97 protein-coding genes and 2 riboswitches (2 of these 99 only partly in view) are annotated in these 115343 nt (G+C 40.1%); of the genes, 47 read left to right on the forward strand and 50 right to left on the reverse strand.

Features of this window, described 5'->3' with window-relative positions:
* Positions 1-479, forward strand: the final stretch of a protein-coding gene (locus BUE31_RS03090) for a hypothetical protein (RefSeq protein ID WP_073400137.1). The gene continues 517 nt to the left of window position 1, outside the view; 479 of the gene's 996 nt are visible here — the last part of the coding sequence; its start codon lies beyond the left edge, outside the window; the stop codon is at positions 477-479.
* 162 nt (positions 480-641) lie between these two features.
* Here the strand turns inward: BUE31_RS03090 and BUE31_RS03095 are convergent, their stop codons facing one another.
* Complete coding sequence (locus tag BUE31_RS03095) at positions 642-1556, reverse strand: c-type cytochrome (protein ID WP_073400139.1); 915 nt, start codon at positions 1554-1556, stop codon at positions 642-644.
* 117 nt (positions 1557-1673) lie between these two features.
* Here BUE31_RS03095 and BUE31_RS03100 point away from each other — a divergent pair, with 117 nt between their 5' ends.
* The 7 genes from BUE31_RS03100 (at position 1674) to rplT (ending at position 8315) form a co-directional block, all read left to right on the forward strand.
* Positions 1674-2993: an MFS transporter gene (locus tag BUE31_RS03100; RefSeq protein WP_073400141.1), complete on the forward strand. Its 1320-nt coding sequence runs from the start codon at positions 1674-1676 to the stop codon at positions 2991-2993.
* A 10-nt stretch (positions 2994-3003) separates the two neighbouring features.
* Positions 3004-3732, forward strand: coding sequence for a (Fe-S)-binding protein (locus BUE31_RS03105; protein WP_073400143.1), 729 nt, complete (start codon positions 3004-3006; stop codon positions 3730-3732).
* 151 nt (positions 3733-3883) lie between these two features.
* The gene (locus BUE31_RS03110; RefSeq protein ID WP_073400145.1) at positions 3884-4981 is read left to right on the forward strand and encodes an MAC/perforin domain-containing protein; all 1098 of its coding nucleotides are present in this window, start codon (positions 3884-3886) and stop codon (positions 4979-4981) included.
* A 110-nt stretch (positions 4982-5091) separates the two neighbouring features.
* On the forward strand, positions 5092-7017 hold the full coding sequence (thrS, locus tag BUE31_RS03115; protein WP_073400147.1) for a threonine--tRNA ligase: 1926 nt from the start codon (positions 5092-5094) through the stop codon (positions 7015-7017).
* A gap of 1 nt (position 7018) precedes the next feature.
* Entirely contained in the window at positions 7019-7585 is a 567-nt protein-coding gene (gene infC / locus BUE31_RS03120) for a translation initiation factor IF-3 (RefSeq protein WP_073400149.1), read from the forward strand.
* Positions 7586-7696: 111 nt separating this feature from the next.
* Positions 7697-7897, forward strand: coding sequence for a 50S ribosomal protein L35 (gene rpmI, locus BUE31_RS03125; RefSeq protein ID WP_073400151.1), 201 nt, complete (start codon positions 7697-7699; stop codon positions 7895-7897).
* Positions 7898-7970: 73 nt separating this feature from the next.
* Positions 7971-8315: a 50S ribosomal protein L20 gene (gene rplT, locus BUE31_RS03130; protein WP_073400153.1), complete on the forward strand. Its 345-nt coding sequence runs from the start codon at positions 7971-7973 to the stop codon at positions 8313-8315.
* A 215-nt stretch (positions 8316-8530) separates the two neighbouring features.
* Here rplT and BUE31_RS03135 read toward each other — a convergent pair whose 3' ends face one another.
* Positions 8531-9241 (reverse strand): SRPBCC family protein, encoded by a 711-nt coding sequence (locus BUE31_RS03135; RefSeq protein ID WP_073400155.1) that lies wholly within the window; start codon positions 9239-9241, stop codon positions 8531-8533.
* 213 nt (positions 9242-9454) lie between these two features.
* Entirely contained in the window at positions 9455-10699 is a 1245-nt protein-coding gene (locus BUE31_RS03140; RefSeq protein WP_073400157.1) for a serine hydrolase, read from the reverse strand.
* A gap of 99 nt (positions 10700-10798) precedes the next feature.
* Positions 10799-11001, forward strand: a riboswitch (cobalamin riboswitch).
* A 98-nt stretch (positions 11002-11099) separates the two neighbouring features.
* Between BUE31_RS03140 and BUE31_RS03145 the strand changes: the two genes are divergently transcribed.
* The 7 genes from BUE31_RS03145 to BUE31_RS03175 all read left to right on the forward strand — a co-directional run bounded on the left by BUE31_RS03145 (position 11100) and on the right by BUE31_RS03175 (position 22069).
* On the forward strand, positions 11100-13127 hold the full coding sequence (locus BUE31_RS03145; RefSeq protein WP_073400159.1) for a TonB-dependent receptor: 2028 nt from the start codon (positions 11100-11102) through the stop codon (positions 13125-13127).
* 13 nt (positions 13128-13140) lie between these two features.
* The gene (locus tag BUE31_RS03150) at positions 13141-14202 is read left to right on the forward strand and encodes a DUF5074 domain-containing protein (RefSeq protein WP_073400161.1); all 1062 of its coding nucleotides are present in this window, start codon (positions 13141-13143) and stop codon (positions 14200-14202) included.
* Positions 14203-14265: 63 nt separating this feature from the next.
* The gene (locus tag BUE31_RS03155) at positions 14266-14841 is read left to right on the forward strand and encodes a DUF6580 family putative transport protein (RefSeq protein ID WP_073400163.1); all 576 of its coding nucleotides are present in this window, start codon (positions 14266-14268) and stop codon (positions 14839-14841) included.
* Between the two features lie 173 nt (positions 14842-15014).
* Positions 15015-15698 carry an SIR2 family NAD-dependent protein deacylase gene (locus tag BUE31_RS03160; protein WP_073401619.1) on the forward strand — a complete coding sequence of 228 codons (684 nt, stop codon included), beginning with the start codon at positions 15015-15017 and terminating at the stop codon, positions 15696-15698.
* A 609-nt stretch (positions 15699-16307) separates the two neighbouring features.
* Positions 16308-19541, forward strand: coding sequence for a SusC/RagA family TonB-linked outer membrane protein (locus BUE31_RS03165; RefSeq protein WP_073400164.1), 3234 nt, complete (start codon positions 16308-16310; stop codon positions 19539-19541).
* 20 nt (positions 19542-19561) lie between these two features.
* On the forward strand, positions 19562-21196 hold the full coding sequence (locus BUE31_RS03170; protein WP_073401621.1) for a RagB/SusD family nutrient uptake outer membrane protein: 1635 nt from the start codon (positions 19562-19564) through the stop codon (positions 21194-21196).
* 156 nt (positions 21197-21352) lie between these two features.
* Positions 21353-22069: a Dph6-related ATP pyrophosphatase gene (locus BUE31_RS03175; protein WP_073400166.1), complete on the forward strand. Its 717-nt coding sequence runs from the start codon at positions 21353-21355 to the stop codon at positions 22067-22069.
* Between the two features lie 231 nt (positions 22070-22300).
* Here BUE31_RS03175 and BUE31_RS03180 read toward each other — a convergent pair whose 3' ends face one another.
* Positions 22301-22549, reverse strand: coding sequence for a hypothetical protein (locus BUE31_RS03180; RefSeq protein ID WP_073400167.1), 249 nt, complete (start codon positions 22547-22549; stop codon positions 22301-22303).
* Positions 22550-22673: 124 nt separating this feature from the next.
* On the opposite strand from BUE31_RS03180, the gene BUE31_RS03185 reads away from it, so the two are divergent.
* The 5 genes from BUE31_RS03185 to BUE31_RS03205 all read left to right on the forward strand — a co-directional run bounded on the left by BUE31_RS03185 (position 22674) and on the right by BUE31_RS03205 (position 26767).
* Entirely contained in the window at positions 22674-23153 is a 480-nt protein-coding gene (locus BUE31_RS03185; RefSeq protein ID WP_073400169.1) for a GAF domain-containing protein, read from the forward strand.
* The gene (locus BUE31_RS03190; protein ID WP_073400171.1) at positions 23150-23797 is read left to right on the forward strand and encodes an alpha/beta fold hydrolase; all 648 of its coding nucleotides are present in this window, start codon (positions 23150-23152) and stop codon (positions 23795-23797) included. The genes BUE31_RS03185 and BUE31_RS03190 overlap by 4 nt, the downstream gene beginning before the upstream one ends.
* Positions 23794-24396: a DNA-3-methyladenine glycosylase gene (locus tag BUE31_RS03195; protein ID WP_073400173.1), complete on the forward strand. Its 603-nt coding sequence runs from the start codon at positions 23794-23796 to the stop codon at positions 24394-24396. Before BUE31_RS03190 ends, BUE31_RS03195 begins: the two co-directional genes overlap by 4 nt.
* Before the next feature lie 76 nt (positions 24397-24472).
* Positions 24473-25750: a kynureninase gene (gene kynU / locus BUE31_RS03200; RefSeq protein WP_073400175.1), complete on the forward strand. Its 1278-nt coding sequence runs from the start codon at positions 24473-24475 to the stop codon at positions 25748-25750.
* A 108-nt stretch (positions 25751-25858) separates the two neighbouring features.
* Entirely contained in the window at positions 25859-26767 is a 909-nt protein-coding gene (locus BUE31_RS03205) for a histone deacetylase family protein (RefSeq protein WP_073400177.1), read from the forward strand.
* A gap of 117 nt (positions 26768-26884) precedes the next feature.
* Here the strand turns inward: BUE31_RS03205 and BUE31_RS03210 are convergent, their stop codons facing one another.
* The 3 genes from BUE31_RS03210 to BUE31_RS03220 all read right to left on the reverse strand — a co-directional run bounded on the left by BUE31_RS03210 (position 26885) and on the right by BUE31_RS03220 (position 29482).
* Positions 26885-28261: an MATE family efflux transporter gene (locus tag BUE31_RS03210; RefSeq protein ID WP_073400179.1), complete on the reverse strand. Its 1377-nt coding sequence runs from the start codon at positions 28259-28261 to the stop codon at positions 26885-26887.
* A gap of 124 nt (positions 28262-28385) precedes the next feature.
* Complete coding sequence (locus BUE31_RS03215; RefSeq protein ID WP_073400181.1) at positions 28386-29009, reverse strand: AlbA family DNA-binding domain-containing protein; 624 nt, start codon at positions 29007-29009, stop codon at positions 28386-28388.
* Entirely contained in the window at positions 29006-29482 is a 477-nt protein-coding gene (locus BUE31_RS03220) for a GNAT family N-acetyltransferase (protein ID WP_073400183.1), read from the reverse strand. The genes BUE31_RS03215 and BUE31_RS03220 overlap by 4 nt, the downstream gene beginning before the upstream one ends.
* A gap of 262 nt (positions 29483-29744) precedes the next feature.
* Between BUE31_RS03220 and BUE31_RS03225 the strand changes: the two genes are divergently transcribed.
* Entirely contained in the window at positions 29745-29927 is a 183-nt protein-coding gene (locus BUE31_RS03225; RefSeq protein ID WP_073400185.1) for a hypothetical protein, read from the forward strand.
* 65 nt (positions 29928-29992) lie between these two features.
* Here BUE31_RS03225 and BUE31_RS03230 read toward each other — a convergent pair whose 3' ends face one another.
* From BUE31_RS03230 to BUE31_RS03270, 9 genes are all read right to left on the reverse strand, one after another.
* Positions 29993-30787: an SDR family NAD(P)-dependent oxidoreductase gene (locus tag BUE31_RS03230; RefSeq protein WP_073400187.1), complete on the reverse strand. Its 795-nt coding sequence runs from the start codon at positions 30785-30787 to the stop codon at positions 29993-29995.
* A gap of 205 nt (positions 30788-30992) precedes the next feature.
* Positions 30993-32300, reverse strand: coding sequence for a tetratricopeptide repeat protein (locus tag BUE31_RS03235; protein ID WP_073400189.1), 1308 nt, complete (start codon positions 32298-32300; stop codon positions 30993-30995).
* Positions 32301-32304: 4 nt separating this feature from the next.
* Positions 32305-33423 carry a tetratricopeptide repeat protein gene (locus BUE31_RS03240; RefSeq protein ID WP_073400191.1) on the reverse strand — a complete coding sequence of 373 codons (1119 nt, stop codon included), beginning with the start codon at positions 33421-33423 and terminating at the stop codon, positions 32305-32307.
* Positions 33424-33426: 3 nt separating this feature from the next.
* A complete protein-coding gene (gene gyrA, locus BUE31_RS03245; RefSeq protein WP_073400193.1) occupies positions 33427-35979 on the reverse strand; it encodes a DNA gyrase subunit A in 2553 nt (850 codons plus the stop codon).
* Positions 35980-36256: 277 nt separating this feature from the next.
* Complete coding sequence (locus tag BUE31_RS03250; RefSeq protein ID WP_073400195.1) at positions 36257-36670, reverse strand: hypothetical protein; 414 nt, start codon at positions 36668-36670, stop codon at positions 36257-36259.
* A 69-nt stretch (positions 36671-36739) separates the two neighbouring features.
* Positions 36740-37651, reverse strand: coding sequence for an oxygen-dependent coproporphyrinogen oxidase (gene hemF / locus BUE31_RS03255; protein WP_073400197.1), 912 nt, complete (start codon positions 37649-37651; stop codon positions 36740-36742).
* A gap of 563 nt (positions 37652-38214) precedes the next feature.
* Entirely contained in the window at positions 38215-39450 is a 1236-nt protein-coding gene (locus BUE31_RS03260; protein WP_073400199.1) for an MFS transporter, read from the reverse strand.
* Between the two features lie 113 nt (positions 39451-39563).
* Positions 39564-39761, reverse strand: a complete 198-nt coding sequence (locus BUE31_RS03265; RefSeq protein WP_073400201.1) for a cold-shock protein — start codon at positions 39759-39761, stop codon at positions 39564-39566.
* A 140-nt stretch (positions 39762-39901) separates the two neighbouring features.
* Positions 39902-40537 carry a peroxiredoxin gene (locus BUE31_RS03270; protein WP_073400203.1) on the reverse strand — a complete coding sequence of 212 codons (636 nt, stop codon included), beginning with the start codon at positions 40535-40537 and terminating at the stop codon, positions 39902-39904.
* A 272-nt stretch (positions 40538-40809) separates the two neighbouring features.
* Here BUE31_RS03270 and BUE31_RS03275 point away from each other — a divergent pair, with 272 nt between their 5' ends.
* Positions 40810-42594 carry a glycoside hydrolase family 15 protein gene (locus BUE31_RS03275; RefSeq protein ID WP_073400205.1) on the forward strand — a complete coding sequence of 595 codons (1785 nt, stop codon included), beginning with the start codon at positions 40810-40812 and terminating at the stop codon, positions 42592-42594.
* A gap of 149 nt (positions 42595-42743) precedes the next feature.
* On the opposite strand, the gene BUE31_RS03280 is transcribed toward BUE31_RS03275, so the two are convergent.
* From BUE31_RS03280 to BUE31_RS03295, 4 genes are all read right to left on the reverse strand, one after another.
* Positions 42744-43532, reverse strand: a complete 789-nt coding sequence (locus tag BUE31_RS03280) for a DUF3108 domain-containing protein (protein WP_073400207.1) — start codon at positions 43530-43532, stop codon at positions 42744-42746.
* A gap of 167 nt (positions 43533-43699) precedes the next feature.
* Positions 43700-45892, reverse strand: a complete 2193-nt coding sequence (locus BUE31_RS03285) for a bifunctional alpha,alpha-trehalose-phosphate synthase (UDP-forming)/trehalose-phosphatase (RefSeq protein ID WP_073400209.1) — start codon at positions 45890-45892, stop codon at positions 43700-43702.
* 341 nt (positions 45893-46233) lie between these two features.
* Positions 46234-46710: a YajG family lipoprotein gene (locus BUE31_RS03290; protein ID WP_073400211.1), complete on the reverse strand. Its 477-nt coding sequence runs from the start codon at positions 46708-46710 to the stop codon at positions 46234-46236.
* A gap of 342 nt (positions 46711-47052) precedes the next feature.
* The gene (locus BUE31_RS03295; protein ID WP_073400213.1) at positions 47053-47862 is read right to left on the reverse strand and encodes an SDR family oxidoreductase; all 810 of its coding nucleotides are present in this window, start codon (positions 47860-47862) and stop codon (positions 47053-47055) included.
* Between the two features lie 120 nt (positions 47863-47982).
* Between BUE31_RS03295 and BUE31_RS03300 the strand changes: the two genes are divergently transcribed.
* A complete protein-coding gene (locus tag BUE31_RS03300; RefSeq protein ID WP_073400215.1) occupies positions 47983-49203 on the forward strand; it encodes an alpha/beta hydrolase-fold protein in 1221 nt (406 codons plus the stop codon).
* A 97-nt stretch (positions 49204-49300) separates the two neighbouring features.
* Here BUE31_RS03300 and BUE31_RS03305 read toward each other — a convergent pair whose 3' ends face one another.
* The 3 genes from BUE31_RS03305 to mqnE form a co-directional block, all read right to left on the reverse strand.
* Positions 49301-50047: a menaquinone biosynthetic enzyme MqnA/MqnD family protein gene (locus BUE31_RS03305; protein ID WP_073400217.1), complete on the reverse strand. Its 747-nt coding sequence runs from the start codon at positions 50045-50047 to the stop codon at positions 49301-49303.
* A 7-nt stretch (positions 50048-50054) separates the two neighbouring features.
* Positions 50055-50672, reverse strand: coding sequence for a histidine phosphatase family protein (locus BUE31_RS03310; protein WP_073400219.1), 618 nt, complete (start codon positions 50670-50672; stop codon positions 50055-50057).
* 141 nt (positions 50673-50813) lie between these two features.
* Positions 50814-52007 carry an aminofutalosine synthase MqnE gene (gene mqnE / locus BUE31_RS03315; protein WP_073400221.1) on the reverse strand — a complete coding sequence of 398 codons (1194 nt, stop codon included), beginning with the start codon at positions 52005-52007 and terminating at the stop codon, positions 50814-50816.
* 119 nt (positions 52008-52126) lie between these two features.
* On the opposite strand from mqnE, the gene BUE31_RS03320 reads away from it, so the two are divergent.
* Positions 52127-53596, forward strand: coding sequence for a S41 family peptidase (locus BUE31_RS03320; RefSeq protein ID WP_073400223.1), 1470 nt, complete (start codon positions 52127-52129; stop codon positions 53594-53596).
* Between the two features lies 1 nt (position 53597).
* Here the strand turns inward: BUE31_RS03320 and BUE31_RS03325 are convergent, their stop codons facing one another.
* Positions 53598-53831 (reverse strand): hypothetical protein, encoded by a 234-nt coding sequence (locus tag BUE31_RS03325; RefSeq protein WP_073400225.1) that lies wholly within the window; start codon positions 53829-53831, stop codon positions 53598-53600.
* Between the two features lie 102 nt (positions 53832-53933).
* Positions 53934-54443 (reverse strand): hypothetical protein, encoded by a 510-nt coding sequence (locus BUE31_RS03330; protein ID WP_073400227.1) that lies wholly within the window; start codon positions 54441-54443, stop codon positions 53934-53936.
* Positions 54444-54503: 60 nt separating this feature from the next.
* On the opposite strand from BUE31_RS03330, the gene BUE31_RS03335 reads away from it, so the two are divergent.
* The 4 genes from BUE31_RS03335 to BUE31_RS03350 all read left to right on the forward strand — a co-directional run bounded on the left by BUE31_RS03335 (position 54504) and on the right by BUE31_RS03350 (position 59901).
* Positions 54504-55619 carry a trans-sulfuration enzyme family protein gene (locus BUE31_RS03335; protein WP_073400229.1) on the forward strand — a complete coding sequence of 372 codons (1116 nt, stop codon included), beginning with the start codon at positions 54504-54506 and terminating at the stop codon, positions 55617-55619.
* Positions 55620-55873: 254 nt separating this feature from the next.
* A riboswitch (SAM riboswitch) is annotated at positions 55874-55983 on the forward strand.
* A 242-nt stretch (positions 55984-56225) separates the two neighbouring features.
* A complete protein-coding gene (locus BUE31_RS03340) occupies positions 56226-57533 on the forward strand; it encodes an O-acetylhomoserine aminocarboxypropyltransferase/cysteine synthase family protein (RefSeq protein ID WP_073400231.1) in 1308 nt (435 codons plus the stop codon).
* A 77-nt stretch (positions 57534-57610) separates the two neighbouring features.
* A complete protein-coding gene (gene metX / locus BUE31_RS03345; protein WP_073401623.1) occupies positions 57611-58666 on the forward strand; it encodes a homoserine O-acetyltransferase family protein in 1056 nt (351 codons plus the stop codon).
* Positions 58666-59901 carry a homoserine dehydrogenase gene (locus BUE31_RS03350; protein ID WP_073400233.1) on the forward strand — a complete coding sequence of 412 codons (1236 nt, stop codon included), beginning with the start codon at positions 58666-58668 and terminating at the stop codon, positions 59899-59901. Before metX ends, BUE31_RS03350 begins: the two co-directional genes overlap by 1 nt.
* A gap of 77 nt (positions 59902-59978) precedes the next feature.
* Here BUE31_RS03350 and BUE31_RS03355 read toward each other — a convergent pair whose 3' ends face one another.
* The 4 genes from BUE31_RS03355 to BUE31_RS03370 all read right to left on the reverse strand — a co-directional run bounded on the left by BUE31_RS03355 (position 59979) and on the right by BUE31_RS03370 (position 66253).
* Entirely contained in the window at positions 59979-60470 is a 492-nt protein-coding gene (locus tag BUE31_RS03355; protein ID WP_073400234.1) for a hypothetical protein, read from the reverse strand.
* Positions 60471-60661: 191 nt separating this feature from the next.
* The gene (locus tag BUE31_RS03360) at positions 60662-62275 is read right to left on the reverse strand and encodes a dihydrolipoamide acetyltransferase family protein (RefSeq protein WP_073400236.1); all 1614 of its coding nucleotides are present in this window, start codon (positions 62273-62275) and stop codon (positions 60662-60664) included.
* Positions 62276-62318: 43 nt separating this feature from the next.
* Positions 62319-63566, reverse strand: coding sequence for a competence/damage-inducible protein A (locus BUE31_RS03365; protein WP_073400238.1), 1248 nt, complete (start codon positions 63564-63566; stop codon positions 62319-62321).
* 2 nt (positions 63567-63568) lie between these two features.
* On the reverse strand, positions 63569-66253 hold the full coding sequence (locus BUE31_RS03370) for a putative LPS assembly protein LptD (RefSeq protein ID WP_143167015.1): 2685 nt from the start codon (positions 66251-66253) through the stop codon (positions 63569-63571).
* Positions 66254-66359: 106 nt separating this feature from the next.
* On the opposite strand from BUE31_RS03370, the gene BUE31_RS03375 reads away from it, so the two are divergent.
* Entirely contained in the window at positions 66360-67262 is a 903-nt protein-coding gene (locus tag BUE31_RS03375) for an N-acetylmuramoyl-L-alanine amidase family protein (protein WP_073400242.1), read from the forward strand.
* A 110-nt stretch (positions 67263-67372) separates the two neighbouring features.
* Entirely contained in the window at positions 67373-68317 is a 945-nt protein-coding gene (locus BUE31_RS03380; RefSeq protein ID WP_073400245.1) for an MlaD family protein, read from the forward strand.
* A gap of 78 nt (positions 68318-68395) precedes the next feature.
* Here the strand turns inward: BUE31_RS03380 and BUE31_RS03385 are convergent, their stop codons facing one another.
* From BUE31_RS03385 to BUE31_RS03400, 4 genes are all read right to left on the reverse strand, one after another.
* The gene (locus BUE31_RS03385; protein ID WP_073400247.1) at positions 68396-69313 is read right to left on the reverse strand and encodes a ribonuclease Z; all 918 of its coding nucleotides are present in this window, start codon (positions 69311-69313) and stop codon (positions 68396-68398) included.
* A 22-nt stretch (positions 69314-69335) separates the two neighbouring features.
* Positions 69336-69713: an STAS domain-containing protein gene (locus BUE31_RS03390; protein WP_073400249.1), complete on the reverse strand. Its 378-nt coding sequence runs from the start codon at positions 69711-69713 to the stop codon at positions 69336-69338.
* A gap of 55 nt (positions 69714-69768) precedes the next feature.
* Positions 69769-70713, reverse strand: coding sequence for a phosphoribosylaminoimidazolesuccinocarboxamide synthase (locus BUE31_RS03395; RefSeq protein ID WP_073400251.1), 945 nt, complete (start codon positions 70711-70713; stop codon positions 69769-69771).
* Positions 70714-70872: 159 nt separating this feature from the next.
* A complete protein-coding gene (locus BUE31_RS03400) occupies positions 70873-71829 on the reverse strand; it encodes a PhoH family protein (protein WP_073400253.1) in 957 nt (318 codons plus the stop codon).
* Between the two features lie 99 nt (positions 71830-71928).
* Between BUE31_RS03400 and BUE31_RS03405 the strand changes: the two genes are divergently transcribed.
* From BUE31_RS03405 to BUE31_RS03440, 8 genes are all read left to right on the forward strand, one after another.
* On the forward strand, positions 71929-72711 hold the full coding sequence (locus tag BUE31_RS03405) for an SAM hydrolase/SAM-dependent halogenase family protein (RefSeq protein ID WP_073400255.1): 783 nt from the start codon (positions 71929-71931) through the stop codon (positions 72709-72711).
* The gene (locus tag BUE31_RS03410; RefSeq protein ID WP_073400257.1) at positions 72708-73271 is read left to right on the forward strand and encodes a hypothetical protein; all 564 of its coding nucleotides are present in this window, start codon (positions 72708-72710) and stop codon (positions 73269-73271) included. Before BUE31_RS03405 ends, BUE31_RS03410 begins: the two co-directional genes overlap by 4 nt.
* Before the next feature lie 150 nt (positions 73272-73421).
* The gene (locus BUE31_RS03415) at positions 73422-75248 is read left to right on the forward strand and encodes an ABC transporter ATP-binding protein (RefSeq protein WP_073400258.1); all 1827 of its coding nucleotides are present in this window, start codon (positions 73422-73424) and stop codon (positions 75246-75248) included.
* 108 nt (positions 75249-75356) lie between these two features.
* Positions 75357-77033: a hypothetical protein gene (locus BUE31_RS03420; RefSeq protein WP_073400260.1), complete on the forward strand. Its 1677-nt coding sequence runs from the start codon at positions 75357-75359 to the stop codon at positions 77031-77033.
* Between the two features lie 85 nt (positions 77034-77118).
* Positions 77119-77337, forward strand: coding sequence for a type II toxin-antitoxin system HicB family antitoxin (locus tag BUE31_RS03425; RefSeq protein WP_073401625.1), 219 nt, complete (start codon positions 77119-77121; stop codon positions 77335-77337).
* Entirely contained in the window at positions 77330-77542 is a 213-nt protein-coding gene (locus BUE31_RS03430) for a type II toxin-antitoxin system HicA family toxin (protein ID WP_073400262.1), read from the forward strand. Before BUE31_RS03425 ends, BUE31_RS03430 begins: the two co-directional genes overlap by 8 nt.
* A gap of 35 nt (positions 77543-77577) precedes the next feature.
* Positions 77578-79365 (forward strand): translation elongation factor 4, encoded by a 1788-nt coding sequence (gene lepA / locus BUE31_RS03435; RefSeq protein WP_073400265.1) that lies wholly within the window; start codon positions 77578-77580, stop codon positions 79363-79365.
* Between the two features lie 97 nt (positions 79366-79462).
* Positions 79463-80344 carry a bifunctional 5,10-methylenetetrahydrofolate dehydrogenase/5,10-methenyltetrahydrofolate cyclohydrolase gene (locus BUE31_RS03440; protein WP_073400267.1) on the forward strand — a complete coding sequence of 294 codons (882 nt, stop codon included), beginning with the start codon at positions 79463-79465 and terminating at the stop codon, positions 80342-80344.
* 146 nt (positions 80345-80490) lie between these two features.
* Here the strand turns inward: BUE31_RS03440 and BUE31_RS03445 are convergent, their stop codons facing one another.
* From BUE31_RS03445 to BUE31_RS03455, 3 genes are read right to left on the reverse strand one after another with little or no spacing between them, the layout of a single operon-like run.
* Positions 80491-80925 (reverse strand): hypothetical protein, encoded by a 435-nt coding sequence (locus BUE31_RS03445; RefSeq protein ID WP_073400269.1) that lies wholly within the window; start codon positions 80923-80925, stop codon positions 80491-80493.
* Positions 80922-81254: a Rieske (2Fe-2S) protein gene (locus BUE31_RS03450; RefSeq protein WP_073400270.1), complete on the reverse strand. Its 333-nt coding sequence runs from the start codon at positions 81252-81254 to the stop codon at positions 80922-80924. Before BUE31_RS03450 ends, BUE31_RS03445 begins: the two co-directional genes overlap by 4 nt.
* A gap of 5 nt (positions 81255-81259) precedes the next feature.
* Positions 81260-82024, reverse strand: a complete 765-nt coding sequence (locus BUE31_RS03455; protein WP_073400272.1) for a hypothetical protein — start codon at positions 82022-82024, stop codon at positions 81260-81262.
* 205 nt (positions 82025-82229) lie between these two features.
* Between BUE31_RS03455 and BUE31_RS03460 the strand changes: the two genes are divergently transcribed.
* Both BUE31_RS03460 and BUE31_RS03465 read left to right on the forward strand, forming a co-directional pair.
* A complete protein-coding gene (locus BUE31_RS03460) occupies positions 82230-82853 on the forward strand; it encodes a 7-carboxy-7-deazaguanine synthase QueE (RefSeq protein ID WP_073400274.1) in 624 nt (207 codons plus the stop codon).
* Between the two features lie 162 nt (positions 82854-83015).
* A complete protein-coding gene (locus tag BUE31_RS03465; RefSeq protein WP_073400276.1) occupies positions 83016-84917 on the forward strand; it encodes an OmpA family protein in 1902 nt (633 codons plus the stop codon).
* Between the two features lie 103 nt (positions 84918-85020).
* Here the strand turns inward: BUE31_RS03465 and recQ are convergent, their stop codons facing one another.
* Positions 85021-87213, reverse strand: a complete 2193-nt coding sequence (recQ, locus tag BUE31_RS03470; protein ID WP_073401627.1) for a DNA helicase RecQ — start codon at positions 87211-87213, stop codon at positions 85021-85023.
* A 332-nt stretch (positions 87214-87545) separates the two neighbouring features.
* On the opposite strand from recQ, the gene BUE31_RS03475 reads away from it, so the two are divergent.
* Positions 87546-88631, forward strand: coding sequence for a mannose-1-phosphate guanylyltransferase (locus BUE31_RS03475; protein ID WP_073400287.1), 1086 nt, complete (start codon positions 87546-87548; stop codon positions 88629-88631).
* Positions 88632-88763: 132 nt separating this feature from the next.
* Here BUE31_RS03475 and rlmB read toward each other — a convergent pair whose 3' ends face one another.
* Positions 88764-89531 carry a 23S rRNA (guanosine(2251)-2'-O)-methyltransferase RlmB gene (gene rlmB, locus BUE31_RS03480; RefSeq protein WP_073400289.1) on the reverse strand — a complete coding sequence of 256 codons (768 nt, stop codon included), beginning with the start codon at positions 89529-89531 and terminating at the stop codon, positions 88764-88766.
* Between the two features lie 319 nt (positions 89532-89850).
* On the opposite strand from rlmB, the gene dnaB reads away from it, so the two are divergent.
* Positions 89851-91419, forward strand: coding sequence for a replicative DNA helicase (gene dnaB, locus BUE31_RS03485; protein WP_143167016.1), 1569 nt, complete (start codon positions 89851-89853; stop codon positions 91417-91419).
* A gap of 57 nt (positions 91420-91476) precedes the next feature.
* Here the strand turns inward: dnaB and chrA are convergent, their stop codons facing one another.
* Entirely contained in the window at positions 91477-92676 is a 1200-nt protein-coding gene (gene chrA / locus BUE31_RS03490) for a chromate efflux transporter (protein WP_073400291.1), read from the reverse strand.
* Positions 92677-92812: 136 nt separating this feature from the next.
* On the reverse strand, positions 92813-93136 hold the full coding sequence (locus BUE31_RS03495) for a heme biosynthesis protein HemY (RefSeq protein ID WP_073400294.1): 324 nt from the start codon (positions 93134-93136) through the stop codon (positions 92813-92815).
* A 102-nt stretch (positions 93137-93238) separates the two neighbouring features.
* Here BUE31_RS03495 and BUE31_RS03500 point away from each other — a divergent pair, with 102 nt between their 5' ends.
* The 5 genes from BUE31_RS03500 (at position 93239) to BUE31_RS03520 (ending at position 98131) form a co-directional block, all read left to right on the forward strand.
* Entirely contained in the window at positions 93239-93976 is a 738-nt protein-coding gene (locus BUE31_RS03500) for an electron transfer flavoprotein subunit beta/FixA family protein (RefSeq protein ID WP_073400296.1), read from the forward strand.
* Positions 93977-94016: 40 nt separating this feature from the next.
* Positions 94017-94994: an electron transfer flavoprotein subunit alpha/FixB family protein gene (locus BUE31_RS03505; protein ID WP_073400297.1), complete on the forward strand. Its 978-nt coding sequence runs from the start codon at positions 94017-94019 to the stop codon at positions 94992-94994.
* Between the two features lie 29 nt (positions 94995-95023).
* Positions 95024-95626, forward strand: coding sequence for a bifunctional nuclease family protein (locus BUE31_RS03510; RefSeq protein WP_073401631.1), 603 nt, complete (start codon positions 95024-95026; stop codon positions 95624-95626).
* Between the two features lie 160 nt (positions 95627-95786).
* Positions 95787-97046: a nucleoside permease gene (locus BUE31_RS03515; protein WP_073400299.1), complete on the forward strand. Its 1260-nt coding sequence runs from the start codon at positions 95787-95789 to the stop codon at positions 97044-97046.
* Positions 97047-97066: 20 nt separating this feature from the next.
* Positions 97067-98131, forward strand: a complete 1065-nt coding sequence (locus BUE31_RS03520) for a DUF3667 domain-containing protein (RefSeq protein ID WP_073400301.1) — start codon at positions 97067-97069, stop codon at positions 98129-98131.
* Here BUE31_RS03520 and BUE31_RS03525 read toward each other — a convergent pair.
* The 10 genes from BUE31_RS03525 to BUE31_RS03570 form a co-directional block, all read right to left on the reverse strand.
* Positions 98128-99129: a glycoside hydrolase family 53 protein gene (locus BUE31_RS03525; protein ID WP_234997741.1), complete on the reverse strand. Its 1002-nt coding sequence runs from the start codon at positions 99127-99129 to the stop codon at positions 98128-98130. The two genes, BUE31_RS03520 and BUE31_RS03525, sit on opposite strands and share 4 nt — an antisense overlap.
* Before the next feature lie 351 nt (positions 99130-99480).
* Positions 99481-101760, reverse strand: coding sequence for a glycoside hydrolase family 3 N-terminal domain-containing protein (locus tag BUE31_RS03530; protein ID WP_073400304.1), 2280 nt, complete (start codon positions 101758-101760; stop codon positions 99481-99483).
* Positions 101761-101787: 27 nt separating this feature from the next.
* Complete coding sequence (locus BUE31_RS03535; protein WP_200801852.1) at positions 101788-103581, reverse strand: glycoside hydrolase family 9 protein; 1794 nt, start codon at positions 103579-103581, stop codon at positions 101788-101790.
* A gap of 219 nt (positions 103582-103800) precedes the next feature.
* Positions 103801-104394, reverse strand: coding sequence for a porin family protein (locus BUE31_RS03540; protein ID WP_073400306.1), 594 nt, complete (start codon positions 104392-104394; stop codon positions 103801-103803).
* 174 nt (positions 104395-104568) lie between these two features.
* Positions 104569-105897, reverse strand: coding sequence for a TolC family protein (locus BUE31_RS03545; RefSeq protein WP_073400308.1), 1329 nt, complete (start codon positions 105895-105897; stop codon positions 104569-104571).
* 25 nt (positions 105898-105922) lie between these two features.
* Positions 105923-106600 carry an ABC transporter ATP-binding protein gene (locus tag BUE31_RS03550; RefSeq protein ID WP_073400310.1) on the reverse strand — a complete coding sequence of 226 codons (678 nt, stop codon included), beginning with the start codon at positions 106598-106600 and terminating at the stop codon, positions 105923-105925.
* 336 nt (positions 106601-106936) lie between these two features.
* Entirely contained in the window at positions 106937-109336 is a 2400-nt protein-coding gene (locus BUE31_RS03555; protein ID WP_073400312.1) for an ABC transporter permease, read from the reverse strand.
* A 113-nt stretch (positions 109337-109449) separates the two neighbouring features.
* Positions 109450-111870 carry an ABC transporter permease gene (locus tag BUE31_RS03560; protein WP_073400314.1) on the reverse strand — a complete coding sequence of 807 codons (2421 nt, stop codon included), beginning with the start codon at positions 111868-111870 and terminating at the stop codon, positions 109450-109452.
* A 137-nt stretch (positions 111871-112007) separates the two neighbouring features.
* A complete protein-coding gene (locus tag BUE31_RS03565) occupies positions 112008-114467 on the reverse strand; it encodes an ABC transporter permease (protein ID WP_073400316.1) in 2460 nt (819 codons plus the stop codon).
* A 102-nt stretch (positions 114468-114569) separates the two neighbouring features.
* Positions 114570-115343: the 3' portion of an ABC transporter permease gene (locus tag BUE31_RS03570; protein ID WP_073400318.1), read on the reverse strand. Its footprint extends 1590 nt past the window's final position; only the last 774 of its 2364 coding nucleotides appear in the window; its start codon lies off the right edge, out of view; the stop codon is at positions 114570-114572.

A 115343-nucleotide genomic window follows, 5' to 3' on the forward strand; every position in this document is an offset into this window, starting at 1 on the left:
TCGCCAATGGTAAATGGGGCGCATCAAGCGGGGCTATCTATGATTTGAAATCAGACAAACTGCGGCCCGCAGGCTGGACATCTGCCGATGCCGCAGGCCTCCCAATTTTCCCGGGACTGGTGCGATATGACGAAGTATTAAAAGGCACAATTGACCATGCAATCCGCTTTACGCTGCAATCGCAAAATGTAAAACCAGGATATATTGCCCCAGCACGGCATAGCGTGAACAGTAAGGGCGGGCAATATTCGCTGCCCTTTGGCGCTAAGATCAGGCTTAAGGCCAGCTTTAATATCACCGGTTACCCACCGCATTTACAAGTGGTATTAAAAGCGATGAAAAAATACGGATTGATCCTGGCGGATATCGGCAGCAATATGTATTTCAGCGGTGCGCCTGATGATAGATGGAATAATGATGAGCTGCAAAAATTCAGCGGGGTAAAGGCTTCTGATTTTGAGGTGGTGAAATTTAATTGAGGTGGAATTATAATCTTCAAATTTAAGATAGTAGAGACGCGATGCTTCGCGTCTAACTGCGGCCAGGTTGCCAACATGTTTCACAAAACCAAGATCATGCTGCTAATTATGATGTTTACCTTAATGGTTTAAGACGCGATGCATCGCGTCTCTACAATATTATTACAAATGCTTCACCACATGATACTTGGCAGGCACCGTAATTAAATAAGCATAAATCGCATCAACTTCCTTATCGCTTAAATATTCAAATTTTTCCATTGGCGGTTTCAGTTTCCTGGTTGGGCTTTGGCCATCTTTAACGGCTTTGCGAAAATCTTCTCTTGTATAACTACCTATTCCGCTATTTTTATCTGGGGTGATGTTTGATGCAGCAATTTCCATACCCTGTGCGCCTTTAAATGTTGCGCCGCCTGCAAGGTATCCTTTTGTTTTCTCGGGGGTTATGGAGTTTAAGGCTTTTAGGCTTTTGGAATGACAGTGATAACATCCCACATTATCAACCAAATATTTTCCCAACGCTACCGGGTCATTTCCCGATGGCCTTTTAATCCCGTTTTTATAGGGAGCCGGATCTCCTTTAAAACCCAGGTAGGCTTTACCAATCAGGCTATAATGTGTTAGGCCAACAGTAGTGTCAGCAGCGCTAACTGCCTGATCATCTGAACGGAGGTAAACTATAATATCATTTATGTCCTCATCTGCCATATTTGGGCGCAGCATGTAGGCCATAAAGCGGCCATCTTTTGAGATCCCTGTTTTAAGTAAATATTTTAGCTGCGCATCTGAATATTTGGGGGCAATTCCGTTTGTTTTTGAATGCGTAAGATTTGCTGAATATACTTTACCCGCGATGCCTGGCACATCATGAATAGGGTTGCCGATAAACTTTTTAACACCCCGGTTATAATGACAGCCTGCGCAAATGCTGAATACCAGGTTTTTCCCATGCTCAAAATTTGCAGTAGATGCAACTGCTTTATAATCACTTTTAGTGGTTTCAAAATGCGTTTTACAGCTGATGATAACTATAATAGCAAGTATTAAACTTGTTACTGTGAGGCCTTTGTATTTCATAGCAGTAGGGATATACTTATTACTACATAATTGCGGTTACAATGTTTTCGGGAGGATTGGATTTGGCAAATTTTAAATTTGCCAAATCTTTATAATTTTCCATACTTTTAGCACACCATGGAACCTAAAAACAATAAGAAAACCATCCGGGCCTGGGCCTTTTTTGATTGGGCCAATTCAGCTTATAACCTGGTTATTACCTCAACTATTTTCCCGGCCTATTATGTGGCTATAACTGCAGACCCTAAAAATGGTGACATGGTTACCTTTTTTGGTCACAGGTTTATAAATACGGCCTTATCTAATTATGCATTGGCGGTTGCCTACCTTATTATGGTTTTGCTGTTGCCCATATTATCCTCTATTGCTGATTACCAGGGGAACAAGAGGATCTTTATGAAGTTCTTTACCTGGCTGGGGGCCATTTCCTGCTGTGCTTTGTTCATTTTTACTAAGGATAACCTGGAGTTTGGCATCATTTGTTTCGCGCTTGCTGCAATAGGCTATAGTGGCGGTTTTGTGTTCTACAACTCATACCTGCCCGAGATTGCCACGCTTGATATGCAGGATAATGTAAGCGCTAAAGGTTTTACCTACGGGTACGTTGGCAGCGTTATTTTACAGATCATCTGTTTGGTTTTTGTACTGTCGCCCAAAACATTTCATTTAACCTCAAGCGGTGCCGCACAACTGTCATTTTTACTGGTTGGTTTATGGTGGATAGGTTTTGCCTATATCCCTTTCAGCGTATTGCCAAAAGGCAGTCCTAATGCTGAGCCTCGCCATAACAATATTATAAAAGGCGGCTTTATTGAACTGGGGCAGGTGTGGAACAAAGTAAAAGCAATGCCACTGCTGAAACGATTTTTACCTGCTTTTTTCTTTTACTCTATGGGTGTACAAACCATTATGCTAGTGGCAGCTGGCTTTGGGGCCAAAGTGCTGCACATGGAAACCAGCGGACTGATAGAAATTATTTTAATTATCCAACTGGTGGCAATAGGCGGGGCTACATTAATGTCGCGGTTATCAGGTATTTATGGTAATGTAAAAGTACTGGCTGGTGTGGTAGTGATATGGATAGGGGCGTGTATTGCCGCTTATTTTACCACTACGGTGACACAATTTTACGGATTGGCTATTGTTGTAGGAATGATTATGGGTGGCATCCAATCGCTTTCGCGGTCTACCTATTCCAAATACCTGCCGCAGGATATCCCGGATACGGCATCATTCTTTAGTTTTTACGACGTTACCGAAAAACTGGCAATAGTAGGCGGGATGGCCAGCTTTGCATTTATTGAGGAATTAACCGGCAGCATGCGCAATTCGGCACTGGCTTTGTGCGTTTTCTTTATAGTAGGATTGGTTTTGTTGTTTTCTTTATTGGCACAGGAGAAGAAATTTAATAAAAATTCTGATTTTAGCGGTTCTTAATTCCGAACAGATGAAGGTTGAGTTATTTATTCCTTGTTTTATCGATCAATTATTTCCCGAAACCGCTTTTAACACCATTAAAGTGCTTGAAAAAGCAGGGTGTGCGGTTACCTATAATCCGGCGCAAACCTGCTGTGGTCAGCCTGCTTTTAATGCGGGTTTTTGGGATGACGCCAAAACGGTTGGCAGCAAATTTTTAAATGATTTTTCTGCAGACAGTGTAATTGTATCGCCATCGGCATCCTGTACCGGTATGGTGAAAAATTATTATAACGATCTTTTTACCAATACAACTTCGCACAATAAGTGCCGGGCTATCCAGGCAAATATCTATGAGCTGTCGGACTTCCTGGTAAACATTCTGCAGTTTGATTATTTCGGCGCCGAACTGGAAGGTCGCGCGGTATATCACGACAGTTGCAGCGGCCTGCGCGAATGTAAAATTAAAGGAGAACCCCGCCAGCTATTATCAAAAGTGCTTGGTCTTGACCTGGTTGACCTTGCGGACGGTGAAACCTGCTGCGGTTTCGGTGGTACTTTCGCGGTTAAATTTGATGCCATATCTACTGCAATGGCCCAGCAAAAGGTTGATCATGCTTTAGCTGCCGAAGCGGAATACATCATATCAACAGATGCCTCATGCCTAATGCACCTGCAAAGCTACATCGACAAAAATAACCTGCCCTTAAAAACCTATCACATAGCTGATGTACTGGCAATGGGGTGGGGGAACGTATAAGATTTCGGAATTCGGATGTTCGATCTCGGATTTTGGCAAGCGCATAAAAGTTGTAAGGATAAAATATCTTGTTTCAGGATTAAACCTTATAGGCAAACTTATATCTTACCCGGTATAATATCACCAATCATTTATTAACCTGGAAAACATTATGAGCTACCATTTACAAACTGAAATGAATATAACAACTAATTACACCTTCATCACCTTTAAAAAACAAACTATATTAGTGAAAAGAACAATATTAATGCTGGGATTACTTGCTGCATTGGGTTCGTGTAAAAAAAGTCCGGAAATCCAAAAAAAGGATGATGGAAAACTTCCTACTGATATTAAACTTACTATTACTAACGGTAATCAGTCAACTGATTTAAACCAACAGGGGGACGCTACCTATAACTTTTTAGGTTATGGATATGATATAACCGATCAATATAACGATGCATCTTCGGTAAGATCCGTAGTTATAAACATTCCATCGCTCGTTAAGAGTAATCCCTATCAATTTGACTTGAGCAGAGCTACTACAGGTTATTGGGAGAATTACAGCGGAGAAACCGCAACGGATTTAGCAGGTAAACTATCACAAAAGTTCGACGAAACAAGCGGTTTAAAAGTGTTTAAAAATACAATAGCAAGTGCATTTCCGGGTGCGGATACTTTCAATGGTAAATATGTGTATGGGTATTACTCAGCCATTTCGGTAAGAATGAGAATGAGAATCGTAGATAATTATAACAATGTGCTAAATAGTTACGTTACGGATGGCTTTTCACAGGATGTAAATACATTAACCACCGCCGACTTAGTAAAAAAATATGGCACGCATATGTTAAGAAGCATAGCAATTGGTTCACGTTTAAATGTGGTTTACCAGGCTGAAGCGCCTAGCACAAACAGAAAAATGATAAGTTCTACAGGTTTAAGGTATGCAATGAAGACAATATTTGGGCTTGCTACCGGTGAATTAGACCCAATGGATTTGGTTGCCTTGAATGCCAATACGTCTGCTAAAGTTTATTTTTATGCAGTTGGCGGAGACCAATCAACGTTAAAGGAAAGTAGTGTTAACAATAGGACATTCATTAACCCCACTGAATGGTTTGGCAGTACAACTGAAGATAAAGCGAGGTTTATTGGTGCGGCAGAAGACGGGCTAATTCCATTATATGATTTAATTACAGATGTTAATAAAAAAGCGGTGGTAAAAGCATACATCATAAAATATATTCAGGACAACCAATTGTAATATCAAGTATAATCCTTAATAAATTTATCTTATTTTTGTGCCTCAAATAAGATCACTTAGTAGGTGATTGAATAAACGTAATTTTATAAACTTTTAAATCATAGTTGTAGATGATTAACATTACACTCCCTGACGGTTCCGTTCGTCAGTATGACAAGGGAACGTCGTCCATGCAGATCGCGCAGTCGATCTCCGAAGGATTAGCCAGAAACGTATTAGCAGCCGAAGTTGACGGCCAGGTTTGGGACGCAAGCCGCCCCATTGAGCAAGACGCGCACGTTAAACTATTAACCTGGAACGATACACAGGCAAAGGCCACTTTCTGGCATTCATCAGCCCACTTGATGGCCGAGGCTTTGGAAGCATTATACCCGGGTACAAAATTTGGGATAGGACCGGCAATTGAAACCGGCTTTTACTATGATGTTGACTTTGGCGACCGCGAATTTTCATCTGACGAGTTTAAGCTGATAGAGGACAAGATCATCGAATTGGCTAAAACCAAAGAAGAATATATCCGTAAGCCTGTTAGCAAAGCGGATGCGATTGAATATTTTACTGAAAAAGGCGATGAGTACAAGCTTGACTTATTAAAGGATCTGCCCGATGGCTCCATTACTTTTTATACACAAGGTAATTTTACTGACCTGTGCCGCGGGCCACACATCCCTAATACAGGTTTTATAAAGGCTGTTAAGCTAATGAGCGTTGCCGGTGCCTACTGGCGTGGCGATGAAAGCCGCAAGCAGCTAACAAGGATCTATGGCGTTACCTTTCCTAAAGCAAGTGAGCTTACTGATTACCTGCATTTGCTGGAGGAAGCAAAAAAACGCGATCACCGCAAGCTGGGTAAAGAAATGGAACTGTTTGCCTTTTCTGAAAAAGTGGGCATGGGTTTACCACTATGGTTACCCAAAGGCGCTGCTTTGCGCGAACGGTTGACTAATTTTTTACAAAAAGCACAGGTAAAGGCGGGTTACGAGCAGGTGATTACCCCGCATATAGGGCATAAAAACCTTTATGTAACATCAGGCCATTATGAAAAATATGGTGCTGATTCATTCCAGCCGATAAAAACACCGCAGGAAGGGGAGGAGTTCTTTTTAAAACCAATGAACTGCCCGCACCATTGCGAGATCTATAAAACAAAACCACGTTCATATAAAGACCTTCCGGTACGTTACGCCGAGTTTGGTACCGTTTACCGTTACGAGCAAAGCGGCGAGCTGCACGGCTTGACCCGTGTTCGCGGATTTACTCAGGATGATGCGCATTTGTTTTGTCGCCCTGACCAGGTAAAAGATGAATTTAAAAAGGTTATTGACCTGGTATTATACGTATTTGGTGCTTTGGGCTTTGAAGATTATACCGCGCAGGTATCACTTCGCGATCCGAATAACAAGGCTAAATACATCGGTACCGATGAGAACTGGGCTTTAGCTGAATCTGCAATTATTGAAGCTGCCGAAGAAAAAGGTTTGCGCACTGTTGTTGAGTTGGGTGAGGCTGCATTTTATGGGCCTAAGCTTGATTTTATGGTTAAGGATGCCCTGGGCAGAAAATGGCAGTTGGGAACTATCCAGGTGGATTATAATTTACCGGAACGTTTTGAGCTTGAATACACAGGCAGTGATAACCAGAAACACCGGCCGGTAATGATCCATAGGGCGCCATTTGGCTCGCTGGAAAGGTTTGTGGCTGTGTTAATTGAGCATTGTGCGGGTAATTTTCCGCTGTGGCTTTCGCCTGAGCAATTTATTATTTTGCCGATCTCTGAAAAATATGAAGATTATGCAAAAAAACTTTCAGAATCGTTAAAAGATTCCGATATTTGCGGGCTTATTGATTTCAGGGATGAGAAGATCGGGCGTAAAATCCGTGATGCCGAAGTCAAAAAAATCCCTTATATGCTGATTGTGGGAGAAAAAGAAACAGCCGAAGGCTTGGTTTCTGTTCGTAAACATGGTCAGGGAGATTTAGGAAGCATGAGCATTGAAGAATTTAAACAACAAATAATTAAAGAAATAACAGTATAACTTGGCATTAAACAAACCTTTCAACAGAGGACCCAGGCTACCATTTAAGAAAAAGGAAGCCGAACACAACATCAATCAATTTATCAGGGCCACTGAGGTCCGTCTTGTAGGCGATAACATCGAACAGGGTATTTATTCCCTTCGCGATGCGCTTGCATTAGCCGAAGAGCAGGAGTTGGATCTTGTTGAAATTTCTCCAAACGCAGTACCTCCCGTTTGTAAAATTACAGACTATAATAAGTTTATTTACGAGCAGAAGAAGAAGCTTAAGGAGATAAAGAGCAATGCCAAGCAAACCGTTATTAAAGAAATAAGGTTTGGGCCAAACACGGATGACCATGACTTTGAGTTTAAATTAAAGCATGCCATTAAGTTTTTGGAAGCCGGCGAAAAGGTAAGGGCTTACGTACACTTTAAAGGCCGTGCAATTGTTTATAAGGAGCAGGGCGAAATTTTGCTTTTGCGCTTTGCACAGGCATTAGAAGAAGTAGGTAAGGTTGAACAATTGCCAAAGCTTGAAGGAAAACGGATGTTTTTAACCGTTACGCCTAAGGCAGCGAAGAAGTAGTGATTAGGGACTGGAGATTAGAGGTTAGGAAAAACAAGCTTTCGCCTTTTACCTTTCAGCTTTCACCTCAAAAAGAGTAATTAATTAATAAATATATATACACAGACGGTTATGCCAAAAATGAAAACCAATTCCAGTGCCAAAAAGCGCTTTAAGCTTACTGGAACAGGTAAAATCACCAGGAAGAACGCCTTTAAAAGCCACATCTTAACAAAGATGTCGACTAAACGTAAACGTAATCTAACTCACACCAGCTTAGTATCTAAGGCGGATATGGGTAACGTAAAACGTATGCTTTGCATAGGTAAGTAATTAACAAATTTTTAACCAGGTATTAGAGTTTTAAAGATCATTAAATTGACACTCACTACCAAAAATCAACAACATGCCACGTTCAGTTAACGCAGTAGCGTCGAGAAGACGCCGGAAAAGAATCATGAACCTTGCAAAAGGTTATTGGGGTTCACGCAGCAAGGTTTATACCGTTGCAAAAAACACAGTAGAAAAAGGTTTACAGTACGCATATCGTGACCGTAAGACCAAGAAAAGAGAATTCAGAGCTTTATGGATCCAGCGTATTAATGCAGGTGCACGTCAGCACGGAATTTCTTACTCACAATTAATGGGTAAATTAACAGCAAGTGAAATTGGTTTAAACCGTAAGGTATTAGCTGATTTAGCAATGAATCACCCTGATGCTTTTAAAGCAGTTATTGATGCAGTAAAATAAACTAAGATCTTTAAGATTTAAAGATTCTTAGGATAAATATTAAAAAACCCGCTTAATGCGGGTTTTTTTTGTGGCGTTATTTTTTGAAACATGATTTCTCACTTATTGTTAATTTTTTTAAGGTGTTCAAGAGGGCTTCGCCGTTTACCTGATTTTAGGATTTTCTGATGCTTTGATCAAGGTAATCTTTGAATCCTTTAATCATGGTTCAAAAACTACAAAGCTATAATAATTCCTTCTGCTTCAGGTATATCCATATACTGTTTAAAGTTCTGTACATCATTATCAACCAGTTTCTTAAATACCGGGTTTAAAACATGTGCCACACTTGCGCCAAACCCGCCTGCAGGCGGCTGGTAGCTTATAACCACATCAATCAAGGTGCCGCCATCTTCTGTATCGCGGAACCGGACCTTACCTGCGTTATCAATAATTGAATTGGGGAGGGAGCTCCAGCCGATCATATAACCCGGATCATCATGGACAATTTCGGCATCCCAGCTTACAGTGGCCACACCGGTGGGCAGCTTTAAAACCCAATATGAACGTGTTTCATTAATTACATTTACACTTTCCAGGTGCTTCATAAACAAAGGAAGGTTATCCAGCTTGCGCCAAAAATTATATACATCGGTTCGTGATCTGTTAACTGTAAAGGAAGACCTGATATTAATATTTACAGGAGAGGTGTTGATTTTACCTGCCTGTGAGTAAAGTTCACAATGGCCGCTGATGCCCCGATTTACCAGGTAGCCGCCAGCGCCAAGCTTTAGAATACTGGTGAAAGGGCTTTTAAATATATTTCTGATGCCTGAAAAGCTCAGTTTTACGCCTGCGGCTATAGAGATATAACGTTCGGGCCAGTTCAAATTTATGTTTGCAGAGCCGTTGTTACCCGGGGTCCGCTGTAATGCTGTATTTGACATATAGTATTGTTTAAATAGGTGTACCTATTCAACAACCTATACAACTGATTAGTTTTATTTATTATGATTTCACTGATTAGCATCGCTGATTGGAGCTGATAATTATGATGAAGCTGATGGGAGGATAGTCAGATTTAGTTTTTAAAACTTCGTAAATCTTTGGAAGATCTAACTTAATCAACGAAATCTAACTTAGTCAACTCAATCAACCGACTAATAGCTAAACTTAAACTTAGATAGATCAGGGATATGTTTTTTAGGTCGATTTAATTCATATTGATGAATAACCTGACCCAGGTTTTTCATAAAGGGAAGACAAACGGTGGCATATTCATACTTGTTATCATTATAGATGCCATCTTCGTTTGATTGTACCACGGCGGTTAAAATAAATTCTACATTGTGCTTAAAATCAACTATGTAGGCATTGTCGATATCATAACCATAAGAATCGCCAACTTTGTTAAAGATCCTGATATCGGGATTTATAGATGCTGTGCTGTCGCCGCCGTAAAAAAGGAATTTACAATAAGCAGGGTAGTAGTCGGGCTGGTTATAAGTAGGCTTTTTACTTTCGCCAGGGAACATGCTCATGTAATGGTAGATGAATTTATATTCTTCCGGTTTTAAATTAAATTGTTGCTCTTTTGGAAAGGAATCAGGGAATAATAATCTCTTTAATACCGATTGCATATCTGCAATGGTATAAACGTTCTTTTCGCTGAAATCAAAGGGCTTCATTACCAGTTTGTCGTTTTTATCAAGGTAGCCCTTTCCCTGTATCATGTTATCCAAATGCATCGGATAATTCTTTGCATCATATTGTGCAGACTGGCGATAGATCAGCTTATCGTCACTATAAAAATCAATGGCATTAGTATGTTTAGCATTTTCGCCGGCGTCATAAATAGCAAGCCGGCCAATAATCCGTGTGTTATTTAAGCCATATTTCTTGAGCTTATTGTTGATTTCTTCGCGACCAACAAATTCATAAAGACGATTATAGGCATAGTTGTCGCTTACCAAAAGAATTTTCTTTATGTAATTTTCAATACTTGGCAGACCATTAATGGACGAGGTGTCCTCCGTCATTTTGGTTTCCCCTTCAAATGAGCTATCGGTTTTCATAACGGATCTCCTGGTTAAGCCGGAGATGTTTAATTCATGCAATTTTTCTAGCGCAAATATAGCGGTAGGTAGTTTAACAGTGCTTGCCGGATAAAAATAGTGGTTGGCATTAAGCTGGTAACTATATGAGGTAAAGTGAGGTACATTGTTTTTATCCCTGTCAATTTGTGTATACAAGATCTGTACCTCATTATGGGTTGGGTGATTCAGGATGCCGCTGAATAGCTCGGGGTGGGACTCCAATAATTTTTTTAGAAAAACAGTATCCGGTTCTTGAGCAAAAGCGTTAACTTTTACCATCAGTAATAAAAAAAGTATAATGTTTTTCATTATTTATATTGCAATCTATTTAGTTTACCAAACTTAATTAACCTGCTTAACCTAATCAACTAAATACACAACTTAGTTGTCGATTATAAATTCTTATCATACTTTTACACCGCTTTAGGTTTTCTTAGGGTAATACCATAAGAAATTAAAAGGGAATACGGTGTAACTCCGTAACTGTCCCGCAGCTGTAAGCTCCATAACCGTTGTTCAATCAATTGGTCACTGTCCATGTAAAATATGGGCGGGAAGACCGGGCAACAGGGGAGTAAGTCAGAAGACCTGCCAGAGCATAAATATTATTCACGGCTTTCGGGGATTGAAGCTTGAATGTGAAACTCTTCTGCTGTGGTTTCTATTTCAAATTTTGTATTCTGTATAGCTATGGGTTAACCCGCGACAAATGCAAGGAATTGAGCACTATTTAAAAAGTATTTTATCTTTTTTACCAGGATTATTCCTATGCGTTGTTTTGCCTTTTTCTGTAAATGCTCAAACCGATACTGCTAAAAAGTTAAATGAGGTTAAGGTAAAAACCTCTCCAATACCTCAGGTACAAAGCATGGCGCCGATACAACAAATTTCAGCAAATGCTTTTGATCAATACGGCGCTTTTGATGTTGCAGGTGCTATAAGAAATTTTTCAGGTGTGAATATTAAAGATTATGGCGGGATAGGCGGTTTAAAAACGGTATCAGTAAGGGGGTTAGGAGCTAACCACACAGCAGTTTTATATGATGGAATATTGGTAAGCGATGCCGAAAACGGGCAGATTGATCTGAGCAAGTTTAATTTAAATAATGTACAGGATATTACTTTGTTTAATGGCCAGCCTGCAACCATTTGTATGCCGGCAAGATCCTTCACAGCAGCGAGTATCCTTTCTATTAGAACTATTAAACCAGCGCTTACAGCAAATAAGCCTTACCAGGTTACTGCCGGAATAAAAGCAGGATCATTTGGGTTGATAGAACCGTATTTACAATGGCAGCAGCGGATTAATAACAATTGGTCATTTATTGTAAATAGCTATTTCGAAGATGCAAACGGGCGATATAAATATCAAAGCAGTGGAAATGGATCAAGCTCTACACGGGACCGGCTCAATTCAGACATTTCTGCCAGGCAGGTGGACGGCGCCTTGTACTGGACAAAAAATGATAGTAATAAATTTAATCTGCATATAAATTACTACGACTCTGAAAGGGGTTTGCCCGGCGCTGTAATACTTTATAACGCAAATACTTCAAGGGAGCGTTTGTGGAACAGGGACTTTTTTATGCAGGCCGGTTATGAACGGATCTGGGCCAGTGGGCTTCATTTGTTTTTGAACACTAAATTATCCCAGAACTATCTTCGCTACCTTAATCCGGATTTTTTGAATGAACAACACCTGTTAGATCAGCGTTTTACACAACGCGAGGTTTATCAATCTGCAGCTTTAGCTTATCATTTTGCGCCTAATTGGGAAGTTTCCTATTCAACAGACGTGGCAGTTAATGACCTGAACGTTCTTTTCAATTATCCTTATCCACTATTTCCACACCCGACAAGATTAACAATGCTAAATGTATTGGCATCAAACTTAACCCTTGGGAAACTTCAATTAGAAGGAAGTTTATTGAATACAAATATTACTGAAACGGTTAAAGCTGGCAGGGCAGCCCCAGCACGGAATAATTTTTCGCCGACCTTATTAGCTGCTTTTAAGCCATTTGAAAATTCAGGATTTCAGTTAAGGGCCTTTTATAAGTACATATTCCGGAATCCAACATTTGATGATCTTTATTATGGTGGAATAGGCAACCCTAACTTAAAACCGGAATTTACAAACCAATTTGATTTGGGCGCTACTTACAGCAAGGCTTTAAATGGTTTTATTGATTATATAGCATTAACCGCAGATGCCTATTATAGTCATGTAACCAATAAAATTGTATTTATCCCTAAAGATGCTTACAATGGATCTATCCAAAATTTTGGCAAAGTTGATATAAAGGGGATTGATATTAGTTTAAAAACACAAACTAAAAGCATCAGCGGATATAAGGGTTCGCTGTCATTAAATTATAGCTATCTGCAGGCGCTTAATGTTACCGATCCAACATCATCCATATATCTTAATCAATTGCCCTATACCCCAAAAAACATATTGGCTTTTAACGCAGGTATTGATCACGGCCATATAGGGTTATATTTTAACCAGGTTATTTCGTCGTCAAGATATTATACCAATGATAATCTTCCGTATGACTATATCCCCGGATACGCTATAAGTGATGCCTCTTTTGTTTATCACACTGTATTAAATAATAAGCCTTTGCGTGCGTCAATTGGGGTAAATAACCTTTTTGATAAAAGCTATTTTGTTGTACAAAGCTACCCGATGCCGGGCCGCTCATTAAGACTTTCAATTCAAATAACTATATAAATAATCAATAATCATGAAACAAATTAAACTTAGCTATTTACTTATTGCCATAACGTTCGTAGTGACATTGGCATCGTGTCATAAAGACAAAGTTATCCCTAAAACTAATAATCCGACTGCAACCAGGGCCGGTTTGTATGTGTTAAATCAGGGCGGTTTTGGCAGCAATAACAGTACACTTACTTATTACGATTATACAACCAAACAGCTTACGGCTGATCTTTTCAGCACGGCTAATGGCGGCAGTAAAATAGGCGACACCGGCAATGATGTTGAGATTTATGGCTCTAAGATGTACATTGTCGTTAACAACTCAAACAGAGTAGATGTTGTCAACGCTAAAACGGGTAAACTTATTAAACAGGATAGTGTGCACCAATGCAGAAGTGTAGCTTTTTACAAAGGAAATGCATTTATTACTTCGTACGATGGTAACGTAGCAGTAATGGATACTACAACCTTATCCATAAGTAAATATATTACAGTTGGTCGTAATCCTGAGCAATTAGTGGTTTCGAACGACAAATTGTATGTAGCCAATTCTGGTGGTTTAAGCTTTGGCAATCCGGATAAAACCGTTTCGGTGATTGATTTAACCTCGTTAGCTGAAACAAAAAAAATAACGGTAACAGCTAATCCCGTATCTCTTGCTGCTGATACATATGGAAATGTATATGTTATATCATTGGGCGATTTTGCAAGCGTACAGGGAGGCATCACCGTAATTGATAATAAAACAGATGCTGTAAAATCACAATTCGCACCATCCCTGGGTTATAATATACCAATAGCTGCACAGGGTGATTATGTTTATTACGTTACGGCTGATAATAAGATTGCAGTATATAATGCGAAAACACAAACCGCTGCGCAAGCTAATTTTATAACTGACGGAACGGTTATCACTACCCCTTATACATTGGCTGCCGATGCTTTAAGCGGTGAAATATTTGTTACCGATGCAAAAGATTATTCATCAAACGGTACTTTATACGCTTTTGATAAAACCGGTAAGCTGGAGTATTCAATTGTAGTTGGTATAAATCCCGGTAAAATTGCTTTCGTGAATAAATAAGAAGAATAAAATATTGATTTTATTTAAGCGGATAATGTGTAATTTTACTTCATAATTTAAATTATGTCACTACAAAAATTAAATACCCGCACAATCGTGCTTATCCTGATGATCCTGGCGGCAACTGCTATGCGTTTGCTTAGTTATAAATATCCATATATACTAAGCAATTTTACGCCGGTTGGTGCAATAGCATTATTTGGCGGCGCTTATTTTAGCCCCAAATGGAAGGCTTATATTGTAGTATTGATATCCTTGTTCTTAAGCGATATAGTTATCAATTATCTATATACTTCAAAATGGGTGTTATGGTATAACGGTTCTTTTTGGGTGTATTTAACGTTTGCTATAATGGTGTTTATAGGCAGTCAAATAAAGAAAGCAAATATTGCCAATGTAGCTATAGCATCTTTAGTTTCTGTTTGTGTGCATTGGTTAATAATTGATATGCCGTGGTTATATGGAACGCTATATCCACATAATTTATCTGGCTATGGCCAGTCATTGGTAGCGGCAATTCCTTTTGAACGAAACATGGTTTTGGGCGACATTGTATTTTGTGCCGTATTGTTCGGCGGTTTTGAGCTGGCAAAAAGCAAATACACAGTTTTACGTAGCCAAAAAGAGCTGACTGTTTAACATAAGAATATTTTATTGTGAAAAGCGGCTCTGTAAAGGGCCGCTTTTTTTATGGGATAGAAATAGATCGTAGAGACACAATACTTTGTGTCTCTGACAAGGAAAAATGCAGATATATAGATTCAATAATATAATTCAGAGATGTAAAGTATTGCGTCTCTACAATGAAAAACATGAAAAAGATCGTAGTATTAACCGGCGCTGGTATAAGCGCCGAGAGTGGTTTAAAAACTTTCAGAGATAGCGATGGACTGTGGGAGGGATATAACATTGAAGATGTGGCAACCCCGGAGGCCTGGAAACGAAACCCTGAATTGGTTCAGGATTTTTATAACCAGCGCCGTAAATCAGTTATTGAAGCAAAACCCAATGAAGCCCATTATGCACTGGCCAGGCTCGAAGAAAAATTTGACGTAACCATCATCACTCAAAATATTGATGACCTGCATGAGCGCGCAGGCTCAATCAATGTGGTGCACCTGCACGGAATTATAACCAGATCGCAATCAAGCAGGAAACCAGATCTTACTTACCCAATTAATGGCTGGGAACTAAAGATGGGCGATAAATGTGAATTTGGCTCACAGCTAAGAGCACATGTAGTTTGGTTTGGCGAAGCTGTGCCGATGATTGAAAAGGCAGCGCAGATTTGCACCCGGGCAGATCTTTTTATTTTGATAGGCACCTCGTTAGCCGTATATCCGGCAGCTGGTCTGGTCGATTATGTGCCGCGTAATACGCCTAAATATATTGTGGATCCCAAAATTCCTCACATGAACACGGATAGTTCCTTTATTAAGATAGAGGAAAAGGCTACAGTAGGCGTAAAAATGCTTGCAGATAAACTATTAGGATAATTTCATACTAAATAAAGTGCTCCAGGAACCATCTAAAAATTATTAACTAATAACTTAGTGTATAATATATAATTATTTATATGCTTATTTTTTGCTTCTATATAATAATATGTAAATAAATTTCTAATAAACTATCATTAGTAAATCTATTTTTTAATAAACATGTCATTTTTTATTGAAAAATTCAATAATTTTAATACTTGTATGCAATATATTAATTATTTACTGATTGATTTTGCTAATTAGTTATACACTAAGTATAAATAATTGTTGTTTGTATTTTATTTCTTATCAATTCATATTTTAGTGTAAAAAAATTAAATAAAATCATTAATATTTTGTCTTTTTTATTTTAAAACGATTTTATTTGAAATATTATTGACTATAAATGATTTTTATTGAAGATAATAAAGGTACTTATGACACTAATTATTGTAATCATAGCAAAAAAGGCATGCTGATTATAAAAATTCAATAATTTTACGTCATTAATCACTTGGTTTTTTAATAGTAAAGTAAAAGTTTAGCAACTATTTGTAATGTAATTGTTACAAGATAAATTGGGGCCGTACTTACTTATTAACTATTAACTAACTAAACGATTTAAGAATGAAGAAAAATTTACTTCACGGTATTTTCTTTCTTTTGCTTTTTGTAGCCGGCAATTCTGCCTATGCGCAAACCCGTACCGTAAGCGGAACGGTTACTGCAAAAGACGATGGCTTACCTATCCCCGGGGTAAGCGTAGTAGCAAAAGGTTACAAAACCGGAACCCAAACCTCAGTCCAGGGAAAATTCACTTTAAACCTTCCTTCGGAAGCAACTACATTAACATTTACTTTTATTGGTTACCAAAAGGTAGACTTGCCTATCCCTGCCAGCGGAGTTATTAATGTTGTAATGAACAATGACTTTAAACAACTAAATGAAGTAGTTGTAACAGGTTCGGGTGTGGCTACAAGTAAAGCAAAACTGGGCATTGCCGTTGAATCGGTTTCAGGCAAAGCCCTAACATCATCACCGCAAGCATCAATAGACCAGGGATTGATAGGTCAAATTCCCGGTGCACAGATTTCTTCCGTTGATGGCACTCCTGGTGCAAAAACCAACATTATCCTTAGAGGTATTAATACTGTTCAGGGCAGTACTTCGCCAATGATATTGGTGGATGGGGTTGAATCCCGAACAACGGATCTAAGCCAACTGGATCCGGCTACTGTTGATCATATTGAAATTGTACAGGGTGCGGCGGCTTCAACAATTTATGGTGCACAGGGTGCAAATGGTGTTATACAGGTATTTACCAAAAAAGGAAAAATAGGTAAAACCCGGATAGACGTTTCATCAAGTTACAGCGGCAGCGATTATATAAATCATGGGGATGTTCACCAGGCAAAATTGAGCAGCTTTAAAGTTGATGCCAACGGAATTTTCATTGATGCCAGCGGAAACCCTATTGTAAGAAACCAGGATGGCAGGTATCTTGGGATCCAGTGGGCTTATGGAGCAGATGCGGCAAATGGCCACCCTACGGCTATGTCAAATCCTTTAAACATTGCGCATCAGCAATATGGAACAAACTTAAAGTATTATGACCACCTGGCACAGCTATTTAAAACAGCTTACACAAGTAATAACAGTGCAGCCATTTCTGGCGCAACAGAAAAATCTGATTATAGCTTAACGCTTTCCAATAATCACCAGCAAAGTAATATCAGGAACAACGGTTATAACGACAGGACAAACCTAACCGCAAATATAGGGGCTGAACTGTTTAAAGGCTTTACTATCCGCTCTGTAACACAACTCATCTATACTAAAAATACCGTAAATCCCAATTATGGAATAGGTAATGCAGGTGGGATATTTGATGTATTAAATGCATCGCCTTTTTATGATTTTAATCAGAAAAACCCTGATGGGAGTTATCCCTTATCATTAAACTCAGGTACAGTGAGCGTAAATGGATCAAACCCTAATTATTATACGCAATGGGCAAACCGCGTATCTAACCGCGAAGATCTTTTGCAAAGCATACAGGCAGATTATAAGATAAATAAATTTATAACGTTGAACGCCAAGTACGGCCTTAACTATCAGCATACTGAGCAAAACACTATTTACAAAAACCAGGCTGCTACACTTACAGCAATAGATCTTGGTTCGTACTATGGCGCTTATGCTTCTGATCCTAATGGTGAGCTTGATAAAAATACCAGCAGTACTGTTTTTCAAAACTTTAACGGTTCGGCAGTTATTAAAACCGATTTTGAAAAGGATTTTCATATCAATTTACCTATAACAACAAGTACCCTATTAGGGTATGATTACAGGAAAAATGTAGATAAACAATTTAATACCTATGGTTTAGAGCTACCGGTTTATGCTATCTATAATTTTAATCAAACATCAACCCAGGCAGTATCCTTTGATTACACTACTCCATTTATCACCTATGGCTTTATATTAAACCAGAAAATTGATTTTGGCGATTATGGCGGTGTAGCGGGTGGTTTCAGAAGTGATTACTCTTCAGCTTTTGGCGGCGGTTCAAAACCCTTCACTTTTCCTGATGTAAATGGATATATCAGGCCTTCATCTTTTGATTTTTGGAAAAACTCGGGTATTGGAGCTGCAATTCCTGAATTTAAGATAAGAGGTGGTTTTGGCGAAGCCGGTACGCAGCCACAGCCATTTGACAGGTATCCAACTATAAATCCTACAAATTTGGGTTCATCGTTAACATTTAATCTGCCAACTTCGCTGGCTAACCCTGATCTGAAGGTTGAGGTTTCAAAGGAATATGAAATCGGTACCGATTTTTCTATAAAAGGTGCTTCAGGTAACTGGTTTAGTGAAATTAACGTAAGCGGCACTTATTGGAGTCGTAAAGCTAATAATGTTATTTATAGCATAAATACAGCTCCTTCAACGGGTGGTACTCAAATAAAAACCAACGCTATTGGTCTTTCATCACATGGTTTCCAGGCGTCGCTAAATCTTGGCATATTAAGAACCAGGGATTTTAACTGGAATTTCACCACCAACTTCAGTAACCAAACTACAACAATAACCAGCACAAGCGGGCCGCCAATTATTCTTTCTACAGCTGCCGGAAGCACCCAGTTAGCCTTGGTTGCAGGTCAAAAAATTGGCCAGATTTATGGTAATAAAGCATTAACAAGCCTGAATGAAAAAAATAGTGCAGGTGTGCCATATATACTTCCTGCTGATTATGGTAAATACACAATTGTTGATGGCCGGGTTGTTAATATTGCTACAAAAGGGATTCAATTTGCAAATGAGGCTAGCTCATTTGGCGATCCAAACCCTAAATTCAACGCGTCATTTATAAATAACTTTACTTATAAATCGCTTTCATTCGGTTTCCAATTCGACTGGGTTTATGGCAGTCATCTTTATAACCAGACAAAAGAATGGCAGTACAGGGATGGGATTAGCGGCGATTATGATAAAGCGGTTAATATCGGCGGCACATCAGGAGCCTATACGGCCTATTATAGAAGTGCTTATGCAGACATTATCGGTGGCGTAAACGGTGCAAGGGATGGCACTAAAGATTATTTTTATGAAGGCGCTTCTTTCTTAAGATTAAGGAATATTTATCTTGGTTATGATTTCTCCAAATATCTTAACAGTAAGATATTCAGAAGAGCGGTTTTAACATTTACAGGTCGTAACCTCTTAACCTTTACCAAGTACACAGGTTTTGATCCCGAAATCAGCTCTGGTTCATCTAACTCACCATTTGACAGGGGAGTGGATCATGATTCAATGCCTAACAGTAAATCATACCAGATCGGTTTAAACCTTGGATTTTAATGGACTTTAATCAGAAAAAAATGAAAAAATATAAATATATTATAACATCGGTGATCATGGCTGGAATAGTTGTGTCATCATGCAAAAAGCAACTGGATGTAAAAAACCCCAATTCACCCACGCTTGAGCAGGCAAAAACAGAATCAGGTCTAACCTCGCTTGCGGCAGGAAGTATATATATTAATGGTTTTGTAAATGGTGATGGATGGCTAGGGGATAGCTTTTTCTCCTTATGTTATGGTTATCATGAATTACTTGCTGATGATGTGTCGGCACAGGCTGCAAACCAAAATGTAAACCTTGTTAATGTGCCCGATTATGCAATACTGGATGACGGTTCAAAAGTAGTAAACACCCAGCCGCAAATTGCAAATTTAAGGTTGAACAATTCTCGTGACAAGCAGAGCCAAAACATGTTTTATTATGAATGGCAGAGTATGTATGGATTAAATAACGCTTGTAATCAAATTCTTGCACTTGCAGGTACTGTAAGCCTATCTGGTGATGCAGCTACTAAGCTGGCTACCTACAAAGCCTGGGCTTACTGGTGGAAAGGTTATGCTTATGCAAGGTTGGGTTCAGTTTATTACGCAGGTATTATTAATAACGAAATAAGTGCAACAAATGCCAGCTATGTTAACAGTGCTGCCCTGATTGCCGAATCAAATAAAAACCTGGCGCAAGCGGCTTCTATTTTAAATGGTATAACCGGTACAGATACCTATACTGCTTTAATGGTGAAACTTATTCCTTCGTTTTTCCAGTTAGGTAATGGCAAGGTGCCAACAACGGCAATGTTTGTACATAGTATAAATACATTAATGGCACGCAACCTGTTGGTTAACACCCGGACTTCTGCTATGACAGCTGCCAACTGGCAAACTATCCTTACTTTAACCGCTACCGGTATTCAATCTTCTGACAATATATTTGCGGGGTTCTCTACATTAAATAATGCTGTATTTTCAGCTGGTGGAGGATCAGTAGCTGTAAACACCGCTGGTGACGAAACTGCGAGTAGTTTTACAATAAGCGAAAGATTGATACAGGATATTAAACCTGGTGATAAACGTTTTGCCGAAAACTTTTTACAGGTTAAACCATTCTTTAACCAGGTTGGCGGGTTTACTTTTAGCACAAGATGGAAATTATATGACGCGAAGCTTGACACTGTACCTAACAATGGCGCTATTCAGCTCGCCAATAAAACCCCTGGCAAACAGGAAGTTTACATAGGTGGAACCTATGAAGAAAATGAGTTGATGAAAGCTGAAGCGCTGATCAATACAGGTCAGATTGATCTGGGTTTGGCTAGTATTGATAATGTAAGGGCATACCAGGGAGCAGGGCTTGCAAAAGTTTCAGGAACAGGCTTAAATTTAACCCAGGCACTGGAAGAATTGCGTAAAGAAAGGCGCCTTGCCCTATTGTTTAGAGGAACAGCATTTTACGATGCCAGGAGATGGGGGGTGATCTATGATATTTCAGAAGGTGGCGGCAGAACCAATGCGATTGTACTTTCACCAAATGGTACATTAAGTACGCATGTAACTATCAATTATAATTTCCTTGATTATTGGGATGTTCCTGCTGATGAGGTGGTGTTAAATCCGCCTGGAGCTGGAAGTGCACCAGTTGTGAATCCTAAGAAATAATACCCCGTTCTTATTAATATCAGTTAATGTTTTCTATGGTGGTCGTGTATGAAAATTACACGGCCATCTTTATTTATAACAGATCCTGTAAGCAATATGGTTTTTTAAAATAAGTTTGTAGTGGGATAAAATATTCACAAACCAAAACCATTATTAATGCTAAAATGTATCTTCAACTGGAGCGGCGGCAAAGACAGTTCATTGGCTTTATACCATTGCCTGCAAAATCCGGATCTTGACATAAAATACCTGGTAACAACCATTAACGATGCGGTGGACAGAATTTCCATGCACGGCGTACGGGTTGAGCTGTTAATTCAACAAGCTGAAGGCATCGGGATCCCGTTGTACCAGATCCGTTTGCCCGAAATGCCGGATATGAAAACCTATGATAATGCCATGCGCCGGCACCTCGAACATTTTAAAAGTGAAGGGATCACCCATTCTATTTTCGGCGATATATTTTTAGAAGATCTGAAAAAGTACCGTGATGACCGCCTTGCCGAAGTAGGCATGACCGGTATTTATCCATTATGGAAACGTGATACAACTGAGCTGATAAATGAGTTTCTTACTTTAGGATTCGGTACCGTGATAGCATGCACCCAGCAACACCTGGAGTACTTGGTGGGGAAGGAGATCACTCCGGGACTTATCATGTCATTACCCGCCGACGTGGATGTTTGCGGAGAGAACGGGGAGTTTCACACCTTTGCATTTAAAGGTCCTATCTTCAAAAAAGAGATCAAATATAAATTAGGGGAGAAGGTTTTTAAAGAATATAAAACGCCTGAAAATACCAATGATGTCTGCGCTTCTGATCCTGGTAAAAAACTTTCAGGTTTTTGGTATCAGGACCTTATTTTAGCCTGACCTCCCATATATTTGGCGATTTTATACCGCAGAATATTATTTGGCGATACTTTTTAAAGTATAATAAAATATTAATAATCAGATATTTAAACGCTTTATTAAAAATATGGAGTTAAAGTTTACACTTGCTTTAGATCCCAATTATGCCCCATTTTGCCAAATAAAATTTCGAGGTAAAGAAACCTGTCTGTTAACTATCTATTTTTCAATTATTTATGTAATTTTAATAAACTAATAGTTGTAACGATTGTACGATTCATTAAAATCCTTCCGCATTTCAGTAAAGCGGGTAGATACGGTTTTTAAAAACTCCTCATCAAGCAATTCAAACACGCTGTTAACACCATCAATAAGGTCTGCTTCTGCAATTTTGTAGGTCTGTTCCAGGTTCCCCTGCTCTATCTTCACAATAAACTTTCTGTTCATATTCAGGATAGAGATCTTGAAATCAGGGTGGGGTAATTCGGCAATAATTCTCATGGTAATCAAATTTTATAAAACCAGTAGCAGGCAATTTAATAATGGTTTGCTACTTTGCTAAATAAAAGATTAAATATGAGATTGGCCTTATTTACTTTTACAACAGCATCGCTATTTTTGTAACATGGCAGAGGATTTAAACATAACAACATCAACCGATAAGGCTGAACAATATCAATCGTTAATTCCACAGGTGGAGGCTTTGTTAATGGGTGAGCCAGACCTGGTAGCCAATATGGCAAATGTATGTGCTGCATTAAAAGAGCAATTCAAATGGCTTTGGGTTGGGTTTTATTTGGTGAAGGAAGATGAACTGGTGCTTGGGCCATTCCAGGGGCCGGTAGCCTGTACCCGCATCGGATTAGGTAAAGGCGTTTGCGGCGCATCGTGGCAGCAGGAAAAAACATTGATCGTTCCTGATGTTGAGGCCTTCCCCGGTCATATTGCTTGCGCTTCGGCTTCGCGGTCTGAAATTGTAGTGCCGGTATTTAGCAATGGTAAAGTGGTTGCAGTGCTGGATGTGGATAGTGATGAACTGGATCAGTTTGATGAAACAGACGCGCAGTATCTTCAGCAGGTTGTAGAACTGGTAAACTTTAAATGAGCAAAGTATTCCTGATTGCCGGGCTGGGTGCCGATACCCGGGTTTATAATAATATCGACCTGAACGAAGATGAAGTGATCAGCGTTGGCTGGATTGAACCACACATAACTGATACTTTAAATACTTATGCACAAAAACTTATCATTCAATATAATATAACACCTAATTCGATTGTTATTGGTAATTCCATGGGCGGCATGATAGCGGTTGAAATAGCCAATATTCTTCCAATCAAAAAAGTCATCCTCATCTCAAGTATCAAAACAATTGACGAGGCTCCATGGTATTTTTCAATGTTTCGAAGGCTGCCGGTTTATAAGCTGATCCCTGGTAAGGCATTTACCTCTATGGGTTTTTTGATAAAATTTATATTTGGAAAAATGAATACTGCCGATGCCTGGCTGTTTAATGATATGCTTAAAAACTCATCGCCAAAGTTTTTAAAATGGGCAATGGGGGCAACATTGCATTGGGATAATAAAACCATCCCTCCGAAAACTTATATCATTACCGGCGATAAAGATCATGTATTTGATTACCGGCGAATAAAAGACGCCATTGTAGTAAAGGGAGGTACGCATATTATGGTATTTGACAAGGCCGAGGAGATTAATAAAATACTGAAAAGGATCCTGAAAAAATGAAATTACCGGAGTCGTATTATTACAGCGAGGATGTTGTTACGCTCAGTAAAGATTTGCTGGGTAAATATTTATTTACCTGTATTGATGGTGTAACTACCGGTGGATATATTGTTGAAACAGAAGCTTATAATGGCATTATCGATAGAGCATCTCACGCTTTTGGAAACAGGCTTACCCCGCGAACTAAAACCATGTTTATGCGTGGTGGGATAGCCTATGTTTACCTTTGCTACGGCATTCACGAAATGTTCAATATAGTAACTTCAGGTGAGGGGCAACCGCATGCAATCCTGGTAAGGGCTATTAATCCGACCGATGGAATAGAAGCTATGCAAAGCCGCAGAAATATGCCGGTGATAAAACCAACCATTACCATGGGGCCTGGTTCCGTTGCAAAGGCTTTAGGGATTTCCCGCGCTATCAACGCTTTTAGCTTACAAGGTGATGTTATTTGGATAGAAGACAGGGGATTAACCTTTCCCGATGAAAGTATAGCAGTTGTACCAAGAGTAGGTGTAGACTATGCCGGGGATGATGCACTGCTGCCTTATCGATTTTATGTAAAAGGAAATCCCTACGTAAGCAAACCAAATAAATAAGTAATTTTGTCCCCGTAGCGACACAATACTTTGTGTCGCTTTCTATTTTTGCCTTTTATCGATTTAGAATTACCCAATGACCTACCAAAATACTTTAGCTTTCGCTACGCAGCTTGATGAGCAGGATCCGTTAAAAGATTTTCAATCTAAATTTCTTGTGCCAAAGCATAAGGGCAAAGACGTAATCTATTTTTGCGGTAACTCACTGGGTCTGCAGCCTGCCATCGCTCAGCAATATGTATCCGGGATCTTTAACAATTGGAAGGAGCTTGGTATTGAAGGTTTTTTTGCCGGGGGCGATCCATGGCTGGGGTATCATAAACAGCTTACACAAACACTTTCGGGCATAGTTGGGGCAAAAAGCGAAGAAGTTACCGTTATGAACTCACTTACAGTAAACCTTCACTTGTTGATGGTAAGTTTCTATAAGCCAACACAAAAACGTTTTAAAATATTAATGGAAGGCGGCGCTTTTCCGTCAGATCAGTATGCTTTGGCAAGTCAGGCAAGGTTTCATGGGTATGACCCAAAAGAGGCTATTATCGAGATTTTTCCGCGTGAAGGAGAGTTTATTTTAAGAACGGAAGATATCCTTGAAGCCATAAACAAACATGCTGATGACCTTGTTTTGGTGCTTTTCGGCGGAATAAATTATTACACAGGGCAGTGCTTTGATATGGAAGAAATAACGAAGGCAACCCACAAAATTGGCGCCTATGCCGGGTTTGACCTGGCACACGCAGCTGGTAATGTGGTTTTAAAAATGCATGATTGGGGTGTGGATTTTGCCTGTTGGTGTTCTTACAAATACATGAACTCAGGGCCCGGCGGCATCAGCGGGATTTTTGTGAATGAAAAGCATTTTAATAATAAAGATTTAAACCGGTTTGCCGGCTGGTGGGGATACCGGGAAGATGAACGCTTTTTAATGACCCAGGACTTTAAGCCAGAGATAGGTGCTGCTGGCTGGCAGCTAAGCACCAGTCCAATCATGCTCCTGGCTTTACATAAGGCCGCCCTTGACGTTTTTGAGCAAGCGGGCGGTATTATCCCGTTGCGAACAAAAAGCGAGCAACTGACGGCATATTTGGAGTTTTTGATCAACGGGATCAACCAGGATAAGAATGATGAGCTTTTTAAGATCATCACCCCAAAAAACAAACAGGACCGCGGCTGCCAGCTTTCAATAGTTTGTAAGCAAAATGCCAAAGCAACCTTTAATTATTTAACCGAAAACGGCGTTATCGGCGATTGGCGTGAACCAAACGTAATTCGTTTAGCTCCTGTGCCGCTTTATAACAGCTTTAAGCAAGTTTTTGAAGTTGGGCGGATACTTAGAGCTTCCGTGGATTAGTTGATGTTGTAATGGTTGTAGGCGTTGTAAAAGTAGAAAGCATGATAAAAGCATATGTTCCTTTTGACTCATCAACTTACCGACCAATGACTAATGACTCGATGACCAATGACTAACTTGAAGATAGCTTATGATCCGATTTACGCTCATCCTTTACCCGAAGGGCACCGCTTCCCGATGCTGAAGTATGAGCTGATCCCGGCGCAGTTATTACATGAAGGGCTTATTAGTGAAGAGAATTTATTTTCACCCGGCCTGCCGGAAGAAGAGGTGATCCTGTTGACACATGATAAAACCTATTGGGAACAATTGCGCGATCTTACCCTGCCGCCACGTGAGCAAAGGAGAACCGGCTTCCCTTTATCCGCCAAATTAATTGAGCGGGAAATAAGAATTGCTAAAGGAACCATTGATGGTTGCCACTATGCAAAAGAGTTTGGCGTTGCCTTTAATGTTGCAGGTGGCACGCATCATGCCGGTACTAACTGGGGCGAAGGTTTTTGTTTATTGAACGATCAGGCAATTGCAGCTAATTATTTGTTAATTAATAAATTAGCTACATCTATCTTAATAATCGATTTAGACGTGCACCAGGGAAATGGCACCGCCCAGATCTTTGAAAACAATCCAAAGGTATTTACATTCTCCATGCATGGGGCCAATAATTTCCCCTTCCGGAAAGAACGGTCAGACCTGGATCTGCCATTGCCCGATGATACCGGCGACGATGAATACCTGGGTTTGCTAAAAGAAACCTTATCACGTTTGATAAGGCAGCAACACCCGGATTTTATATTTTACTTATCCGGTGTAGATGTGCTGGCGTCAGATAAATTGGGCAAAATGGCTTTAAGCAAAGCAGCTTGTAAAGAGCGTGATCGTTTTGTATTTGAACAATGCATAATGAACAAAATCCCTGTGCAGGTAAGCATGGGAGGGGGCTACTCACCCAATATTAAAGATATTGTTGAAGCGCATTGTAATACCTATAGGGTGGCAAATGAGTTGTATTTTTAATAGTATGCCCAGTAAAACTCCGTGTCTCTCAGTGTTATTTCTCAGCGAACTCTGCGGTAAAAAAGATAACCACGGAATTCGCAAAGAGAGCACAAAAATCCACAGAGGGCTAAAAATTTAGTCTTGTGCAATAATTAAAACTGTTTTATCCCGATGCTTTTTGCTGATGAATTGAAAGCGGAAAAACAGCAAGATTGCCGACGCCATTAAACCCAGCACCAACCCATACCAAATGCCGGCAACTCCCAAATGTAATGGCATTCCCAGCAGGTAGCCAACCGGAAGGCCTATTACCCAGTAAGCCAAAAACGTAATTACTGTTGGGATGTTTACATCACCCATACCTCGTAAAATACCAAGTCCGACAACCTGTGTTCCATCAAACAATTGAAAGAAAGCGGCAATGATAAGTAATTGTGCTGCAATGGTTATAACTGCTTTATCTGAAGTGTACATCCATGGCAGTAAATGATTTCCAAGAGTAAATATAATTGCCGTAACAAACATAAATAGCAATACGATATGGTAGCTTGATATAGCAGAGTGCCGTAAATTCTGATGATCCTTCGCTCCAAAATAATTCCCCGATTTTATCGAAGCAGCTGCCGAAAGTCCGCTGGCCATCATATAAGTGATTGATGCCAGGTTGATGGCTACCTGGTGGGCAGCCTGCTCATGGTATCCAATAGTCCCAATTAAAATGGCAGCTCCGCTAAATGCGCTTATCTCAAAAGTATACTGCAATGCAACAGGCGCACCTATCTTTAAAATTTGTAAACCGCGTGACCGGCTGATGCGTGTGAGCGAAAAACTTGCCAGGTACTTTTTAAAACGCTCTGACCTGAATACGTAAATCCCCATAACAAGAGCCATCACACAACGATCTATCAGCGTGCTGTACCCAACGCCTTTAATACCCATAGGTGTAATACTAAAAAAACCTTTTACGAAAATTATACCCAGGCAAATATTCAACAGGTTTCCCCATATAGATATCAGCATGGCTTGTTTTGTAAAACCGAGGCCTTCGGCAAATTGCTTGAATGTATTAAATATCAACATGGGGATAATTGATAAGCCCAGCAATGTTAAAAATGGCCTGGCCTGGCGTACAACCTCCGGCGTTTGATCAAGGTGTCCCAGTAAAAATGCAGAGGCTAATGCTGTAAGGGCAAAAAGTATAATACCAGTAACCACATTCAAAAACAAACTGTTTGAAAGCAGCTTTCCGCACTCTTCAAAATCATTCCTGCCATTAAGCTGGGCAATTAAAGGTGTTGAGCCGTACGAAATGCCAATGCCTATGACCAGTACAATAATAAAAACACTGTTTGCCAGTGAAACCGCCGCCAGTGAAACTGTACCCGCAAAATGCCCGACAATAATACTGTCTGAAGTTTGAACCAAAGTATGCCCAACCTGCGATATTACAACAGGAATAGCCAGGTGCAGGTTATCACGGTAATGGTTTTTATATTTTTGGTAGATGGTCATGATTAGAGATTAGTTAATTGGAGATTAGGTTTAGTCCGAAAGACAGTAAAGTCCGGAAGTCTGAAAGAAAAAGTTCGAAGTCAAACTAACATTAAAACATTCCAACTTTACAACATTCCAACAACTACGCTGCTGTGTAAAATTCTTCCTTCTCCGTGGTATTTATCCTTATGATGCCTGAAAGGATCAGATCAACCAATAATTTTTGTGCTTTTTTGCGGCCGATTTTCAACAGGTCGCAGCATTCTTTTATGGTGATCCTATCGGTTTTTTCAAGGTATTCAAGCAAAGCTTTTTCGTTGTTTGAATATTCAATTAAAACCCCATCATCGCCTGATGATCGTTTAAGTACATCCACTACAATTTTGCTTGCCAGCACACTCTTATCTTTTACCCTTACATATACCCACCATTTACCATCTTCAGCAAGCGCATAATGGGGTTTTAAAGTGCTTTCCACAATCTCAACTATCAGCACCAGCTTATCATCAATATAAACCTCTTCAAAAATGGGTTCAAGCGCCGGCCGGGCATAAAGGTGAGCGGCTTTCGTTATCATATAGCGCTCTTCGTCTTCTGATTTTACGCCTTTTATAGTGCCATCATCAGCTACGCCTATTAATAACCTTCCGCCTTTATTATTGGCGTAGCTAACCATTGTACGCGCTATTTTTTCGCAACTGGTAATTGTTTTCTTAAAGTCGAGTTTAACACCTTCGCCCTCAAAAATCAGCCTTTTCAAATTCATTTTTCTTCTTTCTCCTTTTTAAGCGATTGATAAGGTGTAAATATTTCCATCCAGTTTTCGGGCTTGCTGATCGCTGTAAAGCCAAACTGGCTGTATAAGCCCTGCGCATCTGCCGTTGCCAGCGACCATCGCCTTAAGCCCTGTAATTCCGGGTGCTTAACGATGGTTTGCATCAGCCATTTTGATAGTCCCTGTCGCCTGTATGCCGTTAATATAAATACATCGCAAATGTAAGCAAATGTGGCCTTATCGGTTACCACCCGGGCAAAGCCTGCCAATTTATTTTGATGATAGACGCCAAAATTAAGCGAACCGGCAATGGCTTTTTTTAATGTTTCAACAGGGATTCCCTGGGCCCAATACGATTCTTTGTCCAGGTAGTTATAGATCACCTCAAAATCAAGCAGACTTTGATCTGTAGAAATATGAAAATCTTTTTTTTGGAAAACAGCATCATTCATTATCACGTACATTATTGGTCAGGATTTGATGTAAAACCGGTAGGGGAGGTGTATAAATTAAATGTTCTTCACCTTGTGGCTAATATCTGAAATTTCCCGGTAAAAGCAATCCTGGTAAACACAATTTTAATTTTCTGTGTCATTCTTAGCCGTTTAATAAGTGAAAACAATTTTATAATGATAGGCCTGTTTATAATTAATAAAGAAAATAATACAAACAATGGCGAAAGTGTGTGGTTGTAACTTTTACTACTAAATAAAACATATAAAACCTATGAAAAAGCAAATTTTTAATTTCGTGCTGATCGCAGCGGTGATTGGTTCAATAGCAGCAGGTTGTGGCGCATCAAAAGATGCCAGTACTAAAGATACTACAAAAAAAGATACAACAACTAAAATGACAGCGCCACCGGTTGCAAAACCAGATACGATGAAAAAGGACACAACGCATCACTAAGATGCATATCAAACAAAACGCCCGGATTAAAATACCCGGGCGTTTTGTTTGATAAAGACTTTTTATTAAAACGGACTTTTTACTAATCCGCCGTCAGCTCTTATAGCGGCGCCATTGGTTGCAATAGACAGGTCGCTTGCAATGTATGCAACTGTGCTCGCAATTTCATCAGGATCAATAAAGCGTTGAAGGATTGATGTTGGCCTTGCGCTTTTAAAAAATTCCTTTTCCATTTCTTCAATTGTAAGATTTTTTTGGGCAGCAAGGTCCTTTACAAAAGTGCCGGCGCCTTCAGACCATGTTGGCCCTGGCAATACCGCATTCACTGTTACATTAGTGCCTTTCGTAAGCTCGGCTAATCCGCGTGCTACGGCTATTTGCGCGGTCTTGGTCATTCCGTAATGGATCATTTCTTCAGGAATCTGCAGGGCTGATTCGCTTGAAATAAATATGATCCGGCCCCAGTTTTTCTCAATCATTTTATCAAAATAAGCCCTTGATAAACGTACACCGCTTAAAACATTTACCTCGTAAAATTTAAACCAATCTTCATCAGTTATATCCCGGAATTCCTTTGGTTCAAAAATGCCCACATTGTTAATTAATATATCAACCTCCGGAAGCTGAGCAATTAGTTGGTCAACTTGCGTCTTATCAGAAAAATCTGCAACTATCCCTTTGATGTTTTTATTCCCGGTTTCTTTCTTTAAGTTTTCTACGGCCAGGTTAACGCGTTCAACTGTTCGACCGTTTACAAATACTTCAACGCCTTCATTAGCCAGGGCCTTTGCAATTGCAAATCCAATACCGGCAGTTGAGCCGGTAACCAGGGCAATTTTATTTTTTATTTTAAGATCCATGATTTTAATTTATTAGATGTTTTTCAAAAACAAGTTTAGCGATGTTTTTTGACTTAGATGAATATCTGCTAAAAGATGGAATGAACCTGACATTTTTAAAGACTGATCAAATAATATTATTTAGTCTCATAATTAACATTATGTTAAGTAATATTTTCAATTTAAAGGGGATCAAAACCAATCCCCTTTAATAATATGTTCTTAATTACTTCCCTCCGCTTGTAAGGGCATCTATTTGTTGTTTTAATTCTGTAGCTTTTGCTTTGTTTTCAGCAGCATGTGCAGGGTCAGTTTTTGCCCTGTAATAGTTCCTTAAGTTTGTTAAAGCATCAATCGATTTTGGATTAATATCAACCGCCTTTTGTAAAAAAGGTTTAGCAATGTCAAGCTGTGTATTTGATTTTGCAATTGCAGCATCATATTCTTTTTGCTTGTTTGATGGCAATTTGTTAGCCGCATTATAAATGTCAAGCGCCGGACGCATTAATACATAACCCAGGTTCATGTTGGCTTCAAAATAATTGGCATCAATATCAATCGCTTTTTTGTAAGCATCTGTAGCCTTAGCATAGTTGTCCATCGCTGTTGCGTGTTCTTTAGTTTTTGTTGCATCGTCTTTGGCTTTTTCAGCCCTTGCGTTGGCTGCGTCACCAACCTGCGAATAGGTTAAACCAAGGTAATATTCAAGGTCCTTATTTTTAGGGTCGTTTGCTATCGCGCTTTGAATTTTCCCTACTACCTCAGTTTGTTTGCCGCTTTGCAGGGCCATCTCAATTTCCCTTTTGCGTAATTCAGAATACGCAGGGTATTTTGCAACACCTTCGCCTGCTACTTTTATAGCATTAACAGTATCTTTTGCCAGCAGGTAAATACTTGTCATGTCAAGATATACCCTTGCATTGCCTGAGTATTTAGTAGTTAACAGCTTATTATAATTTGTTATCGCAAGCGGATAGTATTTAGGATCTTTTTCCCCGGCGTTTGCTGCGGACAATGCGGTATAATAGATAGCATTGGTATCATCAGGTAAGGCTATACGGTAGTAATCAAACTCTTTATAAGCATCTTCATATTTTTTATTCTGATAATCCTTTACCCCCGCTGTTAATTTATATTGAGCTAAATTTACATTTGCCGCATCAATAAGTTTTTTATTCTCGCCTTTGGTATCCAGCTCTTTGGCTTTTTTTACTGCTTCGTCTGCAGTTGAAAATAAGGGTGCAGATGTAGTGGCTACGCTATCATCAACCGCTAATGAAGAATATATAGCGGCTTTCAAAGCAGAAGTTTGCGGGTTATTAGCCGTTTTTTCATTTACTGATGCTTTATCAATAGATGTTTTAGCATTCTGGATGCTTGCAGTAGCCTTGGTTGCAAATGCAGCCGCTTTTTGACCACGCAGTGATGCATAAGTATCATACTCGCTTTGCGCATTGTTTAGTTCACCTTTTTGTGCAAAGGTAGCTGCTGAAGCTAAGCCTAAAAGGCATGTCATCAAAAGTTTGATTTTCATGGTATTATTGATTGGTTAACTGTTTTAATTTATTATTTATCCTGTTAGTTTGGTCTTGATTTCCTGATTGTGCATAAACTATTTGCAGCACCTGCAAGCAATCAACATTATTGGGAGATATTTCATTTGCTTTTTCAAGCCATTGAGCTGCACGGGTATTATCCGGAGTATTGCCTTTCTCCTTTTTTCTGGCACTTTCTTTTAAATATAATAATCCAAGGTTAAATATAGGATCATATAATGAACTGTTTAATTCTATCGACCGTAAATAAAGTGATTCAGCTTTATCATACTCATTTAAATGATCATAGCAGATAGCTGCAACAAATGCAATATCTGCGTTGTTTGAATTGTTATCAAGTAAAGCAGGCAATAATGGGGCTAATGACCGGTAATCTTTTCTATTGCTATAAATATTTGCCTCGTCAAGCAATAAGGTCTTATCATTTGGTAAAAGCTTACGTCCTTTTTTTATAATATTGAGCGCACTTATAGTATCACCTAATAATTTGTAATTGTTTGATGCAGCCTGTACGTACTCAACCTTAGTGCTGTCGCTGTTAACCATGTCGGCATAGTATTTAGCTGCAGTCTGCATATTACCCAGCTTGTTATTTGAATAAGCAATATAAGTATTAAGCGGCTTAAATGAAGGCGCGTATTTTTGCGCGCTTTGAAATAGCTGCAGCGCATTGCCAAAGTCGGATTTATTCATATACACAAAAGCTTTGCGCATATATACGTTGGCCAGGCATCTTTTCGAATAATCAATTTCCGACTGGTATTTGTAAGCTTTTCTTTTTGATGACAGGTTATCAATCAGGTTTACTGTTTGTGTAAAAAAACTAGCCGGCTGATTAAGCTTATTCAGCGAATCAATATAAAGTATGCTTGAATTAACAACAATACGGTAAACAGTTTTTTCCACATCCATTGAGTCGGCACGGGTGGTGATCAGGCTATCTACCGTTTTTTTAGCGTTGGCTAAATATTTCAAGTCCTTTTTTTGCTTATAAAAGGCCAGGCTGTTAACTACGCCTTTAAGTACTTCTGTTTGGCAAAATGCAACAGAAGTACTAAAGGACAGCAGTAAAACCGGTAATATAATTTTACGGCAATTCATGCATTATTCATTTATGTCATCAGCGGCCGGTTCAGTGCCGGTGTTCTCTGGGTTTTCAGCATTTTCATCTATCTCTTTATCTTCATCCTCATCATGCTCAATTTTTGCAACTGATGCTATTTCATCATTCCCTTTAAGGGTAATCAACCTAACGCCCTGGGTAGCTCTTCCCATAGTTCTTAACTCACTTATAGCTATCCTTATTATAACGCCCGATTTATTGATGATCATCAGGTCCTCATTATCAGTAACACCTTTTATGGCAACAAGTTTTCCGGTTTTATCAGTAATGTTTAAAGTTTTTACACCTTTACCACCACGGTTAGTTACCCTGTAATCATCAATATCGGTACGTTTTCCATAACCTTTTTCTGACACTACCAACACAGTTGTTTCCGGGTTATCAATACTGATCATACCAACAACTTCATCATCTGCATTTTCAAGTGAAATTCCTCTAACACCTGTAGCTGTTCTGCCCATTGGCCTAACTGTCGACTCATTGAAGCGGATTGCACGGCCTGATTTTAAAGCCATTACAATTTCGCTTGTACCACTGGTTAAGTTTGCCTCTAATAATGAATCGCCTTCATTAATATTTATCGCATTTATACCATTTGCACGCGGACGTGAGTAAGCCTCAAGTGAGGTCTTTTTAATGGTACCTTTTTTGGTACACATTATAATAAAGTTGTTTTCCAGGTATTCAGTATCCTTCAGGCTGATCAGTTTGATATAAGCCTTAATGTTTTCTTCTTTCGGGATATTGATGATATTCTGAATAGCCCTGCCTTTTGATGTGCGGGTGCCTTCCGGAATTTCAAATACCCTGAGCCAGAAACACTGGCCTGATTCGGTAAAGAACAACATGTAATTGTGGTTTGATGCAATCAGCAAGTGTTCAATAAAATCCGCATCGCGGCTATTGCTTCCTATTGCGCCTTTGCCACCCCTGCCCTGTCTGCGGTATTCAGTCAAAGGCGTACGTTTAATGTACCCTTCGCGTGATATGGTGATTACAACATCCTCATCCTCAATAAAATCCTCCGTATTCATCTCAGCAGATGAGTGCACCATTTCGGTTTTGCGCTCATCGCCATATTTATCGCGGATCTCAATTAGTTCGTCTTTAATTATCTGCATCCGCAGGCCTTCATCAGCCAAAATAGATCTCAAATAATCAATCAGTTTCATTAAGCCTTCGTATTCGTCTTTTATCTTATCGCGCTCAAGTCCGGTTAACCTTCTTAAGGTCATGTCCAAAATTGCACGCGCCTGTAAGTCGCTTAATCCAAACTGGGTAATTAAACCTTCCCTTGCATCATCCGGCGTATTTGAAGCTCTTATCAGCTTTATTACTTCATCCAGGTGATCTAAAGCTATCAGCAAACCTTCCAGGATATGCGCACGTTTTTCAGCTTCTGAAAGCTCGAATTTGGCGCGGCGGATCACTACCTCATGCCTGTGCTCAACAAAGTGATGGATCAGGTCCTTCAGGTTAAGCAGCATTGGCCTGCCGTGTACAAGCGCAATATTATTGATGCTGAATGATGTTTGAAGCGCAGTTTGTTTGTACAGGTTATTTAGTACAATAGCCGCGTTAGCATCGCGTTTTATTTCATAAACAACACGGATGCCTTCTCTGTTAGATTCATCCCTGATGGCAGAAATACCTTCAATCTTTTTATCATTTACCAGCTCGGCAGTACGCTCAATCATCAGCGCCTTGTTTATCTGGTAAGGAATTTCGGATACGATAATCCGTTCGCGGTCGCCGTTGTAAATTTCAATTTCAGCCCTTGAGCGGATAACTATCCTGCCGCGGCCGGTTTCAAAAGCCTGGCGCGCACCATCAAATCCATATATAATTGCTCCCGTTGGAAAATCGGGACCTTTAATATGCACCATCAACTCATCAATTGTAATTTCGCGGTTATCAATCAGTGCCAGGGTCGCGTTAACCACTTCAGTAAGGTTATGCGGCGCCATATTGGTGGCCATACCTACCGCAATACCCGATGCTCCGTTAACCAGCAAATTAGGAAACTTGGCCGGTAAAACCGTTGGTTCCTGTAACGAGTCGTCAAAGTTTAACTGGAAATCAATAGTGTCTTTGTTAATATCAGCAAGCATTTCTTCTGCTATCTTTTCAAGCCTTGCTTCTGTATAACGCATCGCTGCGGGCTGATCACCATCAATTGAACCGTAATTACCCTGTCCCTCAACAAAAGGGTAGCGCAGGCTCCAGTCCTGTGCCATACGCACCATAGCATCATAAACTGATGTATCGCCATGCGGGTGGTACTTACCCAACACCTCGCCCACTATACGGGCTGATTTTTTGTAGGGCTTGTTATTTGCTAACCCCAAATCAAGCATACCATACAATACACGCCTGTGAACGGGTTTTAAACCGTCGCGTACATCAGGTAATGCCCTCGATACGATAACCGACATTGAATAATCAATGTAGGCTGCCCGCATTTCTTCATCAATATTTATCGAAATTATTCTGTCTTCTGGTGGTGTATTTCCGTTTCCTGTTTCTTCGGCCATTTTTTATTTCTCTGTAGATTCTTCTCTATAATTGCGTGTCTAAAAAAGTGTTTTTAAACCACCCGCGAAGTTAAGAAAATTAATGGTTTTTCCAGTAATGTTGGTAACAATTGTGTGTGGAAAAGAGTCGGGAAAGTCCGAAAAGTCAGTAAAGTCCGAAAGTCTGAAAGTTGATAAGTTTTAAAGTAAATAAACGTTTGAAAACCGGATCAGTTACATTTTAAACTTAGGCCAAAAATCATTCAGACTTTACTGACTTCTGGTCTTTCGGACTTATTTAACCTTTAACCTTCTTCCAGTATTCCTTTACAGCATTGCCGTTTGGCAAGGTTCCGCTAAGAGTAAGAGTATCATTCCGGATAGAATAAAGGTAATGGATGCTCACCCCTACCAATTTTGATTCCTGGGCGCTAAAGGTTTGTGTTTCTATACAGGTATCGGCATTTAAGTTGTAGTCGCCAGCTTCATACTTTTGAGGTTTTTCGCCTTTTTCCAATAAAAATGACTCATAGTTTTTTGAGGCGTATTTTCTTTGCAGTGTATATTCTGTTGGCGCACCTTCAACTTTTCCGTTAAACACATCACCGCAATATTCCCAGGTACCTTTAAGAGGATTTGAGTAATTAAAAGAAGTAATTATTAAACCAAATATTACCAGGCACCCGGTTTTATAAATTGTTTTTATGCTCATATTCTATTATAACGCAATTAAATGCTATTACGATACCCCAATGACTAATGACTAATGACCAATGATTATTTACGCCCAATTAATACCTTTTTTTAATAAGGATAACGTTTTTTCTTCCTCACTGCCGGGCTCAGGCTGGTAATTATAAACCCACTTGGCAGTTGGCGGCAAGCTCATTAGTATAGATTCTATCCGGCCATTTGTCTCCAGTCCAAATTTAGTTCCGGCATCATATACCAGGTTAAATTCAGTATACCGGCTGCGGCGCTGGTATTGCCAAAGCTGCTGCTGTTCTGTAAATTGGGTATCGCGGTTGCGTTTAACCAGTTCGGTATATATCGGGATAAATGAACGCCCCAGTGCTTTTGAAAATTCAAAAATAGTTTCCCATGTCAACCCATCGTTTGCAGTTAGGCGGTCGTAAAAAATGCCCCCTATTCCGCGGGTTTCATTACGGTGTTTAATGAAAAAATAATCATCGGCCCAGGTTTTAAAGCGATGGTAGAAATCGTGGTTAAATTGAGCACAAACCGACTTTAAATAAGCATGAAAGTATTGTGCATCGCCATCAATTACATAATGCGGGGTTAGGTCTATCCCACCACCAAACCAGCGTAATGGCTCATGGTCAGCGTCAGCAGACGGCATCTCAAAATATCGAATGTTCATGTGGATGATAGGCACCATCGGATGATTGGGATGGATAACTATTGATACGCCGGTTGCAAAAAAGTCTTCCTGGTCTACATTCATCGCTTTTTTCATGGTATGCGGAAGCTTACCATGCACGGCAGAAAAATTAACCCCGCCTTTTTCAAAGATCTTCCCGTTTTGAATAATCCGGGTACGACCGCCACCGCCGCCTTCACGTTCCCACTTCTCTTCTTCAAAATGCGCCAGTCTGTCGCATTCTTCAAGCGCTGCGCATATCTCATCCTGTATCAGTTGATATTCAGCAGCTATCTCTTCCTTGCTAATCATGGGGTAAAGTTGCAGATTTTTTTGATAGAGATACAATATTTTGCGTCTCCTGTATTAGATAAATTGACCCTTAAAATCGCCGAAACAGCTTGGGTCTATGAAAAAAGTACGTTTTGGTCATGTCTAAAAGTACCCTAAAAACGGGCAAAACGGATTTTGGTCATGTCCCAAAATACCCCAAAAACGGGCAAAGTGCATTTAGGCCATGTCTAAAAACAGCAAAAAACGGGCAAAAACCATTTAGGTCATTTGGTGTAAAAGCCCCCGAATGCAAATGGAGATGAGGAAAATTCAACTTTCTATACCCTTAAATCAATATTTTAAAGAACAATTTAGGGTGAAGATATTTCAATCAGAAAAAATTAAAAGAGCTGATTATAAATTTAATTGGGTAATATCTTCAAATTCGACCAAAGAAATTGGCGCAAGGTGAGGCCAAAAGATCAACTTCAGCGTAACACAAATATACGAAATCCGGCTGATACAATTGCAGTCAGGTTGTTAAAAAACAGTCAGATTTATCAACTTTTAGGAGTTGACAAATCTCTTCTCTCCTTGCGCCTCTAAGAAATTTCAACGTAATCTAAATCCTTACTAAAGGTTTCTTTTAACTGACTTAACGAGAATAATGCAATTACGGTTAGTATGGCCATCATAATATATCCGCTGGTAATCATATCATAATGTACTAACAATGCGGTAAAACCCCAGTTAATAATAATCAGCGAGCCCCTTACAAAGTTAGGGACTGTTGTAGCAACTGTTGAGCGGATATTGGTACCAAATTGCTCTGCTGCAATGGTTATAAAAATAGTCCAGTATCCAACCGCACAACCCATAAAAAAGCAGATCCATACAAATTGCTGGCTGGTTATACCTTTTGCATTTAAATATACCGCTGCGCTTATTGCTGACAGAATTAAAAAAATGCACATGGTTAGCTTACGGGATTTGGTTGCCTGCGATAATAGCCCCGCAAATATCCCACCAACCGAAATGCCGATATAAGAGTATAAAATGCCATCACCTGCATTTAGTGCGTCTTTAGCGCCCAATGCTTTACCAAATTCTGGCGATAATGTAACCAGCACTCCTACTACATACCATAGCGGTGCGCCTATTAAAATACAGGCTAAATATTTCCCAAACCGTTTCCAATTAGTAAACAGTATAAAAAAGTTCCCTTTTGATACATGGGTTGCTTGTTCAATGTTTTTAAACATGCCCGATTCAAATGTGCCTATGCGCAATAAAAGTAAAACAATGCCCAAACCGCCGCCTACAAAATAAGCATCGCGCCAGCCGTATTTTGCAACCATTACAGCAGCTGCGGCACCAAAAAGCCCTATAGCAGAAACAATCATGGTGCCATACCCTCTCTTTTCCTTGCTCATGGTCTCGGTTACAAGTGTAATGCCTGCCCCAAGCTCTCCTGCAAGGCCAATACCTGCAATAAAACGGATAATTGTATAAGTGCTTACATCATGAACCAGGCCGTTGGCAAAGTTTGCGATTGAATACAGCAAAATTGAACCAAAAAGCACCTTGATCCGGCCTAATTTGTCGCCTATTACTCCCCATAAAATCCCGCCCAACAATAAGCCAAACATTTGCCAGTTAATAATATGAATACCCTGGGAAAGCACATCGGCAGGTTTAACGCCAATATCAAGCAAGCTTGCTTTTCTTACTATCGAAAAAGTTAAAAGATCATAGATATCAACAAAGTAACCCAATGAGGCTACGAGTACTAAAAAAATAATATTCCTTTTGGCTTTTGCAGCGGCTGCGTCGGTCATAATTGTAATAGTTGGTTTGGCTAAAGTAACAGAATTATTAATAATTTCTTTAAAAAATTAAGCACAAAAAAAACCCCTGTGGAGCAGAGGCTTTTGAAACATCGGTTTCGTAATTATGCTTTTTTTACATTTACTGCCTGTAAACCTTTTCTGCCTTCTTCCACTTCGTAAGTAACGTTATCGTTATCTTTAATGGCGTTTACGCCGCCTTGTACATCTTTGAAGTGTACAAAAAGATCTTTACCGTCGTCGGTAACAATAAAACCATAACCTTTTTGTGTGTTAAACCATTTTACTTTTCCAGTTTTCATAAATAATTATAATTGTGTATTAAAAAATTGTGTTAAAGATTAAAAACCAGACCCAAACTGAATAAAATGGTATTTATTATCAGAAGGATTTAGAAAAACCGTCAGTTCAAATATATAAAATTATTAAATACCAAATAAAATTATTTATTTGGTTGCGGTGTCGTCCTTAAATAGGGTTTAACCAGTGTAAAACCTTTCGGAAATTTGGCAGGGATATCTTCCGTTTTAATTGCAGGCACTACAATAACGTCTTCTCCGTCTTTCCAGTCGGCAGGTGTTGCCACACTGTATTTGGCGGTTAATTGTAATGAATCTATTACGCGTAAAATTTCCTGGAAGTTTCTTCCGGTAGATGCAGGGTAAGTAATAGTCAGCTTAATGGTTTTATCAGGGGCGATAATAAATAACGACCGTACTGTTGCAGTTAATGAAGCATTCGGGTGGATCATATCATAGGCAAGCGCAATTTCGCGGCTCTCATCCCCTATTATCGGGAAATTTACCTCAACATCCTGTGTTTCATTGATATCGTTGATCCAACCTTTGTGCGATTCAACAGAATCAACGCTTAGTGCTACTACCTTAACATTACGCTTATCAAATTCGCTTTTTAACGATGCTGTTTTGCCTAATTCAGTAGTACATACCGGTGTATAGTCTGCCGGATGCGAAAAAAGTACACCCCAGCTATCGCCAAGGAATTCGTAAAAATCAATTTCACCCTGTGATGTGTTTGCCTTAAAATTTGGAGCTAAATCTCCCAGTCGTAAACTCATAATGATATAATGTTTTTGTTAAAAATAATATACTAAGGTAGCTGATTGTTTTATTAATCAATAGTGATATTGAAAAATATTCTATTAATTACGTAGACATTATAGTTCTTGTGAGTCAGAAAGTCGGTAAAGTCGAAAGAAGGATCGCTGATGTAAAATGATGTAGCTGATTTAGCAGATACCGCTATAGTTCGCTCCAACTTTTACAACCTCTGCAACAATTACAACCACTGCAACTAAACTTATTGCACAAAAGCTTGTTATACCTAAACATGGAAAGACACACCTATAATACCGGGATAATTGGAAACTGTGCTTACCTAGCGCACGTAAATAAAAATACAAATATCGATTGGTTATGCTGGCCCCGCTTTGACAGCACTTTTATTTTTGGTGGGTTACTTGATAAAAAAAAAGGCGGCTCATTTTCAATTTTACCAACTGACGAGTATACTTCGCACCAATATTACCTCGAAAATACCAATGTACTTATAACCGAAATAACCACGGTTAAAGGTGCAAAGTACCGGGTAACTGATTTTGCGCCACGCTTTCATGAACACCAGCGGTATTATAAAGCGCTGATGCTGATCCGTAAAATTGAGGCGTTAGAAGGATCGCCGCAGGTGGTGGTAAAATGTGTGCCGGTATCTGATTATGGAAAAACAAAGCTACATGTTAACCGGGGCAGCAATCATATCCAGTTTTTAGGCGGCGATGAAAATATGCGGCTTACCACAAATATCCCTATCAGCTATGTTTTTGACGAACAACCTTTTGTGATAAATGAATCTAAATACCTTGTGCTTACCTATGGAGAGCCACTTGAAGCCCCCCTGATAAGCACCGCTGAACGTTTTTTACGCGAAACCACCCAGTATTGGCGAACCTGGATAAAGCACTCATCTATAGCTACTTATTTTCAGCCATTTGTTATCAGGTCGGCTTTGGCTTTAAAGATCCACCAGTACGAAGATACCGGGGCTATAATTGCAGCAAGTACTACAAGCCTGCCCGAATCGCCTGGCAGCGGGCGCAATTGGGATTACCGCTATTGCTGGTTGCGCGATACTTATTATGTTTTAACATCGCTAAACCACATCGGTCATTTTGAAGAAATGGAGAAATACTTCAGCTATGTTACTGATATCTCATTTAATGAAAATGAACGCTATCAGCCTTTGTATGGCATTACCGGTAAAAAGGATCTTGTTGAAGAAATAATGACAGACCTGGAAGGTTATATGGGCAACCAGCCTGTACGTGTTGGCAACCAGGCTTCCGAGCACATTCAGAACGATATTTACGGACAGGTGATGATCTCCCTGCTCCCATTGTATACCGATCACCGCTTTGTATTTTCTGAAAGAAAAGATTCTGTTAGATGGATCGAGTTTTTGCTGAGTAAAATTGAGCGCACCATTGATGAAAAAGATGCCGGCATCTGGGAGTTCCGGAACATGGCGAACATTCATTGTTACAGTAACCTTTTTCAATGGGCAGGCGCTTCTGCCGCTGAAAAAATGGCCCGGACCATTGACAACCCCAAATTGGTAAAAAGAGCCATAAAAGTAAAAGAACGTGCTGCTGAGCATATTGAAAGCTGTTATGACCCGGTAAGAAAAGTTTATACCAATTCGGCAGGCAGCTCAAATCTTGATGCCAGCACCTTACAACTGATTATGATGAATTACCTCGACCCGGCATCTGATCGTGCCAAAGATCATTTAATTGCACTGGAGAAAGAGCTTAAAGCCAGTAACGGATTATTTTACAGGTATTTATATAAAGATGATTTTGGTAAACCCAAAACAACATTCCTGATCTGCGCATTCTGGTATATTGAAGCGCTGGCATGTGTTGGCCGGATGGATGATGCCATGCGCGAGTTTGAAAATATACTGCAATATTCAAACCACCTGCTGTTATTCAGCGAGGATGTTGATGAAAACGACGGCAGTCAATGGGGTAATTTCCCGCAGGCCTATAGCCATGTGGGGTTAATGAATGCCGCTTACAGGATTGCTATTAAATTAGACAGGCCGATATTTTTATAGGATGAGGCAAAAGGTTAAAGGCGAAAGGTTTTGAAGAAGGCGAAAGCTGAAAGGTTAAAGGCGAAAGGTAAAATCATAATACTCATACTGCATAACAGTTTTAAAAGCTTTCACCCTTTACCTTTAACCTTTCGCCTTTTACCTCCTTCTCAGGAAACACCCAGCTTCAATTTATACCTGTATCCCCTGCCCCCGCCGAAGTAATTTTCCATCTTTAATACCTCGTGTGATTTTTTGGCTATCCAAAAACGTTCATAGCCCTTTTCGGGATCCTTATTGTCATTGTAGTTGTTAAGCACCCAGCAATCAATCTTTTCACCGTTACTGCCTGTTAAAAAATCGCTTGCAATAACTGTATAAGCCACTTCTTCTGCTTTTCCAAAGCCGGGATCATAATAATTGATCACAAAAACCCTGTTTTCTTTATAAGGCAGCAGCGAATAAATTATCATATCGGCATGCCAATTCAGATTGTATTTACTAAAGGAATCGTTAAAATCTTTTATTGCAACAGCTTTAATTGAATCAGGCACATCGCTTTTGTTGTTTACATTTTTAAACTCAACCTGTTTTGCTTCAAAGTCGAACTTAATTGAATAGCCCAGGCGCTTCCAATAAGTATCATGTAATAGGGTACTAAAATCTTTTGCATCAAAAACGGTATAACATTTATGTACAACGGTGTCATACTCCCATTGCTGCTTCACAAAAAATGCAGGCTTGTTATGGTATTGCTTGGCCTCAACATTAAAGTTTATAAGCGTTACTCTGCTCGCAGGCGCCTCTTTTGTCTTTTTATTATATTGCAAATAGCTAAAATCACCGGTTTGCAAATGTTTAAGGTCAAGCGTAGCAGGCTCAACATGAATAGTATCAATGTTTTTAGCGATGGATGGGATTGTAAATGCTGATAAGGCTAAAAGAAGAAGTAATTTCATAATGAATATTGTTTTCGTAAATATTCATCATCAGTTGGCCGCTGTAAAATAAAGTTAACAGTTTGCCCTTTATTTTTAATCAATTGGGGTATTTCTCAATTTGGCTTAAGTTAAATTAAGTTTTGTTGGAATACCTTTTGCCTTTTATCTTTCAGCTTTCACCTCCTTTAATGCACCGCCACTTCTTCAGTAAAGCTCAATAGCAATTTTCTCACTTCGCCCGGGTTACGTAAATAAAATTTAGCGGCAGAAACATTCCCTCCTACCTTAATGGTCAGCGCTGAATCAGGTAACGCTTTAAATACATCTTCGTCTGTATAATCATCACCAAAGGCAATAATAAAATCATAATTATTTTTCTCTACAAGCATCAAGGCGGCTTTGCCCTTATTTATTTCCATGTTTTTTACCTCCAGCACTTTATCACCGGGTAAAAGCTGCAGGCCCTTATCGCTTGCCAGGTATTTTAAATTATTCATCAGCTCATTGGCACGCAGCTCGCCAAGCCCTTTTTGTGCATTGCGGTAATGCCATACCAATGAATATGTTTTTTCCTCAATAAATGAACCTGGTGTACGGTCAACATAGGTTTCCAGCACGGGATAGATATCATGTTTCCAGGCATCAGAAAGGCCGGAAACTTTATGCCATGACGTATTTTGCTGTTTAAACCACGAACCATGTTCGGCAATCAGGTATACATTTTTATCGCTAAACCATTCGCTTAAATTTTCGTGCTTACGACCACTTATCAATACTATCATATTGGCCGGATCTTCGGCCAGTCTTTCAATAATTGTATAAAGCTCTTTGTCTGGCGATGCCTGGCTAATGTTCGATTTAAAATCAACCAGCGTTCCGTCATAGTCTAAAAATATGATTCGGTTTTTGGTTTTATGGTAACGGTTTATTATTGATTGCTCGGTTGAGAAACTAACATGCCTGGTTTGCATGGAACGCTGCATTTGCTTAACCTCTTTAAGCCTGTCCATAAATATTTTTACCCAATGCGTTATATTAAACTTAGCAACTAACTGTCGCATTTGCTGCATGCGCCTCCTTTGCTCACTCAAAGGCATGTTGATTGCCGTAATTATAGCATTACAAACCTCATTGGTATTGTTTGGGTTAACTACCAGGGCATCAATCAATTCTTTCGATGCACCCGCCATTTCGCTTAGTATAAGTACGCCGTCGTCATTTATGCGGCTGGCTACGTACTCTTTGCTAACCAGGTTCATGCCATCCCTCATCGGGCTAACCAAACAAACGTCTGCCGAATAATATAGGGCCGACAATGTTTCAATGGGGAACGAACGATAATAATAATGAATAGGTGTCCATTCCATGTTGCGGTACATCGCATTGATGTTCCCTACTCTCTTGTCAATTTCATCGCGCAGGTGTGCATACTGAGGTACGGAGTCGCGTGACGGTACAACTATCATGTGCATAGTTACTTTTCCGCAATATTCAGGATGCAGCTGCAGCAATTGTTCAAACGCTTGTAAACGCTGCAAAATGCCTTTACTATAATCAAGCCTGTCAATTGACAGGATAAGTTTGGTGTTTTTAAAAGTTTCCTTTATTATTTGCACCTGCTCAATCACCTCTTTTTGCAGCGGAAGCGATGAATATTTCTTTTCATCTATCCCCATCGGGAAAGACTCAACCACTATAGACCTGTCGCCGCTCGTTATTACGTTTGCTGACGAATTTATAGGCAATATGCGCGTTGCAGCGCCTAAAAAGTGTCGTACGTCGTCAAATGTATGAAAGCCGATCAGGTCGGCGCCAAGCATGCCTTCAAGCAACTCCTGCCGCCAGGGAATAAGCCTGAACATTTCGTGCGACGGGAAAGGGATATGCAGGAAAAAGCCAATAGAAACATCAGGCATTTCCGCCCTGATCATTTGCGCTAAGAGTAATAGCTGGTAATCATGGATCCATATAACATCGCCGGGTTCGGCAATCGCCAGTACGGCATCCTTAAATTTTTGATTTACAATGTTATAATAATCCCAGTTCGATTGTCTGTAAACCGCATAAGTTGAAGTATAATAATGAAATACTGGCCATAAAATTTCGTTACTAAAGCCTTCATAATACTGGTTGATCTCTTCCTGGTCTAAAAATACAGGTACTAAGCTTAGATCGGCTAATTGATTGGTTATAGTATGCCTGTCTTGTCGTTCGGCAATTTCAACGCCGGGCCACCCAATCCATTTGTTATTTCCTTTTTTATAGATCGATCCCAAACCTGTAGCCAACCCGCCTTCACTGGGAGATAATGTATACTCATCCCCTGTTTTCGAAATTTTTACGGGCAACCTGTTTGAAACTATTATTGTTTTTGACATAGAACACAACTTAATGGGCACTAATTGCACGAATTGATTCGAATTACACGAATTGATTAAAAAAATCCATGTAATAAAATTCAATCCGTGTTTATTCGTGACTCATTAATAAGGTTTATAACCGCAAGTTGTTTTAGAAAAATGCATTTTTATGTCAATTAAGGCATTTTTTTTAACTAAAGGGTAATCGTTGACATAATATAAACATTCTGTTAATGGGGCATTCCCGCTGCAAATCAAGTTCGTGAAATTCGAACTAATTCGAGAGAATTAGTGCTTACATAATAAAAAAAGCCACCTGCAATTTGCAGATGGCTTCAAAATAATTGTTGTTTTGGGTGTTATTTCACTTGTTTGAAAAACTCAACGTTTCCTGAGTTTGCAACCCTAACCAATATTTCATGGCTGGCGCTTTTTAAATCAACAAAGTATGAAGTTGATTCAATATCATTGTTTAAAGCTTCATTAGCCTGGTAAACAATAACTTCACCAGCTGTATAACCTTTATAGTTATCAGCAATCATTTTTTGTGATTTAGCAGGGATAGCTTTGTAGATAGTAGTTTGAGTAGTACCTAAAAAGTCACCGGCTAAATTGTAAAATGCAGTTTTCTTGGTGCCATCAATGATGAAATCAGCTTTCTGGCAGTTTTTAGTTACTGTCCATACAGTATTGGTTGCATTTGCAAAATCTGCGCTAAATGCCTGTTGTACAGAATAAGAAACCGTAGCACCTTCAATTTTTTTACCGCCGTCAGCAGCAAATACACTAACGCTGAACAAAGCAGCAGTTGCGATAGTTAAAAATATTTTTTTCATGTTATGTTAAATTTTAAATCCGCAACAAAAATAACAAAATATTGCCATTTGTCGCTATAAAATTTCATTTTTATGAATATTTTATAATTATAGGCCTTTTTTGGTAATAAATTTAAATTATCACAATCTACTTAGTGTATTTTTTACAATATGTAAATCAAAAAAAGCACGAAAAAGTGCCTCACCGATTAGGTAACAGCTATTTTACATGAAGTTAACGTAGATTTTTGGTTGAATAAGTTGATTGAGTTAGATTGAGTTGATTAGGTTGAGCTGAGTTTGAAGGGGGATGTTATTTTAACATAATCAACTCAATCCAACATAATCAACCACTAACTAACCTCATCCATTATCAGCAAACCCCGGATACAAGGTCATGCCGCCATCCATAAATATGGTGGTGCCGGTAATATAGTCGGCATCGTCTGATGCCAGCCAGGCGGCAAGCTTACCGATGTCTTCAGGTTTGCCGATGCGATTATAGGGGATCAGCGTTAATAATTTCTCCAAAGCTTCCGGGGTATCCCAGGCTGCTTTATTAATAGGTGTTTGAATTGCGCCGGGACCTATCCCCACTACCCTTATTTTATGTGGCGCCAGTTCCTGCGCTATGCTTTTCATAAACATGCTAATGCCGCCCTTGCTCGCCGCATAATTTACATGGCCTCCCCATGGAATAACCTCGTGCACACTACTCATGCAAATTATTTTACCTGCAGCTCTACTCCTGTCTTCAACCACTCCCCTGCGGATAAATTCTTTTGCCGCTTCGCGCGAGCATAAAAATTGCCCGGTAAGGTTTATATTGATGACGGTATTCCACTGGTCAAGCGTCATATCCACAAACTTCGAATCCTTTTGCAGGCCGGCATTGTTCACTAATATGTCAATGGTACCAAATTGCTTAAACATTTCGGCAAACATGGCCTGCACCCCGCCCTCATGGCTCACATCGGCCTGGTAAGCAAACGCTGTGCCTCCTGAGGCTTTTATTTCATTTACGGTTTCTTCGGCAGCATCATGGTTATGGGCATAATTTATAACAACGCTTGCCCCGGCTTGTGCCAGCGCTAATGCAACGCCCTTGCCAATACCACTATCGGCGCCGGTAACTAATGCTGCTTGTCCTTTTAATAATGGGGTTGAATTCATATGATATTGTTGAGTTATAAATATACAAATCGCAAATAACAGATCTGGTTTTAGCCTGGTATAAATTAATCTTAAAATTTGTGGTTTTATTAATACCTTCAATCCCAACATATTTAACCTATGATCAATCCTTACTTAAAACCCTGGTTCCTGAAAAGCTTTATCTTTTTATTTTTTATAATACCACTATGTTTACAGGCCCAGAATACGGCTGAGTATAAACCATTAATCGCAGATAATGTACAGATTACCTCAAAAATCCTTGGTGAAACCCGTAAGGTCTATATTTATGTTCCGCCTGCCGACTCCCTAAATCCCGCAAAACGCTATCCGGTATTATATTTAATGGACGGTGAAAATCATTTTGGTATGATAGCCGAGCTTTGCAAGTACCTAAGTCGTTGGGATGTTAATGTGATGCCTGAAATGATTGTAGTAGGCATCCCAAATACCAACCGCACAAGAGACCTCACACCTACCCATAGTATTATTGATTATTACGGCAAAGCGGATACAAGTGCAACTTCATGGCTTAAATCAAGCGGTGGTAATGACAACTTTTTGCAGTTTATTAGTACAGAATTGATGCCTTATGTTGAAACTCATTATAAAACACAGCCTTTTAAAATATTTGCCGGGCACTCTTTTGGCGGGATAACAGCTATTAATTGCTTTTTGAACAATCCGGGCATGTTTAACGCTTACATAGCCGTAAGCCCTTCTTTTTGGTGGGATAACGAATATTTGTTAAAGCTGGCGGATAAAAAGCTGCAAAAGGGATCCGCCTTAAACAAAATACTTTTTTACAGCGATGCCAACGAAGGCATGGATGATAAAAGCACATTCCATACTAGCCTGCTGAAATTTGATTCGCTGATAACCGGAAAGCAAATTATTGGCCTTGATCATAAGTATTTGAATTACCCTGACGATATCCATATGACTGAACCTGTAAAAGCATATTATGATGCCCTGCGGTTTATATACGGGCAATGGGATTTAACGTCGCAGGAGTTTGAACAAGCTAGTTCTGTAATAATAATGAAGCATTACCAGCAATTATCAAAACGCTACGGCTATACTGTTTTACCAAATGAGGTGAATATTAACAATTGGGCCTCCGATTTAATGAAGAACCCCGAAACGCTGAACAATGCAATAAGCCTTTTTGAGATGAATGCTGTAAATTATCCTTCTTCACCTAAAGCATTTACCAGCCTGGGCGATGCCTATATAAAAAAGCATGAGCAGCAAAAAGCTATCGCCAGTTATAAAAAAGCACTCATGCTAAACCCGGAATATGAAAACGTTAAGGGTAAATTGAAAAGCCTGCTAAAGTAAAATACTTTTCTCGCCTGGGATTTATAAGATTGCAGGATATGTACTTTAATATTTGAAAAATTAATCCTTTAATCTTATAAATCCTACAAATCTTAGTTTATAATGCCTTTATATACTCATGAAACAAATGCAGCGCCTTCTTCTTATCTTCTGTCAATTCAAAATCAAGTTTGTGCATTAAATAATCTTCCAAATCAAAGTCTGCTCTTTGGGGGAGTTCTTTTAACAGTTCAACCCGGTGATCAAGTCCGGATTTCAGCGCCTTGTTAAACTCTTCCATAAAATCAGCCGGGATGGGCTTGTTAGCCACCCACGCGGCAAATACAAAAGGCAGACCGGTAAATTTTTGCCATTCTTCGGCAAGGTCATATACATATTTGTATTGCTGCTTTTTGCCAAAGGTGCGATCCCCTATCTGTACAAAAGCAGTAAAAGGGTCGTTTGAAGCCGCATAACCAGGCGCATTTTTAATCATCCGATGATCTGCTTTCCAGTAATTCTTCAGCAATACCCTTGCTAAATTATTTGACGAGCGCGATTCCGGGTCAAGCTGCAATGTTTTAATCTCGTGGATCTCGCAATTGCTGAAAATAAAAACAGAATTTACCGGTCCTGATGCGCCAATGCAATAATCAGAAACGATTTCCCATTGTGGAAGGCTCAATATAGCAGCAACCGGGATCAGGCCGATATCAACCTTATCGTCAATCAGTTTTTGGGCACAATCTGACGGGATATCAAGGCTCAGATCTATCTTATTGATGATCTCGCTGTGCTGGATGCCGTATAAAAAGGGTTTGGTATTGGTGTAGCTAACTGCGGATATTCTTATTTTAGTATTCAAGGTAGTTCTAGCTGTTTTTTAAGTGTTCGGCGTTATTAAAATCAACGATCTCGTATTTATCGCCGTCACAAATAACTTTATATAAAACCAGGTTCTGGTGCGGAAAGGTATCCATTTCCGTAAGCGGTTTGCCTGTAAGCAGGCACAAGAGTAAACGCATTGCGCGGCCATGCATGCAAATAAGCACAGTTTCTTCTTCAGGATGGCCCATGATAACTTTTAGGGCTTCAATCTGCCTTGCTTTTACCTCGTTAGGACTTTCGCCACCTTCAAATTTTGAATCTAATTTGCCATCCAGCCAGTCGCGCATTAGTTGAAGAAATGCCGCTTTGTTTTCAGTTGTAGCAGGCTGCCCCTCGTGAATTCCCCAGGCAAGCTCATCCAACCCTGCTAATTTTTCAAACGGGATGCCAAGATCAATAAAAGGCTGAACACTTTGCTGCGTACGTTTAAGCTCCGAAATATAAATTTTATCAAACGGCACCTGTTTATAAGCAGCAAAAAACTGTCCGGCTTGTTTACGACCCTCATCATTCAGGTCGGTATCCATTCCGCGGCCCTGTACAATGCCCCGTTTATTCAGTTCAGTTTGCCCATGGCGGACGATGTAAAGTGTTTTAGTCATTGTTATTAGTCATTTCGCTGCGCTGTCATTAGTCATTTCGCTGCGCTGTCATTGGTCATTTCGCTGTGCTGTCATTGGTCATTAGTTTTTTGGATGATTGTTATACATTTTAAAAGCTCCCAATGACACAATGACCAATGACTAATTAATTACCGGCAACCTGTAAAATTGAGGCTTTGCTTCCTGCGGAAATTCAAAGTTTGTATAGTCGGTAACTACGTTGTATAAAGTATCTCTTTCAATAGGTTCGCGGCCCACATTCTTTATCAGCTCAACCAATTGTTTAGTGCCCATGCCAGGGTGTTGCTCTTCTGCGCCGGCCATTGAGTAAATTTTGGTAGTATCGTCAAGGGTACCGTCAATATCATCCACACCAAAATTAAGCGACAATTGTGCTGTGGTGCGGCTGATCATAGCCCAGTAAGCTTTTATGTGGTCAAAGTTATCCAGGTAGATCCGGGCAATTGCATAATTGCGCAGATCCTCAACCACCGTTGATTCCGGCACATGCGACATCTGGTTATCCTGGTTGCGGAATTTTAACGGGATGAAGGTTTGGAAACCGCCCGTCCTATCCTGTAGCTCGCGCAGGCGTTCCATGTGGTCAACCCGGTGCCAATATTTTTCAATATGGCCATAAAGCATAGTTGCGTTTGAACGTGCGCCCAGCTTATGCCATTCTTCGTGAATAGCAAGCCATTGATTGCCGGTACATTTATCTTTGGCAATTTGCTCTCTTATTTCCGGGTGAAAGATCTCGGCGCCGCCACCCGGGATTGATTCCAGCCCCGCATCCAGCATCAGCTTCATGCCGGTAGCGTAGTCAATTTTGGCTTTCTTAAATATATAATGATATTCAACAGGTGTTAATGCTTTAACATGCAATCCGGGTCTGTGCGCTTTTATTTTGCTGAACAGTTCGCTGTAAAAAGCAACATCATACTGTGGTAAAACTCCGCCAACAATGTGCACCTCGGTAACCGGCTCGTTATCGTATTTTTTTACGATGTCCATCATTTCATCCATCGTATACTCCCACCCTTCTGATTTTTGTTTTATCAAACGGGAGTACGAACAAAACTTACAATCGTAAACACACAGGTTGGTTGGCTCAATATGGAAATTACGGTTGAAATAGGTTTTATCGCCGTGTCGCTTTTCGCGGATATAGTTGGCTAAAACTCCGAGATATCCCAATTCACCCTCTTCATACAGCAAAACACCTTCATCAAAGGTGATTCGTTCGCCGCGAAGCACTTTTTCGGCAACTTGTTTCAAACCGGCAGATAAATGCGGATTCTGTAATAATATAAGCAGGTTACTTTCAGCTTCCATTCAAAATTACTTTTGGCAAAAATAGGAAATGTTCGTGTAATCGTGGTGTAACATTTAATCAGTATAATGTTCTTTTTATTATCAATGATGTTGATATATTTAAAACTCAAAGTTTCCTGATGAAAAAACTATTAATTGCTTGCTGCTTAATTATAATATATGCAGGTTTGTCTGCCCAAATAAAAAATCCAGGATTTGAATTAAAGAGTGATTCGCTAAACTCATTACCCGCAAACTGGATAATTAAACATGCAGACGGATCTACAACCTCACTTGATGAAAATATAAAGTTTGCCGGTACAAGCTCGTTTAGTATAAAAAGCATACAAAATGTTAATCCTGCTATCTATAGTATCTTCTCACAAACATTTGACATAAGTGTTAGCCAGTTAAAGATCATTAAATTTTCAGCCTACATTAAAACTGAAAATATTAAAGGAACCGCTGCCCTATATTGCCAGGTAATGGACAATGATAACCGTATTATAGGCACGCAAAGCATAGATTCAAAGAGTATAACACAGCAAAATAATGACTGGAATAAATATACCATATCAATAGCCGTAAATGGTAATGCTAAGAAAATATTGGTTGGTGGTTATTTGATTGGTGAAGGCGCTGTTTGGTACGATGAATTTAGTATGGAAGAGTTTCCGTTTCAAAATACAACGCCATCAAACGACGTTAAACAATACATAAAAGAATTTACAGATATTATTAAAAAGTATTCTATATATACTAAAAAACTAAATTGGGCTGGTATTGATGCTGATATTGATCAGCTATCGGGTGGAATAAAGACCATTGAAGACGCACAATTATTAACAAGCTATATTATGAGCGAATTGAGGATCGCCGGGGATAATCACTCCTTTATAAAGTCCAAGGCAGCAGCGGTTAGGTACGCAAATGAGAATGTGGATATGAGGCTGCCGTCTGCAAAACTTTTGCCTGGTATTATTGGCTACGTTTGGATGCCGGGCTTTGGTTCAACCAGTGATACGGCATCCACATCATTCGCAACAACAATTCAAAATATGATACGGGAGCTGGATACCAAAAATGATATTTCAGGTTGGATTATTGACCTCAGGCATAACAATGGCGGTAATATGCACCCCATGATTGCCGGGCTTGGCCCAATAATTGGCAATGGTACACTGGGGTATTTTGTTTCGCCTGAAACCAACAAAATTACACCCTGGATGTATAAAAACGGAAAAGTAACTAACGGTTCGGCAATTACGGCAAAGGTATCAGGCGCTTATGCTATTAAGAATCCAGGTTCTAAAGTAGCTGTTTTAACCGGGCCCAAAACAGCAAGCAGCGGAGAAATGACAACCATTTGTTTTATCGGCAAGCCCAACGTTAAGCTTTTTGGACAACCAACAGGTGGCTATACTACTGGCAATCGTGGTTTTAAACTGTCAACAGGTGCTTATCTTTATTTAGCCAGTGGCTATGCTGCCGATAGAAATAAAAAGGAATATTTAGGTAAAATAGATCCTGATGTGGTTGTAAAGGACACTAACGAAAATGGTGATGATGCAACTATTAAGGCAGCTACAGATTGGATCCGGAATAAATAAATCAGGAAACTGAATTTTTCTTTAATTCATTGGTTTCTTTCCTGTTATTCATCCATGCTGTAACATAAATATTTGCATAGTATAAACCAAAAACCAACATGGCCCCTACCAATGCGCCATCAAAATAAGGCTTTAGCGAAAGATGTGCTGATGGAAACAAGTATTTACTCGTAAAGCTTATTAACGATATAACCAGCAGTACTATTGATACCAGGGGGATGCGTCCTATTTTCATTTATAACAGATTTTTATGCTAATGTATAATTTTCTCCACAAATGTACAGCGTTAGCAATTATGAATTCAAAAAAAATCTTCCGCTTATACTTAGTTTATTTTTTATAAAGCCGTTACAGAAGAGATATTAATCCCCCGGAAGCAATCATCCTGGCAGCCATCAGGTACATAACCACAACTTGCTATTAAGCCTTTGCTATCCGTTTCAAAATATACTTTGTTCTTTGTTTTATCGGCAGATAACCATTCGGTTGGCGCTTTTGCATAAATCTCATCAAGTGTAAGCAGGGCCGCTCCTCCCTGGTGTGTGTTCAGTGTTGTACTGTCTTCCGTCCAGGTCTTGGTTACGTTTGCAACTGTGGAGTTTTGCGGGTAAAAACCTGCTGTATAACTTCTGCCGGTTACTGTTCCGTTCTTTACTGTTATTGTAGTTGCATCGTAAGCGCCAAATACCGAAACAAAACTGGCAACATATGAATAAGAATTATTTATAGTCTTTTTATAGGTATTCCATTTTGCCTGGCTACTTTGAAACTTTGACTGGTATGAGAATTGATCCTTTTTGCAGGATACAAAAAGCATAATAACTAAAATGTAAAGCAGGTTCTTCATAAGATAAAGTTTTTAAATACCATTACGTAATTTAGCCGCCTAATGCTACATTACAATATTATGAAAATTGAAACCATTGCCATCCACGCTGGGAACCACGTTGACGAAACGTCAAAAGCCGTAATTCAGCCTATCATATTATCCACCACGTTTGAACGGGCTGTTGATGGTACATTTCCGGGTGGGCATATTTACAGCCGGTCAAGTAATCCTAACCGTACTTTGCTCGAAAATGTACTGGCTAAGCTGGAAGGTGGCGCTGATGCTGCTTCATTTTCATCAGGTAATGCAGCAGGGATGTCGGTTTTTCAATCATTGGAGCCGGGCACGCACATTATTGCACCCGACGATATGTATCACGGTTTACGGAACCAGCTTAAGAATCTTTTTGCAGGGATCCTGACCTTTGATTTTATAGATGTAAATAACCCCGAAGTTTTACAAAACCACATAAGGCCCGAAACCGGTTTGATCTGGATAGAAACGCCGTCAAACCCGCTGCTTAAAATAACAGACATAAAAATGGTTGTAGCTATTGCAAAAGCAAAAGGCATAAAAGTAGCCTGCGATAACACATTTGCAACCCCAATATGCCAACAACCACTCGCTTTAGGCGCTGATTTGGCGATGCATTCCGCTACCAAATATTTTGGCGGGCACAGTGACTTGATGGGCGGCGCACTGATCACCAAAGAAAAAAGCGATTGGTGGTCAAAGATCCGCCAGGTGCAGGAAATGGGCGGTGCTATCCCCTCCCCGATGGATTGCTACCTGCTTACACGAAGTATAAAAACATTGCCTTACCGCATGCGCGGCCATGTGCATAACGCGCAGCTATTGGCTGAATTTTTAGAAAATCATCCCAAAGTTGAGGGAGTAATGTACCCGGGACTGCTATCCCATCCACAGCACGCTATAGCCAAAGAACAGATGTCGGCTTTTGGCGGCATGCTTTCATTTACCTTAAAGGGTGGCGAAGCGGAAGCCCGCAGGGTAATAAACGGACTGAAAATATTTACCAAAGCCACCAGCTTAGGTGGTGTTGAAAGCTTAATAGAACACCGCGCCACAGTTGAAGGGCCAGATACCAAAACACCTTTTAATTTATTAAGAGTATCTGTTGGGCTGGAGCATATTGACGATTTGATTGCTGATTTAGAGCAGGCGTTGGGTTAGTGATTAGAGACCAGAGGTTAGAGATTAGAGGAGGGAAAAAGGCTTGTTATTTACTCTGATTACCAGATTTACGAAGTTTTTAAAACTTCGTAAATCTTATCCATTTTCAATCCACAACCTTTCACCTTTTACCTTTCGCCCTTTACCTTTCCCCTCAAAAGAAAATTAAATTTGGAATACTCACAAATATCCCTTTATATTTGCAACAATATTTGGTAGCAATACCATTGATCATTACCTCCGCAAAGGGTTTTGATTTATAAAGAAGCGGCGAGAGATCAGGCTCAGTAACCCGCTGGCAACCCTTCAAAATTGAAGAAGGTGCCAATTCCTGCCCCGGTAAATATCCCGGGAAATATAAATTAATAACCATGAAAAGTTTGATTTACACCATTTTCCAAAACATTTTTAAGGCTCCCAAACCTACCGCTATGCTATATGTTTATAGTCCGTCAAAAGGCTATATGTGTATTTGTTGCTGTTGCTAAGCCCTAACACGTTTTATTTTTCTTTTCCCTGAAAATGTACGTGACTCACAAAGGCGATCTATATCGCATTGTGATCAAATAATCAACAAATTTCATTAAAAATTTAAATCTTAAAAACATGTCATCTGCCAATTTAAAATTTGAAACTTTGCAACTTCACGCAGGCCAGGAGGTTGATCCAACAACAGGTTCACGCGCTGTACCGCTTTACCAAACTACTTCATACGTATTTAAAAATGCCGAACACGGTGCAAACCTGTTCGCTTTAAAAGAGTTTGGCAATATTTACACCCGTTTAATGAACCCCACTACTGACGTTTTTGAAAAACGCATAGCGGCTCTTGAAGGGGGCGTTGCTGCTTTGGCAACTGCATCGGGCCAGGCATCACAGTTTATCGCTTTAAATAATATATTGCAGGTAGGCGACAATTTTGTAACCTCACCTTTTCTTTATGGTGGCACATACAACCAGTTTAAGGTAGCATTTAAGCGTTTAGGCATTGAGGCCCGTTTTGCTAAGGATGATACTGCCGAAAATCTTGAATTATTAATTGACGATAAAACCAAAGCCATTTTCCTTGAAACTATCGGTAATCCCGGCTTTAATATTGCTGATTTCGATAAGGTAGCTGCGCTTGCGCGCAAGCATGACCTGCCTCTAATAGTTGATAATACTTTTGGTGCAGGAGGCTATTTATTCCGTCCGCTGGAGCATGGCGCTAACGTGGTTGTTGAATCAACCACCAAATGGATCGGCGGGCATGGTACCAGTATTGGCGGGGTTATAGTTGATGGTGGTAATTACAATTGGGGCAATGGTAAATTCCCTCAGTTTACAGAGCCTTCCGAAGGTTATCATGGTTTGATATTTGCAGATGTATTTGGCATTGGCGGTCCGTTCGGTAATATCCAATTTATTATTCGTGCCCGCGTTGAAGGCCTGCGCGACTTCGGCCCTTCGCAATCACCCTTTAATTCGTGGTTAAACATACAGGGCTTGGAAACACTTTCACTGCGCGTTCAACGCCATGTTGACAATACGCTTGAACTGGCTAAATGGCTGGAACAGCATCCGCAGGTCGAAAAAGTTAATTATCCCGGCCTTGCTTCATCTCCGCACCATGCCCTTGCTAAAAAATATTTAAAAAATGGCTTTGGCGCAGTATTAACATTTGATGTTAAAGGCGGAAAACAAAATGCAGGCAAAGTAATTGATGGCTTACAGTTAGTGAGCCACCTGGCAAATGTTGGCGATGCAAAAACGCTAATCATACAACCATCAGCAACCACGCATCAGCAGCTTTCTGATGAGGAACAATTAGCTGCGGGGGTTTTACCAAATTCATTACGTGTGGCGGTAGGATTAGAACATATTGATGATATAAAAGCAGATTTTGAACAGGCCTTTGCTAAGCTAAACGCATAGGCGGAAAAACTATTTGGTCAGTGGTCACTAACATTTCACAAATGCCCAATGACTACTGCCCAATGACTAAAATAATAATGAACGCAGAAATATTTAAATACAACGGTCCCTTTGAACTTGAATCGGGCAAACAATTAAAAGAGCTTGAAATAGGTTTCCATACCTATGGAACGCTTAATAAAAACGCGGATAATGTAGTGTGGGTATGCCATGCCCTCACTGCAAATTCCGATGTTTTTGACTGGTGGAAAGGCTTGTTTGGTGATAATAATTATTTCAACCCCGATGAGCATTTTGTGGTATGTGCCAACATCCTGGGTTCGCCTTATGGTACCAGTAACCCGCTAAGTATAAATCCGGTAACAGGTCAGCCTTATTATCTTTCTTTTCCGGAATTTACGGTACGTGACATTGTTAAAGCACACAGCCTATTAGCTGAACATCTTGGTGTAAGAAACATTGAGATCCTTATCGGTGGTTCGCTTGGCGGTCAGCAGGCTGCTGAATGGGCAATTATCGAACCCGAGCGCATAAAAAATCTTATCCTTATTGCCTCCAATGCAAAACATTCGCCATGGGGAATTGCATTTAATGAATCGCAGCGTTTGGCGATCAGCGCCGACCGTACATTCTATTCAAACTCACCTGATGGTGGGCAAAAAGGATTAAAGGCAGCAAGAAGCATTGCCCTGCTCTCCTACCGCAACTATAAAACATATTCCATCACTCAGCAGGAAGACGAAGATAACATTACCGGCGACTACAAAGCGGCATCGTACCAGAATTACCAGGGCGAAAAGCTGGTGAACCGTTACAATGCCTATAGCTATTGGTACCTGTCAAAAACTATGGACTCTCACAACGTGGGACGTAACAGGCATGGAGTTGAAAAAGCATTGAGCTTGATCAAAGCGCGTACATTGGTTATCGGTATAAAATCGGATGTTTTATTTCCGATAGAAGAACAGCAATACCTGTTCAGGCATATTCCAAAATCAGCCTTTGCCGAACTGGATTCATTTTATGGGCATGATGGGTTTTTAATTGAAACAGAAGCATTAACAAACATAATTACATCATTTTTTAAAACAGATGTAAAAGGAAAAATTATTGAATTACAACGCACAGCGTAATGAGTAAAAAACTAAACATAGGATTATTTGGCTTTGGCGTGGTTGGCCAGGGTTTATACGACATCATCAAAACAAAACACTTAAACCTGGAAATTGTAAAGATCGCCATAAAGGATGCGCATAAACAACGCTCACTCCCATCGCATTTATTTACAACCGAAAGGGATGAGCTGCTTAACAACCCGGAGATAAACACCATTGTTGAACTGATAAATGATACGGAAGCTGCATTTGAAATTGTTTCAAGGGCATTAAGTTCTGGTAAAAACGTTGTATCGGCCAGTAAAAAGATGATTGCGCTCCATTTGGAAGAATTGATTGAGCTGCAGCATAAATACGGGACATCATTATTGTATGAAGGTTCAGTTTGCGGGAGTATCCCAATCATCCGTAACCTGGAAGAATACTATGATAATGAATTGCTGCATTCAGTAAGCGGTATTTTTAATGGGTCATCAAACTACATACTTTCAAAAGGTTTTAATGAGGGTTTGGATTATGACAGCGCATTAAAACAGGCACAAGACCTTGGTTTTGCCGAAACAGACCCCACAAGTGATGTTGGCGGTTTTGATGCCAAATATAAATTGGTTATTGCCGCTGCACATGCATATGGTGTAATTGTAAAGCCTGATGAGGTATTTAATTTAGGGATCCAAAATCTGTCGGCGCATGACCTTCAGTACGCCCGCGAAAAGAACCTTAAAATAAAGCTGGTTCCCGTAGCAAAAGAGCTTGATGACCAGCATGTAGCTCTATTTGTGCTGCCAAAGTTTGTTAACGATAAAGAGTTTTTATACAATGTTGAATACGAATACAATGGCGTAATTGTACAGGCGGCTTTTGCCGATCAGCAATTCTTTTTTGGTAAAGGTGCGGGCGGTCACCCTACTGGCTCTGCAGTACTGTCAGACATTGCAGCGTTGCGGTATGATTATCAATATGAATATAAAAAGGCAAAAGAGCGCAAAGGCCTTAACTTTACCAATAATATCGAGCTGAACATATACTTGAGGTATGAGGATGAAAGCCTGGTTGAAGCTTTGGATTTTGTGCATATCCATGAGCGTTATTATTCAGGCAGTTACAAGTTTGTTATCGGGAAGATCAATCTTCAAAACCTGGTAGATAACCAGCAGCTTATAGCCAATAACAAAGCATTCGTAGCATTTGCCGACCAGCTTGCAGGCGTTAATTTGGCTAAAGAAGTTAAAGAGGCGGCCACGGCTTTATAAAGATTTTTTTTGTAGGTTTTATAGTTTTTAATCAGGCTCCATTATGGAGCCTTTTTAATTTACTTCAAATAGACGACTCATGAAGTCTTTAAAATCCTGTAAATATCTTCACTTTCATAATATTTGTCGGCAATTACAGTGATAGGTAACCCAAAAGCTAATATTAAAGCCCCCAGGTTTTTCATAAAACCTACAACATTAAAAGGTTGGGAATGCACCTGGCTTAAAGGCAATACTAAAAGGTTCATAACTGCCCATATTATAATACCTGTAACTAACATTAATACAAACCTGAATTTTACAATGTTTATAAGCTTGTTATAGAATACAAAAAACAGAATTGTCCAGGTAAAAGCTATAAAATAGTGAAATAATACTCCGTAGTATATCATTTCATTGCCCGGTCCAAATGCTGCATTGCCAAAAACTCCGCTGGCTATAAATTTAAATATAACAGATGCCGGAACTTTATTATTAATAATTATAGCCAGCAGCGCATCCAATGAGCCTGTAAGCAGCCCTGTAAATAAAAACCAGGGCAATAATTTTTTTCTGTTTGCTTGTTCCATCGTGATAATTAATTAAAATGTTTATCAAATTTCACGAATGGCGGCAAAGCAAGCAATTCACAGCTTATGCATGTTGAAACAAGTTGGTACAAGATTTCCGGGAATCAATTAAACAAAAAATCCCGCCTAAAATAGACGGGATGTAATATTTCTTTTCGACAACTCCCCCTTTAGGGGGTTGGGGGGCAAGGCTAAATATCCCTGTCAGTTTCCCAGTTTTCAAGATAATCAGCCACACGTCTTACAAATGATCCACCCAAAGCGCCATCAACTACGCGGTGATCATATGATAATGATAAGAACATCATATGGCGAATCCCGATCATGTCACCCTGTAAAGTTTCGATTACTGCAGGCTTTTTCTTAATTGCGCCAACAGCTAAAATAGCTACTTGAGGCTGGTTTATTATAGGCGTACCCATAACATTACCGAATGAGCCAACATTGGTTATGGTAAATGTACCGCCCTGAACATCATCAGGTTTAAGCTTATTGGTGCGGGCACGGTTTGCAAGGTCATTAACCGCTTTGGTAAGCCCTATCAGGTTTAACTCATCGGCCTTTTTAATAACCGGAACTATCAGGTTCCCGCTTGGCAAAGCTGTTGCCATGCTGATGTTGATATCTTTCTTCTTTATTATCTGTGTGCCATTTACCTGGACGTTGATCATCGGCAGGTCTTTTATGGCTCTTACAACAGCTTCAATAAATATAGGTGTAAATGTTATCTTCTCCCCTTCGCGTTTTTCAAAGCTCGATTTTATTCTTTCGCGCCATAAAACAAGGTTGGTTACATCGGCTTCAACAAACGAAGTAACGTGTGGCGAAGTATGCTTGCTCATCACCATATGATCGGCAATTAAGCGGCGCATCCTGTCCATTTCAATTATTTCATCGCCACCAGACATTGATACGCCTTTTGGCGTTTTATTTTCTGCAAGCTCCTGGGCAGCTGGTTGAGGTGCAGGAGGAGCAATAGGTTCAGGACGTGGTACTTCTGCAACAGGTTCCGGTATTGCCGCTTCCGCAACAGGAGCAGCTGTAACTATAGGCGCAACAGGAATATTTACGGCTTCAGGAGCAACCGGCTCAGCGCTTTTTTGTGATGCCAGTGCAGGCTGCACTCTTTGCTGAACATACAATAACAGGTCATCTTTCGTTAACCGGCCTTCGGCGCCCGTACCAGGGATCTGATCAAGCTCCACATTGCTGATACCTTCCTGTGCGGCAATATTTTTTACCAAAGGCGAATAAAAACGAAGCCCGTTCTTAGCGGCCTCATCTGTTTTATCTTCTGCCTTTTGTTCCAACTGTTGGATATACGGAACAGGTTCGGCATAATTTTTTACTGATTCGGCAAATACCTGTGGTTTTGGTTCTTCAGCTTGTTTTATTTCAGGCTGAGGAACGGGTGCGCTATACACAGGTGCCGGTGGTGGCGTATGCTGAACAACGGGGGGCTTAGCCTCTTCTACCGGTTGAGGTATTCGTTGAGTTACAACAGGCTGTACCGGAGCTTGATGGAATGTAGCCGCAGCCGGCTCTTCTTTAACTTCTTCGGGTTCATCGGTTTCAATTATTGCAATAACTGCACCAACCTTAACCACATCATTATCCTTATAAAGCCGTTCGGCTAATTTGCCCGATACCGGAGATGGAACATCCGAGTCTACTTTATCGGTGGCAATTTCCATTACTGTTTCATCGGCTTCTATATAATCTCCCGGGTTTTTAGTCCACTTGATTATAGTTGCCTCTTCAACACTTTCGCCCATTTTTGGCAGCAACAGTTTATATTTAGCCATAGACAATATATAGATTAAAGGCCAAAATTAGCTGATTTTATCGTTATTTTCCAGAATTGTGAAGTAAAGTATTCAACATATTTAAGGCTGAAATTGCAGTCCTTTCGATGTTTTGACGGCGTTTATTCCCAAATGTTAATTTCTTTACGATGGTTTTGTTGAGAGAGGCCACTGCAATCCACACGGTACCGACGGGTTTATCAGGCGTTCCTCCGTCAGGCCCGGCAATGCCGGTAACAGCCAGGGCATAATCCGATTTAAAATTGTGCAAAGCGCCTAAAACCATTTCGGTGGCTGTTTCTTCGCTTACAGCTCCAAATTTCGCCAAAGTCTCTTTTTTTACGCCCAAAATACTTTCCTTTAATTCGTACGAATAGGAAACTGCCCCGCCAAAAAATACTTTTGATGAGCCTGCATGCTGGGTAATTAAATGTGAAATGTATCCACCTGTACAGCTTTCGGCAACTGACAGCGTGAGGTTATTCTCCGCCATATAATTTAATATGGCCTTTTCTATTGATATATCTTCTTCAGCAGCTACAACATTGGCAACACGTTCAACTATTTTAGTTGCAAATTCATTTATTTTATTTCTTACAACAGCTTCATCTTCGCCATATCCGCTAAGCCTTAACCTTACCTGGCCAAGCTTTGGCAAATACGCCAGCTTAATGAACGATGGTAAAGTGTCTTCAATGTCAGCTATCTGTTCAGCCAGGTATGATTCTCCTTCCCCTACTGTTAAAATGGTTTTGTGAATAATTACGGGTAACTTTAACGATGATTTAAGTTTTGGGATCACCTCATCTTCCATCATGTACATCATTTCGTGCGGTACACCCGGCATCGAAACATAAATTTTACTTTTTTCATTAAACCACATTCCCGGGGCTGTGCCGTTTTTATTGAGTATCACTTCACAGTTCTCAGGTACTTGCGCCTGCAACCGGTTTACTTCCAGCATAGGCCTGTTATAACGCGAAAAAATATTTAACACATTATCCAAAGCATCCTTATTCTCAACCAGCTTAACATTAAAGTATTCGGCAATCGTTTTTTTTGTGATATCATCCCTGGTGGGCCCAAGCCCGCCGGTTATCAAAATAATATCTGCCCGGCCAGCTGCTTCTTTAAGCGCAGTTAAGATATGCTCCCTGTCATCAGATACCGAAGAGATCTGTTTTATACGAATCCCGATATCATTGAGCTGCCCGGCCATCCAGGCTGAATTGGTATCAACAATTTGCCCTATAAGTATTTCGTCCCCTATTGTTATTATTTCTGCAAGCATTATTAATTGCCGTTAAAATATGAACTGCTTGTGTAATCGCTTCTCTTACTTAGTTTTAAATCCTGTAAAATGGCTGCTTTTACTTTTAATGTAACGTTGTATGATTTATAGATTCCAAACGGAACCCATTGTACGTTCAGGTCCCAGCAATGAAGGTCTCTGTAAATTGAAAATGAGCTTATAGCCAGCTTATGCGCCCGGATATCATAATTGGTATTATACTGAACTTTCCACTTTGAGGTTAAGTTAACATCACCGCTCAGCATAATTGTGTTGGTTGTATTGGTATTGATAATGTTATTATTATAACTGAAATTATAATTGAACGATAAGTTCCACGGTACATTAAAATCTACATACGCACTTGGATCACTGTTTATAAATGCCAGTTTTTGGGCTTGTTGCGGATTAATGGTTTGCAGCGTACTATTTGGTAATACAGGCGCATGGGGCTTAAATGATGTTGAGTTTAAACTGCCGCTCATTGAAAAGCTGATAGTTGTAAGCTGCGGAAGCCTTCCATCCTGGAAAGTATACCGGTTTATTTCGTGTGTGTAGCGCTGGATCTGCCCATTTGAAATGGTATCAAGCACTTGTGTTACATATGGATTTAATGAACCATATAAGCTAAGATTGACCTTTTGATTTAATATAGCAGTGTGAGCCGAGAACGAAATAGGTGAAAGCCTGAGCGAGTCCTGTGCAAAATTGTAAAAAGTTGAAAATGAAAATCCATCAAGTATATTTACTTTCCTTGCCTTGCCTGATGTATCGGTAGTTTTAGGCTTCAACTTCATTTGAATAGTATTGTCAAGGTTAAAACTTATCCCTGCCTGCTTTCCGGGAGAGGGGAAACCATCAGGAAAAATGGAATAAGTACTACTTTTAACAGGGAATGGTATAGCGGCATTGCTTACTATTGTTTTGTAGTATCCAAAGCTGGGATCAGAAAAATCAGGATTGTAATTGAAGCTGATCGTAGGTGTCATTACGTGCCTTATGGCAACTATATTTCCCTTTTTAAAGTTTATTGTACTGTAAATTTTTGTTGATAAACCACTACTGAAATTGTAAGAGCCTGCTCTTTTAAATCCACTTATGGTGTCACGTACAGGCTGAGTTGGATCAATGATAGTACCATCTGCATTAACTCCCCCACGTACATACTTTTCTCTTATTGTTTGTAAATACCAATGTTCGGTATAGTTAACAGAGCTGCTAAATTGAAAATACTTGAATACATTTAAACTTAAGCCCACCGGAATTTGGTGTACAGCGCGGCTTTGTAATCTTTTTGCCAAAGTGGTGCTTTTAAATAGCTCTGCTTCGGGTACATTGTCAACCTCATTAGTAGCTTGCAGGCTATAGCTCACAGTTATTTTTTGATACCATTTTTGATCTCCTACCCTGTCTTTTGAATCAAAGGGACTTATAGATGCCATTGTAAAGCTCAGCGTAGGTAATTGCAGGGTTACTGTTTTATTAGTAAGGTCCTGGCTGTGTGATAAGCCCAAACTTAAGTTAAACGGAGTTCCCTGCCATGTTTTACTATAATTTATAGATGAGCGTAAATTGTTTTGGGTAAGCGAATTAATATTGTAGCCATTTTGAGCAGGATTATTTCGATAATAAGTTGATGTACCCGCGTTTACCGAGGCACTGAAAGTGCTTCCGGGGTTTGCATTCGGATCCTGGCTGTGTGACCAGGTAACATTAAAATCTTTTTGTGCCGGGTCGCCTTCTAATCCATAATTATGCGATCCATAGCTTAATGATACGGTACCACCATATTTATACCTTTTTAAATAATGTGCTGTAGTATTTAATTCATACGATCCTTTTGAATAAACTGTTCCGGTGTTGGTTAAATCCAGGTAATCACTAATGCCAATATAGTAACCAAAGTTTCTGAGGTAAAAACCAAGCTTCTGATCCTCGCCAAAAGTAGGAATTATAACACCTGATGCACGGGTATCAGGCTTTGGGAAGAAGCCAAAAGGGATGGCCAACGGAAGTGGGATCCCCTCAATTTCAAGATATGCCGGTCCGGATATGATCCGGTTCTTCTCGCCGATGCCTTTTGTTATTACTATTCCAAAATGTGTGTAAGGCTGTGGTAAATCACATGTGCTAAAGGTAGTATTGCGGTAGGCTACCTCTGTTTCATTTAATTTTTTGACCTCTCCGCCCGATAAGAAATTCCCATCCTGCTCTGATGCCGGGTTAAAAACCCTGCCCTTTTTAGTTTTATAATTAAAGAGTAAGGAGTCAGATTCAACGGGTTTATCCTTACTTTGTTTGGAAATGGGCCTCCCCACATATCTTTTGGTTATGGGGTCAGTACTTCCTTTGGCAAATATCAGGTGATTTTTTTGGTCGAGCCTTATATAGTCGGCATCCAGCTCAAAATCTTCATAAGTTACGCGGGCCCTGCCATATAAATAGGTAATATCGTGAACTTTATCTGTAATTACTGAATCTTCTGCATGTGACGTTACCTGCGATTGCAAACCACCATTTGAACCCTTTTTAGTGGTGTCATTTTTCGCGGTTGCATTTTTTGTGCCCGGCTTTGCCTTAGATTTTTTACCTTTAGTAAGTTTTGGAGTTACTGTCGTATCAGATTTTTTAATTGTATCCGTTTGTAGTACATAGCAATAGATACTAAGGGGCCGTGATGAAGCCATCACATTTGCCATTAAAGTTATTGCAATAAGAAAAAATAGACTTATGAATTTCAAAATTGATTATGAATAGTATTTTTGCAGATATAGTTAACAGCGTTCAAAAATAATGAAAAATAAGGCATTGAAAAGATTGATTTACGGTTTATCGTTTTTACTTACAACTTTACCCGTTTTTTCTTTTGCAATAAGTTCACCGGAAAAACAGGATACCATTGTCAATAATGGCTATAAAGTTAAAACCATTATTGTTGATGCCGGTCATGGTGGCCAGCACTCAGGTGTAGGCCATTTTTCTCCTGGTGCATCGGGTTCCTATTCCAATGAGAGAACAGTAACGCTTGCTATAGCATTTAAATTGCAAAAAGCGATAGAAAAAGAGTTAGAAGGCGTAAAAGTTGTTATGACCCGTTCAACTGAAGATGATGTTGCGTGGCAAAAACGCGCTGATATTGCAAATGCTAATAAAGGAGACCTTTTTATCTCACTGCATTGTAATTCATTACCAGGCAGGCGCATCCGCGAGGTAGTTGGCCATAAACATCATAAACCTGTTTACAGGACTACCGAAGTCGCCGACCGTTCTGGCAAAGGCGTTTTGCTGCTGGTTTATGGTTTTCATCGCAGTAAAGAAGAAGAAAAAGCCATCAAAGAAAACCTGATTGAAGATGATACGGAGATGAATACCAATCCGGACCCCAATGATCCGGAATCAATAATCCTGATGAACGAATATAAGCGCAAATACCGCAAGCAAAGTATCCATTTGGCGGAATTACTTAATACTGAGTTTACTGAAACTGATGGCAGGCATAGTGATGGCATTAGGGAGCAGGGCATATTGGTATTATGCCATAGCGCTATGCCGGCTGTGCTTGTTGAAACAGGCTATATTAATAACCCGGATGATGAGGCCTATCTGAATTCAGAAAATGGCCAGAATGAAATTGTGGCATCAATAGTAAGAGCCATCATAAACTATAAAGCCGGTGTAGAACAAGCGTCCCAATAAGTTGTAAAGGTGAGTCCGAAAGTCAGTAAAGTCCGGAAGTCGGAAAGAAAGACATAACTTTGGAACCTTTCAACGTTACAATATTTCAACAGCTATATCAAATCATCACCATGAAAATATCAAACGAAACAAAAATAGGCGCCTTAACGGCCATAACAATTACTGTTCTTATACTGGGATATAGTTTTTTAAAAGGAAACGATGTTTTTTCAGGTTCCAACAAATTTTACGCTGTTTACAGGAGCGTTGACGGTCTCTCGGTATCAAAGCCGGTATTGGTAAATGGTTTCCAGATAGGGAATGTTTCGAAAATGAAATTATTGGGAAATGGCCATACCATAGTTGAGTTTAAAGTAAACAAACAATACAATGTACCATCAAACTCCCTGGCAAAACTGGTAAGTACCGATCTTTTGGGCGGAAAAGCAATTGTATTTGAATATGGCAACAGTAATACTTATGCAGATGACAACGATACACTACGTGCCGATATCCAGGGGAGCCTGGCGGAAAGCCTCCAGCCTATTCAAACCAAAGCCGAAAACCTGATAACAAAGCTTGATTCATCACTTGCTGCTATTAACAAGATCTTAAATCCAAACTTTCAAAAGAACGTTGACAGAAGCTTTACCAGCATAGCAAACTCTTTGCAGACCCTTGAAGGTACCACCAAAAAAATTGATGCATTGGTTGGCGGACAAACCGAGCATATAAATGGTATAATGGAAAATGCTGAAACGGTATCATTCAATTTGAAAAACAGTACGGCTAACCTGACGGGCATCACCACTAATTTTCAAAAAGTAAGTAATGATATAGCTGCTGCCAATATTAAGCAAACCCTTGACAATGCAAATAAAGCAATGGCCGATCTGCAGGCAACAATTGCTGCAATAAACACCAGCCAGGGTTCGCTTGGGTTGTTGCTGCATGATGATAAGATGTACAATAACCTTAAAGATGCTTCTGCCAACTTAAACAGCCTGTTTATTGATCTGAAAGCACATCCGAAACGATATGTAAGCTTCTCCGTGTTTGGAGGAAAAAAGGATTGATGTTAGTGATCAGAGGTTAGAGACCAGAGATTAGGCTAAGAAATTAGAATAATGCAACTAATCTCTAACCTCTGATCACTAGTCTCCAATAATAAAGGTCCGCCCTTCAATTGCCAGCTCTGTTTCTGGGAAAACACTGCGGGCTTCGTCCAGTAGCTCGGTTAAAGTTTTGTAGCGGGCGGAGAAGTGGCCGATCAATAATTTTTTTGCATTGGTTATTAATGCCACTTGTCCGGCTTGTAATGCTGTGGTATGATGGGTTTCAATTGCCCTGTCGAGCATGTTGTTTAAAAATGTAGCCTCGTGGTACAGTAGTGTAACACCATTTATTTGCTTAAGGTACATTTCATCATATAAAGTATCTGAGCAATAGGCATATGCCTTAGGCTCGCTGGAGTCAGTAGTTAGCGTATCGTTTTTTAACACTTCGCCATTAGGCATAGTATAATCGGCCCCCTTTTTTAACGCTGAGTAATATTCAACAGGTATGGCCAATTGCTCCAGCTTATCCTTTATTAGCTTCCGTAGCCTTTTCTTCTCTTTGAATAAAAAACCTGTACATGAAATTCTATGATTAAGCGGGATGGTTTCAACTATGATATCCTGATTGTCTAAAAGTACCTCTGCTTTTTCCGGGTTGGTAAATATAAATTCCACCGGGTATTGCAGTGTGGTTTCAGAATACTTTAACTGCAGATCAACAATTTCCTTTAGCTTGGGCGAGCAATAAATTTTTAAAGGTTTAATGCGTCCGTTTAAGTGGAGTGACGAGAGAAGCCCAACAAGACCTAAATAATGATCTCCATGCAAATGACTGATAAAAATATGATCAATACGACTTGCCTTAATATCAAACCGCAACATTTGCTGCTGAGTGCCTTCGCCGCAGTCAATCAGGTACAGGCGTTCATTTATATTGAGCGCCTGTGACGTTGGATTTCTGTTAAAAATGGGGGTTGCAGAGCTGCTGCCAAGTATTGTTACCTCAAATTTCATACTTGGTAAACAACCGGATTATTTATTTTGCTTCTTTCTTTAATTCTTTTTCTATTTCCTCCATAAAAACCAAATCAATGGCTTCTTCACAGGTAGGTACAATAGAAAGTACGCTGTCGAGTTGTGAAATGGTGATCAGGCGGGCAACAGGTTCGTTTAAGCCGGTTAAGATAAAAGTTCCTGAAGCATTTTTGCATAAACGATGACCAACAAGTAAGCTGCTTAATCCTGATGAATCTGCAAATTTAACCTGTGAAAGGTCGAAAATGATGTTTCGCTGACCCTCTGTGTTGATCAATATCAATTCAGATTTAAGCTGAGGGGTTATTAATGAATTTAATTTTGATTCATTCAGCTTTAACAGAATATATTTTTCGTGCTTGTCAACAGTAAATTTCATTTTTTGTTTCTAATTAATAAGCTAAGATATAACTATTTTGTCTACAATAAAAAAATTACAGCACAGTAAGTTCATTATTTATAGCTTTTTCAACCCGGGCCAATACATTTTCATCTCCCGGTTTAATAAATTGCTCACCGGTTATTTGTTCAAACAGCTCGATATAACGCTCAGAGATAGATTGAACAATCTCACTGGTCATTAACGGAACTACCTGTCCGTCCTTACCCTGGAAACCGTTTTCAATCAACCATTTTCTTACAAATTCTTTCGAAAGCTGTTTTTGTGGCTCATCGTTATCCTGGCGTTCACTATAACCATCGCTATAAAAATACCTTGACGAATCAGGCGTATGGATCTCGTCAATTAAATAAATTGTTCCATCGGCTTTGCCAAACTCATACTTGGTATCAACCAATATTAAGCCTTGTTTGCCGGCAATTTCCGTACCGCGTTGAAACAACGCCTGGGTATATTTTTCAAGCTGCTCATAATCTGCGGCAGACACTATGCCACGCGCTAAGATCTGTTCTTTTGAAATATCTTCATCATGCCCTACCGAAGCTTTAGTGGTAGGCGTAATAATAGGCTCAGGCAGTTTGTCATTTTCTTTAAGCCCCTCGGGTAAACTAACACCGCAAACCTGCCTTCTGCCTGCGCTGTATTCGCGCCATGCATGGCCGGCAAGGTAACCGCGGATCACCATCTCCACTTTAAAAGGCTCGCAAATACGGCCAATGGTTACAGATGGATCAGGCACGCTAACCACCCAGTTTGGAACAATATCAGCAGTAGCAGCTAAAAATTTAGCAGCAATTTGGTTAAGCACCTGCCCCTTATAAGGAATAGGCTCGGGCAGCACCACGTCAAAAGCCGAGATGCGGTCGCTAACCACCATTACCAGGTATTTATTGTCAATAGTATATACATCCCTAACCTTACCCTTATAAAAACTGGTTTGGTTTGGAAAGTTAAAGTGTGTTTCTTTTATTGCATTCATTGTGTTTTAGATTTGAGATGTGAGATGTGAGATATGAGATACGACAGGTTAATGGATTTTTGCTGTCTCAATTCTCAATTCTCAATTTCACATCTAAGAATGTCCCTAATTAAATATGAAATTTTTTGTCTCAAATCTCATATCTAACATCTCATATCTTTATTGGATGTCGCCGTATGCAGCCAGTATTTTCCTTACCAGCTTATGCCTTACAACATCTTCGCCGCTAAGATAAACAATTTCAATTCCACTGATATCTGTAAGTATGCGTAAGGCCGTGTGTAAACCTGATTGCTGCTTTTTAGGCAAGTCAATCTGGGTAACATCACCGGTTACAATAAACTTAGCCGATGGGCCCATACGGGTTAAAAACATTTTCAGCTGCATATCGGTGGCGTTTTGGGCTTCATCCAAAATAACAAAACAGTTATCCAGCGTGCGCCCGCGCATAAATGCCAATGGTGCAATTTCAATGGTACGGTTCTCCAGGTAAAATTTTAGTTTTTCAGCCGGGATCATATCATCCAGCGCATCATATAATGGGCGCAGATATGGATCAATTTTTTCTTTAAGGTCGCCCGGTAAAAAGCCCAGGTTCTCCCCTGCCTCAACTGCCGGCCTTGTTAATATAATACGTTTAATGTCTTTATTCTTAAGTGCCCTTACTGCCAAAGCCACCGCTGTATAGGTTTTACCAGTACCTGCAGGGCCTATGGCAAAGAGTATATCGCTTTTATTTATACAATCAACCATTTTACGCTGGTTGGCTGTACGGGCTTTAACCATAACTCCATTAGGCCCAAATACAATAACTTCGCCGCTGGCAAACTTATCTGCAGATGGATCGCTTGTTGTTGCGTCTATTTTTGATCCCAATATTCTTTCCAGGTCTGTTATATTTAAATTCTCATACTTTTCAACATGCTGAAGCAAGTGCTGGAATTTTTCCTGGAATATATTCAGTTCATGGTCATCACCCAATATCTTTACTTCGTTACCCCTGGCAACTATTTTAAGCTTTGGATATTGCTTTTTAATGATCTCAAAATGATCATTGTTGGGTCCCCACAAAACTGCTGGGTTGATTTGTTCAATTGACAATTTAAGTTCGTTCAATACAAATTGATTTTTAGTTGCAGAATTTTATGAATTAAAATTGAATATTTGTAGCTCTAATTGCTTGCACAAGATTAGCGATAAATATTTAATAAATTAATGGCAATAATAACTTTAACTACTGATTTGGGCGATAAAGATATTTATCAGGCTGCCCTTAAAGGCAGTATCCTGAAATTGCTGCCATCAGTAAATATTGTTGACATAACCAATAGCGTTGCTGCATACAATATACAACAAGCAGCCTTCATATTAAAAAATAGTTTTTATTATTTTCCGGAGGCCACTGTGCATTTAATAGGCATTGATACCGTTTTTAATACCAATACCCGGTACCTTGCCGTAAAGTATAAAAATCACTATTTTGTTGGGGCTGATAATGGCATATTCTCATTAATGTTTGATGCTGATCCCGACGAAATTTTTGAAATAAACATCATGCAGGATCTGAAATTTCTTCATTTTCCCCTTGCTGATATTTTTGTTAAGGCCGCCTGTCACCTGGCACAAGGCGGAACGCTTGCCGAAATAGGCTTGCCTGTTAGCGATATTGAGAAAAAGATGAACCTGCAGCCTGTTATCGAAAAAAACCTGATAAAAGGTGTGGTAATTTATATCGATTCGTTTCAGAACGTGATCACCAACATTACCAAGGAGTTTTTTAATACAGTGCAACAAGGCCGCCGGTTTATGTTATCCTTTAAACGGAACGAAACCATTAATCACCTAAGCTGGCACTATAATGAAGTACCCGAAGGTGAAAAACTATGTCTTTTTGGAATTAGCGATCACCTGGAGATAGCAATCAATAAAGGAAACGCCAGCGGTTTGCTGGGTTTGGGTTTGGGTGATAGTGTGATAATTGATTTTGAAGAGCTTTGAAGATTACCTTTCTATTTATACTATTCAATATTTTTGCTATCTGCGTTTATTCAAAGCAAAGCAGCGATTCCATTGCTTATAAGCTGCAGCGAAAAAAAATAAATACTATGCTGGCGCAAAGGGCGCAAAAGTTTGGGCAGTATGATGAGAGCCTTACTAAGCGTACAGGTATATTCGGGTTTCAAACGAAAAAGGACATCCGCAGGTCGAACGATATTTTGATGGATATTGTTAAAACCGATAACGATGTTTACCGGGAGTTAAAGATCCTGTTCGATTATCGAGTATTTCAGCAAACACAAATCCAGGATCATTCAAGAGAAACCGAGCAGAGTACACTTGGTTATATGATTACCATTAACAAGCTGCGCAAACAAATTGAGGTATTAAAGGCTGATGCCGAAGAACAACGGCAGCAGGATGAAAAGATCAGGAACATATTAATAATAACAGTATTGGCATTAGCCGCATTTATATTTTTAATGTTCGCCTTCCGTAAGCGCAAACGTACTCCTGTTAAACGCAAGACCACTGCCCGCAAAAGTAATCGCAGGGCGTAGAGGCGCAACACTTTGCGTCTCCCACAGATAAAGTTCGGACACGCAAAGTATTGCGTCTCTACGTCAGAAATACAGTACCTTTGTAATTTATTTAAAATGTTTTGGTACACCAATCGTCTTAATTAATGATTCGGGATTTATAACAAACAAATGGCAAGAGGACGATTTAACAGTGGTAACGCGGCAGAAAAAGAACTGCCAAAAGCAAAAATAAATAGTAAAAGTTTAAAACAGGTAATCAGGCTACTCTCCTATGTAAGGCCTTATCGCGGCAAATTTATCGCGGCAATGATCTTCCTGTTCTTATCAAGTCTTACGGGCTTAACATTTCCCAAATTTTTAGGTGCGTTGATTGATGCCGCTCAAGGCAAACAGAAATATGATTTTTTACCAGCCACGCTCAACGGCATCGGCTTACTGGCATTAATTATATTGTTTTTCCAGGCCTTTGTTTCCTACTTCAGGGTGGTATGGTTTGTGCAGGTAGCTGAAAAGTCTTTGGCTGATATCAGGCGCGATACTTATTTTAAGTTGATAACGCTGCCTATGAACTTTTTCTCCAACCGCAGGGTTGGTGAGTTGAACAGCCGCATCTCTGCTGATCTTTCACAGATCCAGGATGCCATAACCACTACGCTCGCGGAAATGATCAGGCAGCTGATCCTGCTAACCGGGGGAATTACCTTTTTAGTGATCGTATCGCCCAGGCTAACATTAACCTTATTAATGCTAATCCCCGTATTGGTTGTAGTAGCGGTACTGTTTGGCCGGTTTATTCGTAAACTTTCACGCCAGGCGCAGGATAAGCTGGCAGAATCAAACACGGTTGTTGAGGAAACGTTGCAGGGTATTGCCAACGTTAAGGCATTTGTGAACGAAGCATTTGAAGCCGGCCGATATGACAGGAATTTACGCGATGTGGTTAAACTTGCCGTAAAAGGCGCAAAATTCAGGGGTTTATTTGCCTCATTCATTGTTTTTTGCCTTTTTGGGGCCATTGTAGCTATTATCTGGTATGGCTCAATTATGGTTAGTCACCACGAGCTTACTATCGGGCAGTTAACAGAGTTTGTTATTTACGGGGTATTTGTGGCTGCATCAATGGGCAGCTTCCCCGAGTTGTATGCAAACATGCAAAAAGCAGTTGGCGCCAGTGAGCGTGTACTGGAGATTTTGGATGAGCAAGGCGAAGAGATCTCTATCCACGAAAAAAACAATACCATCAAACAAAAAATTGAAGGTAACCTTTCATTCAATAATGTGGTTTTTGGCTATCCGTCAAGGCCTGAGCTTACTGTGTTAAATGAGATTTCGTTTGATGCTGCGGCCGGGCAAAAGGTTGCTATTGTTGGACCCAGCGGTTCCGGAAAATCAACCATGGCAGCATTGATCCTGCAGTTTTATCATCCCCAAAGTGGTACAATTTCTTTTGATGGGAAACCTTCGGCAGAATATTCATTAACCGATATTCGCAACCAGGTAGCAATTGTGCCGCAGGATGTGATGCTATTTGGCGGAACGATAAAAGAAAACATTGCATACGGTAAACTGACGGCATCCGACGATGAAATTATCCAGGCAGCACAAAGGGCCAATGCCCACCAGTTTATAACTTCATTCCCTGAAGCTTATGATACCGTTGTAGGCGAGCGCGGTGTTAAATTATCCGGGGGACAGCGGCAGCGGATAGCCATTGCACGGGCTTTGTTAAAAAATCCTGCTATATTGATACTTGATGAAGCCACTTCGTCGTTAGATTCAGAATCCGAACGTTTGGTGCAGGAAGCCCTGGAAGAGCTGATGAAAAACCGTACATCAATAATTATAGCACATCGCCTTTCAACTATCCGCGAAGCTGATAAGATCATTGTACTGGAGAAAGGGAGAATTATTGAATCCGGCAGCCACCAGGAGCTGATTGGTAATGAACAAGGGCTGTACAGGTATCTTAGCGCTTTGCAATTTGAGGTAAGTTAACTATAACCCCCGGCTTTAAAATCCGTATAAGCGCCGACATCTTAATCAATTTAATTATCTTGTGATGTTTAAACCGCCACAATTTATCCGATAAAGCGATCATTATACATGAACTGGAAACCTTATCACAAGCCTGTTTTAATTGTAATAGCTGTCGTATCGCTTGGCTATAGCTGCAGGTTGGGTGCAAAAAGTAATGCCGAAGACAGCGTGGCCTATCTAAATAAAGCATCAATTAATCCCGATACCAATAAGATTGATGCAATAAATCAACCTCAAATAAATGTTGACCATAGCAATGATCCAGTGCCGCTAAAAAACATGTTTGGCATTAACGGATACGAATGGAATTTTTTAGAAAATCCGGGTAGCCCTAATGACAGGAAGCATATTTACGAGGACAATATGGCCCTGGTAAAAACTTTCTCGGCCTTAAGGCATTACCTGAACTGGAATAGGATTGAAACTACAAAAGGCAACTATACTTTTAATCCTACCAATAACGGCGGCTGGGATTACGATATAATTTATGAACGCTGTAAACAGGATGGTATTTTAGTTTTGGCAGACCTGAAAAACATCCCCGAATGGTTACAAAAAACCTACCCGGCAAGTTCAAGGGATGATGATAATGCACCAGCTCCTTACGGACAAAGCTTAAATAGCCCTGCCTCCTATGCCGATCAGGCCCGTGCCGCATTCCAGTTTACTGCAAGATATGGCTTTAATAAAAATATTGATAGATCTCTTGTAAAAGTTGATGACCGCAAACGCTGGAATGGCGATATCCCTAATGAGGTTAAAATTGGGATGGGCCTGATAAAATACATTGAATGCGGAAACGAGCGCGACAAATGGTGGGGCGGTGATGACACCCATCAAACAGCCGAGCAGTATGCAGCAAATTTATCGGCATTTTATGATGGCAATATGGGTAAGCTCGGCGCAGGCATTGGTGTAAAAGCTGCCGACCCCAATATGCAGGTAGTTATGGGCGGCTTGGCAACTGCCGATGTAAAGCGCGTTCAAAAGATAATAGACTGGTGCAAAACAAACCGCGGATATAAAAAAGACGGCAGTATTAATCTTTGTTTCGATGTGATCAATTATCACCTGTATTCAAATAATGGCGATGTTAGGGTACAAAAACGAGCTACAACAGGAATCGCTCCTGAGCTTTCTATCTCGGGCAGCGTAGCCAACTCTTTCGTTAGCCTGGCAAACAGCCTGTTGCAGCACCCCGAGGTTTGGGTAACCGAAACAGGCTATGATATAAACCAGGGAAGCTATCAAAAGGCCGAATCAATTGGCGCAAAAACAGTATTAGCTAACCATGCCGACTGGATCTTACGTACCTCCCTCCTATATATCCGTCACGGCGTCAAACGGGTATTTTTTTACCAGTTGTTTGACGATCATGCCGGCGGCTCAACCCAATATGCCACATCTGGCCTCGCCGAAGGCATAAAACGCAGGCCTGCCTCAGACTATATCTTACAAGCTACCAAACTGATGGGTGATTATAATTATATAAAAACAATCAGTAAAGATCCTTTGGTTGACCAATACCAGCTGGCCGATAAAACGATGTTTGTATTAACCATTCCCGATGAAACCGGCAGAAAAGCCAACTATACTTTGGATTTGGGAAAAGCTACGAAAGCAAACATCCACACTTTAAAGATAGGCGCTGATGTTATGGATAATAAAATAGTTAATACAACTAATGGTAAAGTGACTGTTGATGTGACGGAGACGCCAGTGTTTGTGGAAGGGGTTATGTAGAGACGCGTTATTTCATAAATGCTTCATGAATTTCAACTTGATTAGTATATCATATAATTTTATTAAATTTGATAAAGTGAATATTATGAAAACTGTTCAAATCAATAGTGCTGTTTGGAAAGAAGGAGATTACTTTGTCGCCCAATGTTTAAACGTTGAGATTTCGAGTTTTGGAGATACAAAGGATGAGGCATTAGCCAATTTACAAGAGGCTTTAGAATTATATCTGGAAGATAATGAACATCCCGAATTTACGATTATTGATAAACCTGAAATAGTCGGTTCCATTTTAAAATATGCCTAAGCTTTATTCTTCTTCATACATACTTAAGGTGTTAGGCGATCATGGTTTTATCTTTATTTCTCAAAAAGGGAGCCATGTTAAACTTAGAAAAACTGATACAATAACCTTAACAGTAATAGTTCCCGCAAATAGAAAAGAAATCCCTATTGGAACATTTCGTTCCATTCTTCGTCAGTCCGCTTTAACGGAAGGTGATTTTAAATAAAAAATGTCGCCCTAAAAAGCTATTTTTGCGCTTCAATGGAACACATTCGTAATTTTTGTATAATAGCACATATCGACCACGGTAAGAGTACACTTGCCGATAGGTTATTAGAATATACCAATACCATAACCCAGCGCGAATCACAGGCACAATTGCTTGATGATATGGACCTGGAACGCGAGCGAGGCATCACCATAAAAAGTCATGCTATCCAAATGGACTATGAATTGGATGGTCAGAAATACATCCTTAACCTGATTGATACACCCGGGCACGTGGATTTCTCTTACGAAGTTTCACGCTCTATTGCCGCTTGCGAAGGTGCATTGCTGATAGTTGATGCGGCACAGGGTATCCAGGCGCAAACTATCTCAAACCTGTATCTTGCTTTAGAGAACGACCTGGAGATCATCCCGGTTCTAAATAAAATGGACCTTCCCGGTGCTATGCCCGAGGAAGTAAAAGACCAGATTGTTGAGCTGATTGGTTGCAAACGTGAAGATATTTTGGCAGCATCAGGTAAAACAGGTATGGGTGTACATGATATTTTACGTGCCATTGTAGCTCGTGTACCCGCTCCTGTCGGCGATCCGGAAGCTCCTTTACAGGCATTGATATTTGATTCGGTTTATAACTCGTTCCGCGGTATTGTGGCTTACTTTAAAGTGGTTAACGGCGAGATTCGAAAGGGTGACAAAGTGAAGTTTTTCGCCACTGAAAAACAGTATATAGCTGAAGAAGTTGGCACGCTAAAATTGAAACAGCTACCGAAAGACGTGATCAAAACCGGTGACGTGGGTTACATCATATCGGGTATTAAGGAATCAAGAGAAGTAAAGGTTGGTGATACCATCACTACTATTGCCCGCCCATGCGAAACCGGGATCCAGGGCTTTGAAGAAGTAAAACCGATGGTATTTGCCGGCATCTACCCGGTTGATACTGACGAGTATGAAGAACTGCGCGAATCAATGGCCAAACTGCAATTGAACGATGCATCACTGGTATTTGAACCGGAATCATCCGCCGCGTTAGGCTTTGGTTTCCGTTGCGGTTTCCTTGGGATGCTGCACATGGAGATCATCCAGGAGCGGTTAGAGCGCGAGTTTGACATGACGGTGATCACAACAGTTCCCAACGTATCATACATTGCGTTCACCACACGCGGCGAGCCTATCGTCGTAAACAACCCGTCAGATCTACCTGATCCAAGCAAGATTGATTATGTAGAGGAACCTTACATTAAGGCAACCATCATCACCAAATCTGAATTTGTGGGACCGGTAATGTCATTGTGCATTCAAAAGCGCGGTTTCATAAAAAATCAGTCGTACTTAACATCTGATCGTGTTGAGCTGATCTTTGAGATGCCGATGGGTGAGATCGTATTCGACTTTTATGATAAATTAAAAACCATATCAAAAGGCTACGCTTCGTTTGATTACCACCAGATAGGTTACCGCCGGTCAGACCTGGTACGTTTGGATATCCGCTTAAACGCGGAACCGGTTGATGCTTTGTCGTCATTGATCTTTAGAGGTAACTCTTATGATTTCGGTAAAAAGATCTGTGAAAAATTAAGAGAACTGATCCCGCGACAGCAATTTGAAATTATTATCCAGGCATCCATTGGTGCCAAAATTATAGCACGCGAAACCGTAAAGGCCTTGCGTAAGGATGTTACTGCCAAATGTTATGGCGGTGATATTTCCCGTAAGCGAAAACTATTAGAAAAACAGAAAAAAGGTAAAAAACGTATGCGCCAGGTGGGTAATGTGGAGATTCCGCAGAGTGCGTTTATGGCAGTGCTGAAACTGGATTAAAAAAGAGTCAGGAATCAAGATATCAAGAATCAAGATAGAATTTATAAAGCTTTTTTACTTCTTGATTCTTGACTCTTGGTTCCCTAACCAAAATATAATGAATTTACTCGACGGAAAATACGTATCAGAAAAACTTAAGGGCGAAATAGCTGAATCAGCAGCTAAAATATTGGCAGAAACCGGGCGCAAGCCGCATTTGGTGGCAGTATTGGTTGGTCATGATGGCGGCAGCGAAACTTATGTTGCCAGTAAAATAAAAAACTGTGAGGCTGTGGGCTTTAAATCAACCCTGGTGCGTTATGAAAGTGATGTAACCGAGGAAGAATTATTAGCTAAAGTGGCCGAGCTTAATGCGGATGCTGATATTGACGGCATAATAGTACAATTGCCCCTGCCAAAGCATATCGATCCTGAAAAAGTAACAGAAAAGATTGATTACCGCAAAGATGTGGATGGTTTTCACCCGGTTAACTTGGGCCGTATGCAGCGTAACCTGCCTTCGTTTATCCCGGCTACCCCTTATGGCATTACCTTAATGCTGAAAGAATATGGAATTGAAACAGCAGGTAAGCATTGTGTGGTAGTTGGCCGAAGCAATATTGTGGGGTCGCCAATGAGCATCCTGATGGCACGCAACACTACTCCAGGTAATTGTACGGTAACCATTTGCCACAGCCGCACACCTGATATCAAAAAATTTACGCTTGATGCTGATATCCTTATTGTAGCCATCGGCAAAAAGAATTTTATTACTGCTGATATGGTAAAAGACGGTGTAGTAGTAATTGACGTAGGCATGAACCGCGAAACCAGCACCTTAACAAAATCCGGTTTTAAACTTTATGGTGATGTTGATTTTGAAAACGTATCTCCAAAAGCATCATGGATCACACCTGTACCCGGCGGTGTTGGTTTAATGACTATTATTGGTTTGCTGAAGAATACCCTGGCATCGGCTAATAAAGAGGTTTATAAGTAGTTGATTAAGTGAGTGGCTGGCCCAATACTATAAAATATGTCATGCTGAACTTGTTTCAGCACCCCACATGCTAAGTCTGCACCATGTATACGGGAATGTCCTGTGGGGTGCCGAAATAAATTCGGCATGACGGAGAGGGCAGTCAACTAACCCAAATACTCCTCAGGAATCTGGTAATTCTCATTTTCATCGCTCCAGGCCATTGAGGTAATTCGCCAGCTATCATCAACCAATATAAATTGGATATAGTTGATGCCCCGCGGAAGGTTGTCTATTTCATGGTCGGCAAAACTGTATTCATATACGCTAAGGCGTTGTGCCACTTTGCCAAATACTTCAGTTTTTGAATACAATTCCCGTTGCATAAATTGTAATAAGGTACCGGCTGCAATCTGCGATTCCAATGCCTGTACAAATGTTTCAGCGGTAAAAGTAACCGGCTTGCCAAAGCTATTATTTACCAGCAATCCATCCGCATAAAACAATCCTTGTACAGTTTCCAGGTCGGGCATTTCGCCATCCTGGAAGCTTAACGATTCATAAAAATCTTCGGTTATATAATCAATAGCTCTTACGTTCATTTATTAAATACTTTCTTTATATCGTCCCAAACGGAACTGATCCCGATATACAGGCTGTTGTCCTGTATTTTTACCGCATAGGTTTTTAGGTAATCCTCACTCCCTTTGCCGGTTTGCAAATCAAAGGAATAACCATGAAGCGGGCAAATTATTTTTCCATTTTCGCACCAGCCTGAACTTAGGTCGAAACCCTGGTGCGGGCAGGTTGCGGATACTGCAAATAGCTTCCCCTCGTACCCAACAATACAGATGCTTTTGCCTGTTACTTTTACTTTTTTCATGAAAGGCTTTTCAACGTCTTCTACATCCGCAGCCCAATACCACTTCATAAATATTAAAAGTCGATCTTTAAATTCATTAATGACGGGTTTTTCATCACATCATCCATGTTGGTAATCAGGGTAACCCGTCTCCTGTCGGCTGATACGATGGCTTTGGGATTGTTTACTTTTTTTACAGGTTTGGCAAAATTGAGGATCACCTTATAAGGCATATCAATCAGCATGGCCTTTGCCATTGAAAAGGCTGAAGATGTTTTCTTTAAAAATGCATTAAACTTCGCTTTATCAATAACCCGGTAAAATTTATGTGGAGTAATTTCATAGGTGTAATAATCTTCTCCTGCAACCAGTTGCTGGGCATCAAAGCCTAAAGGCTGTTTCTCCTCTTTTGAAATAGATTTTAGTTGACTATTCATCGAGATCTTTGAAATGTGCTTAAGGTAATATTCAAGATCGGCAGAGTTCTTAGCCAGGTGATTAACGCTTACCTTCATTATACTTTTTTTCAGATCCATCTTTATTGATAGATTACTGCTTTTAGCCATGTTAGCCTCTTCCGCACTCATTTTAAGCTGGGTTGTATCGGGCAGGGCAGTATAAAAATTTAAGGTAGTATCTTTTACCAACGAAAATTGAGGGGTTGCTTTAACAGAATCCGACATCAGGTTCATCAATACGGATACGGCGCTGCCCATGTCAAAACCATAAACTACGTTGCATGATCCGTCCTGTTTAAAATTATATTGTTCTTCAATATCAACACATGAAGAAAAGCAAAGCAGAACGAAAAATAGTACCGGCAAGTATAGTTTTTTCATAATGCGAAATTTTAAGTAATAATAAGTAAAATAGGTGAAAGGATAAAGGTAAAAGGCAAAAGGTTTTTTTAAATTTATTTATTGATGTTGAAGTTAAGTCTTTTACCTTTCTTCTCAAAGATTATCTTTCTATTATCACAATTTTAGGCCTTTTATCCTTTGCCTTTTACCTTTCCCCTCAAAACAGTACCTTTGCAGCTTAATTATGGCACACCAAATACCGGAAGATGGCACGTTGCTTCCTTTAATGGAAGAGTTTTATACGATACAGGGGGAAGGATTCAATACAGGTAAGGCTGCTTATTTTATCCGCCTTGGTGGTTGTGATGTGGGTTGCCACTGGTGCGATGTTAAAGAAAGCTGGGACGCTGAACTTCACGCATTAACAGCTGCCGATCAGATTGTCGAAAATGCCTCCAAACATCCCTCAAAAGCGGTAGTAGTAACCGGTGGCGAGCCCTTGATCTATAACCTTGATTACCTGACAGCCGGTCTGCAAAAAAAAGGTATCAAAACTTTTATAGAAACATCCGGTGCGTATCCGCTGTCAGGCAGCTGGGACTGGATCTGTTTATCGCCCAAAAAGTTCAAATCGCCAATGCACCTGGTTGCTGCCAATGCTGATGAGCTTAAGGTGATCGTATTTAATAAGTCGGATTTCGCTTTTGCAGAGGAAAACGCCAAACTTGTTTCGCCAAACTGTAAGCTGTTTTTACAGCCCGAATGGTCAAAGTCAAAAGAAATGATCCCGCTTATTGTTGATTATGTAATGAATAACCCGCAATGGGAGATTTCTTTGCAAACGCATAAATACCTGAATATCCCGTAGGGGAAAGAATCAAGAAAATAAGAGTCAGGAATCAAGAAGATACATCTTAATAATTATACTTTTTTTCTTTTCCCCTGATTCCTGCGCCTTGTATCTTGACCCGTACATATTGCATCTCAAAAAAAAATGTAACTTAGGATACAAAAACACGTATCAAAACCAATGAGAGTCGTTGTCTTCTCGGTTCTGTTATTTTTTATTACCAATTATACATTCGCCCAACAGAGGCAATACTCTACTACCGATAGAGAAGCTATTAAATATTTTGCCCTTGCTAATCAAAGTTTGGACGACCACCTGTATGATGATGCTATTGGTAATTTACAAAAAGCAATTGAAGCCGATAATAAGTTTGTTGAAGCTCACGCTGTGTTGGGTGATCTGTTGCGGCAGATGCGTAACTACAAAGCATCTATCGAACAATTCCATAAGGTAATTGCTTTAAACCCTGAATTTAACCGGGCTGTATATCTTAAAGCCGGAGAAATGGAAATTAGTAATGCGCAGTATGAATTGGCGCAGCAACATTTGGAAAAGTACTTAACTTATCCAAACATCACAGCTCAGAATACTTATTATGCTCAAAAACTCATTACCGACTGTAAATTCAGTATCCAGGCAATTGCACACCCCGTCCCCTTTAAACCTATTAACCTGGGACCTGAAATTAATACCGAAGCTGATGAATACCTGCCTGTAGCTACTGCTGATGAAGCTACGCTGATATTTACCCGAAAAATAAACAACAACGAGGATTTTTATAAAAGCGATAAATTGAATAATAAATGGCAAACCGCTACTTATTTAAGCGACCAAATAAACACCCCCCAATATAATGAAGGTGCGCAATCTATTTCGCAGGACGGCAAGTACTTGTTTTTTACCGGCTGTAACCGTCCGGACGGACTTGGGCGCTGTGATATATATATAGCGCAAAAAAAAGGGAATGACTGGGGCAAACCATTTGATTTAAGCCCCCCGGTTAATACTACAGGCTGGGAATCGCAGCCATCAATAAGTGCTGACGGCAAAACGCTTTACTTTGTAAGTAACCGTAAAGGTGGTTATGGTGGCTATGATATCTGGAAATCATCATTAACAGAAAAAGGCTGGGGCGAGCCGGAAAACCTCGGGCCGAATATCAATACCATTTATGATGAGCAATCGCCTTTTATTCATCCGGATGACAGCACGCTCTATTTTTGTTCGAACGGATGGCCCGGATTAGGTGGGAAAGATTTGTTTATGAGTCGTTTGGGTAAAGATGGCAAATGGCAAAAGCCCGAGAACCTCGGCTACCCGATCAACTCCAGCGGGGATGAAAATGGATTGAGCTTAACAGCTAACGGCAGTTATGCATTTTTTTCATCAAATAACTTAAATGGCTTTGGCGGTTTTGATATTTATACTTTTGAATTACCGCCAAACTTACGGCCAAAGTTGGTTACCTATGTAAAAGGTATAGTGAACGATGCAAAAACCAAAGCGCCGCTGGAAGCCGCCGTTGAAATAATCGACCTGCAAAAAAATACAGCGGTTTACCAGGATTATAGTGATGCAACGCAAGGCGATTTTTTAGCCACATTAACAGCGGGGAAAGACTATGGTTTAAATATTTCAAAAAGCGGCTACCTTTTTTATTCAGCCAATTTTTCGCTGATCGGCCACGAAGCTAAAAACCCGTACAACATTTTAGTTTTACTGGAGCCAATAGAAGTTGGCAATAAAGTGATCCTGAACAACATATTTTTTGATACTAATAAATTCGATCTGCAAACTGAATCGATTGCTGAATTACAACAGCTTGTATCGTTTTTAACAGTAAACCCGACGGTACATATTGAGATTTCGGGTCATACGGATAATGTTGGTAATGATCAGCTAAATCAAACCCTTTCAGAGAACCGGGCAAAATCTGTTTACCAATACCTTATAAGCAGTAAAATTGCTGCCGACAGGCTTGTTTTTAAAGGTTATGGCAAAACACAGCCTATTGCGCCCAACACAACCGAAGATGATCGTAAAAAGAACCGCAGGACTGAGTTTAAGATAATAGCCAAGTAGGTGAAAGCTAAAAGCAGAAAGCGTAAAGCAGGAGGTTTAAATCCTTTGCTTTACGCTTTCTGCTTTAATAATTGCTTTTAGCTTTAGGCTTTCCGCCTTCCGCTTAATTCCCCATTTCGGAAATAAACTTTATCCGCATTAGTTGAATCTCTTCTATTGTATAATCATCACTGCCAAGTTCGGCCAATGCATCATCTATTGAATCAACTTCGGCAGTACGGAAATAATCAAATACTTCTTCCTGCTTATCCTCATCAATAATTTCGTCAATGTAATAATTCAAATTAAGCTTGGTGCCAGAGTTTACAATAGTTTCCACCTCTTTCAGGATCTCTTCATAGGATAATCCTTTTGAAGCAGCTATATCGTCTAAATTTAAATGACGATCGATGTTTTGAATGATAAACACTTTAAGCGCTGATTTATTGGCAGCGCTTTTGATCACCATATCAATAGGGCGGTCAATATCATTATCCTCCACATATTTCTGGATCAGGTCGGTAAAAGGCTTGCCAAATTTAAGCGCCTTCCCTGCCCCTACACCCGAGATTTGTTTTAATTCTTCAGTCGTGATAGGATAATGCGTACACATTTCCTCCAATGACGGATCCTGGAATATAACAAACGGAGGCAATCCTTTTTGTTTAGCCAGCTTTTTACGCAAATCCTTAAGCATCTGCAGTAACTCTGTATCCAGGGCGCCACCACCTTGTTTAGGGCCGTCGGCATCATCATCATCATCCGTTGCTTCAATCGGTTTGTTCAATACAAAGCGGATGCTGTAAGGGTTGTCAATAAATGAGTTCCCTAGTTTGGTCAATCTCAATAAGCCATACTGGTCAATATCCTTTGATAAAAAGTTATTCAGCAGTGCCTGCCTTAAAAGAGAGTTCCATAAGTTTACGCCGTCTTCCTTGCCCGATCCAAAATAATCAAGCAGGTCATGTTCGTAATTTTTTATCTGTGCACTATCTGCACCCATAAGGATGCTGATAATATGATGATCGTCAAATTTTTCACCAATTTGTTTTATCAGGCTTAGTGCCCTGTGCAGGTGCAGCTCGCCATCAAAATGTTCTTTAGGTCCGCAACAGTTATCGCACATATTGTTACAGCCTGCTTCGTTAAAGTTTTCACCAAAATAATGGAGCAGTTGTTTACGACGGCAAACGGATGATTCGGCATAGTCAATAACTTCTTTCAGGATCTGGGTGCCGATCTCGCGTTCTGATACCGGTTTATCCTTCATGAATTTCTGAAGCTTATCAATATCCTTTTCTGAATAAAAAGCAACACAAACACCTTCGCCCCCGTCACGACCCGCGCGGCCTGTTTCCTGGTAATACCCTTCCATGCTCTTTGGCACATCATGGTGAATTACATAACGAACATCCGGCTTATCAATGCCCATACCGAAGGCAATAGTAGCAACTATAACATCCACGTCTTCCATCAGGAATTTATCCTGTGTATCAGCGCGCACTTTCGGATCTAAACCGGCATGGTATGGCAAAGCTTTAATCCCGTTAAGATTGAGCGCCTCGGCAACTTCTTCAACCTTTTTACGGCTAAGGCAATATATGATCCCTGATTTACCCTGGTTTTGCTTAACAAATTTAACAATCTCCTTTATTACATTGCGTTTAGCGCGTACCTCGTAAAAGAGGTTCGACCGGTTAAACGATGACTTGTAAATAGTAGCATTGTTCATCTGCAGGTTTTTTTGAATATCCTGCTGTACTTTTGGGGTTGCTGTAGCTGTTAATGCAATAATGGGGATATTATCGCCGATATTGCTGATAACCTGCCTGATCTTGCGGTATTCCGGGCGGAAATCATGCCCCCATTCCGAAATACAATGCGCCTCATCAACCGCTACAAACGATACCTGGTTAAGGCGTAAAAAATCAATATTTTCCTGTTTGGTGAGTGATTCCGGAGCAACGTATAGCAGCTTGGTTTTGCCGGCTAAAACATCTTCCTTAACTCTTCCGATATCTGATTTTGTTAATGATGAATTTAAAAAGTGGGCTATGCTGTCTGAGCCTCCAAAGGCTCTTAGCTGGTCAACCTGGTTTTTCATCAGGGCGATCAAAGGGGAAATTACTATCGCAGTGCCTTCGCTCATCAATGCCGGTAATTGGTAACACATGGACTTGCCACCACCTGTTGGCATAATCACAAATGTGTCGTTACCCGCCAATATATTAGTTATGATCGATTCCTGCTCCCCCTTAAAATTATCGAACCCGAAAAAGTTCTGGAGGTTATCAAAAAGCGACTTCTTAGTTTCTATCATTATAAACGTATTCTTGATTGTATTTAAAAGTTTAAAGTAACAAATTTTTCTCAATAAACGATGGATTTACTTTAAAATTTTATACAAAAATGATTATTCTATTAAAAACAATTTGTTTATTTACTTCGTTTAACTCCCGGTATCTGTTAAGCGTGTTTATTTAGTTTTATTTAATTCATAATTTACAAATTAATAAGCAATTTTGCCCCCGCATTTGCCAAATAAAACCATCGTGAACTGCCGGTAAACAAAATCGGCATAAAAAAGTTCATCATTGTTTTATTATCAAGGGAAAACAAACAACTTTACTAAAAATTGTTTAATCACATATGAACAAAAACTACTATGCTATTATAATGGCAGGCGGTATCGGAAGCCGTTTTTGGCCCATCAGCCGTACATCGCACCCTAAACAATTTATTGACATACTGGGAACCGGGAAAACTTTGATCCAAAATACCTATGATCGTTTCCTGAAAATATGCCCCAAAGAAAATATTTACGTCGTAACTAATGAGATTTATACCTCGCTGGTAAAACAGCAGTTGCCGGATATGACCGACAACCAGATCCTGACCGAGCCGGTAATGCGCAATACTGCGCCTTGTGTTGCTTATGGGTCTTTTAAAATTGAAAGTCTTAACCCTGATGCTGCTATTGTAGTTGCCCCATCTGATCACCTGATACTTGATGAGGCAGCATTCATAAGCACTATTGAAAAATCACTGGAAGTAGCAACAGCAAATAATTGCCTTATAACTCTAGGTATAAAGCCATCAAGACCTGATACCGGTTATGGATATATTCAATATACGGAGCAAAGCCTAAAAAATGATTTTTATAAGGTTAAAACCTTTACAGAAAAACCAACCCTCGAAATAGCCAAGACCTTTTTACAAAGCGGTGATTTTTTATGGAACGCCGGGATCTTTGTATGGTCGGCCAGGGCTATAGTGAATGCTTTCAGCAATTATTTGCCCGATATGTATGAAATTTTTGCAGAAGCAAGGCCTGTGTATAACACTACTGATGAAAAAGCACATATTCATACTTCTTACCTGCGGTGTACCAATATCTCTATTGATTACGGGATAATGGAAAAGGCCGATAACGTGTATGTGCTGCCTTCGGAATTTGGCTGGAGCGACCTGGGGACATGGGCCTCAATTTATGAGCTGGCCGAAAAAGATTATGTAGGTAATGCAGTTATCCCCGCCGAAAAAGTTATCATGTACGATTCATCGAACTGTATGGTTAATGTACCCGGCGAAAAGCTGGTTATATTACAGGGGCTTCATGATTATATTGTTGTTGAAGCCAATAATACCCTGCTGATCTGCCCCCGCGACCAGGAGCAAAACGTTAAAAAGGTGGTTGCCGATGTGAAGCAACAGTTTGGAACGAAGTATATTTAGTGATTAGAGACTGGAGATCAGAGATTAGTTTCTTTGTAGTCCAATAGTCGGAAGGATCTAAATAGGAAAGCCCTTGCAAAGTAATGCGAGGGCTTTTTTGCTAATCTCTAATCTCTAATCTCTAATCTCCAATTAACTAATCTCTAATCTCTGCCTTATCGCTTCATACAATATCACCCCTGTTGCCACAGAAACGTTTAACGATTCAATTTCACCGTACATCGGGATCTTGGCTAAATGATCTGCTATGCGGATGATATCATTGCGTACGCCATCTTCTTCCGAACCCATTACTATTGCTGTAGGTACTGTATAATCAGGTTTGTAAATATACTCCTGCGTTTTTTCGGTACAGCAAACCAATTGCAGGCCTGATTCCTGGAGAAATTTCACAGTTTGCATAAAGTTATCATGCCGGCAAACCGGGATCTTATACAAAGCCCCGGCAGATGTTTTTATTGAATCAGGGTTAATCTGTGCCGATCCTTTTGCCGGTACCACTATGGCATGCACACCACTACATTCGGCAGTGCGGGCAATGGCGCCCATGTTACGTACATCGGTAATAGAATCAAGCACCAGTATCAATGGAACTTCTCCCTTCTCGTATATTGTTGGAATTATATCCTCTATTTTTTGGTAGATAATAGGAGAAATGAACGCGATCACCCCCTGGTGATTTTTCATAGTGATGCGGTTAAGCTTTTCAACCGGCACCTGCTGGGCAGTTATATTATATTCATGCAGCAAAGCCCTGAGCTCGTTCAATAGCTCGCCACCAATACCCCTTTGTATGTATAAAGACTCGATCTCTTTTCCCGAACGGATGGCTTCAATAACGGCACGGGTTCCAAAAACCACCTGGTTACTTTCGCGGACTTCCCTGTTGTTGTACGACATTGTAAATTATTAAAATTAAGGCTGCAAAAGTAGCCATATTTATTGATTTAGCCTTTATTGAACTGATGCACCATTTTGGTTTTTTTAGAATAATATAATTCATTGAAATTACATTATTAACAATTTTGGTGTTTATCAACATAGGGTTAAACAACTGATAATCAAATAATATTTAAAGTTACTAACAATTACCAAACATCTGATGTTAGGCCTTGGTATAGAAATTACGGTTTCTTTAAACGATTTTTCAGGCCCTTTAAATTGAAATGTTAACTTTTACTGCATTGTTCCGCGCCAAATTTGTATATTTTTGTTGAGTATGATTTTGGAGAACGATAACCAGTATAATAAGCCGAATACCGACCGGAGAAACAGAGTAACAAACCCTACCCCTTATAGCGGTTTAGGTAAGCTTCCGCCACAGGCAATTGATTTGGAGGAGGCTGTGCTGGGTGCATTAATGCTGGAAAAAGATGCGCTATCATCAGTAATTGATATTTTAAAAGCTGATGTTTTTTATAAAGATAGCCACCAGAAAATATTTGCGGCTATCCGCATGCTGTTCGAAAAATCATCGCCGGTAGATATTCTTACGGTTACCGCGCAGTTACGCCAGCAGGGCGAACTGGAAATGATTGGCGGCGCCTATTATATTACCGAGCTTACCAACCGGGTTGCTTCGGCAGCAAATATTGAATACCACTCAAGGATCATTATTCAAAAATTTATCCAGCGGGAATTGATCAGGATCTCGACTGAAGTTATCCAGAGTGCTTATGAAGATACATCAGACGTACTTGATCTGTTAGATAAGGCTGAAAAGAACCTTTTTGAAATAGCTCAAAACAACCTTCGCCGTGATTCGCGTAAGATGGATGACCTGATGCATGAAGCATTAAAAGAAATTGAAGCGCTTAAAGATAAAAAGGACGGTTTAACCGGTGTTGCATCCGGATTTACTGATCTTGACCGCATGACCTCCGGCTGGCAAAAATCCGACCTGGTTATTATAGCTGCCCGCCCCGCAATGGGTAAAACGGCGTTCGTGTTAACATGCGCACGTAATGCTGCGGTTGATTTTAATAAACCGGTTGTGGTATTCTCGCTCGAAATGTCATCTGTTCAGTTGGTTAACCGTTTAATTTCCGGGGAAACTGAAATCGAGCAGGAAAAGATCCGTAAAGGAAATATGGAGGAATGGGAATGGCAGCAGATCCACTCCAAAATTGGCAGATTGGAAGCGGCTCCTCTGATAATTGACGATACCCCTGCCCTTAATATTTTTGAGTTCAGAGCAAAATGCCGCCGATTAAAATCGCAGCATGATATCCAATTGATCATCGTGGATTATTTGCAATTGATGCATGGTAAAGCTGCCGATGCAAAAGGCGGAGGTAACCGTGAACAGGAAATTGGTAGTATCTCCCGGGCTTTAAAATCAGTAGCTAAAGAATTAAATGTACCGGTGATAGCGTTATCGCAACTAAGTCGTGCGGTTGAAAGTCGTCCCGGTGGTTCAAAACGGCCAATGCTGTCAGATTTGCGTGAATCTGGTTCAATTGAGCAGGATGCGGATATGGTATTGTTCTTATATCGCCCTGAATATTATGGATTAGAAGTTGATGAAGATAATATGCCAACAGCAGGTGTTGGTGAGGTTATTATAGCCAAGCACCGTAATGGTGAAACCGGGAGGGTAAGGCTTAAATTCGTTGGTAAGTTTGTTAAGTTTACAGACCTTGACCAGGGGATGGACGGCTCATTCTCACCTGCAAATGCATTCTCGGGCTTAACCCCTTCAAACGAATTTGAAAAACCAAGCAACTTCATCATCAGGCCATCAAAAATGGATCAAATGGATGATGACGATGGTTCAGCGCCGTTTTAGGCCCCCCGGCCTCTAAAGGGGAGTAAAATTGCATATTCGTTCCCTCTTTAGGGGGCTCTAGAAGATCAACCCCAAAACAATCCCGATAATAATAACCACCGGGGTTTTTATTTTGGTGAAGTTTAAAATTAAAAAAGATCCTGCCATAATTAAATAAGCCATCCAGTTAAGTCCAAAGGGTCTTACCAGTAATATCAAAGCGGTGGCCATAAAGCCAACGGCTACTGCATTTATTCCGCTAAGGGAATTTTTTATCCTGGTTATTTTTTTCAAATCGTTCCAAAAAGGAACTATGAATAAGATAAGTATAAGCCCCGGCGCATTTATGCCGATTACCGCCACTACGCTTCCGAAAACCTGGCCGATGATTCCCCCGCCCTTGTTGCCCATGGCAATACCACCCAAAAACGAGGTAAATGAAAAAGTTGGGCCCGGTAATGCCTGCTGCAATGCATAACCTGACAAAAATTCTGAACTGGTAAGATAATGCTTAACCCCCACAAACTCAGTGTACATAAGCGGAACCAATACCTGTCCCCCACCAAAAATGAGGATCCCGTTGCGATAAAAGTTTTCGAACAGGCGGATAGGCAAGCTAAATACCGATGTTTGATTTACAACAGCGCCCAGCGCGGCAAAAAACAACAGGATGCCAATAAAGTAGGTTACTTTATTGGGGTTTACATTCGAAAATAATTTAACGCGCAGCTCATTTTCCTGTGGCTGGGTTTCCAGGGCTGATGAAATAATTCCTCCTATTAAAATGAGCAAAGGAAAAGCATAAGCATTTTGCAATATCAGCGTAGCAATAAGTGAGCCTATTGCAAGCATGGTACTGACCCTTGTTTTTAAAAACTTATTGGCAAATGTATAGGTAGCGTAGGCCACAATACCCACAGCTATTGGTTGTACAAAACGCAGGATCTCGGTAAACTTTGCTTTGTTGGCAAACATATTATAGCTTATAGCCGCAAGGCACATAATAGTTGCCGATGGCAGGATCCAGATCAGGAACGTAACAATAGCCAGGCGCAGCCCGCCAACCTTCCAGGCAATGCCAACAAGGGTTTGTGTTGATGACGGGCCGGGCAATAACTGGGCTAAGGCGTTTAGCTCCATCAATTCTTCTTCGGTAATATACCTGCGTTTTTCAACAAACTCGCGCAGTAATACAGCAATATGTGCCTGAGGTCCGCCAAAAGCAGTAAATGTGTATAAAGTTACATCCCGTAAAAAAACAAGCTGCTTGTTAGTCATTGATTAGTTCATAGTTGATGGTTCATAGCCGGAAGTATAATTTACAGGATTTTTTTTGAATATTAATTAAGGTTATATTATCTGATATGAAGTTACGATGAACTTTTCATTGCAGCTACCATAAACCATCAACTCCTTAATACTCATCCGTCAATTCATCATATACACCTTTTAACTCCGAAAATGCATGGTTGTCGCGCTTATCGCGTGCTACCGTCATGCCGGTTTCATAAGTGTGTATGGCATCCTGCTTGCGGCCAAGCGCCTCATACAGCTTGCCTAAATGGTAGTAAGTACCCACATAATCATGATGATTATTTACAAGGTCTTCATAATATTCCAACGCCTTATCTGTTTGATTGATACGCAGATACTCTGTTGCCAACGCATATTTTAAAAACGGATCCTCCGGTTCATTCTTTATAAATTCCAATAGCTTCTCTAATCTGCTTATCTGCATTTTAAACTCTCTCTTTTTTAACTAAATTTGCACAAACCTATTTATAACTGAATAACAAATTGTTTCATTTACTTATAGGCATCATCCTTAAACAACAGTACGATGAAAATCCTGGTTTGCATAAGCAATGTCCCTGATACAACGACAAAAATAACTTTTACTGATAATAACACCCAATTTAATAATAACGGTGTTCAATTTATATTAAACCCTTACGATGAGATTGCATTAGCACGTGCAATTGAGCTAACTGATGGTGGTAACGGCACAGTAACGGTAATAAATGTTGGCGAGGCAACAACAGAGCCCACCATTCGTAAAGCCCTTGCTATTGGCGCTACTGATGCCGTACGTGTAAATGCAAAACCGCATGATGCATGGTACGTTGCTTACCAGGTGGCCGAATATGTAAAGACAAATCCTTTCGACCTGATCTTAACTGGCCGCGAATCCATAGATTATAATGGTTCAAAGGTATCTGGCATGATAGGCGAACTTTTGGATCTGCCATCGGTTTCAATCATAAAAAAACTGGATATTGAAGGTGATATGGTAACTGTTGAGCGTGAAATTGAAGGTGGTAAAGAAGTATTAACTATCCCTTTGCCTATTGTTGCAGGTACGGCAGAAGGCGTTGCCGAACCTAAGATCCCAAACATGCGGGGTATTATGTCGGCACGTACCAAACCTTTGAATATTATTGAACCGGTTGAGGTAAAAACATTTTCAGAAATTATTAGTTATGAAACACCTGCGCCACGCGGACAGGTAAAACTGGTTTCTGCCGATGATACTGCCAAACTGGTTGATCTGCTGCACGAAGAAGCACGGGTTATTTAAATAAAAGCCTTTATCCTATTAATGATCTTATTATAATAATATGTCAGTTTTAATTTATACGGAAAACGCAGACGGAAAATTCAAAAAATCAACCTTTGAAGCTGTTTCTTATGCCCGCGCCATTGCCGATCAGAATAATACCAATTTGGTTGCTATCTCCATTGGTGAGGTAAGCAAGGACGAATTAACCGCACTTGGTAAATACGGAGCAGAAAAAGTTTTAAATGTTTCGAACGCGAAACTGAAAAACTTTATAAACCAGGCATACGCCTCGGTAATTGCAGAAGCTGCCAAAAAGCAGGGTGCGGATGTTATCGTATTATCCAACTCATTTTCTGGTCGTGGTTTAGCGCCGCGGATTGCTGTAAAGCTGGAAGCTGGGCTTGCAGATGGCGCAGTATCATTACCTGAACAAGGCAATGGTAAGTTTACCGTTAAAAAAACGGCATTTTCGGGCAAAGCATTTGCGGTTGTTGAACTAACATCAGCCAATAAAGTGATCTCTTTAACGCCAAACTCCTATAAAGTAGTTGAAAAAAGCGTTACTCCCGCTGTTGAAGATTTTGCCGCTGAAGGTAACGCTTCAGATTTTAAGGCGATGATAAAAGAAATTGTACGCTCAACTGATAAAGTTTCATTACCTGATGCTGATATAGTTGTTTCAGGCGGCCGCGGCCTTAAAGGCCCTGAAAACTGGGGTATGGTTGAAGAGCTTGCAGGGCTGCTTGGTGCAGCGTTAGCCTGTTCAAAACCGGTATCAGATAGTGGCTGGCGTCCGCATAGTGAACATGTTGGACAAACAGGTATAGCTGTTAGTCCAAATTTGTATATTGCAATAGGAATTTCGGGTGCAATACAACACCTTGCCGGTGTTAGCTCATCAAAGGTTATTGTTGTTATAAATAAAGACCCCGAGGCTCCGTTTTTTAAAGTGGCTGATTATGGCATTGTTGGCGATGCATTTGAAGTTGTACCAAAACTAATTGCAGCAATTAAAGAATATAAGGCTTCATTATAAAAAAAGGATCTGTTGTGATGGGTAATGATATGAAAAAAATAAAACTGGACATTGTTGGCTTATCCTACAGCCAAACACAGTCTGGTGCCTATGCTTTGGTTTTGGGCGAAGTAAGCGGCCGCAGAAGGCTTCCGATTATTATTGGGAGCTTTGAGGCGCAGGCCATTGCAATTGAGATTGAGAAGATGACACCAAGTCGTCCGCTTACCCATGATCTTTTTAAAAGCCTTGGGGAAGCATACAACATTAAGATCCAGGAAATTGTAATTTATAACCTGGTTGATGGCATTTTTTATTCCAAGCTGATCTGCACTGATGGAAAAAAGGTGGTTGAAATTGATGCGCGCACAAGCGATGCCATTGCTGTTGCCGTGAGGTTTGACTGCCCTATTTATACCTTTGAGTTTATACTTTCAACCGCAGGAATAGTAATTGAAGGCAATGATTTTGTTTACCTTGAAAATATTAACGAAACCAAGGAAGAAAAAACTGCTGCGCCTGCTTCGGCAAGCGGATTTACCGGGTTAAGCGTTGATGAGTTGAAAAGTAAATTACAGGAGGCCCTGGCAGAAGAATCATACGAAAAAGCAGCCAAGATCCGCGATGAGCTAAACAAAAGAAAAGCTTCGTAAATCTTCCGGATCCCATAAAAGACAACTATTAATAGAAACTTGAAATTTTGTTCTGTTTCACACTAATTCTGCAGTTTATAGTTTTCTGATTCACATTTATTTCGCTATTTTCCGGCTTTTAATTTAATGCTGACCATTTCTTATTTTAAATTAGCCCTATATGAATATTAAGTTTCGCTTAATACTGATGAATTTCATGCAATATTTTATCTGGGGCGCATGGCTGCTTACTATAGGCGCCTACTGGTTTCAAAATAAACATTGGTCGGGAGCGCAATTCGGGGCTATATTCTCCACCATGGGCATTTCCGCTATTTTTATGCCTGCTTTAACCGGCATAATTGCGGACAGGTTTATTAATGCCGAAAAGTTATATGGGGCAATGCATATTTTGGGTGCGTTAACTCTATTTTCACTACCGCTGGTAAAAGACCCTACAACATTCTTTTGGGTAATTTTACTTAATATGGTGTTTTATATGCCGACATTGTCATTATCTATCACCGTTGCATTCTCAGCTTTAAAAAGGAATAATATAGATATCGTAAAAGAATACCCTCCCATCCGTATTTGGGGAACTATCGGTTTTATAGCAGCGCTTTGGACGGTAAGTATTACTCATAACGAGACTTCGGTGAATCAATTCTATATTGCTTCTATAATTTCGCTGACGCTTGGCATTTACTCTTTTACACTTCCAAAATGTCCTCCGCTGGCAGCCAAAACAGCAAATAAATCGTTTGCAAGCTCGTTGGGGTTCAACGCGTTTTCATTATTTAAAACACCACGATTTGCCATCTTCTTCGCCTTCTCCATGCTTTTGGGCGCGGCATTACAGCTTACCAATGCCTACGGCGATACCTATATTCATGATTTCGCCAAAATCACAGCATACCAGGGGCTCACTGCCGTTAAATATCCGGCAATCATTATGTCAATATCTCAGTTCTCTGAAGTTGCATTTATTTTGGCAATTCCCTTTTTTCTACGAAAGTTTGGGATTAAATATGTGATGCTGTTCAGCATGCTGGCATGGGTTTTACGGTTTGGCCTTTTTGCCTTTGGCGATCCCGCAGGTGGATTGTGGATGATCATATTATCCTGCATAGTTTACGGTATGGCGTTCGATTTCTTTAACATATCGGGGTCTTTATACGTGGAAACACAAATTCCGCCTGAGATAAGAGGTAGTGCCCAAGGCTTATTTATGATGATGGTGAATGGCTTTGGAGCATTGTTCGGAAGTTTTACAAGCGGGGTAATAATTGATAAGTTTTTTACCCATGCTGATCAAAGTAAAAACTGGCAGGGCATCTGGCTTACTTTTGCAACCTATGCGCTGGTGATTGCAGTTATTTTTCCATTTGTATTCAGATATAAACATAACGCTGCGCTTAAGCACGCTATTGAACACGCCTAAACAATTCTTTAATACTAAAGATGAAAAAACATTACAGGCACGAAAATGATTGCCTTAATTGCGGTACTTTATTAGAGGGAAAGTTTTGCCACAATTGCGGACAGGAAAACCTGCAAATAAAAGAAAGCTTTGGCCACATGATGAACCATGCCATAAGCGATTATTTTCATTTCGACCACCAGTTTTTTCATACCCTAAAACCCCTCCTCTTTAAGCCAGGGTTTCTTACTAATGAATATATGGCCGGCAGGCGAGCGCAATACCTGCACCCGGTTAAGATGTATATTTTTATCAGTATTGTTTATTTCCTTTTGCTATTTCAAAACGCCCATGAAAAAGTTACCGTTAAACCGGCAGCGTCAACAAAGCCTGTTGCTACCAAACTGGTATCAGATTCGGTAAACCGGCAAATTGCGAAAAACCCTAATTTAAGTGCGGCTCAAAAAAAGCAGATTCAGCAGATGGTAACAAGCTATGCCGGTGGCATTGTTAAAGTAACCCGTACCGGCGAACCGGATACCGCTGAACAGCGAAACGGCTTATTTGCAACTAAAGACACCAGTTACCAGCAATACCTGGACAGACAACAAAAATTACCCGCAGCAAAACGGGATGGTTTTTTAAAAATGGAGATCCGGAAAAAAGCTATTACTTACCAGCGTAAATATGGTTCAAGGGCCAAGGAGGTTTTTTTTGAGGAATTTAAGCATAATATTCCTAAAATGATGTTCCTGATGTTACCGTTATTCGCTTTGATCCTCAAAATAACTTTTTCAAAAAGCCGGAAGTTTTATGTGGAGCATTTGATCTACACGTTTCATCTGCATTGCTTCTATTTTATATTCCTGACATTTATTATGCTGTTGGAGCTAATTATCCCATTAGATTGGGCTATAGTCGAATGGCTAAATCTGGCTGCCACCGTATATGTTATCTGGTATATATTCCGGTCACTAAGAGTTGTTTATAATCGCAGCATTTTCCGGACTATTACTAAGATGATAGGAATGTCAATCACGTATATGGTTGTCTTTGTCTTTTGCGTTTCACTTGTGCTTTTAATTACCGCGTTACTGGCAGCCTAATTACCAAAAGCATCCAGGGCTGTTGTTGGCTTTCCGCTGCTATCAAAAGCGCCAAGGTCATAGTTTTGCCAGTTATATGATTCAGGCTCCCAATAAAAAACACCCAGGCCATTGCCATTTGTGACCGAATTGGTTTTGGTGATAATATCAGACAGAAAACTCCTGGCTGCTGTTGGGGCTGTTACATCCATACCCACTTCAACTACCATGCACGGGGTTGAATAACGGGTAACCATATCATTTATGTTTGCCAAACACTGACTATTCAAAGTAGCCCAATTATCGGTTGTTGGATAAAGCGACATTCCGATAATATCCCATTGGGCGCCATTCGCTTTGAGTCCATCAAACATCCAGCGGAAAAGGCTGTTATCATACCCATTTGAAATATGAACAATAACCTTTGTTGTGCTGCTTACTGATTTTACTGCTGAATAGCCGGCTTTTATAAGCGCGGCAAAGTTTGCCATGTTTTTTGATGCGCGGCCGTCTTCCCAAAGCATGCCATCATTGGTTTCGTTGCCTACCTGCACCCAATCAGGGGTAATGCCATTTGTTTTGAGGGTGTTCATTACACTTATAGTATAATCATGAAGTGTGGTTGTTAATGTTGCAAAATCAAGTGAAGGCCATGCTGCCGGCTTGAATTGTTTCCCCGGATCAGCCCAACTATCGCTGTAGTGAAAATCAATCATGATCTTCATGCCGGCACTTTTTGCACGCAATGCCTTTGCTACCAAGTCGGCTGTGTTGCACCAGCCGTCAGTGGGATTGACCCAGGCCCTTAACCTGATGGAATTAAAACCCAGGCTTTTCAGCAAAGCAAAAAGGTCCTGTTGCTTGCCGGCTTTATCATAAAACTTTACCCCTGCCGACTCCATTTGCGTAACCCAGCTGATATCGGCTCCCTTGGCAAATGTTGAGGATACTACAGGTGGTTTGTAAGTTTCGGGCTGAGGTTGCGGCGTGCCTGCTTTATTTGAACAGGCTAAGATCAATAATATTGAACTGCAGTAAACCCACCACCCTTTTTTTATGACTATTTTTTTAGATTATAAATTGGTAAAACAAATATATACCCATGCCCTTAAAAATAAAATGTTTATTTAACATTTATTACTTTGTGGTGCACTCTAAGTATAAAATACAGAAAATCAACAATGACCCATAGGGTCTACCCCTTTGTAGAAAAATAAAATAACAAAATGTATTGCCTCGTTAGAGGCTACCCTTTAACCATCTAAACCTTTAGACTGGCGAAGGGTAGACTCTACGAGTCAAAAAAAAATGGATTTGGTATTTCTACAAAGGGGTAGACCCTCTGGGTCATGGATCCATTAAGTATTTACTTATAACTTCCCGGTTCTTGACGGGACTGTATTTGAGATATAATTAAAGTTTTGAGTCTGATCGCCAACCTGGATCTTAAATTCCCCGGCTTCCGTAACCGTTTTACTTACGTCATTAACAAAGGCAAGGTCTTTAGCTATAATTTTAAAGGTTACCGTTTTTGTTTCTCCCGGTTTCAGGCTTACTTTGTCGTAAGCCCTTAATCGCTTATAATCGGGAGATATACTGGCATATGACTGGCTTGTATAAAGCAAAACAGATTCTTTACCTTCCACCTGCCCTGTGTTTTTAACATCAACAGTCACGGTTAGGGTTTCATTCTCTTTTAAATCAGGTTTGCTCAAATGAAGGTTGCTGTATCCAAAAGTTGTATAGCTTAAACCAAAGCCAAATTCATAAAGCGGGTTATAACCATGTTTGTCATCCGGGTTGCCATTCTCCAAATTCTTACGGTAATAATTATTTAAAGAATTGGCATATTTTGGATAAGTAAAGGGAAGTTTGCCTGACGGATTTGCATCACCAAACAAAATACTGGCTAATGCATCTCCCCCCTCGTTACCTGATAAATAGGTCATAACGGTTGCTGCTGACAGACTTTCGGCCTGTGTCACAATCCTTGGCCGCCCCTCTGCCAATACTAAAATTACAGGTTTGCCGGTTTTGGCTAACTCCATGGCCAGTTGTGTTTGTGCCCACGGAAGGTTCAGGTCATCAATATTGCCTACATTTTCGGTATAGGATAATTCGCCGAGGCATAAAACTATAACATCGGCTTTTTTTGCTGCTTTTACTGCGTCGTTAATGTTTTGAAGACTATCGAATGCCGCACCCGGCTCATAGCTTACATTATCTTTTCCTGTTTTTTGCTGGATCGCCTCCAATATGGTGTTCTTATTAGCCGCAAACTTGTCCGATTGATCGCCTTGCCAGGTGTAGCTCCAGCCACCGTCCAATGCACGCATGGTATTTGCAGTTGGGCCGGTTACAAACACTTTCATGCCTTTTTTAAGCGGAAGGATATTGTTGTTGTTCTTTAATAAAGTAATAGCCTCGGTAGCCGCCTGTACACTAACCTGCTTAAATTCATCTGATCCGAATTTTGGATAATCATCAGGATTACCAACCGGGCGCTCAAACAGGCCTAACTCATATTTTACTTTAAGGATGCGATGAACGGCTTCGTTTATCCGCGCCATTGATACTTTCCCTTCGTGCACTAACTCAATCAAATAATTATAAAAGCTATATTCATAAGGCACCATGCTCATATCAACCCCTGCGTTTACAGCAATCATTACGGCATCCTTTTGTGTAGCTGCAATGTGATGACGGTCATGCAGGTATTCAATATCGCGCCAATCAGTTACTGCTATTCCATCAAAATGCAGCTCGCCTCGCAGCACATCGGTAAGCATGTATTTACTGGCGTGGAGAGGCACTCCATTTATCTCACCCGAATTGATCATCAGTGTCCTCGCTCCTGCTTTTACGGCTTCGGCAAAAGGCGGTAAAAAGTATTCGCGCATATAACGGTCAGGGATCCAGGCCGGGGTGCGGTCTTTTCCACTTAGTGGATCACCATAGCCCAGGTAGTGTTTCATACACGCTGCTACATGGTATTTATCGCCAACATCATTACCCTGGTAGCCTTTTATTATAGATGCGCCCATGGTTTTTATCAGGTACGGGTCTTCGCCAAAAGTTTCATAAATGCGCGGCCATAACGGTGATTTCCCAAGGTCAAGCACCGGCGAATAATTCCATGGAATATAACTTGCACGGGTTTCATAAGCGGTTATTTCCCCTGCTTTATAGGCAATCTCCTTGTTAAAGGTAGCTGCCATAGCAATTTCCTGGGGAAATAGGGTGCTACCGGTTGTATAAGTAACGCCATGGATAGCATCAATACCATAAATAACCGGGATCTTCAGTCTGTCTTGTGCTGCCTCCTGCTGGATAGCCGAAATAACTTCGAACCAATGCTTACGATCATAAGCATGGCCGCTCACATTTAATATGGAGCCAACATGATACTTTAAAATGGCTTCTTTTATTTTTGCCGCATCAATCTGGTGTACGTCATTTGTAGTTGTTGACACCACATCAGAAGTAACTTCCGTCATTTGCCCCACTTTTTCTTCGAGGGTCATTTTGGCTATCAGGGCATCAACTTTTTTGTCGATAGCACTTGCAGCCGGTTGGCTTTTTTGGGGCTGGGCAGCCAGCAGCAGCACATTCAGGCATGCTACACTGGCAATAATAAAGATCCTTCTCATGATTATATTGGTTTGGTTTATTGAAATTTATTTAGACGTTTTTAATTGATCCTGCAGCGCTTCAATGGCATTGGCTAAATAAGCAAATGGTGCATTCCAGTTAATGGCTATTTCATTTGCCGCATATGCACGGTCATCATCAATATAAGCTTCATCAGGTACTAACGACGGTACCCTGATCTTATCCTGCATCCCCGGATTTGGGCCGCCAACTAATAAACCGGGAATCGGATCAGCAATACCATCAGCAACCGAAGGCCGGTGATGCGGGTGCATGGGTGTTTTGCTTCCGTAACCGGTTATGTAGGAGTAGCCTGATCCATTGCGCCCTAAAATATAATCAAGGTTGGCAAGGGCAAAATCAAGATATTGTTTATTATTCGAGAGCTTATAAGCCTGGATTAGTACAACTCCTTCATTAGCTGCCTCGGAGTTGCTGCCCCACCCAAAATGTCGGGCTGATTTTGTCATTACAGTTTGATAGGCTGTTTCACCTGCCCCGTTTATCAAATTATCGGCCAAGGCAAGTAGTCTTTTTTTAAGTTCGGGTAGTTCCTTTGGCGCATTTGCTCCCGATAAATTATTGTTTTTTATCAATGCATAATAGCCTAAGAGCCTTACCTGACTCCAGGTTGGGATTGGCATATTGGTATCGGGCAAGAGATTTACTGCCTTTAAAAATTCCGGTTTTTGAGTACTGATAAATAACTCTGATGCGGCCCAAATAAATTCATCACTAAAGTTACCGTCGCCATAGCCGCCGGTTGTGATTTTAGGCTCGAACTTTTTGTTCATAGCATCCTGGTTGTAAATAACGGCGGGGTTTTTAACTGCCCATTCCCATGCTTTGTTTGCCTGCAACAAGCACGAATCAGCCAGTCCTGGAAGCTCTTTAGGGAATTTTCTAAAGATCCGGCTTGCCTGGGCCATAACTGCTGCAAAATCAAGCGTAGCTGCAGTTCCTTTTTGTACAACATAGCGCGGCTCTGTGCCTTTATCAGGCATCTCCATTTTATCAAATGCGGCATTGGTGAGTTTATTATAAACGCCGCCATCATTTGGGTCCTGCATGGTAAGCATCCAGCGCAGGTTCCAGAGCACTTCGTTCAGCACATCCGGGATCTTATTTCCGCTTTCAGGAATATTCAGCTTAACCGTTTTCATGTAAGCCGGAAAGTCTTCGTACAGCGATAATAAGGTACTTGTACTGATTCCGCTGTTAACGATGTACTTATTATAATCACCCGCGTCATACCATCCTCCAGGCGATGAAATAGACGTGCCAGCCAACCGCTTATCACTTGCTGCCGATGGATGGATCAATACATTGGAGTCTGGATGTCCTTCTGCCCTGCTCCATTTACCTGCATATCTTTCTTTAAGCGGAATAGAGGCGCGCATAAAATAATATGCTTTTATAGCCGCGGCTGCAACATTGTGATGGACTGAACGCTTAATTTCAAAAGGATAGGAATACCCAGAACCTGGGACATATAGCTGATACTTACCGGGGACATTAAAAGAAGTAAAATCTGCTACATCTGTAAAATCTCCGTTTAAACCAGGCTTAATTGATTTTTTTAATTTCCCGGTAAATACATTTTTCTTATCTAAAGCCTGAATATAAAAAGCATTGCTTTTGCTGTTTAAAATAATCCCTGTTTTTGAAGCTTTCGGATAAAAGCCAATTTGATTTAAACGGATCTTTACACCGTCGTTCACAATAACTTGCTGAGAAAAGGCGGTTTGCACTATGAACGTAATTATAGCTGTCAGCATGTATGTACTGCGCATCATATAGTTGCGTAAATTATTGTTCATTGAATATGTATTGTTACAGGTTACAAATGGTTTATAAAGATAAGTGTAACCTGTACAATAAGTATAATACTAAATTGACAATTGGCTGTATAAATATAATACTAAACCAGCATATTTAGAAAATCCGCAACCATGTCAAAGCTTACAAAACAAAAGGCCTGCCTTATTGGGGCAGACCTTTTGTATAAATTAAAGATCAGTTATTAGTTGCCTGATCGCTTATATTTTAATTAAAGGCACGGCAAGGCTTAAATTAAACAAGCTAACCCTGGTATGCGAATCGCCAAACGTTTGTTTGGTTAGCCCGGCCTCGTAACGCAGATCAATAGAGATGTTTTTAATATCGACACCTGCACCGAACACCCATGCAAAGTTTTGATCTTTATAATTGAAAGAGGTTGCATTACCAAAAGCGTTCCCCAGGCTATTATCTTTATTAATTGCGAAAGACACTAAAGGGCCTGTATAAAAGCGACCGCCAAATCCGAAAGCGCCAACTTTACCACCAAATAAAAGCGGAACATCAAGGCTTGTAAATTTTGCTTTTACAGAGGTGCCATTATCAGAGATCTCAACATTTTTAGCAGTTAGATAAAGTTCCGGTTGAAAGTTAAAGCCTAAAGCTCCAACCCTTGCCCACAAACCACCTAAATAACCCGCTCGGTTACTGCTGTTAAATGTTGAACCTGAATAATTAAGCTTGGAAAGATTTACACCACCTTTAATACCAAATTGAAAAGATGGTAAAATTTGGGCCGAAGTAAAACTAAATGCAGCAGTAGCAATTGCCAGGGTAAGGATAAGTTTTTTCATAGTTATTAATACGAAGTAAATGTTTGGTTATTGTATTGAAATTGATTTAAGGGGATGCCCTATAATTAGCAATATCCGGTCTGCATTACTTAGTTTTAATGCAGGCCGGATATCTGGTAGAATCTGGAATAAAATTAGAATAAATTTTACTAATCCAAAAGAATTATAAAATATTTAAAAGGTTAATTGCCCACGGTAATAATCTAATATTTTAACGCGGATTAAATAGTCGTAACGGGCATTTATCAAATTGGTATTGGCAACATCTAAATTGTTTTTTGCTATTACAAAAATATCTGCTGTTACAACCCCGGCATTAAACTTAACCCCGGTAGCATTAAAGGCCTCCTGGTAGGCTGCAACCTGGTCTGTTACTGCCGTAAAACGATCATTTGATGCCATCATATTTGCATAAGCCTGTTCTATTTGTTGCTTAAGCTGAACCTGGATGTTGTTGCTGGTATTTTGTGCATCTATTAAATCAAGCTTTGCCAACTTAACATTATTCCTGTTTTGAAAATAATTCAAAATAGGGATCTGTAGATTTAATCCGGGCCCGTAGCTATAGTTGTTTCTGAACTGACTGGAAAAGCTTGTGGTTCCGGTGCTTGAATAATTGGTGTTGATTGAACCACCTAAAGACAATGTTGGATATAACCTTCCTTTACGTGCCAAAACTTCTTTTTCAGCGGCTTTAACCCTAAAGTCAGCAGCTTTAACCTGTGCCAAACTTCCCAATGCCGTTGAGTAGATTTGATCGGAGGTTTGGTCATAGCTTTTAGGTGTCTGGTCAGCAGGTAGTAACCTTACTAATTTTATATCCTTGTTATAAGGCACATTCATTGCTTCTAACAAATTTAGCTTTGCTGTAACCAGGTTGTTTTTAGCATTAACAACATTTGATGCATCATTTGCGTGTGAACCCTTTATATTATAATAGTCAGCAGGGGCAACTGTTCCAGCAGTATTTAAAACGGTTTCACGCTCTAAATTTACTTTGGAGGCATTAAACTGTGAATTTGCCTGGGTAAGCTGGTCTTCACTGTTTAAAACCTGCAGGTAAAATGAGATTATATTTAATGTGGTAAGGTCCTTTACTTGTTGAAAATCCATTTTACCAGCCTGGTATGCCAATGCATTTTGTTTTATAGCATTTATATAGCTGAAACCATTAGAAAGTAAAACGTTACTGCTTAAACCATACTGCCCGTAATTAATTTTCTGGTTAACATAGTTATAATTGGTAGGGTCCTGGCTGCGGCCAAAACTTAACGATTGTGAAACATTACCGTTAAGGGTGGGCAAAAGGTTTTCGCGGGCTTGTTGCAGGGCTATGCGGTCTCTTTCCATTGTTGTTCCGCTGGTTTTTACAGTCAGGTTATTCTTTATGGCCAAATCAACACATTGTTGCAGGGTTAAAACGCTATCTAATTGTTGCTGGGCCTTTGTAAGTACCGCTATTGATAAAAATAAAAGTAGGAAGGGTATTTTTTTAAAAAACATGATTTCTGTGATATTTATTTCTGGATTAGAATTTTCTTGATGATTCTACTCTTCCGTCTAAAAGATTAATGATCCGGGAACCGTACTCAGCATTTTTTTCAGAGTGTGTTACCTGTATTATAGTAACCCCATCCTCTTTATTTAGCTTACGGAACAGTTCCATTATTTCTTCGCCTTGTTTTGAATTTAAGTTACCAGTAGGCTCATCAGCCAGCAACAATTTAGGTTTGGCAATTAATGCACGGGCAATGCCCACTAATTGTTGCTGTCCGCCGGATAGTTGCGCCGGGAAAAGATCTTTTTTACCAACAATCTGGAAACGGTCAAGCATATCAGCCACCATAGCTTTACGCTCGGCACCTTTAAAGTCCTGGTAAATTAGCGGGGTCTCAATGTTTTCATAAACAGTAAGTTCATCAATAAGGTGATAAGCCTGGAAAACAAAACCAATATATTGTTTATACAGGGCCGAACGCTGTTTATCTTTAAGCTGATGCACAGCGTTGCCTACAAAGTAATGGTATCCTTCCGACGGTTCATCAAGCATGCCTATAACGTTCAATAATGTTGATTTGCCTGAGCCCGATGGACCCATTATAGAAATAAATTCGCCTTCGTCAATATCGAGGTTAATGTCATTAAGTACAATGTTCTTGTTGCCGCCGGCCTGGTAGTATTTTGAAATATGCTGAAGTGATAACATTTGTTATAAATTATTGAATTAGTTATTTAGTGAATTAATGAGTTGCTAATTTATTAAATAAGTATTTGAATTAATCATAGCTTTCCCACATTCTGGCACATAAGTATCAATAACATACCAAACTTTTAATTGGCTATATATCAGTATATTGTAAATTAAACTTCAAGTAAAAACTGTTCGCTTATGTAACATGAGGCGTACGGTTATGATACAGATTGGGGTTTAGTGATCAGAGATTGGAGGTCAGAGATTAGGTTTGGTGATTAGAGATCAGAGATTAGATAAGGATTCAAATAATCGTCCTTTTATTCCTAACCTCTGGTCTCTAATCTCTGATCACTCGGAACGCAGGCTCTTCACCGGGTTGGTAACGGCCGCTTTGATTGATTGAAAGCTAACTGTAAAAAATGCGATCAATATGGAGAGAATACCCGCTACAACAAAGATCCACCACTGGATATTTATGCGGTAGGCAAAATCCTGCAGCCATTTGTACATTACAAACCATGCAATTGGCCAGGCAATTATGTTGGCAATTATCACCAATTTGAGGAAATTTTTTGAAAGCAGTAAAGTAATGTTTTTCACCGATGCGCCTAATACTTTGCGTACTCCGATCTCTTTTATCCGCTTTTCTGCCGAATATGATGCAAGACCAAACAGCCCGAGACAGGATATGATAATGATCAGACCTGCCAGGATTCCTACAATTTTGCTAACCTGGTCATCAACCTGGTAAACTTCGTTAAAATGGTCATCCAGAAACTGGTATTCAAACGGAATATCGGGCACGGTACTTTTCCATGTATTTTTTATAAAGTCAAGTGCCTTGCTTGTTTCACCAGCGTTTATTTTTACCGACATGGTGCTAAAGCCATCGCCTTTATAGCTCAACATAAACAGGGTTTCAATTTTGTAATGCAGCGAATTAAAATTAAAATTTTTGGCAATACCTTTTATCGTACCCAATGAATCGTACCCAAAAGTTTGCCCAATTAATGATGATAAAGGTTTTTTAGGCTGATCTTTTAATAATTCTTTTGCCAGTGCCTCATTAATAATGTACTCCCTTCCCTCCTGCGGCTTTTCGCCCGAGAAGTTTTTACCCATCAGTAACTTTATTTTATACAATTTCAGATAATCTGCATCAGTTATTAGTCGGGTTGCTGTTAGCTGGCGCTTAGGGGCATCTGAGGGCCTGAATTCTATTCCCGACTGATCCAAATGGCTTCCTAAATTATCCTGGGCGGCTGTTACTCCCTTTACCAGGTTACTGGTTAACAACTGTTGTTTTAAAAGATCGTATTTGGCCGGCGAAACCATGTTCAATGGCACAGTAACTACCTGGTCTTTAGTAAAACCCGGATCCTGGTGCTGCATAAAATACAGTTGCTTTACTACAAGCACTGTAGCTATCATCAGGAAGATGGCACTGGTAAATTGCCCTACTACCAGTATATTCCTTAATAAACCTTTGTTTTTGCCTGTTTGGATGGAGCCTTTTAAGACCGTCACCGGGTTAAATGATGACAGATAGGCCGCAGGGTAGATCCCTGAAATAAGGCCAACAATAGTGGTGCAGCCAATAATTAAAAGCGTTACGCCCAGGTTGCTAAAAATAGGCAGGCTTAAGTTGCGGTGACTAAGGCTATTGATAAACGGTAACGTAATCTCAACCAAAGCAAATGCAAACACCAAAGCTATTAAGGCCAACATTACCGTTTCGCCTAAAAACTGGATAGCCAGTTGAAAACGATATGCGCCAATTGACTTGCGGATACCCACCTCTTTTGCTCTTTCGGCAGATCGTGCCGTTGAAAGGTTGATGAAATTTATACAGGCAATTACCAACACAATAAGGGCTATTGCCAGGAACAGGTTAGTTAAATTTTTATCAAACTTTTGATAATTAAGGTAGTCGAGCCCTATCGTTGCCGAATTAGCATGAATATCTTTAAGGGGCAAATAGAACAACTCATAATATTTCCAGCCATCACCTTTCATATGTTTTTTAAGATAGGCAGGCATTTTTGCCTCAAACGCCTTAACGTCAGTATTTGGCGCTAATACCAAATAGGTATCTAACCAATTGCCTCCCCAGTTATTAATCATCCATGGTTTAAAAGTGGTATTAAATGAAAATAAGGCGTCAAACTGCAGGTGCGAGTTTTTTGGCGGATTGGCAGCAATCCCGGTTACTGCATAAGTGGTAGTATCGCCGCCATAATGTGTAATGGTTTTTCCGATAGGATCAGCATTGCCAAACATTTTTTGGGCAGTTTCTTCAGTAAGTACAACGCTGTGCTGCTTTAATAATGCAGTAGTTCTATCTCCTTTTATTAGCTTAAAATCGAAAATGTTTAAAAAGGTGGTATCAACAAAAAATGCTTCGGGAATAAAAACCTTTTTCTCGCCAAAGGTAAGCTGGAATTTCTCCTGCCACCTGATGCGGGTGAAATTTTTAATCTCCGGATAATCAGCCTGTAAAGTTGGCCCCATCGGAAACATAGACAGGCCTACTTTTTGTGACGATACCATGCCCGGGAATTTTTGCACCTCATCAAGTTTGTAGATGTTTTTTGTATGAAAATTATCGAAACTCTTTTCGTATGAAACAAACAACATAATAACAATACAGGCGGCCATTCCGATAGACAGCCCAATAATATTTATAGCCGAAAAAACCTTGTTTTTCCAGATGTTCCGCCAGGCGATCTTTAGGTAATTCTTTATCATTTTATTTGGTCATTAGTCATTGTGTCATTAGTCATTCGCTTCGCTGTCATCAGTAATAGTCATAAGGTAAAAAGCACATTAGAGATTTCTCCACTAATGACCAATGACTAACCTCACTCAGAACGTAGACTCTTCACAGGGTTTACCAGGGCGGCCCTTACGGCTTTATATCCTACCGTTACCCAGGCAATAGCAATTGATACAAGTATAGCCAGTATAAATATTCCCGGGCCAAGGGTTATTTTATAGGTAAAGGCCTGAAGCCACTTATTCATAAAGTACCAGCCTATTGGGGCCGAAATAGCAAATGCAACTAAAATAAGTAGAGTAAATTCCTTTGAAAATAAATAGACAATATGGCTTACTGTTGCGCCCAGCGTTTTGCGGATGCCAACTTCCTTGGTGCGTTGTACTGCCATAAATGAAACCAGCCCATATAAGCCTAAGCATGATATAAATATAGCTATACCGGCAAATATTTTGTACAAGGTGGAGAGCTGATCTTCACTTTTATAAAATTCAGCTATTTTATCATCTAAAAATTGATATTCATATAAACCGTCAGGGAAATTATTGTTCCATAACTTTTCAATTGAAGCCAGTGTGCTGTTGATGTTTGCCGGTTGAACCTTGATGTTGATAACCTGGTACACATTTTTCCACGAGCTCATTAAAACCGGTGGGATCTCATCTTTCAGCGAGCTTACGTTAAAATCTTTTACCACGCCTACAATTTGTGCTGTTTTCGTTTTATCTCCCCACAGGTTAATATATTTCCCGATCGCGTCTTTTGGGTCATGTACGCCAAGTCTCTTTAACAGGGTTTGGTTTACGATATATGAATGAATGGTATCACTTTTTACATAGGCATGCCCGGCAACAAATTGAAGCTTATATAATTTAAAGTATTCAGCATCCGCCCACTTTAAATTGGCAGCAAAATCTGTCTTTTTTCCTGAATTATTATAAGTGAAATCACTGCTCCAGCTATCTCCGCCTGACGGGCTTGTAAAGCTGTAACTAACATCAGTTATCCCAGGCTGTTGAATAAGCTGATCGCGCAGTGAATTTAGTTTGGTTTTGCTGATACTATCACCCGGAAAAGGAACCGTAAGTATGGCATCTTTTTCAAACCCTAATGATTTGGTTCTGAAATAATCCATCTGGTGGATAATAACCAGTGTTCCTATCACCAATACCTGTGCTATACAAAATTGCAGAACCACCAATGCCCGGCGTAAAGAGATGCCACCGGTACGCGCTGAAGCAACTTTGTTTTTAAGCGCAGCAATTGGGTTAAAGCCCGACAAAACCATCGCCGGATATAAACCCGAAAGCAGTGTAACGCTAATAATAACACTAAATAAGAATAACAATATTATTGGGTCGGTAAGGAAGGCGCCGCTGAGCTTAATTTCAAGCAACTTGTTTAATAACGGTAAAGTGATTTCTGCAAGGCCAATAGCCAATATTACTGCACAAAGCGTGATAATAAATGTTTCGCTGATAAATTGAAACACCAGCTGTTTCCGGTTGCTGCCCAGCACCTTTCTGATCCCTACTTCTTTCGACCTGTTAACAGCTTGTGCAGTAGCCAGGTTGATGAAATTTACACAGGCAATTATTAACAGGAATGCCCCGATTAAGCCGATTGCCTCTAAAAGCTGCTTACCGAAAGGATGGAAAGTAAAAATACTTACTTCTGTATTGTAATGCATATCGCCTAAAGCCTGTAATTGAAACCCCTGCTTTGCATATTCAGCCGGTTTATGTTTTTTGGTAAACACTTCCAGGTCTTTATTAAACAGGCTCACATTCATATTATCAGGCAATACCATAAAAACATAGTGCGTGCCAAATGTGCTTACCCAATCCTTTAGGTTGTCATAAAAGTTGCTGCCTTTTTCTTTTATAGTGGCATATGATACTACTATCTTAATCGGAAAATCAGTATTTGCAGGTAAGCTTTTTATAATGCCCGTTACTTTCAAACTGGTTTTGTTTTCATATTTAATAACCTTACCCATGGCATCATGCCAGTCGCCGAAAAATTTATCGGCCTCATCCTGGGTCAAAACAACGGTATTAGGTTCAGACAGTGCTGTCTTTTTATCACCAGCAAGCCATCCAAAATCAAAAATGTTAAAAAACTGGGACTCTGTGTAATAGGCATCATCTTCCTTAAACTTTTTTACTGCTTGCCCCTTGCTATTATCTACCGTATAATGCCCGCCATACCGGAATATGGCGGCCACATTCTTTATCTGTGGAAAATCAGTTCTTAACCCTTCAGCAACGGGTAAGGGCACACCGCTACCCCAAACAAACCCGTTTTTACTTTTATAGGCAGTAACTACCCGGTAGATCTTATCTTTTTTTGAATGGAAATTGTCAAAGCTGGTTTCGAAATGTACAACCAGGAAAATAAGCAAACAGGCCGCAATGCCTATTGCAAGGCCAATAATGTTTATGGCTGTATAGCTTTTGTTCCTAAGCAAACTACGCCAGGCAGTTTTGATGTAATTTTTTATCATTGTCTTTGGTCATTAGTCATTATGTCATTCGCTGCGCTGTCATTAGTATTTTAAGGTTGTAAATTGTGCCATTGGATCTTTTAATCTAGTCGTTCGCCCAAACAAATGACCTAATGACTAATTACCAATGACTAACCTCACTCGGAACGCAGACTCTTCACCGGGTTAGCAACAGCCGCCTTTAAGGCCTGCGAACCTATGGTAAGGATGCCTATTATTATTGCTATAATGGTTGTATAAGCAAAAATTGTCCAGTCTATTGGTTTGCGATAGGCAAAGCCCTGCAGCCATTTATTCATGGCCCACCAGGCAATTGGCGAGGCAATGATTATAGACATGATGATGAGCTTCAAAAAATCGACAGAGAGCAGGGAAACAATGGTGCTTACGCTTGCACCAAGTACTTTACGTACACCAATCTCTTTTGTTCGCTGTTCAGCGCTGAATGCTGCCAGGCCAAACAGACCCAGGCATGAGATCACTATAGCTATCACGGTAAAGTAGCCCACAATGGCAGCTAGCCGGTTATCGGCCTCGTAATTCTTTTGAAATTGCTCATCCAAAAAATTGTATTCAAACGGGTCATTCTTATCGTACTTGTGCCATACATTTTCAATCATCTTTAACACTGGCGCCATATTGCCGGCCTTTGTGTGGACTATAAGGTAATTGTATTGAGTCTTATCACTCACCAATTGAAACCCATATGGCGTAACCGGCGAATGCAGGTCTTCATAATGAAAATCCTTTACAACACCTACTACCTGGAAACTGTATTGTTTTCCACGCAAATCATAATGAATGTTTTGGCCGATAGCTTTTTGTGGTGTTGCAAAACCAAGCTCTTTTATAGCCGTTTCATTAACAATAATACGGTTACCGGTATCCGATTTAAATTGAGCAGAGAAAAGCCTTCCTGACGCCGCTTTAATATCCAGTGTGCGTAAAAAGTCTTCATCAACATAATTTATACGAGTGTGTTTGGCATCGTTCATTGATTGGCCATCTCTATAAAAAGAAGCATCGCTTGGGTTGGAAATGCCCGGATAATAGGCCGATGCTCCAACTGAAATAATTTTTGTACTACTCTTTGTTTCGTTTTTAAGGGCGCTATACACAGCCTTTGAGTCGTTTGTCCGGAGGGGGATCACAATTTGCTGGTCTTTTGCGAAGCCCAGGTCGGCAGTGCGCATGTAATTCATTTGACGGGCAATAACTACCGATGCAATAATGAGCACAACAGAAATAATGAACTGGAAGATCACCAACCCTTTCCGGATTGATACTACTGCCAGCGAATTGGTAAGTTTACCCTTTAAAACTTTTACCGGGTTAAATGACGACAGGTAAAATGCCGGGTAGCTACCTGCTATAAGGCCGGTTATCAATGCCATCAGCAGGAAATATAATAGCAATGATTTATCAGCAGAAAATGAAAGGATTATTTGCTTGCCCGAAACCTGGTTAAACACCGGTAAAAGCAAAATCGTAAATATTACAGCAATAAGGAATGCTATAAAAGTCATTAAAACAGACTCCCCCAAAAACTGGCGGATCAGTGAGCTTTTTTCGGCACCCAATACTTTCCTCACGCCTACTTCTGATGACCGTTTTGATGAACGTGCGGTTGAGAGGTTCATGAAATTGATACAGGCTATCAATAAGGTGAATATGGCTATTGATACCAATACAAATAAATAGGTCCTGCTTGCCGGTGCTGTTACATTTGCTGTAAGCTCTTTGCTTAAATGAATGTCTTTTACAGGAGTAAGAAATTGCAGTTTTTCACGCCCCATTCGTTTTAGGTCGTTGGCTTCGTACTTCTTAACAAAATAAGGGAACTTACTTTCAAGCCTGGCTGCATTCGTACCACGTTTTAATAGCACATAAGTGTAAAACATATTATTCCGGGCAAAATCATTCCCTTGTTGTTGAAGGTATTTGTCCATCCCTCCGCCTGAAAATGATAAAAAGAAGTTAGCATCTATATGCGACGGACTATTCACGGGGCGAAAAACGCCTGTTACCGTATAATTATTATCCCCGTTCATATTACTACTGATATGCAGTACTTTATTAATGGCCGGCTGATCGCCAAAGATCTTTTTAGCCATAGTTTCAGATACTACTATGCTGTTGGGATTTGCTAATGCGATATTGGCATTACCTTCAATAAAATTATAGGTAAACATTTTGAAGAACGATGAATCGGCCAGGAAGCCATGTCCTTCTAAAAATGACTTTTTATCGCTATTTGTGGGCGCGTATTGTATAAGATTTACATCATCAGTAAACAAATTCAACAATTTTGTGCTTTCGGCAATCTCCGGGAACTCCTGTTTTAGTGCCGCAGCAACAGGTGGCGAAGTATAAGGAGCCTTATCTTCTTTTTCTCCCTTTTTTATGTTTGTTGTGCCAACCTGGTACAGGTTATCAATGTTTTTTTGGTAGCTATCATAGCTCGTTTCATAATGCAGGTAAAGGGCTATCAACATACAACAGGTAAGGCCTACCGCCAAACCAAAAATATTTACGATGGAGAAAAATTTATTCTTCATCATACTGCGCCAGGCAACTTTAAAATAGCTCTTTATCATTTTATTTGGTCATTAGTCATTGTGTCATTTCGCTGCGCTGTCATTGGTCATTTGCCATTGGTTTGCATCAGTCACTAATGACTAATGACCAATGCCAAATGACTATTCAGAACGCAAACTTTTCACCGGATTCATCAGCGCTGCTTTAATAGCCTGAAAACTTACTGTAGCCAACGCTATAACCATAGCCGTAACACCAGCTGTAGCAAATACCCACCAGTGAATACTTACCCTATACTGATAGCTTTGCAGCCAGTGATTTAAAGCCCACCAGGCTACCGGAAATGCAATAAGGCATGAAATACCCACCAACCGCAAAAAGTCTTTTGAAAGCAGACCTGTAAGGCCTGCTACGGATGCACCCAGTACTTTACGGATACCGATCTCTTTAATCCTGCGTTCAGCTGTATAGGCGGCCAGCCCAAACAGGCCCAGGCATGATATAAGTATGGCCAGCCCTGCAAAAACGCCTGCCAATGTGCCTGTTAAGGTTTCTGTTTTAAATTGTTGATTAAAGTCATCATCAACAAACTGGTATTCAAATGGATATCCGGGATTATCTGTTTTTATAATTGAGCCTATTTTAACCAATGCATCCTGCATAGTAACGTTTTGTTTAACCCGGATACTTAAAATGCTGGTACTTCCGGGGTTATTATATAACATTAGCGGTGCACTTGAGGCGTACATGTCATTATACAAATAGTCTTTCACAATGCCGGTTATAACACGCTGCTTGTTATCACCCTCATGTATAATTCCGCCTACCCGGCCTTCTTTGCCCATTTGTTTGGCAAATGCTTCGTTTATAATTACGTTATTGCTATCTAATGATGAATTTACATTGAAATTTTTGCCTGCAACCAGCTTCATTCC

Source organism: Mucilaginibacter sp. OK098 (genome assembly GCF_900142915.1).
In the GTDB taxonomy this organism is placed as follows: Bacteria; Bacteroidota; Bacteroidia; order Sphingobacteriales; family Sphingobacteriaceae; genus Mucilaginibacter.

What these genes read in the sequence shown, in the direction of transcription:
- BUE31_RS03095 (WP_073400139.1), bottom strand. Translation starts at nt 1,556, where the DNA reads ATGAAATACAAAGGCCTCACAGTAACAAGTTTAATACTTGCTATTATA.
- BUE31_RS03100 (WP_073400141.1), top strand. Translation starts at nt 1,674, where the DNA reads ATGGAACCTAAAAACAATAAGAAAACCATCCGGGCCTGGGCCTTTTTT.
- BUE31_RS03105 (WP_073400143.1), top strand. Translation starts at nt 3,004, where the DNA reads ATGAAGGTTGAGTTATTTATTCCTTGTTTTATCGATCAATTATTTCCC.
- BUE31_RS03110 (WP_073400145.1), top strand. Translation starts at nt 3,884, where the DNA reads ATGAGCTACCATTTACAAACTGAAATGAATATAACAACTAATTACACC.
- thrS (WP_073400147.1), top strand. Translation starts at nt 5,092, where the DNA reads ATGATTAACATTACACTCCCTGACGGTTCCGTTCGTCAGTATGACAAG.
- rpmI (WP_073400151.1), top strand. Translation starts at nt 7,697, where the DNA reads ATGCCAAAAATGAAAACCAATTCCAGTGCCAAAAAGCGCTTTAAGCTT.
- rplT (WP_073400153.1), top strand. Translation starts at nt 7,971, where the DNA reads ATGCCACGTTCAGTTAACGCAGTAGCGTCGAGAAGACGCCGGAAAAGA.
- BUE31_RS03135 (WP_073400155.1), bottom strand. Translation starts at nt 9,241, where the DNA reads ATGTCAAATACAGCATTACAGCGGACCCCGGGTAACAACGGCTCTGCA.
- BUE31_RS03140 (WP_073400157.1), bottom strand. Translation starts at nt 10,699, where the DNA reads ATGAAAAACATTATACTTTTTTTATTACTGATGGTAAAAGTTAACGCT.
- BUE31_RS03145 (WP_073400159.1), top strand. Translation starts at nt 11,100, where the DNA reads ATGCAAGGAATTGAGCACTATTTAAAAAGTATTTTATCTTTTTTACCA.
- BUE31_RS03150 (WP_073400161.1), top strand. Translation starts at nt 13,141, where the DNA reads ATGAAACAAATTAAACTTAGCTATTTACTTATTGCCATAACGTTCGTA.
- BUE31_RS03155 (WP_073400163.1), top strand. Translation starts at nt 14,266, where the DNA reads ATGTCACTACAAAAATTAAATACCCGCACAATCGTGCTTATCCTGATG.
- BUE31_RS03160 (WP_073401619.1), top strand. Translation starts at nt 15,015, where the DNA reads ATGAAAAAGATCGTAGTATTAACCGGCGCTGGTATAAGCGCCGAGAGT.
- BUE31_RS03165 (WP_073400164.1), top strand. Translation starts at nt 16,308, where the DNA reads ATGAAGAAAAATTTACTTCACGGTATTTTCTTTCTTTTGCTTTTTGTA.
- BUE31_RS03170 (WP_073401621.1), top strand. Translation starts at nt 19,562, where the DNA reads ATGAAAAAATATAAATATATTATAACATCGGTGATCATGGCTGGAATA.
- BUE31_RS03175 (WP_073400166.1), top strand. Translation starts at nt 21,353, where the DNA reads ATGCTAAAATGTATCTTCAACTGGAGCGGCGGCAAAGACAGTTCATTG.
- BUE31_RS03180 (WP_073400167.1), bottom strand. Translation starts at nt 22,549, where the DNA reads ATGAGAATTATTGCCGAATTACCCCACCCTGATTTCAAGATCTCTATC.
- BUE31_RS03185 (WP_073400169.1), top strand. Translation starts at nt 22,674, where the DNA reads ATGGCAGAGGATTTAAACATAACAACATCAACCGATAAGGCTGAACAA.
- BUE31_RS03190 (WP_073400171.1), top strand. Translation starts at nt 23,150, where the DNA reads ATGAGCAAAGTATTCCTGATTGCCGGGCTGGGTGCCGATACCCGGGTT.
- BUE31_RS03195 (WP_073400173.1), top strand. Translation starts at nt 23,794, where the DNA reads ATGAAATTACCGGAGTCGTATTATTACAGCGAGGATGTTGTTACGCTC.
- kynU (WP_073400175.1), top strand. Translation starts at nt 24,473, where the DNA reads ATGACCTACCAAAATACTTTAGCTTTCGCTACGCAGCTTGATGAGCAG.
- BUE31_RS03205 (WP_073400177.1), top strand. Translation starts at nt 25,859, where the DNA reads ATGACTAACTTGAAGATAGCTTATGATCCGATTTACGCTCATCCTTTA.
- BUE31_RS03210 (WP_073400179.1), bottom strand. Translation starts at nt 28,261, where the DNA reads ATGACCATCTACCAAAAATATAAAAACCATTACCGTGATAACCTGCAC.
- BUE31_RS03215 (WP_073400181.1), bottom strand. Translation starts at nt 29,009, where the DNA reads ATGAATTTGAAAAGGCTGATTTTTGAGGGCGAAGGTGTTAAACTCGAC.
- BUE31_RS03220 (WP_073400183.1), bottom strand. Translation starts at nt 29,482, where the DNA reads ATGTACGTGATAATGAATGATGCTGTTTTCCAAAAAAAAGATTTTCAT.
- BUE31_RS03225 (WP_073400185.1), top strand. Translation starts at nt 29,745, where the DNA reads ATGAAAAAGCAAATTTTTAATTTCGTGCTGATCGCAGCGGTGATTGGT.
- BUE31_RS03230 (WP_073400187.1), bottom strand. Translation starts at nt 30,787, where the DNA reads ATGGATCTTAAAATAAAAAATAAAATTGCCCTGGTTACCGGCTCAACT.
- BUE31_RS03235 (WP_073400189.1), bottom strand. Translation starts at nt 32,300, where the DNA reads ATGAAAATCAAACTTTTGATGACATGCCTTTTAGGCTTAGCTTCAGCA.
- BUE31_RS03240 (WP_073400191.1), bottom strand. Translation starts at nt 33,423, where the DNA reads ATGAATTGCCGTAAAATTATATTACCGGTTTTACTGCTGTCCTTTAGT.
- gyrA (WP_073400193.1), bottom strand. Translation starts at nt 35,979, where the DNA reads ATGGCCGAAGAAACAGGAAACGGAAATACACCACCAGAAGACAGAATA.
- BUE31_RS03250 (WP_073400195.1), bottom strand. Translation starts at nt 36,670, where the DNA reads ATGAGCATAAAAACAATTTATAAAACCGGGTGCCTGGTAATATTTGGT.
- hemF (WP_073400197.1), bottom strand. Translation starts at nt 37,651, where the DNA reads ATGATTAGCAAGGAAGAGATAGCTGCTGAATATCAACTGATACAGGAT.
- BUE31_RS03260 (WP_073400199.1), bottom strand. Translation starts at nt 39,450, where the DNA reads ATGACCGACGCAGCCGCTGCAAAAGCCAAAAGGAATATTATTTTTTTA.
- BUE31_RS03265 (WP_073400201.1), bottom strand. Translation starts at nt 39,761, where the DNA reads ATGAAAACTGGAAAAGTAAAATGGTTTAACACACAAAAAGGTTATGGT.
- BUE31_RS03270 (WP_073400203.1), bottom strand. Translation starts at nt 40,537, where the DNA reads ATGAGTTTACGACTGGGAGATTTAGCTCCAAATTTTAAGGCAAACACA.
- BUE31_RS03275 (WP_073400205.1), top strand. Translation starts at nt 40,810, where the DNA reads ATGGAAAGACACACCTATAATACCGGGATAATTGGAAACTGTGCTTAC.
- BUE31_RS03280 (WP_073400207.1), bottom strand. Translation starts at nt 43,532, where the DNA reads ATGAAATTACTTCTTCTTTTAGCCTTATCAGCATTTACAATCCCATCC.
- BUE31_RS03285 (WP_073400209.1), bottom strand. Translation starts at nt 45,892, where the DNA reads ATGTCAAAAACAATAATAGTTTCAAACAGGTTGCCCGTAAAAATTTCG.
- BUE31_RS03290 (WP_073400211.1), bottom strand. Translation starts at nt 46,710, where the DNA reads ATGAAAAAAATATTTTTAACTATCGCAACTGCTGCTTTGTTCAGCGTT.
- BUE31_RS03295 (WP_073400213.1), bottom strand. Translation starts at nt 47,862, where the DNA reads ATGAATTCAACCCCATTATTAAAAGGACAAGCAGCATTAGTTACCGGC.
- BUE31_RS03300 (WP_073400215.1), top strand. Translation starts at nt 47,983, where the DNA reads ATGATCAATCCTTACTTAAAACCCTGGTTCCTGAAAAGCTTTATCTTT.
- BUE31_RS03310 (WP_073400219.1), bottom strand. Translation starts at nt 50,672, where the DNA reads ATGACTAAAACACTTTACATCGTCCGCCATGGGCAAACTGAACTGAAT.
- mqnE (WP_073400221.1), bottom strand. Translation starts at nt 52,007, where the DNA reads ATGGAAGCTGAAAGTAACCTGCTTATATTATTACAGAATCCGCATTTA.
- BUE31_RS03320 (WP_073400223.1), top strand. Translation starts at nt 52,127, where the DNA reads ATGAAAAAACTATTAATTGCTTGCTGCTTAATTATAATATATGCAGGT.
- BUE31_RS03325 (WP_073400225.1), bottom strand. Translation starts at nt 53,831, where the DNA reads ATGAAAATAGGACGCATCCCCCTGGTATCAATAGTACTGCTGGTTATA.
- BUE31_RS03330 (WP_073400227.1), bottom strand. Translation starts at nt 54,443, where the DNA reads ATGAAGAACCTGCTTTACATTTTAGTTATTATGCTTTTTGTATCCTGC.
- BUE31_RS03335 (WP_073400229.1), top strand. Translation starts at nt 54,504, where the DNA reads ATGAAAATTGAAACCATTGCCATCCACGCTGGGAACCACGTTGACGAA.
- BUE31_RS03340 (WP_073400231.1), top strand. Translation starts at nt 56,226, where the DNA reads ATGTCATCTGCCAATTTAAAATTTGAAACTTTGCAACTTCACGCAGGC.
- metX (WP_073401623.1), top strand. Translation starts at nt 57,611, where the DNA reads ATGAACGCAGAAATATTTAAATACAACGGTCCCTTTGAACTTGAATCG.
- BUE31_RS03350 (WP_073400233.1), top strand. Translation starts at nt 58,666, where the DNA reads ATGAGTAAAAAACTAAACATAGGATTATTTGGCTTTGGCGTGGTTGGC.
- BUE31_RS03355 (WP_073400234.1), bottom strand. Translation starts at nt 60,470, where the DNA reads ATGGAACAAGCAAACAGAAAAAAATTATTGCCCTGGTTTTTATTTACA.
- BUE31_RS03360 (WP_073400236.1), bottom strand. Translation starts at nt 62,275, where the DNA reads ATGGCTAAATATAAACTGTTGCTGCCAAAAATGGGCGAAAGTGTTGAA.
- BUE31_RS03365 (WP_073400238.1), bottom strand. Translation starts at nt 63,566, where the DNA reads ATGCTTGCAGAAATAATAACAATAGGGGACGAAATACTTATAGGGCAA.
- BUE31_RS03370 (WP_143167015.1), bottom strand. Translation starts at nt 66,253, where the DNA reads ATGGCTTCATCACGGCCCCTTAGTATCTATTGCTATGTACTACAAACG.
- BUE31_RS03375 (WP_073400242.1), top strand. Translation starts at nt 66,360, where the DNA reads ATGAAAAATAAGGCATTGAAAAGATTGATTTACGGTTTATCGTTTTTA.
- BUE31_RS03380 (WP_073400245.1), top strand. Translation starts at nt 67,373, where the DNA reads ATGAAAATATCAAACGAAACAAAAATAGGCGCCTTAACGGCCATAACA.
- BUE31_RS03385 (WP_073400247.1), bottom strand. Translation starts at nt 69,313, where the DNA reads ATGAAATTTGAGGTAACAATACTTGGCAGCAGCTCTGCAACCCCCATT.
- BUE31_RS03390 (WP_073400249.1), bottom strand. Translation starts at nt 69,713, where the DNA reads ATGAAATTTACTGTTGACAAGCACGAAAAATATATTCTGTTAAAGCTG.
- BUE31_RS03395 (WP_073400251.1), bottom strand. Translation starts at nt 70,713, where the DNA reads ATGAATGCAATAAAAGAAACACACTTTAACTTTCCAAACCAAACCAGT.
- BUE31_RS03405 (WP_073400255.1), top strand. Translation starts at nt 71,929, where the DNA reads ATGGCAATAATAACTTTAACTACTGATTTGGGCGATAAAGATATTTAT.
- BUE31_RS03415 (WP_073400258.1), top strand. Translation starts at nt 73,422, where the DNA reads ATGGCAAGAGGACGATTTAACAGTGGTAACGCGGCAGAAAAAGAACTG.
- BUE31_RS03420 (WP_073400260.1), top strand. Translation starts at nt 75,357, where the DNA reads ATGAACTGGAAACCTTATCACAAGCCTGTTTTAATTGTAATAGCTGTC.
- BUE31_RS03425 (WP_073401625.1), top strand. Translation starts at nt 77,119, where the DNA reads ATGAAAACTGTTCAAATCAATAGTGCTGTTTGGAAAGAAGGAGATTAC.
- BUE31_RS03430 (WP_073400262.1), top strand. Translation starts at nt 77,330, where the DNA reads ATGCCTAAGCTTTATTCTTCTTCATACATACTTAAGGTGTTAGGCGAT.
- lepA (WP_073400265.1), top strand. Translation starts at nt 77,578, where the DNA reads ATGGAACACATTCGTAATTTTTGTATAATAGCACATATCGACCACGGT.
- BUE31_RS03440 (WP_073400267.1), top strand. Translation starts at nt 79,463, where the DNA reads ATGAATTTACTCGACGGAAAATACGTATCAGAAAAACTTAAGGGCGAA.
- BUE31_RS03445 (WP_073400269.1), bottom strand. Translation starts at nt 80,925, where the DNA reads ATGAACGTAAGAGCTATTGATTATATAACCGAAGATTTTTATGAATCG.
- BUE31_RS03450 (WP_073400270.1), bottom strand. Translation starts at nt 81,254, where the DNA reads ATGAAGTGGTATTGGGCTGCGGATGTAGAAGACGTTGAAAAGCCTTTC.
- BUE31_RS03455 (WP_073400272.1), bottom strand. Translation starts at nt 82,024, where the DNA reads ATGAAAAAACTATACTTGCCGGTACTATTTTTCGTTCTGCTTTGCTTT.
- BUE31_RS03460 (WP_073400274.1), top strand. Translation starts at nt 82,230, where the DNA reads ATGGCACACCAAATACCGGAAGATGGCACGTTGCTTCCTTTAATGGAA.
- BUE31_RS03465 (WP_073400276.1), top strand. Translation starts at nt 83,016, where the DNA reads ATGAGAGTCGTTGTCTTCTCGGTTCTGTTATTTTTTATTACCAATTAT.
- BUE31_RS03475 (WP_073400287.1), top strand. Translation starts at nt 87,546, where the DNA reads ATGAACAAAAACTACTATGCTATTATAATGGCAGGCGGTATCGGAAGC.
- rlmB (WP_073400289.1), bottom strand. Translation starts at nt 89,531, where the DNA reads ATGTCGTACAACAACAGGGAAGTCCGCGAAAGTAACCAGGTGGTTTTT.
- dnaB (WP_143167016.1), top strand. Translation starts at nt 89,851, where the DNA reads ATGATTTTGGAGAACGATAACCAGTATAATAAGCCGAATACCGACCGG.
- chrA (WP_073400291.1), bottom strand. Translation starts at nt 92,676, where the DNA reads ATGACTAACAAGCAGCTTGTTTTTTTACGGGATGTAACTTTATACACA.
- BUE31_RS03495 (WP_073400294.1), bottom strand. Translation starts at nt 93,136, where the DNA reads ATGCAGATAAGCAGATTAGAGAAGCTATTGGAATTTATAAAGAATGAA.
- BUE31_RS03500 (WP_073400296.1), top strand. Translation starts at nt 93,239, where the DNA reads ATGAAAATCCTGGTTTGCATAAGCAATGTCCCTGATACAACGACAAAA.
- BUE31_RS03505 (WP_073400297.1), top strand. Translation starts at nt 94,017, where the DNA reads ATGTCAGTTTTAATTTATACGGAAAACGCAGACGGAAAATTCAAAAAA.
- BUE31_RS03510 (WP_073401631.1), top strand. Translation starts at nt 95,024, where the DNA reads ATGAAAAAAATAAAACTGGACATTGTTGGCTTATCCTACAGCCAAACA.
- BUE31_RS03515 (WP_073400299.1), top strand. Translation starts at nt 95,787, where the DNA reads ATGAATATTAAGTTTCGCTTAATACTGATGAATTTCATGCAATATTTT.
- BUE31_RS03520 (WP_073400301.1), top strand. Translation starts at nt 97,067, where the DNA reads ATGAAAAAACATTACAGGCACGAAAATGATTGCCTTAATTGCGGTACT.
- BUE31_RS03530 (WP_073400304.1), bottom strand. Translation starts at nt 101,760, where the DNA reads ATGAGAAGGATCTTTATTATTGCCAGTGTAGCATGCCTGAATGTGCTG.
- BUE31_RS03535 (WP_200801852.1), bottom strand. Translation starts at nt 103,581, where the DNA reads ATGAACAATAATTTACGCAACTATATGATGCGCAGTACATACATGCTG.
- BUE31_RS03540 (WP_073400306.1), bottom strand. Translation starts at nt 104,394, where the DNA reads ATGAAAAAACTTATCCTTACCCTGGCAATTGCTACTGCTGCATTTAGT.
- BUE31_RS03545 (WP_073400308.1), bottom strand. Translation starts at nt 105,897, where the DNA reads ATGTTTTTTAAAAAAATACCCTTCCTACTTTTATTTTTATCAATAGCG.
- BUE31_RS03550 (WP_073400310.1), bottom strand. Translation starts at nt 106,600, where the DNA reads ATGTTATCACTTCAGCATATTTCAAAATACTACCAGGCCGGCGGCAAC.
- BUE31_RS03555 (WP_073400312.1), bottom strand. Translation starts at nt 109,336, where the DNA reads ATGATAAAGAATTACCTAAAGATCGCCTGGCGGAACATCTGGAAAAAC.
- BUE31_RS03560 (WP_073400314.1), bottom strand. Translation starts at nt 111,870, where the DNA reads ATGATAAAAAATTACATCAAAACTGCCTGGCGTAGTTTGCTTAGGAAC.
- BUE31_RS03565 (WP_073400316.1), bottom strand. Translation starts at nt 114,467, where the DNA reads ATGATAAAGAGCTATTTTAAAGTTGCCTGGCGCAGTATGATGAAGAAT.